Annotated in this window: 116 protein-coding genes and 3 tRNA genes (2 of these 119 running past the window's edge); 58 read left to right on the forward strand and 61 right to left on the reverse strand. The window is 44.3% G+C overall.

Going from position 1 to position 115,343, the window contains the following annotated elements:
- The 4 genes from MUY27_RS02935 to MUY27_RS02950 form a co-directional block, all read left to right on the forward strand.
- On the forward strand, window positions 1–171 hold the final stretch of the coding sequence (locus MUY27_RS02935; RefSeq protein ID WP_245128477.1) for a VOC family protein. It extends 282 nt beyond the left edge of the window; 171 of the gene's 453 nt are visible here — the last part of the coding sequence; its start codon lies beyond the left edge, outside the window; the stop codon is at window positions 169–171.
- Between the two features lie 167 nt (window positions 172–338).
- Entirely contained in the window at window positions 339–707 is a 369-nt protein-coding gene (locus tag MUY27_RS02940) for a response regulator (RefSeq protein ID WP_245128478.1), read from the forward strand.
- A gap of 187 nt (window positions 708–894) precedes the next feature.
- Window positions 895–978: transfer RNA gene (locus MUY27_RS02945), tRNA-Leu, on the forward strand.
- A 43-nt stretch (window positions 979–1,021) separates the two neighbouring features.
- Window positions 1,022–1,105, forward strand: a tRNA-Leu gene (locus MUY27_RS02950).
- Between the two features lie 6 nt (window positions 1,106–1,111).
- Here MUY27_RS02950 and MUY27_RS02955 read toward each other — a convergent pair.
- The 27 genes from MUY27_RS02955 to MUY27_RS03085 form a co-directional block, all read right to left on the reverse strand.
- A complete protein-coding gene (locus tag MUY27_RS02955) occupies window positions 1,112–1,396 on the reverse strand; it encodes a hypothetical protein (RefSeq protein ID WP_245128479.1) in 285 nt (94 codons plus the stop codon).
- 9 nt (window positions 1,397–1,405) lie between these two features.
- Window positions 1,406–1,978, reverse strand: a complete 573-nt coding sequence (locus MUY27_RS02960) for a glycoside hydrolase family 108 protein (RefSeq protein ID WP_245128480.1) — start codon at window positions 1,976–1,978, stop codon at window positions 1,406–1,408.
- Window positions 1,971–2,204, reverse strand: coding sequence for a hypothetical protein (locus MUY27_RS02965; protein ID WP_245128481.1), 234 nt, complete (start codon window positions 2,202–2,204; stop codon window positions 1,971–1,973). Before MUY27_RS02965 ends, MUY27_RS02960 begins: the two co-directional genes overlap by 8 nt.
- A 19-nt stretch (window positions 2,205–2,223) precedes the next feature.
- A complete protein-coding gene (locus MUY27_RS02970; protein WP_245128482.1) occupies window positions 2,224–2,412 on the reverse strand; it encodes a hypothetical protein in 189 nt (62 codons plus the stop codon).
- Window positions 2,409–3,668 (reverse strand): hypothetical protein, encoded by a 1,260-nt coding sequence (locus MUY27_RS02975; RefSeq protein WP_245128483.1) that lies wholly within the window; start codon window positions 3,666–3,668, stop codon window positions 2,409–2,411. Before MUY27_RS02975 ends, MUY27_RS02970 begins: the two co-directional genes overlap by 4 nt.
- A gap of 2 nt (window positions 3,669–3,670) precedes the next feature.
- Window positions 3,671–5,308, reverse strand: a complete 1,638-nt coding sequence (locus tag MUY27_RS02980; protein WP_245128484.1) for a hypothetical protein — start codon at window positions 5,306–5,308, stop codon at window positions 3,671–3,673.
- Window positions 5,308–6,723 (reverse strand): collagen-like triple helix repeat-containing protein, encoded by a 1,416-nt coding sequence (locus MUY27_RS02985; RefSeq protein WP_245128485.1) that lies wholly within the window; start codon window positions 6,721–6,723, stop codon window positions 5,308–5,310. The genes MUY27_RS02980 and MUY27_RS02985 overlap by 1 nt, the downstream gene beginning before the upstream one ends.
- On the reverse strand, window positions 6,714–7,331 hold the full coding sequence (locus tag MUY27_RS02990; protein WP_245128486.1) for a DUF6712 family protein: 618 nt from the start codon (window positions 7,329–7,331) through the stop codon (window positions 6,714–6,716). Before MUY27_RS02990 ends, MUY27_RS02985 begins: the two co-directional genes overlap by 10 nt.
- A gap of 25 nt (window positions 7,332–7,356) precedes the next feature.
- Window positions 7,357–8,649 (reverse strand): hypothetical protein, encoded by a 1,293-nt coding sequence (locus MUY27_RS02995; RefSeq protein WP_245128487.1) that lies wholly within the window; start codon window positions 8,647–8,649, stop codon window positions 7,357–7,359.
- A 66-nt stretch (window positions 8,650–8,715) separates the two neighbouring features.
- Window positions 8,716–8,880 carry a hypothetical protein gene (locus MUY27_RS03000; RefSeq protein WP_245128488.1) on the reverse strand — a complete coding sequence of 55 codons (165 nt, stop codon included), beginning with the start codon at window positions 8,878–8,880 and terminating at the stop codon, window positions 8,716–8,718.
- 1 nt (window position 8,881) lies between these two features.
- Complete coding sequence (locus tag MUY27_RS03005) at window positions 8,882–9,469, reverse strand: hypothetical protein (RefSeq protein ID WP_245128489.1); 588 nt, start codon at window positions 9,467–9,469, stop codon at window positions 8,882–8,884.
- A 90-nt stretch (window positions 9,470–9,559) separates the two neighbouring features.
- A complete protein-coding gene (locus tag MUY27_RS03010; protein WP_245128490.1) occupies window positions 9,560–10,768 on the reverse strand; it encodes a hypothetical protein in 1,209 nt (402 codons plus the stop codon).
- Between the two features lie 117 nt (window positions 10,769–10,885).
- Window positions 10,886–12,082 (reverse strand): head maturation protease, ClpP-related, encoded by a 1,197-nt coding sequence (locus tag MUY27_RS03015; protein ID WP_245128491.1) that lies wholly within the window; start codon window positions 12,080–12,082, stop codon window positions 10,886–10,888.
- A 492-nt stretch (window positions 12,083–12,574) separates the two neighbouring features.
- Window positions 12,575–12,877: a hypothetical protein gene (locus MUY27_RS03020; RefSeq protein ID WP_245128492.1), complete on the reverse strand. Its 303-nt coding sequence runs from the start codon at window positions 12,875–12,877 to the stop codon at window positions 12,575–12,577.
- 148 nt (window positions 12,878–13,025) lie between these two features.
- Complete coding sequence (locus MUY27_RS03025; protein ID WP_245128493.1) at window positions 13,026–15,350, reverse strand: coiled-coil domain-containing protein; 2,325 nt, start codon at window positions 15,348–15,350, stop codon at window positions 13,026–13,028.
- A gap of 50 nt (window positions 15,351–15,400) precedes the next feature.
- Window positions 15,401–16,099: a hypothetical protein gene (locus tag MUY27_RS03030; RefSeq protein WP_245128494.1), complete on the reverse strand. Its 699-nt coding sequence runs from the start codon at window positions 16,097–16,099 to the stop codon at window positions 15,401–15,403.
- A 276-nt stretch (window positions 16,100–16,375) separates the two neighbouring features.
- Complete coding sequence (locus tag MUY27_RS03035; RefSeq protein ID WP_245128495.1) at window positions 16,376–16,972, reverse strand: hypothetical protein; 597 nt, start codon at window positions 16,970–16,972, stop codon at window positions 16,376–16,378.
- A 175-nt stretch (window positions 16,973–17,147) separates the two neighbouring features.
- Window positions 17,148–17,690, reverse strand: coding sequence for a hypothetical protein (locus MUY27_RS03040; protein WP_245128496.1), 543 nt, complete (start codon window positions 17,688–17,690; stop codon window positions 17,148–17,150).
- A 75-nt stretch (window positions 17,691–17,765) separates the two neighbouring features.
- The gene (locus MUY27_RS03045; protein WP_245128497.1) at window positions 17,766–18,419 is read right to left on the reverse strand and encodes a hypothetical protein; all 654 of its coding nucleotides are present in this window, start codon (window positions 18,417–18,419) and stop codon (window positions 17,766–17,768) included.
- 155 nt (window positions 18,420–18,574) lie between these two features.
- Entirely contained in the window at window positions 18,575–20,527 is a 1,953-nt protein-coding gene (locus MUY27_RS03050; protein ID WP_245128498.1) for a hypothetical protein, read from the reverse strand.
- A 3-nt stretch (window positions 20,528–20,530) separates the two neighbouring features.
- Window positions 20,531–22,600, reverse strand: a complete 2,070-nt coding sequence (locus MUY27_RS03055; protein WP_245128499.1) for a hypothetical protein — start codon at window positions 22,598–22,600, stop codon at window positions 20,531–20,533.
- A gap of 9 nt (window positions 22,601–22,609) precedes the next feature.
- Window positions 22,610–23,056 carry a hypothetical protein gene (locus MUY27_RS03060; protein WP_245128500.1) on the reverse strand — a complete coding sequence of 149 codons (447 nt, stop codon included), beginning with the start codon at window positions 23,054–23,056 and terminating at the stop codon, window positions 22,610–22,612.
- A gap of 151 nt (window positions 23,057–23,207) precedes the next feature.
- Window positions 23,208–23,918: a hypothetical protein gene (locus MUY27_RS03065; RefSeq protein WP_245128501.1), complete on the reverse strand. Its 711-nt coding sequence runs from the start codon at window positions 23,916–23,918 to the stop codon at window positions 23,208–23,210.
- 2 nt (window positions 23,919–23,920) lie between these two features.
- Window positions 23,921–25,135 carry a PBSX family phage terminase large subunit gene (locus MUY27_RS03070; protein WP_245128502.1) on the reverse strand — a complete coding sequence of 405 codons (1,215 nt, stop codon included), beginning with the start codon at window positions 25,133–25,135 and terminating at the stop codon, window positions 23,921–23,923.
- Window positions 25,136–25,138: 3 nt separating this feature from the next.
- On the reverse strand, window positions 25,139–25,597 hold the full coding sequence (locus MUY27_RS03075; RefSeq protein WP_245128503.1) for a DNA-packaging protein: 459 nt from the start codon (window positions 25,595–25,597) through the stop codon (window positions 25,139–25,141).
- Between the two features lie 27 nt (window positions 25,598–25,624).
- Window positions 25,625–26,041 carry a hypothetical protein gene (locus tag MUY27_RS03080; RefSeq protein WP_245128504.1) on the reverse strand — a complete coding sequence of 139 codons (417 nt, stop codon included), beginning with the start codon at window positions 26,039–26,041 and terminating at the stop codon, window positions 25,625–25,627.
- Between the two features lie 24 nt (window positions 26,042–26,065).
- Complete coding sequence (locus tag MUY27_RS03085) at window positions 26,066–26,203, reverse strand: hypothetical protein (RefSeq protein ID WP_245128505.1); 138 nt, start codon at window positions 26,201–26,203, stop codon at window positions 26,066–26,068.
- Between the two features lie 174 nt (window positions 26,204–26,377).
- On the opposite strand from MUY27_RS03085, the gene MUY27_RS03090 reads away from it, so the two are divergent.
- The gene (locus MUY27_RS03090; RefSeq protein ID WP_245128506.1) at window positions 26,378–27,067 is read left to right on the forward strand and encodes a S24 family peptidase; all 690 of its coding nucleotides are present in this window, start codon (window positions 26,378–26,380) and stop codon (window positions 27,065–27,067) included.
- Window positions 27,068–27,144: 77 nt separating this feature from the next.
- On the forward strand, window positions 27,145–27,489 hold the full coding sequence (locus MUY27_RS03095) for a hypothetical protein (protein WP_245128507.1): 345 nt from the start codon (window positions 27,145–27,147) through the stop codon (window positions 27,487–27,489).
- Here the strand turns inward: MUY27_RS03095 and MUY27_RS03100 are convergent.
- Window positions 27,486–27,845: a response regulator gene (locus MUY27_RS03100; RefSeq protein WP_245128508.1), complete on the reverse strand. Its 360-nt coding sequence runs from the start codon at window positions 27,843–27,845 to the stop codon at window positions 27,486–27,488. The two genes, MUY27_RS03095 and MUY27_RS03100, sit on opposite strands and share 4 nt — an antisense overlap.
- Before the next feature lie 173 nt (window positions 27,846–28,018).
- Between MUY27_RS03100 and MUY27_RS03105 the strand changes: the two genes are divergently transcribed.
- Window positions 28,019–28,381, forward strand: coding sequence for a helix-turn-helix domain-containing protein (locus MUY27_RS03105; RefSeq protein WP_245128509.1), 363 nt, complete (start codon window positions 28,019–28,021; stop codon window positions 28,379–28,381).
- Here MUY27_RS03105 and MUY27_RS03110 read toward each other — a convergent pair whose 3' ends face one another.
- Both MUY27_RS03110 and MUY27_RS03115 read right to left on the reverse strand, forming a co-directional pair.
- On the reverse strand, window positions 28,382–28,837 hold the full coding sequence (locus MUY27_RS03110; protein ID WP_245128510.1) for a hypothetical protein: 456 nt from the start codon (window positions 28,835–28,837) through the stop codon (window positions 28,382–28,384).
- Between the two features lie 36 nt (window positions 28,838–28,873).
- Window positions 28,874–30,151: a metallophosphoesterase gene (locus MUY27_RS03115; RefSeq protein ID WP_245128511.1), complete on the reverse strand. Its 1,278-nt coding sequence runs from the start codon at window positions 30,149–30,151 to the stop codon at window positions 28,874–28,876.
- Between the two features lie 117 nt (window positions 30,152–30,268).
- Here MUY27_RS03115 and MUY27_RS03120 point away from each other — a divergent pair, with 117 nt between their 5' ends.
- The 9 genes from MUY27_RS03120 to MUY27_RS03160 all read left to right on the forward strand — a co-directional run bounded on the left by MUY27_RS03120 (window position 30,269) and on the right by MUY27_RS03160 (window position 37,573).
- On the forward strand, window positions 30,269–30,910 hold the full coding sequence (locus MUY27_RS03120; protein WP_245128512.1) for an HAD family hydrolase: 642 nt from the start codon (window positions 30,269–30,271) through the stop codon (window positions 30,908–30,910).
- Between the two features lie 491 nt (window positions 30,911–31,401).
- The gene (locus MUY27_RS03125; protein ID WP_245128513.1) at window positions 31,402–32,379 is read left to right on the forward strand and encodes a glycosyltransferase; all 978 of its coding nucleotides are present in this window, start codon (window positions 31,402–31,404) and stop codon (window positions 32,377–32,379) included.
- A gap of 26 nt (window positions 32,380–32,405) precedes the next feature.
- Window positions 32,406–33,695, forward strand: coding sequence for a glycosyltransferase family 4 protein (locus MUY27_RS03130; protein ID WP_245128514.1), 1,290 nt, complete (start codon window positions 32,406–32,408; stop codon window positions 33,693–33,695).
- 1 nt (window position 33,696) lies between these two features.
- The gene (locus tag MUY27_RS03135; RefSeq protein ID WP_245128515.1) at window positions 33,697–34,278 is read left to right on the forward strand and encodes a D-glycero-alpha-D-manno-heptose-1,7-bisphosphate 7-phosphatase; all 582 of its coding nucleotides are present in this window, start codon (window positions 33,697–33,699) and stop codon (window positions 34,276–34,278) included.
- Between the two features lie 21 nt (window positions 34,279–34,299).
- The gene (locus tag MUY27_RS03140; RefSeq protein ID WP_245128516.1) at window positions 34,300–35,409 is read left to right on the forward strand and encodes a glycosyltransferase family 9 protein; all 1,110 of its coding nucleotides are present in this window, start codon (window positions 34,300–34,302) and stop codon (window positions 35,407–35,409) included.
- Window positions 35,399–35,734: a cupin domain-containing protein gene (locus tag MUY27_RS03145; protein ID WP_245128517.1), complete on the forward strand. Its 336-nt coding sequence runs from the start codon at window positions 35,399–35,401 to the stop codon at window positions 35,732–35,734. Before MUY27_RS03140 ends, MUY27_RS03145 begins: the two co-directional genes overlap by 11 nt.
- A gap of 78 nt (window positions 35,735–35,812) precedes the next feature.
- Window positions 35,813–36,031 (forward strand): hypothetical protein, encoded by a 219-nt coding sequence (locus tag MUY27_RS03150; RefSeq protein ID WP_245128518.1) that lies wholly within the window; start codon window positions 35,813–35,815, stop codon window positions 36,029–36,031.
- A gap of 108 nt (window positions 36,032–36,139) precedes the next feature.
- Complete coding sequence (locus MUY27_RS03155; protein WP_245128519.1) at window positions 36,140–36,928, forward strand: SDR family NAD(P)-dependent oxidoreductase; 789 nt, start codon at window positions 36,140–36,142, stop codon at window positions 36,926–36,928.
- Between the two features lie 126 nt (window positions 36,929–37,054).
- The gene (locus MUY27_RS03160; RefSeq protein ID WP_245128520.1) at window positions 37,055–37,573 is read left to right on the forward strand and encodes a GNAT family N-acetyltransferase; all 519 of its coding nucleotides are present in this window, start codon (window positions 37,055–37,057) and stop codon (window positions 37,571–37,573) included.
- A gap of 15 nt (window positions 37,574–37,588) precedes the next feature.
- Here the strand turns inward: MUY27_RS03160 and MUY27_RS03165 are convergent, their stop codons facing one another.
- The 4 genes from MUY27_RS03165 to MUY27_RS03180 form a co-directional block, all read right to left on the reverse strand.
- Window positions 37,589–38,593 carry a glycosyltransferase family 9 protein gene (locus tag MUY27_RS03165; protein WP_245128521.1) on the reverse strand — a complete coding sequence of 335 codons (1,005 nt, stop codon included), beginning with the start codon at window positions 38,591–38,593 and terminating at the stop codon, window positions 37,589–37,591.
- A 5-nt stretch (window positions 38,594–38,598) separates the two neighbouring features.
- Window positions 38,599–38,859, reverse strand: coding sequence for a DUF3072 domain-containing protein (locus tag MUY27_RS03170; RefSeq protein ID WP_245128522.1), 261 nt, complete (start codon window positions 38,857–38,859; stop codon window positions 38,599–38,601).
- 52 nt (window positions 38,860–38,911) lie between these two features.
- Complete coding sequence (locus MUY27_RS03175) at window positions 38,912–39,820, reverse strand: cation diffusion facilitator family transporter (RefSeq protein ID WP_245128523.1); 909 nt, start codon at window positions 39,818–39,820, stop codon at window positions 38,912–38,914.
- Window positions 39,821–39,882: 62 nt separating this feature from the next.
- A complete protein-coding gene (locus MUY27_RS03180) occupies window positions 39,883–40,743 on the reverse strand; it encodes an NAD(P)-dependent oxidoreductase (RefSeq protein ID WP_245128524.1) in 861 nt (286 codons plus the stop codon).
- 138 nt (window positions 40,744–40,881) lie between these two features.
- Between MUY27_RS03180 and MUY27_RS03185 the strand changes: the two genes are divergently transcribed.
- Window positions 40,882–41,859 carry an SAM-dependent methyltransferase gene (locus tag MUY27_RS03185; protein WP_245128525.1) on the forward strand — a complete coding sequence of 326 codons (978 nt, stop codon included), beginning with the start codon at window positions 40,882–40,884 and terminating at the stop codon, window positions 41,857–41,859.
- Between the two features lie 78 nt (window positions 41,860–41,937).
- On the opposite strand, the gene MUY27_RS03190 is transcribed toward MUY27_RS03185, so the two are convergent.
- The 5 genes from MUY27_RS03190 to MUY27_RS03210 all read right to left on the reverse strand — a co-directional run bounded on the left by MUY27_RS03190 (window position 41,938) and on the right by MUY27_RS03210 (window position 50,978).
- Window positions 41,938–43,143, reverse strand: coding sequence for a PepSY-associated TM helix domain-containing protein (locus tag MUY27_RS03190; RefSeq protein ID WP_245128526.1), 1,206 nt, complete (start codon window positions 43,141–43,143; stop codon window positions 41,938–41,940).
- A gap of 1 nt (window position 43,144) precedes the next feature.
- Window positions 43,145–45,610: a TonB-dependent receptor gene (locus tag MUY27_RS03195; protein WP_245128527.1), complete on the reverse strand. Its 2,466-nt coding sequence runs from the start codon at window positions 45,608–45,610 to the stop codon at window positions 43,145–43,147.
- Between the two features lie 95 nt (window positions 45,611–45,705).
- Complete coding sequence (locus MUY27_RS03200; RefSeq protein WP_245128528.1) at window positions 45,706–46,917, reverse strand: PepSY-associated TM helix domain-containing protein; 1,212 nt, start codon at window positions 46,915–46,917, stop codon at window positions 45,706–45,708.
- Window positions 46,918–46,919: 2 nt separating this feature from the next.
- Window positions 46,920–49,265 (reverse strand): TonB-dependent receptor, encoded by a 2,346-nt coding sequence (locus MUY27_RS03205; RefSeq protein WP_245128529.1) that lies wholly within the window; start codon window positions 49,263–49,265, stop codon window positions 46,920–46,922.
- Between the two features lie 189 nt (window positions 49,266–49,454).
- Window positions 49,455–50,978 carry a hypothetical protein gene (locus tag MUY27_RS03210; protein WP_245128530.1) on the reverse strand — a complete coding sequence of 508 codons (1,524 nt, stop codon included), beginning with the start codon at window positions 50,976–50,978 and terminating at the stop codon, window positions 49,455–49,457.
- A 128-nt stretch (window positions 50,979–51,106) separates the two neighbouring features.
- Here MUY27_RS03210 and yiaA point away from each other — a divergent pair, with 128 nt between their 5' ends.
- On the forward strand, window positions 51,107–51,574 hold the full coding sequence (gene yiaA, locus MUY27_RS03215) for an inner membrane protein YiaA (protein ID WP_245128531.1): 468 nt from the start codon (window positions 51,107–51,109) through the stop codon (window positions 51,572–51,574).
- A gap of 126 nt (window positions 51,575–51,700) precedes the next feature.
- Here the strand turns inward: yiaA and MUY27_RS03220 are convergent, their stop codons facing one another.
- From MUY27_RS03220 to MUY27_RS03235, 4 genes are all read right to left on the reverse strand, one after another.
- On the reverse strand, window positions 51,701–52,159 hold the full coding sequence (locus MUY27_RS03220; RefSeq protein WP_245128532.1) for an RES family NAD+ phosphorylase: 459 nt from the start codon (window positions 52,157–52,159) through the stop codon (window positions 51,701–51,703).
- Window positions 52,156–52,650: a type II RES/Xre toxin-antitoxin system antitoxin gene (parS, locus tag MUY27_RS03225; RefSeq protein ID WP_245128533.1), complete on the reverse strand. Its 495-nt coding sequence runs from the start codon at window positions 52,648–52,650 to the stop codon at window positions 52,156–52,158. The genes MUY27_RS03220 and parS overlap by 4 nt, the downstream gene beginning before the upstream one ends.
- Before the next feature lie 114 nt (window positions 52,651–52,764).
- Window positions 52,765–54,399, reverse strand: coding sequence for an ABC-F family ATP-binding cassette domain-containing protein (locus MUY27_RS03230; protein ID WP_245128534.1), 1,635 nt, complete (start codon window positions 54,397–54,399; stop codon window positions 52,765–52,767).
- Window positions 54,400–54,600: 201 nt separating this feature from the next.
- Window positions 54,601–54,676 (reverse strand) — tRNA-Phe (locus MUY27_RS03235).
- Window positions 54,677–54,834: 158 nt separating this feature from the next.
- On the opposite strand from MUY27_RS03235, the gene MUY27_RS03240 reads away from it, so the two are divergent.
- A complete protein-coding gene (locus MUY27_RS03240) occupies window positions 54,835–56,124 on the forward strand; it encodes a 4Fe-4S dicluster domain-containing protein (protein WP_245128535.1) in 1,290 nt (429 codons plus the stop codon).
- A 292-nt stretch (window positions 56,125–56,416) separates the two neighbouring features.
- On the forward strand, window positions 56,417–57,184 hold the full coding sequence (locus MUY27_RS03245; protein WP_245128644.1) for a (Fe-S)-binding protein: 768 nt from the start codon (window positions 56,417–56,419) through the stop codon (window positions 57,182–57,184).
- On the opposite strand, the gene MUY27_RS03250 is transcribed toward MUY27_RS03245, so the two are convergent.
- Window positions 57,185–57,619 (reverse strand): hypothetical protein, encoded by a 435-nt coding sequence (locus MUY27_RS03250; protein ID WP_245128536.1) that lies wholly within the window; start codon window positions 57,617–57,619, stop codon window positions 57,185–57,187. It lies immediately after the preceding gene.
- Window positions 57,620–57,709: 90 nt separating this feature from the next.
- On the opposite strand from MUY27_RS03250, the gene MUY27_RS03255 reads away from it, so the two are divergent.
- The 6 genes from MUY27_RS03255 (at window position 57,710) to MUY27_RS03280 (ending at window position 61,027) form a co-directional block, all read left to right on the forward strand.
- Window positions 57,710–58,195, forward strand: coding sequence for an ABC transporter ATPase (locus MUY27_RS03255; protein ID WP_245128537.1), 486 nt, complete (start codon window positions 57,710–57,712; stop codon window positions 58,193–58,195).
- Window positions 58,196–58,197: 2 nt separating this feature from the next.
- Window positions 58,198–58,677 (forward strand): OsmC family protein, encoded by a 480-nt coding sequence (locus MUY27_RS03260; RefSeq protein ID WP_245128538.1) that lies wholly within the window; start codon window positions 58,198–58,200, stop codon window positions 58,675–58,677.
- 75 nt (window positions 58,678–58,752) lie between these two features.
- Window positions 58,753–59,613: a bifunctional transcriptional activator/DNA repair enzyme AdaA gene (locus tag MUY27_RS03265; RefSeq protein ID WP_245128539.1), complete on the forward strand. Its 861-nt coding sequence runs from the start codon at window positions 58,753–58,755 to the stop codon at window positions 59,611–59,613.
- On the forward strand, window positions 59,610–59,876 hold the full coding sequence (locus MUY27_RS20660) for an Ada metal-binding domain-containing protein (RefSeq protein WP_338042644.1): 267 nt from the start codon (window positions 59,610–59,612) through the stop codon (window positions 59,874–59,876). The genes MUY27_RS03265 and MUY27_RS20660 overlap by 4 nt, the downstream gene beginning before the upstream one ends.
- Window positions 59,852–60,463, forward strand: a complete 612-nt coding sequence (locus MUY27_RS03275; protein WP_245128541.1) for an alpha-ketoglutarate-dependent dioxygenase AlkB family protein — start codon at window positions 59,852–59,854, stop codon at window positions 60,461–60,463. The genes MUY27_RS20660 and MUY27_RS03275 overlap by 25 nt, the downstream gene beginning before the upstream one ends.
- Window positions 60,464–60,505: 42 nt before the next feature.
- Window positions 60,506–61,027, forward strand: coding sequence for a DMP19 family protein (locus tag MUY27_RS03280; RefSeq protein ID WP_245128542.1), 522 nt, complete (start codon window positions 60,506–60,508; stop codon window positions 61,025–61,027).
- An 8-nt stretch (window positions 61,028–61,035) separates the two neighbouring features.
- Here the strand turns inward: MUY27_RS03280 and MUY27_RS03285 are convergent, their stop codons facing one another.
- The 5 genes from MUY27_RS03285 to rpsF all read right to left on the reverse strand — a co-directional run bounded on the left by MUY27_RS03285 (window position 61,036) and on the right by rpsF (window position 63,518).
- The gene (locus MUY27_RS03285) at window positions 61,036–61,428 is read right to left on the reverse strand and encodes a group III truncated hemoglobin (RefSeq protein WP_245128543.1); all 393 of its coding nucleotides are present in this window, start codon (window positions 61,426–61,428) and stop codon (window positions 61,036–61,038) included.
- A 177-nt stretch (window positions 61,429–61,605) separates the two neighbouring features.
- On the reverse strand, window positions 61,606–62,295 hold the full coding sequence (mtgA, locus tag MUY27_RS03290) for a monofunctional biosynthetic peptidoglycan transglycosylase (protein WP_245128544.1): 690 nt from the start codon (window positions 62,293–62,295) through the stop codon (window positions 61,606–61,608).
- A 135-nt stretch (window positions 62,296–62,430) separates the two neighbouring features.
- Window positions 62,431–62,874, reverse strand: a complete 444-nt coding sequence (gene rplI / locus MUY27_RS03295) for a 50S ribosomal protein L9 (protein ID WP_245128545.1) — start codon at window positions 62,872–62,874, stop codon at window positions 62,431–62,433.
- An 18-nt stretch (window positions 62,875–62,892) separates the two neighbouring features.
- Window positions 62,893–63,156: a 30S ribosomal protein S18 gene (gene rpsR, locus MUY27_RS03300; RefSeq protein WP_245128546.1), complete on the reverse strand. Its 264-nt coding sequence runs from the start codon at window positions 63,154–63,156 to the stop codon at window positions 62,893–62,895.
- Entirely contained in the window at window positions 63,156–63,518 is a 363-nt protein-coding gene (rpsF, locus tag MUY27_RS03305) for a 30S ribosomal protein S6 (RefSeq protein WP_245128547.1), read from the reverse strand. Before rpsF ends, rpsR begins: the two co-directional genes overlap by 1 nt.
- Window positions 63,519–63,931: 413 nt before the next feature.
- Here rpsF and MUY27_RS03310 point away from each other — a divergent pair, with 413 nt between their 5' ends.
- From MUY27_RS03310 to MUY27_RS03355, 10 genes are all read left to right on the forward strand, one after another.
- Window positions 63,932–64,150, forward strand: a complete 219-nt coding sequence (locus tag MUY27_RS03310) for a YtxH domain-containing protein (RefSeq protein WP_245128548.1) — start codon at window positions 63,932–63,934, stop codon at window positions 64,148–64,150.
- 178 nt (window positions 64,151–64,328) lie between these two features.
- The gene (locus MUY27_RS03315; RefSeq protein WP_245128549.1) at window positions 64,329–64,640 is read left to right on the forward strand and encodes a hypothetical protein; all 312 of its coding nucleotides are present in this window, start codon (window positions 64,329–64,331) and stop codon (window positions 64,638–64,640) included.
- A gap of 78 nt (window positions 64,641–64,718) precedes the next feature.
- Entirely contained in the window at window positions 64,719–67,052 is a 2,334-nt protein-coding gene (locus tag MUY27_RS03320; protein WP_245128550.1) for a TonB-dependent receptor, read from the forward strand.
- A 296-nt stretch (window positions 67,053–67,348) separates the two neighbouring features.
- Window positions 67,349–68,902: an alpha-N-arabinofuranosidase gene (locus MUY27_RS03325; RefSeq protein ID WP_245128551.1), complete on the forward strand. Its 1,554-nt coding sequence runs from the start codon at window positions 67,349–67,351 to the stop codon at window positions 68,900–68,902.
- 177 nt (window positions 68,903–69,079) lie between these two features.
- On the forward strand, window positions 69,080–70,405 hold the full coding sequence (locus tag MUY27_RS03330; RefSeq protein WP_245128552.1) for a sugar porter family MFS transporter: 1,326 nt from the start codon (window positions 69,080–69,082) through the stop codon (window positions 70,403–70,405).
- A 2-nt stretch (window positions 70,406–70,407) separates the two neighbouring features.
- Complete coding sequence (locus MUY27_RS03335) at window positions 70,408–71,889, forward strand: glycoside hydrolase family 32 protein (protein WP_245128553.1); 1,482 nt, start codon at window positions 70,408–70,410, stop codon at window positions 71,887–71,889.
- A gap of 231 nt (window positions 71,890–72,120) precedes the next feature.
- A complete protein-coding gene (locus MUY27_RS03340) occupies window positions 72,121–75,105 on the forward strand; it encodes a SusC/RagA family TonB-linked outer membrane protein (protein ID WP_262918262.1) in 2,985 nt (994 codons plus the stop codon).
- A gap of 11 nt (window positions 75,106–75,116) precedes the next feature.
- Window positions 75,117–76,664 carry a RagB/SusD family nutrient uptake outer membrane protein gene (locus MUY27_RS03345; RefSeq protein ID WP_245128555.1) on the forward strand — a complete coding sequence of 516 codons (1,548 nt, stop codon included), beginning with the start codon at window positions 75,117–75,119 and terminating at the stop codon, window positions 76,662–76,664.
- Window positions 76,665–76,742: 78 nt separating this feature from the next.
- Window positions 76,743–80,039 carry a VCBS repeat-containing protein gene (locus MUY27_RS03350; RefSeq protein WP_245128556.1) on the forward strand — a complete coding sequence of 1,099 codons (3,297 nt, stop codon included), beginning with the start codon at window positions 76,743–76,745 and terminating at the stop codon, window positions 80,037–80,039.
- Between the two features lie 15 nt (window positions 80,040–80,054).
- The gene (locus tag MUY27_RS03355) at window positions 80,055–83,366 is read left to right on the forward strand and encodes a VCBS repeat-containing protein (protein WP_245128557.1); all 3,312 of its coding nucleotides are present in this window, start codon (window positions 80,055–80,057) and stop codon (window positions 83,364–83,366) included.
- 6 nt (window positions 83,367–83,372) lie between these two features.
- On the opposite strand, the gene MUY27_RS03360 is transcribed toward MUY27_RS03355, so the two are convergent.
- Window positions 83,373–84,275 carry a GyrI-like domain-containing protein gene (locus tag MUY27_RS03360; RefSeq protein ID WP_245128558.1) on the reverse strand — a complete coding sequence of 301 codons (903 nt, stop codon included), beginning with the start codon at window positions 84,273–84,275 and terminating at the stop codon, window positions 83,373–83,375.
- A gap of 119 nt (window positions 84,276–84,394) precedes the next feature.
- Here MUY27_RS03360 and MUY27_RS03365 point away from each other — a divergent pair, with 119 nt between their 5' ends.
- The 4 genes from MUY27_RS03365 (at window position 84,395) to MUY27_RS03380 (ending at window position 89,258) form a co-directional block, all read left to right on the forward strand.
- Complete coding sequence (locus tag MUY27_RS03365; protein WP_245128559.1) at window positions 84,395–86,440, forward strand: kojibiose hydrolase; 2,046 nt, start codon at window positions 84,395–84,397, stop codon at window positions 86,438–86,440.
- Window positions 86,437–86,976 carry a hypothetical protein gene (locus MUY27_RS03370; protein ID WP_245128560.1) on the forward strand — a complete coding sequence of 180 codons (540 nt, stop codon included), beginning with the start codon at window positions 86,437–86,439 and terminating at the stop codon, window positions 86,974–86,976. Before MUY27_RS03365 ends, MUY27_RS03370 begins: the two co-directional genes overlap by 4 nt.
- A 73-nt stretch (window positions 86,977–87,049) precedes the next feature.
- Window positions 87,050–88,375: a vanadium-dependent haloperoxidase gene (locus tag MUY27_RS03375; protein ID WP_245128561.1), complete on the forward strand. Its 1,326-nt coding sequence runs from the start codon at window positions 87,050–87,052 to the stop codon at window positions 88,373–88,375.
- A 187-nt stretch (window positions 88,376–88,562) separates the two neighbouring features.
- Window positions 88,563–89,258 carry a PAS domain-containing protein gene (locus tag MUY27_RS03380; RefSeq protein ID WP_245128562.1) on the forward strand — a complete coding sequence of 232 codons (696 nt, stop codon included), beginning with the start codon at window positions 88,563–88,565 and terminating at the stop codon, window positions 89,256–89,258.
- Window positions 89,259–89,275: 17 nt separating this feature from the next.
- Here MUY27_RS03380 and MUY27_RS03385 read toward each other — a convergent pair whose 3' ends face one another.
- Both MUY27_RS03385 and MUY27_RS03390 read right to left on the reverse strand, forming a co-directional pair.
- On the reverse strand, window positions 89,276–89,590 hold the full coding sequence (locus MUY27_RS03385) for a hypothetical protein (protein ID WP_245128563.1): 315 nt from the start codon (window positions 89,588–89,590) through the stop codon (window positions 89,276–89,278).
- 185 nt (window positions 89,591–89,775) lie between these two features.
- Window positions 89,776–90,036 carry a hypothetical protein gene (locus tag MUY27_RS03390; protein WP_245128564.1) on the reverse strand — a complete coding sequence of 87 codons (261 nt, stop codon included), beginning with the start codon at window positions 90,034–90,036 and terminating at the stop codon, window positions 89,776–89,778.
- A 41-nt stretch (window positions 90,037–90,077) separates the two neighbouring features.
- On the opposite strand from MUY27_RS03390, the gene MUY27_RS03395 reads away from it, so the two are divergent.
- From MUY27_RS03395 to MUY27_RS03405, 3 genes are read left to right on the forward strand one after another with little or no spacing between them, the layout of a single operon-like run.
- Window positions 90,078–90,695, forward strand: a complete 618-nt coding sequence (locus MUY27_RS03395) for a hypothetical protein (protein WP_245128565.1) — start codon at window positions 90,078–90,080, stop codon at window positions 90,693–90,695.
- 53 nt (window positions 90,696–90,748) lie between these two features.
- Complete coding sequence (locus MUY27_RS03400) at window positions 90,749–92,566, forward strand: DNA polymerase III subunit gamma/tau (RefSeq protein ID WP_245128566.1); 1,818 nt, start codon at window positions 90,749–90,751, stop codon at window positions 92,564–92,566.
- Between the two features lie 18 nt (window positions 92,567–92,584).
- Window positions 92,585–93,289: a dienelactone hydrolase family protein gene (locus MUY27_RS03405; protein WP_245128567.1), complete on the forward strand. Its 705-nt coding sequence runs from the start codon at window positions 92,585–92,587 to the stop codon at window positions 93,287–93,289.
- On the opposite strand, the gene MUY27_RS03410 is transcribed toward MUY27_RS03405, so the two are convergent.
- The 5 genes from MUY27_RS03410 to MUY27_RS03430 form a co-directional block, all read right to left on the reverse strand.
- A complete protein-coding gene (locus tag MUY27_RS03410; protein ID WP_245128568.1) occupies window positions 93,286–93,990 on the reverse strand; it encodes an SDR family NAD(P)-dependent oxidoreductase in 705 nt (234 codons plus the stop codon). The genes MUY27_RS03405 and MUY27_RS03410 overlap by 4 nt on opposite strands.
- Window positions 93,987–94,349 (reverse strand): type II toxin-antitoxin system VapC family toxin, encoded by a 363-nt coding sequence (locus MUY27_RS03415; RefSeq protein WP_245128569.1) that lies wholly within the window; start codon window positions 94,347–94,349, stop codon window positions 93,987–93,989. Before MUY27_RS03415 ends, MUY27_RS03410 begins: the two co-directional genes overlap by 4 nt.
- Entirely contained in the window at window positions 94,339–94,590 is a 252-nt protein-coding gene (locus MUY27_RS03420) for a hypothetical protein (RefSeq protein WP_245128570.1), read from the reverse strand. The genes MUY27_RS03415 and MUY27_RS03420 overlap by 11 nt, the downstream gene beginning before the upstream one ends.
- Window positions 94,591–94,612: 22 nt before the next feature.
- On the reverse strand, window positions 94,613–96,388 hold the full coding sequence (locus MUY27_RS03425; RefSeq protein WP_245128571.1) for an aromatic amino acid hydroxylase: 1,776 nt from the start codon (window positions 96,386–96,388) through the stop codon (window positions 94,613–94,615).
- A gap of 68 nt (window positions 96,389–96,456) precedes the next feature.
- On the reverse strand, window positions 96,457–97,422 hold the full coding sequence (locus MUY27_RS03430) for a lysylphosphatidylglycerol synthase transmembrane domain-containing protein (protein ID WP_245128572.1): 966 nt from the start codon (window positions 97,420–97,422) through the stop codon (window positions 96,457–96,459).
- A 169-nt stretch (window positions 97,423–97,591) separates the two neighbouring features.
- On the opposite strand from MUY27_RS03430, the gene MUY27_RS03435 reads away from it, so the two are divergent.
- From MUY27_RS03435 to MUY27_RS03465, 7 genes are all read left to right on the forward strand, one after another.
- Window positions 97,592–98,461 carry a carbon-nitrogen hydrolase gene (locus MUY27_RS03435; protein WP_245128573.1) on the forward strand — a complete coding sequence of 290 codons (870 nt, stop codon included), beginning with the start codon at window positions 97,592–97,594 and terminating at the stop codon, window positions 98,459–98,461.
- A gap of 49 nt (window positions 98,462–98,510) precedes the next feature.
- Window positions 98,511–98,864 carry a four helix bundle protein gene (locus MUY27_RS03440; protein WP_245128574.1) on the forward strand — a complete coding sequence of 118 codons (354 nt, stop codon included), beginning with the start codon at window positions 98,511–98,513 and terminating at the stop codon, window positions 98,862–98,864.
- A 1-nt stretch (window position 98,865) separates the two neighbouring features.
- Window positions 98,866–99,963, forward strand: a complete 1,098-nt coding sequence (locus tag MUY27_RS03445; RefSeq protein ID WP_245128575.1) for an agmatine deiminase family protein — start codon at window positions 98,866–98,868, stop codon at window positions 99,961–99,963.
- A 165-nt stretch (window positions 99,964–100,128) separates the two neighbouring features.
- Window positions 100,129–100,611, forward strand: coding sequence for an SRPBCC family protein (locus MUY27_RS03450; protein WP_245128576.1), 483 nt, complete (start codon window positions 100,129–100,131; stop codon window positions 100,609–100,611).
- A 146-nt stretch (window positions 100,612–100,757) separates the two neighbouring features.
- Window positions 100,758–101,177, forward strand: a complete 420-nt coding sequence (locus MUY27_RS03455) for a helix-turn-helix domain-containing protein (RefSeq protein WP_245128577.1) — start codon at window positions 100,758–100,760, stop codon at window positions 101,175–101,177.
- A gap of 83 nt (window positions 101,178–101,260) precedes the next feature.
- Window positions 101,261–102,022, forward strand: a complete 762-nt coding sequence (locus tag MUY27_RS03460) for an SDR family NAD(P)-dependent oxidoreductase (RefSeq protein WP_245128578.1) — start codon at window positions 101,261–101,263, stop codon at window positions 102,020–102,022.
- Between the two features lie 282 nt (window positions 102,023–102,304).
- Complete coding sequence (locus tag MUY27_RS03465) at window positions 102,305–103,030, forward strand: DUF3891 family protein (RefSeq protein WP_245128579.1); 726 nt, start codon at window positions 102,305–102,307, stop codon at window positions 103,028–103,030.
- Window positions 103,031–103,261: 231 nt separating this feature from the next.
- Here the strand turns inward: MUY27_RS03465 and hppD are convergent, their stop codons facing one another.
- Window positions 103,262–104,410, reverse strand: a complete 1,149-nt coding sequence (gene hppD, locus MUY27_RS03470; RefSeq protein WP_245128580.1) for a 4-hydroxyphenylpyruvate dioxygenase — start codon at window positions 104,408–104,410, stop codon at window positions 103,262–103,264.
- A gap of 63 nt (window positions 104,411–104,473) precedes the next feature.
- Window positions 104,474–105,631 carry a homogentisate 1,2-dioxygenase gene (locus MUY27_RS03475; protein WP_245128581.1) on the reverse strand — a complete coding sequence of 386 codons (1,158 nt, stop codon included), beginning with the start codon at window positions 105,629–105,631 and terminating at the stop codon, window positions 104,474–104,476.
- A 298-nt stretch (window positions 105,632–105,929) separates the two neighbouring features.
- Here MUY27_RS03475 and MUY27_RS03480 point away from each other — a divergent pair, with 298 nt between their 5' ends.
- The 5 genes from MUY27_RS03480 to MUY27_RS03500 all read left to right on the forward strand — a co-directional run bounded on the left by MUY27_RS03480 (window position 105,930) and on the right by MUY27_RS03500 (window position 110,892).
- Window positions 105,930–106,928, forward strand: coding sequence for a fumarylacetoacetate hydrolase family protein (locus MUY27_RS03480; RefSeq protein WP_245128582.1), 999 nt, complete (start codon window positions 105,930–105,932; stop codon window positions 106,926–106,928).
- Between the two features lie 182 nt (window positions 106,929–107,110).
- Window positions 107,111–108,007: a flavin reductase family protein gene (locus MUY27_RS03485; protein ID WP_245128583.1), complete on the forward strand. Its 897-nt coding sequence runs from the start codon at window positions 107,111–107,113 to the stop codon at window positions 108,005–108,007.
- 259 nt (window positions 108,008–108,266) lie between these two features.
- A complete protein-coding gene (locus tag MUY27_RS03490; RefSeq protein WP_245128584.1) occupies window positions 108,267–109,088 on the forward strand; it encodes a LiaF transmembrane domain-containing protein in 822 nt (273 codons plus the stop codon).
- A gap of 20 nt (window positions 109,089–109,108) precedes the next feature.
- Window positions 109,109–110,143 (forward strand): sensor histidine kinase, encoded by a 1,035-nt coding sequence (locus tag MUY27_RS03495; RefSeq protein WP_245128585.1) that lies wholly within the window; start codon window positions 109,109–109,111, stop codon window positions 110,141–110,143.
- Window positions 110,140–110,892, forward strand: a complete 753-nt coding sequence (locus MUY27_RS03500; RefSeq protein ID WP_245128586.1) for a LytR/AlgR family response regulator transcription factor — start codon at window positions 110,140–110,142, stop codon at window positions 110,890–110,892. The genes MUY27_RS03495 and MUY27_RS03500 overlap by 4 nt, the downstream gene beginning before the upstream one ends.
- 130 nt (window positions 110,893–111,022) lie before the next feature.
- Here the strand turns inward: MUY27_RS03500 and MUY27_RS03505 are convergent, their stop codons facing one another.
- Window positions 111,023–112,003, reverse strand: a complete 981-nt coding sequence (locus tag MUY27_RS03505) for a type I phosphomannose isomerase catalytic subunit (protein ID WP_245128587.1) — start codon at window positions 112,001–112,003, stop codon at window positions 111,023–111,025.
- 50 nt (window positions 112,004–112,053) lie between these two features.
- Between MUY27_RS03505 and MUY27_RS03510 the strand changes: the two genes are divergently transcribed.
- From MUY27_RS03510 to MUY27_RS03520, 3 genes are all read left to right on the forward strand, one after another.
- On the forward strand, window positions 112,054–113,199 hold the full coding sequence (locus MUY27_RS03510; RefSeq protein WP_245128588.1) for a tetratricopeptide repeat protein: 1,146 nt from the start codon (window positions 112,054–112,056) through the stop codon (window positions 113,197–113,199).
- Between the two features lie 6 nt (window positions 113,200–113,205).
- Complete coding sequence (locus MUY27_RS03515; RefSeq protein WP_245128589.1) at window positions 113,206–113,739, forward strand: DUF3267 domain-containing protein; 534 nt, start codon at window positions 113,206–113,208, stop codon at window positions 113,737–113,739.
- Window positions 113,740–113,847: 108 nt separating this feature from the next.
- Entirely contained in the window at window positions 113,848–114,327 is a 480-nt protein-coding gene (locus MUY27_RS03520) for a hypothetical protein (RefSeq protein WP_245128590.1), read from the forward strand.
- A gap of 94 nt (window positions 114,328–114,421) precedes the next feature.
- Here MUY27_RS03520 and MUY27_RS03525 read toward each other — a convergent pair whose 3' ends face one another.
- Window positions 114,422–115,343 carry the 3' portion of an NADP-dependent isocitrate dehydrogenase gene (locus tag MUY27_RS03525; RefSeq protein ID WP_245128591.1) on the reverse strand. 308 nt of this gene lie beyond the right edge of the window, so 922 of the gene's 1,230 nt are visible here — the last part of the coding sequence; the start codon falls outside the window, past its right edge; the stop codon is at window positions 114,422–114,424.

A 115,343-nucleotide genomic window follows, 5' to 3' on the forward strand; every position in this document is an offset into this window, starting at 1 on the left:
GAAGGCGGATCAGCGGGACAGTGCGGCTGGTTGAAGGATAAGTTTGGAGTGTCCTGGCAAGTTGTGCCAACTGATATTGATCAATTATTAAGTTCTGATAAGGCCATGCAGGCAATGATGAAGATGTCAAAGTTAGAGATCGAAGTTTTAAAACAGGCCAATAAGGAGTGAACGCGCAATATTTCTTCCAATTAACGTTATCCAGATTGAAGTATTAAACCTTTTTATACTTAATGTATCAAAAGGGTAAAGTAGTACTGTGTTGTAGCATTTGTGGTTTGAACTACGTCTTCATAAAAAATTAATCTTTCTAAAAGAGATTTGACACCATGGTAGAAATGGATACAAACAGGAAGATGTTATTGCTGGATAGGGATAATAACACTTTAGATGTAGCACATGATATTATGTTTTATGGCTACACCGATATGCATATTACTGCAGAGGTTGAATGTTTTTTCCAATTGGCTAAGAACTATAAGCCGGATCTGATTATCATAGACCAGCTTTTTGCGGACATTTATATTGAAGAGCTATGCAACCAGCTAAGAAGCGACGATCAAATGAAGGGTATCCCAGTAATAACGGTTTCCAAAACTTACCATCGGATTATCAGTAACGAAACCAAATCTGCTGATACGCTTTACATTCGCCAGTATGATAGCAAAGCATTTGCAGACAAAGTAAACTACCTGATGGCATCATAAAACCTGGTTATTGGTTTCGTCTAGTCTGCTTTTTTGTTGTTTTAGCCCAAACTGCTGATCAACCTGCTTTATTTGCTCGCACTGATGATTGCTTAGCTATAAAAGATTAGATTTATTATTAAAGAAATTTGCAGGAAAGACGTTTTTGTCTATATTTGCACTCCTTAAAATCAAGACCATTTCAGCAGCCCAGGTGGCGAAATTGGTAAACGTTGCGGTCTCAGAAGCCGTTGAGAATTGTCTCTTGAGAGTTCGAGTCTCTCCCTGGGCACAAGCTAAAATGTAAAAAGTTTTAGCTTTTTGTTTTTAAATAGGCCCAGGTGGCGAAATTGGTAGACGCACCATCTTGAGGGGGTGGCATTCGTAAGGATGTACGAGTTCGAATCTCGTTCTGGGCACTATAATTATCTGTTTACTGCTAGTCTTTCGTCTTTTTTTAGCTCGAGTTTGTCTATTTCCTTTTGTAGAACGTTGACTTGGTTTTCAAGCACTTTTAGTCTGAGGTCATTGATTCTTGTTTGGTTTTCCTGCGTGGATTTAATATCGTAGATGGCCTCTTTTAATTGAAAGTAAGTAGTCATTACAGAGACTACGATACTTACTGTACTAATAATTGTGACGATGATATTCCGTACAGTTATACCCCTGATTTGTTGCTCTTCAATGCTGTAGCTGTTTGCATTTCTCATAAGTTTGTTTTATGTTCTTGATAACCAGCTCTCGGCATAAATCTCCTGCGTAGGGTTGTTTTCCATGATGCTGATGTAACGGGCTATTTGAAGCCCATTTAGCAGTTTGAGAATAAGTTTTTTATTTGGATTGCTGTTAAGTGCCGAAATTGTTTTCGTTCCGATAATACCATCGACCGCAAGATCTGGGTATAGTTTCTGATTGCGATTAGCAAGGTTAAGGGCTCTCTGTAAGAATTTTGCTGCTATCGCCACCCCCATGTTTACTGCTGTATCATATATTTCATTCGCGATATCTTGGTCTGTGACCAGATCTAGTTTAAAGACATCCCAAAAGTTCTGTTTATAAAATGCATCCACTAATGCTTGGAGCTTTTGATCTGATCTTAGCAGTTTGTTTGCAGCCGGGATGTCATGTTTAGTTTTTTCTAATACCGTACGAATGGTGCCCCATCCTGGCCAGTTAGGCCAGAAATTTGATGCAATTCCCCGATAAGTCAGACCACCTCTATCAGACGGAGAGTCCGCCAATTCTCCCTCGATTAGCTTAGTTTTACCGTTAGCGATTTGAAAGTCAGCCATTGGATGCCTCCCGGGATGAATCTGTTTGTTTTACAGCAAATTGGGCAATGGCTGTAATGGCCGTTCCGACACTTATTAAAATGGTTGGAACTTTATCCGGAATTCCGGCAATTTGAGTAAGGGTAGTACCAAACGCAACTAAGCTGGCACCGAATACCTGTGCTCGTTTAAAAAACGGCGGCGTTTCTGATTTCAAGCGCTGCCAAAGTGTAGAAAGGGTTTTCATTGTTTAAATTATTTAAGGTTTAGAAATTATTTTCAATTTGCTCATCGATCAATGTGCAGTTAACACCTATCGTCTCAAGCATCGTTTTAGCCCGCGCTAATGTGTCTACTATAACTGTTCCGGCAATAAGAATTACTCCACCATCATAGTCGAGTATATCCGTTACCGCCCCATTTTCGTGTCTAATTATAAAAAGTGCCTCGTTCATGATATTGGAATGTTTGTAAATACCCAGTTGTATTGATTAACTAGTACATAAAGTTTTTCAAGCTGGCTGGCAGGTGATCCGTTGCTCACCCCCTTTGAATACCCGGATGGGGATTGATACGTCCCTGTTGGTTTGGGTATCGGTGCAGTTGTCGAGGTCGAAGACTGATAAATACGCTGTTGGTTCCTTGCCTTGTCTGCACTTGTACCAACAATCGGCGCATTTGCGACCGCCCACGTATACATATTGTCTATTGCTGAATTAATCAGCGTTAACTGCTGCGCTGCCGTGTTAGTGTATGCCCCGAACTGGGCAAAAGTGATCTTTTTGAGCTTCATGTTTGTTGAAAGCAAAAAGTCCGGGCTATGATTAGTCAGGCTAAAAGAAGTTACGTTTAAATCCGTTAAGTTAGTAAGGGCTGATAGATCCGTCCAGGTGTCCATCGGTGGCGACCATTGCAGGGATGTTAGAGTGGTAATGCTTTGGAATGTTGTAGGTATGTTGATAGTCACCCCTGTAATGCCAGTATAGAAATAACTTCCGAAACTGGTTATTTTCAGGTTAGCAAAGGACGGCGGTATTGGCACTCCGGTCGTGTAAGCGTCCTTGTTTAGCCAATCCAAGCGTAACGACTGCAACCCCCTAATATTCGGAATTAGAGCCAGATTACCCATGTTGGCATTGGTATAGAGCGTTAGGGATTGAATTGTCGCGTAACAAAGATCAATAGGCACGGTAGTCCCCTGGTCTAACTGATAACTAAGCGACGTAAGTGCATTATTAAACGCACCCTTTAATTCAGCAGTTGCTGCGCCGCAACGTATGCCGAAGTTTTGCAATAACTTGAACTGGCCAATATTAAGCGATATATTTTGGAGTGTCGGCAAGGTGCATGTAAACTCCTTTAATGCGTTTCTGCTACTTATAGTTAACGTAACCTTTCGAAGTGTACTATTAGTCCCTGTAGCATAAGTGTACTGTTTGAAATTAGCCCATTTTGGGTGTGTGGTGTCATTATTAAACCGAACAGAATAAGGCGAGGCAAAGTCAGCATAATCGGCTACGTAGGTTATTACATTGCCGTCGCCAAAGTCAGCGACAATTGAGGCTGGAGCAGTAAATCCGAAAAAAATATCATGGTTACTTGCCCCGAATGTCAACCCCGTAAAATTGAACACCAGCGACTCGGTGATCGTTCCATATTCAAAAACATTGTTCCCGTGTTTGAATATCTGATTTGCATAGTTAAATGGCATATCTATGAAAAGTTTATACGTACAACAACATTATCATCAATTGCCTCATACTTCGTTCCAGGGATGTAGTAGATATAACCGCGTGGCATCACCTTGCTATTAGCTGGTGTGATAGATGCTGTGTATTTATTAGTGCTGTTAAAAGTAGCTGCCGAAATTGCGGCCACTATGTCCGTATCGGTTACGTAGGGGCTAACGATGGTGTAATTCGCCTGTAACTGGTTTGCAGCATCTGCGGTAACTACACGCTCTGTCGCGCCGGTAAAATAGTTAATCTTGACCGCCCCGCTAAAAGTAACGTTACCGATAAACGTCCACGCCTGCTGCAAGCGCCAGGCCAGCCAATTGAATAATTTTAGGCGGCTTACAAATTTATAATCCTCGGTAACTACCGCGCTGATCTGCGTTTCTGCATCCGTTGCTGCCGTACCTGTTAGCTTAGTGCCGATTGTCGTTCCGTTGGCGGTGATCTGCGCCTGCAACTTGCCTGGCGCAGTAAGAACCGTGTCTAATGCCGTGATCGGAGTCGCTGACGACAAGTCTAAACCTGTTAAAGCCGTTCCGCGAATTGTTGCTGCAATATTCGTGATGAGGTTCTGAACCTTACCGAAAGCGGCCAAAATACTATCAGTTGGGGTAATATTGCCGGTTACCGCTGCAAGGCCAGTAAGCACGACAGCAAGTACACGCGCAGAGGTGAAATATAGATTTGTGGCACCTTCAGTTACCGAATCTGTACTGCCTGGGCTGGCGGATATTTCTACATAGACGCTTCCGCTCCACCTATAAATCTTGTTTGTATTGATCGCAGTGTAGATCTTGCCTGTTTCACCTGTTGCCGGGAACGCCGCAAGGTTGGCATATTCTAAAACGTCATCTACGTAGGATGGCAGGTAAGTAGCCGCAATCTTTCCGTTACCGTCGCCGATCTTGTTGATAATGGTGGTTGCTGTTTCTTCGGTGATATCACTTAGCTCGGCAATCGTTCCGTTTTTGCCTTGTAAGATTTTTGTAAATATGTTATTTCCACCACCTGTGGGGTTAGTAGCTCCGACAAAAGTGTACTGGTTATACGCAGAGGGATCGCTTGAATTGGTTGCCCTTAAATCTAAAATATATGCGGCGGCATTAGGGGCTGCATAAGTATCTACCAATAAACCCGAGCTTGCCCCGGCACCGGCGGTTTTTCTAAGTAATGTTGGATTAGCCCCGGTATTTGTGAAACCGTTTAGCGTTGTTGAACCTGTAAATGTCCAGTTACCGGAAACTATTCGATCAATACCCAAGAAACGGGCTATTCCTAGCCAAAATTTTTTAGGCGTTACAATAGCGTTATCGTTGGTCGTAATTTCATTTTGGATAGTTGCCTGGTCTGCTATTTCATTAAAAACAACCAATTGGTTATCTGTAATACCATCTCGCCACCAGTACATGGTGGCTACTTCAGATAAATAGGCTACGACAAGCAGACCTTGGTAGCGTAGGGCAGTCGGGATCAGCGAGCAGGCCTCGGCAGCACTGGCATAAGGTACGCTGGTATCTGTTCCTGATGTGGTTGTTTTTTTGAGCGAACGCTCATCTATTGCGACCGGGTTAACCGGGCTGATTCCAAATGGTAATGATAGTCCTTGTGCGGCCATTAGCTGATGGTGATTAAATGTCTGTGATTGGATGAATAGGCTGTTGCAATGCTCACGACGTAGAGCGTACCATTAACCAACGTTGTTAAAGAAGCGTCAGTTACCTGGAGAGCAGATGCGATATACGAACTGGTGATGTTAGCGCCAAGGGCATCCTGATCGATTACGCTCACTAATGTTTTACCTGTCGGTATCCAAAAGGCAAATGTTTTCTGATCGGTGCCGGTGTTCAGCGTGTAAGTGTTACCTGTACTGGTAAGTGTTCCAGTCAATGTACGAACTGCCCCACTATTAGCAGGTGCCGTGGCTACGGGACCATAAAATATTTTGTAGTAACCTTTAAAATTACTTAATATGCCGGATGTAGCCGTTCCGGCATTAATTCGACCTATGGGATCATCTATTTGAATGATGTTTTGCTTAACCGGGCCTTGTGCATAGGATACGAATCCTTGATAGCTAGGTGAAGTTGCGGTGATCGTAATCGGATCTGTTAAGGTTGTGCCTGTGGATATCTCTGTGCCGTTCTTCCTGATGCTGTAGGTTTGCGCTGCGCCGCCATCGTTTTGCGTAAATAGCAAGTTGATGGTTATTGCCACCGATTGACCGATCTCATAGTTGCCGGCTTGGCTTGAAGATATGCTAGCAGTTGGTGCGGTATAGGTTGGGTGTGGTACCAGGGCGTTAGTGAGTTTAGCTAAATCTGCTTGCTTCGCTATATAATTGTAATCGGGAATAAGTTTCTCGCTGCTATCAATTAGAAACCCTTGGCCAATATCGTCTGCTGTGATACCTGAAAGAGATACACCTTGTCCCCAATCTTCATTTGTTTTAGGGCCAAATAACGTCGTACTGGTTGTGTTCAGATAAAAGTCGCCGTTGGTGCCGGTAGATAAATTAGAGGGGTCAAGCGGACCGCTTAAAATACTTTTACCATCTGCACCCGGTAGTCCATCATCACCTTTGGGGCCTCTCGGCCCGGCAGGGCCTGACAGCATTGAAAATGCCTGGATCCAGTTATTGTTGTTTTTCTTGTAGAAAACACCCGCACCAGTGTTGATGTAAATGTCACCATCATTTCCAAAGCCTGGAGACGGGTTACCAAGGTCAAAGTATATCTGGCTACCATTCCCTTGAGTCAATTGGTACTTAGAAATCCAGGTGCCATTAACTTTTTGTAAAATGTTATTTGCAACTGTGTTGATAAAGATGTCGCCATTTCTACCGGCAGCGTCTTGTGGCAGAACGGTTCCAAATAGAACCTGTGCCCCTGCTTGTATATTGCCTTGAAGATATGGAAGAAGGCTCGATAAGTTAAACTGATAATCCGCGCCGTTACGTGCAATTATGCTGACGTCGCTGCCATCTATTGCAGAAGCTACAGGCAATTCTGTTAGTTTTTTGTCTATTGCCATAGTGGATTGATAATTAAAGGATCTGTCAAGTCTGTCGATAAATTAAACGAGGTACGGTCAATTCCCCGAATCCGTGCTGCTGGTTGCCGGGCATTTTTGTTTTTTAAATCGTATTGCCACAATTGAAAGTCGTCGCGATGATCGTTCAGAAATTTTTCTATTTCGTTTGCATAGGCATTTGCAATGCTGCGGTATCTGCCAGTGAGTTTTGATATATCAGTTGAAGAAAGACTTACTGAAGTATCATGCGTCTTGGAGACCAGGCCCGTAGAGCTGAAACGGACAGCATCTGTTTCGATTATTCTGGCAAGTGTAAAATAAACCAATGCCGGAGCGATACCTTCATAAAGAACAATATTGCCGTTTAAATCAAGGTACTCATTCCCATTGAGCAGGTTACGATACCCCTCCGGTGCGTTATCTTTAATAGTGCCGTCCGGATTAAATTGTGAAATAAAACTGTTAAAGAAAGGTCGCCCTAAAAGCATTTTAAAATCGAGATCCTGTGCCTTTTTAATGTGACTTAGAAGACGTTCGGGTTTAATGTTGGGCGAAATGTCTTCGAATCTCCGTATGGTTTCCTGGTTGATAAGATATACTTGAGTCATTAAGAAAGATTATAGTGTTAAAAGATTAGCTTCCAAGAACCATCGCCCTCGCTTCCGCAGCTTTAAACCCATAAGCGTGAATCAATACGGCTACTTTATTTTCTGGTGTAAGCGTTGAAAGTAATAGCTGGTTGATATTTCCACCGGCATTCATGCCGATATTGTTATCAGCCACTTCCGCAGGTATTTCTGCGATGTTCCAATTCCTTTCAGGATTGATTTCTAGGTAGAAGTTTTCCATCAGTTCGGCGAAAACCTCACTAATCTCCATCCTGTCGGGAAAGGTTTGATCATTGAATTCTTTAATGGCTTGCTTTTTTTCTCCGCCATTACTCAGGCCCGATGCTTTTTCTGAATTAACCAGTTCCCTGGGGATAGAAAAGCCTTTGATAATCCTTGCCTCTACGGACTTTTCCGTGCTTTCAAAGAGTTTATCGTTATTCTGAATAGAGTATGGCTGAAATTCGGGTTTAGATTGCTCCTCATCATATTCGATCACAATTATCTTCTGCGCACTTTTAGCCCCTTGAAAAACGCCAAGATCACGTTCCAGTTGCGAAGGGACATTGACGGCCGGATATTGCCCGCCTGTAACCGCATCGGTATTATCCGCCTCCTCCCTTCGGGATGGCATAAATAACATGGTAGAGGGTAGAAACCCGGTAGTAACCTCGCGGTTATTAAAAGTTTTAATACCGGCCTCGGTTTCGAAATCCTCCCAGACGCTATCTGCTTCAATCAAAGGATAATCATCTACCTGCGGGTTGAAGTACAATAACTGCCCTTTATATTTATCCCAGCCGCCTGCTGCAACTACCTGTTCAATAATAACTTCGGGATCCGGATTGTAGTGATCCAAGAATGTGATCTTAGATCGCATAATATTCTTCCAGGTTTTTCGTCCCCAATCATTATAGACGGCGTATTTACCCGCCGTATCCGCGCAGTCGGTATCACCCATCCTGATGTCTTCGAATTTCACATAACTTAATGCACTGATCTTGAAGTTTGCATTGTAATTCACATGAATACCAAAGCCGGTAAATAGTGCTTTATCTGTAGCAACTGCTTTTAATAGTTTATGAAGGGTAAGGCCCTGGTCACTTATTGTTTTTTTTCCAAGGCCCGGCGCTTCAAAGCCCCGGCCTGCGATGAATCTGGCGCGTTTATTCCAGCAGTCTTTTGCGGTAGGCGAAGCTGCAATTAACTCCAGCATGCGTTGGGGGTAAGCATTGTCCTGATCATAGTTCAGGATGCCATAAGTCTGGTTCGGACGTATTGTTATTCTTCGTTCAATCTGAGGCAGATAGGTTTTCATGAAGTCTTGTTAAAGTTTTAGAAGGTCGTTCGCCCGTTTTGACGAACGACCATAGCGCTGAAAGTGTTATTGTTTAGGAAGCCTTTTGAAGAGTGCCTTGATATGGGGGAATCTTTGCAGATACCACGCTGCTGCTTCGTCTGTTAAGTTGCCGTTATGGTGAATGGCGGGTGATCGGGGAACGAATTGATGTTTACCTGGTTTAAGCAGGTACTGTCTTTTCGCTCTCATGTTAAACAGTTGTTAGTGCTTCCAGTGCTGCAAGTGTGCTGGCGTAAGTTGGTGTACCGGATTGAGCGCCAATAGATACTGCACGCGGAGGATAAGGTTCGCGGGTTTTATCCGGATTTGTTAATTTTAATTTGTAGCCGCCTTCAATGGTTTCGTCCGCTGCGTTACGTTCGGCATCCGTAAGAATTAAACCGTTTACTGCACCGAATAGCTCAATAGCAGAATCGCTTGACTTGTAGTTGTTAATGACCACTGCGCACACCCGGCCATAGCCCATGGCATGTAATTGTGATTTTACATCAACCGACAGTCCGGCGATATTAAAATCGATTTCTTCGGTATAACGGGGGCCCACCTGTGTTTTTACCAGTTTAGAAACAGTATTGAAGCTGTTGTTTGTACCCTCGAACTTGTAAACTTTTGCATTGCTAACGGCAGTTAATCCCGTTACGATCAGTGGATTGGTTGGATCGAAGGTGAGCGTAACATCGTCCTGGTTGAAAATATAGATGACATCTTCGATACCAGAAGTAACAGGCTCATGCGAACCAATAGCAAAGCCAGCGCTTATTTTATTGTATATAGACATATAGTTGGTTAATGGTTATTTGGTTAATAGGTTATTGTATGTTGCTGTACTGAAAAAAGTAATAACTTAATAATCAGTAACTGAATAACTTTACGCTGACAGGTAGAACAGCTCGTTGGCAAACTTGAAGTTTACGGCCGCCTTCATGCGTGCTTTCATACGCACCACATTATCGTTAGTGTAAGGCTTCATGTAAACGGTAGATAATTCTGAAGCATCGCCCAAAAGATCCACGCCTAAGAACAGATTAGAGCTTCTTGCACCCAGGATGGTATTTGCCTGCCAGTGGTTCATTAATTGCAGTGGAATACCCAGGTAATCCATTTTCTTTTTATCAGCGAAGGCATTCAGCACGTTGGTTGCTTTATTTGCCTGTGCTTGTGCATAAGCGTAGCCGACGTGCAGCGGGATTTGCAGGTTAAAATCGTCCTGAACGCGATCTGCCGGATCTAATTGTGAATAAACACTGCTTAATACCCCCAGTACGTTGCTGGCATTGATATAGCTTACGGTAGCAGCAGTCGAGGTGCCTGTGAATGAAGCAGCTTTACGGGTGTTGATCTCGTTAAAATTACGAACCAGCTTAAAGGTAGTAGCGCTTAGCACCTGGATGAAGTAAGATTGGCCGCCAACATCAATACCCGGAGCGCCGTTAGTGGTATCTTTAAAGGTGCCGGTAATATTGGTAAGGGTTACTACGTCGCCATCGGTAAGGTTTGACGTATCCGACACGGTTACTACACCTACATTGCTGATCGCGGTGGCAGCCATTGAAGTGGCTGGCTTGCTTAAGCCCACTTTATATACGCCGCTTGCAGCGCTGATGGAAGGTAGCAGACCGGTAAAACCCGCAGTGAAAGCGGCTTCTTTAGTGGCTGATTTACCTAGCCAGTACAAGCGTTCATTAGCGATTTGGATTTTGGTTAGGTAACGCTGAACCATAAAGTCTGACAGGTCTACCACGCCTTCGTAGTCTGAGAACGCGCCCGGAGCAAGGCTTTGTGCTTCCCATGATTGTACCAGCTTATCCCATTGTTCTTGTTTCATAAACTCGTACACAACAGGGTCCAGGTAACTTTCTACCTGTTGGGCGGTAGTACCCTGATCGGTAAACATGCCGGATGGGTCCTGCAGTTTCACATCATCATCGACATCAAGGATCACCTTGCGAGATTTTACATCATTAATTACAGTTAAAAGGCCACGCTTAACAGAATCTGCTTCGAGCAGGGTGCTGGCCATGAATCCTGCCAGCGCTTCGCCGGCATAGGTGTTATTGGTAAAAGTAAATTGAGGCATTAGTTTTTGTTATTGATTTTATAAGAGAGGAGCGAGTGGCGGAGTTGCGAGGAGCGGGTTTTGCTTTTTGTGCGAAAGATTAGGGCTACCCGGAACCGACAACTGGTAACCCGCAACTTATTTCGCCTCCCGCACGGCTTGTTTTACCGCGTTTTGTGCAAGGCTGGTTTGTGGAGCAAAGAAAGGGGTATGCTCACCCTGGGCTTTGTTGCTACGGCGTGAGCCTTCGGGCGTATAGGTGGATTTAATTTCGTTCTTCACCTCTTCGCGGGTTTGTTTTAAACGGGCATTGGCGGTTTCTAAGGCAGCACGTGCTTCTAAAAGCAGGCTGTTTTGTGCATGAAGCTTCGCACGGATCTCGCTCACTTTGTTTTTTATCTCTTTTGACGACAGGCCTTTCATGCGATCTGTAGGTACGTCATCGTCATCATCGTCAACTTCACATGGCGCTATTTTTTGAACTTTTCCGCCTGAAACCACCAACTGTTTACCGTCTGAAGTGGTGTAGCTATCGTCAACGGCAGGGGTGGTCATGTCCTCGTCCTGGTAAACTTCGGTATCCTCGTCCAGTTCGCCGCTATGGTGTAAAACACCTTTATCGGTAATGGTGGCTTTGTTCACCACTTTTTTAAAGAAATTCATCAGCTTGTCTAAAACCGTAGCGGTTTTGTCGATCAGGTCTTTGTTTTGAATGTTCATGTTTGGGTTCTGTTTTTTTGTTAAGATTTTATTAATGCAACGTTGGTAAACTGCTGGTGCGGTATTAGTAAGCTGGCTAATGATAGCACTATTGGTTACCGCGGGAGTGTATTCCTCAATCCGGTCGATAAAGCCCAGATCCAGTGCCTGGTCGGCGGTCATCCAGGTGACGGCATTGATCAGGCTGTTAATCGTTACCTCGTCAAGACCGGTTTTAGTAGTGTAGATTTCTGCCAGGCGGGACTGTACTACATTCAGCATTTGCACGTCTTTCAGCAGTTCGTCTGCGTTGCCGCCCGAGCCTACCATCGGTTTGTGGATCATCAGCAACGCGTATTTGCTCATGATGATCTCCTGACCAGCCATGGCTACCACCGATGCTGCCGACGCTGCCAGCGCATCTATACAAGTGGTGACTTTGCCGGGATATTTTTTAAGCAGATCATAAATGGCGATGGCATCAAAAGCGCTGCCCCCGGCCGAGCTGATATGGACCTCGACATCCCTGCCTGCCGCCTGCTCCAGTTGCGCCTGGATACTCGCAGACGACAGGCTGCCGCTCCCGATACCATCTGTTTCGGTATCGTATAGATAGATTTTAAAAGGTTGATTCATTGTTTTTTGATTACACTGATTGTGGTGTGAACACACCGGTTGGAGGAGAGGAAGCCCCACCTAAATCCTCCCCGGTAGGAGAGACCTCTCCCTAACCCTCTCCAGGGAGAGGGAATTTAAAGGTTTATTTCGCTATTCGCTTGTCGCTTACCGAACAATACAAAGATCGGTAGCGGCTTCGGAATTATTGGTGGCGGAGGTTTGTCAGGGACGCCCCACCTAAATCCTCCCCGGTAGGAGAGACCTCTCCCTAACCCTCTCCAGGGAGAGGAAGGCCCCACCTAATCCTCCCCGGAAGGGAGGACTTTTGAAATTTTCGCTATCCGCTTACCGCTTGTTGAACAATACAAAGATCGGTAGAGGTTTTGGGATTTTTGGTGGCGGTGGATTGTCGGGAGATAGATTGCACCGATTTTGTTTGATTGCACTGATGGGAACGCTTTTGGATTCCTCGCTCTCCGCTTCCCTCTCACCGCTTAACCTATGTTTATGTTAAAAATGCTCATTGGCATAATTTTCCTCGAAATCATCTTCTTCATCTGTAGTTGGGAGCAGGTCTTCTTCTACTTCTTTGAAGCAGTTGAGGGCGCGCCAGATGGTGCGTTCGTCTTTGTTGAATTTTACTTCTGCTTCCAGAACGGCTTTGTTTTTGGTTAACCCGCGGGTTTGCATCTGGGCATGTACCCAAAGGTAGATCTCGCGGTAGGTGAATACTTTTTCGGTGATGAAACCGGCTTTGTAAAGTTCAGAGAATACGCCATCGTCAAACAGGGCGTTTGCTAAGTTGATATCCATTGTTGTTAATTTTTAGTCGGTAAGTTGGGAAGTGCGGGGAGTCCGGGGAGTCCGTTAGTCCGTGAGATGAATTGATTCAAGAAATTCCAGGTCTTGATTCTTGGCTCTTGATTCTTGCTTCTCGGGTATAGCTCTTGCTTCTAAAAAATTACAGATTCACCCGGTTGACGGTTTGCGCCAGGATGTTTTGCTGGTTGTTAACGTCTTTTACGTCGACGTAGATAGGAGGGAAGTTATTGATCATCTGGTAGGCGAGGGTATTGGCCAGGTCTTTTACATCATTTGCCGGCTGACTGTAGTACCGGTTGGCATTGCCACCATCTGTAAATATACCGCCGATAGCGTAACCTCTGCCAGGATTAGGCATAGAGAAGTCGCGGCCGCCGAAAGCAACGTTAACGGCGCTAACCAGGTTACGTGCCCAGGGGTTACGCATGGCTTCGGAAACCACAATGGCTTCGCCCGAACGCAAATAAGCGTTGGTATTATCAGTACGGCTATAACCTGCCAATAAAGCCCCGCGACCATCAGATACATACTGGCCACCTTGTGCAAAACCGGGTTTTTGTTTTAGGATGGATGCCAAATTTGAAGCACCGGTTGCGGCGACGATAGCCGTCTCTGCTATCGCTTTTGCAGTGCCGATTAATGGAAAACCTGCGTTTGCTTTCCAAATACCCATAATGGCAGATTTGGTGTCAATAATCACCTGCGCAGCCGCAGCAGCTTGATGCGCTTTGAAAGCTGCTTTTGCCGCCACTGTGTTTTTACCAAATATTCCCATCAATTTAGAAGAAATATTTGTAACGCCGTCAAGGTATTTCTTTTGGTTGGCAGCCTCTACAGCAAGACGGTCTTTGTCTAATTGTGCAGACTTGTCTTTATAATCCTTCTCTATCTTTAAACGTGCGCCATCTTTCAGATTTTGTGCATCTATAGCCTGCTTAAATTCGAGATCTAAGAGTCTTTGTTTATCTGTAAATTCTTTTTTCCACTTTTTGTCAAATTGATCTTGAACAATGTCTCCTTCTATAGCATCTTTTTGTTTTGCAAATTCTTCCTCAGATAATCCTTTTCTTTGAGCAGGTAATTTGTCGGTTAATTTAACTTCTTGAGATTGATAACCGAGACTTTTTGCCTCTGGTAACAAATTACTGCGTGTTGCAGATGTTAGATTGCGCTTGTGGCTGATTGAAACGCTATCTTTTTTGTGTTTGGCATCACTTTCCTTAGAATCGAATGCATCTTGTACTGTCTTTGCAAATCCAACAACTTCCTTTTTTGTTTTCTTATAAACATCAACTACTTTGTCAAATGCCTTACTTGCCGAATGGCCTATTTCGGTAAATCCCTCATTCATCTCATTCCAATGACCCGTAAATAAGCCGTGTAAAATTTTTTTGAACGGACTTAATATGTCGGAAAGTGTTTTTATTGCATTTTTCCAGACTATCTTAATAGTATCTGTTGGATGGATAATAGTTTTTGCAATAGTGCCACCTAAGCTAACGAATACGTCTTCTACTATCTTAACAACTTTGCTCACTTCGCCTAAAACAACCTTCAATACCTTTTGCCCTTTTGTGCTTTTAGTCAGCCATTCCGTTAAAGATTGTAATACTAGGACTAAAAGCCCGAAACCAGTAGCCTTAATCGCTGCGCCCACTCCGTTAAACCCGTATTTCACAACCTCTAATCCACCTTTCATTGCATTAAAGCCTTTGGTAACCGATTCTAAGGCGGGACCAAATTCCTCATTACTCTCCTTCAGTTTGTCAAACGAGGATTCGAAAGCTTCTATTGTTTTCTTATGAAAATCAAACGTTTCACTGCTCTTTGCAATTGTTTCATCTCCTTTCTCAGTTGCCGTATTAAAATCTTCGACCTTATTACCGGCCTCGTCGTATGAACTTCCTAAAGCTTCTAACCCTTTTTGAAAAGAAAGTTGCGAATTCAATAATATAGTTTGCTTTCCAAAAGCTTCAAGGCCTTCTGTCGCAAGTTGCTGTTTTAAATTATACTTATCTAAAAGATTAGTTACGGTTTTATAATATTTAGATTGGATATCTCCTGAAGCTTGTAAATTGCTTTGTCTCCTTATGAGACTATCTATAATAACACTATAACTTTTTGACTTTTCTGATAATTCCGTAATACCCGCTTGAGTTTGTTCTAATTCCTTTTTGTAAGCCTGGGCTTTCTGTGTAGAGCTTTTAATATTGTCATCAAATGCTGATAGGTTCTTTTTTATGGCTTCAGCGTTCTTTTTTAAAGCTTCTGTGTGTTTTTCTAGATGATCTTCACAGTCTTCTAACTTCTCACTATCTTTTTTTAAAGCTTCTGTTTTTTTTTGTAAAAGATCTGTATTTATCTTCAGCTCTTTGGAATTAGCTGAAAGCTCATCTGTGTTTTTCTTTAGTTTTTCAGAGTTCTTATTCAAGTCCTCTGAATATTTTTCTAATTGGTCGCTCATAAAATATTTATTATGCCAATTGGCATATTTAATTAAAAATAAAAGGCTGGTTATAAGTGCCTTTTTCTTTTGTGTTTTTTATTGCTTATGTTAATGTCGGAGCCAGACCTGTCTATTTTCTGCTTACGTAACTTTGTGATAGTTTCAGGCTCAGACAGAGAAACTAAATTTGCCGTGATATAGTAGTCATTGTTGGCAAGCATGTAGCCTTTAGGGATAGTATCAGGCTCTATTTCCCTGCATATTTTTAAATTCGGGTTTATTATAAAACGATTCCAAACAACCACATCATAATCTTGCGTACTGTCTTTTTTTGCGATTGTTCCAACAAAGGCATCTCGATATTTTAGTGCACTATCAGGTGAAAAAACCAACTTCGCATAAATTAACTTCGGTTTTGCGTTAGTGTCCAGATTTAACTTCAATTTATCTTTTTTCCATTGATCGATGTGCATAGCATCAATATCCGCAGCCATTACAGGCCTAATCAACCTACGAACAAATAAACCCTTAGAAGCAGTATCCTGAAAGTAATGATCGTCTAAATAGATGGAATCTCTTATTTTTGATTTTGCCCATATTTCTTCAGAATCATTGTTAATAATTTTTCCAAACCCCCAAAGCGTGCACGCTACGACAGAGAAGATAATCAAGGTGCCGAAAAAAAGCACATTGAGCAAGCCATAGCGATTGACTAGCTTAAAAAATATTGTAGTTCCGATAATGTATATGAAGATTTTCTTTAACATGGTTTAAGTTGCTAATATTATTGGTAAATATATTTAATCACAATAGTATTTGCAAGAGAGTTGTCAACAAAAGTTAAGCGTTTTAATGCATCTATAGCAGTTTTTAATTTAGGTATCTGGTCGATTGACATCCATATTTAATTTGATATCAATGTTTATGGTTTGATCGGGCATGATTTATATTTTTAATATGCAAATTGGCATAATTTGAGGCATTTTTTTTATTATAAATTTTAAAATCAATTTTTTTGGAGTTGGAAACTCTACTCTTTGGGTTTATTGTTTTTTACATATTCCTTCAGGAAATACGTAGTACTTGCTGTCGGCATAAGTGTAACCAGAAGGGAGTACAGTCTTTGGATGATAGTTGTCGTTGTCTTCTAAAGCCTTCTTGACAGGCTGGACTATTGCAAAATTTTCCCATACCCAATTATTCTGGTCATCTTTGGTTTTTAATATAACATGGTCAACATAATTACCAACTGGAGTTGACTGGGCAAATTCACTTATATATTCATTAGTAGTAATTACATAATTTCCTACGAAATTCTTTTTTAGGTTCAGTTTTAGCTTGGTTTTCTCTTCCTTGTTTGTGGTCATGGTATCAATTTCCTCTTCGCTTAAAGGTTTGATAAGTCGACAAACTAATATCCCGGTTAACGTATGTTCATTTCCCGGTACTCGTTTTACGAATACGTTATCTTGTTTATGGAAATGCTCGTATTTAAACACATATGCATAATATGCTTTAAGCCAGTCGTAATTAACCACAATAGTACCAACAATCGCAGCTATCAAGATAGAAATTATAAATATGTTAATTCGACGCTTTTTGGGATCAAGTACTTGAGTCGTTTTTTCTTCGATTTTCATATTCGACGTGATAGATTAGGTTAACAGCATAATTGCGACGTGATTGCTAATTCTATTGGTAAATATATTTAATAGCTATTGTATTTGCAAGAGAGTTATCAACAAAAGTTAAGCTATCTCATTTGCCGTTGTTGTAAATTTAAAAAAAGCCTTGGCTAAACAGGCTTTTGACTTGCTAATCCCCATTGTTCTCCTTGTCCCTCGTAAATCCGGCTACCACATAGAATGGACCGCTAACCTCCTTGTAACCAACTGGGATATTTGACGGCGTACTATAAGAGTTTAGATCTTTATATAACGCTTTCTTATTAACTTTTATAGCGTACATTAACATCGGAATTTGTGTTTTATCATCCATCCAAATGTTAATAACCTTGTAGTCTAAATAGGTGCCAATTTGAGACGTCTTGTACTTATTCAAGCTGTCGGCACTTAACACCCATTTGGCTTCCACCAAACACTGAGATCCGCCATTTTCAGGTTCGATAGTTTGATATATGTCTATAGTGTACCCCTTTTTTATCAGCCTATTAGTATAATAAACTTTATCGCCTTTTTTGAAAGGATTCTTTTTTATATTCACATAGTAGAGTTTTATCCGTCGTCCCTGTGTTAAAAATATCACAATAACAATTACGATAAGGGCGACGGTTGATATAATCCATAACTTTTTGGTTTTTTTTGCTTTAGGTTCAGCAGCGGTTTCTTTTAGTGGCATGGTTTAAGTTGCTAATTGGAGATTGTATAATTACGATAGACTGCTTTGATAGTATTTAAACTGATTGTCGGTATTTTAATAATTGGTTTTTATCTCCCTGAATTTGTCGGTGTTTTTATCCGTCACTGCACGGGCTTCAATAAAATAAAGTCCATTCATATCATAATCGTATTTATGCGTTTGTGGTACATCTTTAATATGATTAACGTCGAGCACTACAACAGTTGTGTCAGGCTTTATTTCGTAAAAAGTCATCGATTCATATGCACCATCAACTTTCTTCCGGTAGTGAACTGATCTTACAAATGTACCGATGTAAGCATTTTTACGCTTGCATAAACTATCTGTACTAATTCCATATCCATTCTCAATGCCATAAGCCTTATCCCCAAAGCTGATATTTCTTTTAATTAAATCTTTTTCAGCAAGGTCTATATTCATTTCGTCGATTTCATCATCTTTTAAAGGTGTTATACCCGTATAAAAAGGTTCTAAATGATGTTTAAATGTGGTGTCGTTAACCAGATAGTCAACCAGGTATAGCTTATCACCTGGTTTATAAGGGTCTAAAGAGAAAGAAAAACTTTTGTTGTTCAATAAAAAGAAGCCAGTGGCCAGCGCTACTGCTATCAACGCGATGTAAACCCATTTGCCAAAATTGCTACTTTTTTTTTTGACCTTATCAGGGTCTTGAATTATTCTTCTAATCGGTTTGGGTGGGATAGGCATGGTTGCTAATATTATTGGTAAATATATTCAATCACAATAGTATTTACAAGAGAGTTATCAACAAAAGTTAAGCGGATATTAGTTAGCGGTCATTAGTCACTGGTCAATAGTTATAAGCTAGCGGTCATTGGTCAATTGTTATAGATCAAGCTCTCTTAACCCAGCTTTATTAACTCCACCTTTGTAGGTTGGCCTTTGCGCCAGCTGTCTATTTTGTTGATGTAGTAGTAGCAGCTGTCCTGCCGCAGGTAAACGGGTACCAGCAGGTCAAGCTCCAAAATGTCACGGGGGCTAAGCAAGAAGTAACGCACCACTTTTTTACTATACTTTAGTATGCGTTCCAACTCGGGGTAATACTTTAGCCGCAGTTGCTCAAATTTAAGGCTGTATTCTCCATTGGGTTTATCAAAATAGGGTATGGAAACCACGTCATTTGTCAGGACGCGCGTGGCGGATCCATCCGTAAAGGTTACGTTCTGCACGCTAACGGTGTCATTAATTAAAATGCGAGGCTCGGTACTTACACTAAAGTCGGTATTAGCCGGGTCGTTCTGGTCTATTTTATTGATGATGGAGATGTTGCTGTTACCCCAGGGGCGTACGAGCGACGGTGCAAACTGGCTCTCGAACAAGTCAGCGGTTGCGGGTAGGGTAGCATCATCCACCCTGATCTGGCTATCGGCGAAGCCCGGCGGTAATACATTATCGTCTGCTTTGTACTTCATGTAATTCGTTTGCGCATAACCACCCAGTTGAAAAGCAACCGACTTACCCTGGTCCAGGCATTTATCACTCCAGTCTTTCGCCACCGGGATATTCGCCACAATATCTTTGAAAAAAGCAAAGTTGACGGTACGGGTAGTGTTATTGGTTTGGCAGATAACTCCGAAACGCTGCAGGGTATCTTTCAGCAGGTCTTTCTGGCTGATGTCGGGGAAGATGCGTTCGCATTGAACCGTTTGTTTGTACAGTACATCGTTTTGCTTGTTGGTAATGGTAAGTAACGAGCCGCTTAAAAAGTAGGCATCAGTTTGCTTTGATTCCAGCCAGTACCAAATTCTGAATTTATCGCCTTGCTTCATCTGCAGATCTACCGAAATTTTCTGCTTTTCGTAAAACTGGTAATCACTCGATTTGTGCCCGTCATGCCTGGCAACATTTAAATCTCCGCGACCGTCATAGCGGATGCCGATATACACGCTAATATCCCCGCCCTTTGTTCCTCTTACTTTTACACCGTACAGTAGATCGACGGTGACTTCCATATCCTGCGGAGCAGTGTAGTTGGTGTTGTCAAATATTAATGGGCTGCCATTGTTTACCTGCTGGAAGGGTATAAGGCCATCCCTGTTACCGGATGGATCGCAGTGTAAATCTGCAGTGGTTTGGGCTGAAACTGAATATTGGTTTGGCCCGTTCTGGATATCGGTCCCATGTTGAAAGCTGTCATTCGCAAACTGCACGATTAGCTTCTGATACAGTGGGTCGTTCAGTAAAGAGCCGGTAGCTTTAAAGCCTGCGTTATTAACCATTATATCAATGGCCGTTTTCAAGAAGAAGCCTGGCCGCAAATAGCGCACATTAATGGGTTTATCTATATTGCGCTCTACCGCACCATAATCAACTACCGGCCAAATCCATCCCTCTGTTTTTCGTTGCGATGCCACGACGTTATCCAATGTCCAGGCATGGTCATAGCTTTTAAAAGGCTTGCTCAAGCCGGTGGATGTGGTGCTGTCGCCCAGGTCATAGATCTTACCGTCTATAGCGTCAAAAAAATCTACGTTGCCAGAAAGTACCGTAATGTTGGCTACATCCTGTTCTACGCTGTTTAGTTCGGCCTGTCCATAGGGCACAATTTCCAGCCCGTCCTGGATAATCCGCGCGGGGTATTTGCTATAGGGGGCCTTTGTGCAGAAGGCGATAGAATCGGGGAAGCCCAGTATCCGGCGGTTATTCTGGGTTAAGGGCAGCTTAAACTGGTTAGAGGTGTTGCCCTGCTGGTTTTTTACCTCGCCCAGGTTATTGATCTGAAAGGTGAGCGCAATGGGGCTGTCGTCTGTCAGGTCTGCCAACTGATCGTTAATATAAAGTTGCAGGTTATTCATGGTCTACTGGGTTTGGATATTTAACGAAGGCTGGTTGAATACTACGCTGAACTGGTACCGGCCGTAGCGGGTCTCGTACTCGGTATATGTGGCGGTATTGATTACCACTGTTTGCCATTTAACCGGGTTGGACGATAACAGCATTTGCACTTTAGGCGAATACTTAATGGATTGTAGACCTTTGATATCTGCGATGGAAAGATCTTCGGCCATCAGCTTTATCTTACTGCCTGCATTTTTGCTGATCACTTCTTCTATACCTTCCTGGTTTTCCCAGTCGGTCACAAATTTTTTAACGATCACCGCATTCTGTACATCCAGCGAAACTTCCTGGTTATAAACAAAGCGGTAATAATTCCACGACCCGCTTAGTCCGATCCAGCGCAGGTAGATGGAATTATCTTCCACGGCATCATCAACTCGGATGGTTTGCGTTTGTGTAACCGGGACAGGGTTGTTGTCAGTATCTCGGTATTTCAGCACGATACTCAAATAACTGGCTTCGGGCGGAAGGTCTGGCTGAATCAGTAGTCGGTTTAACCCCAACTGATTTGGGAGTAGAACGCCGGTGGTGTTTGTCGCTGTTTGCCTGATGATGAACTTGCCGCCATCCTGCTGCAGTAGAAAAGAGTTGTTGTCGTTTAGTAGGTATGACGTTAAAATACCGTCTGATAGCGGGTTGCGGTTGGCATCCAGCATGGTCAGTTCGTAATACAAATTAAGTCCAACCAGATCTTCGCTGTAAATAAAGCCAATATCAAACGGATAACCAGGACTGAATGCCGGCTCTGCAAAATCCGTTACCCACTGCGCCCTGAAATCCGGACTGGCCACTGTTTTAAAAGGAATATATACCGCCATGTTGCCGCCATATTTGCTGCCCAATTGCCGGGCGGAATAGGTGATGTAATAAGGTTCGGCAATTGTAATCTCATCTGCCTTTTGTTCCTGCTGGTTTTCGTCTACCCAGCTTTCCTGATAGGCCACCTGGTAACTGGCACTCAGGTTGGTATCGCGGTAATTAGTTAACGTATAATTACTGTTGTCTGCTGCAAATAACAGGCTCTGCAAAAAGCTGGAAAGATCTGCCCGGATAACGCCTTTAGCATCCGGTCGGTTTTCAGAGTTGATACTTTTCATCAACCCGGTTTCTTTATCTTGGTAAATTACCCTGGTGGTTACTTTATAATAGCTGCGCAGGGTATTGCTGTTCATAAAGCCTGTTGTTCCAGTGCCAACGATATATGGTACATCCAGCGTAAGTTGTGATCCCGAAGCATCCAGTACATTATAAATTCCGTTATACGCTCCGGCATTAACATACACCTGGTCGCCTTTTTTGATCTTGGAAACAACTCCATTAATACTGAAAGTAGTACCACCAGACTGCGGGCCGTTTTGAATATTAATCACTTCAAAATCCTTTCGCTGGTAAGTGAAGACGATAGGGTTAAAAGCGGCATTCCATCTACTGATATTTCCACCCGGAAGGGTGACCGACGGATCTGCAATTAGCAGGCTGCGAACTGTCGGTATGGTGAAGGGCAGGCTAGCTACAGCATCGGTTGCATCTTTAGCATAAGCCGTATGTACACCGCCCGAAAGACCGCTGAAAGTTGCCGAGGATTGGTAGGCAAGAGCATCTACGCTGTATTGTACCGGCCCATAAGTAGCAAAAGCATTAATGGTGATGCGGGCATCTGTAGCATTCGCAGCTGACGCTTTTTGGTCAATGTTTACTGCATTGATCCGGACATCGCCATATACGGGTGCCGGGCTTGATGGAACTGTGTAATTTACAACGGTAAACGTTAACAGTTCTGTAATGCCATTCTGGCTTACCTGATCTACTGTGCCGGAAAAGAGTAGCAATCGCTGTCCTGGAATATTATATTCTACGGTTTCTGACTGGCCGTTTGAAGAATCCTGGCGTACGAAAACAGAGACGTAATTACCGTCGGTAGGCTGATTGTTATCGTCGTATACTTCAAGGTAAACGTTGTAGTCGACATGGTACTTGCCAGGGCTTTCAGGTACTACCTTAGCGTCTAATTTATTAATTCTGAATATCATGATTAAGCGTTAATAGGTTTGGAAATACATGGTGGACAGCGTGACGGTAAGGCTGATGCCAGTGGTGTTGACATCATACTTGTTATAAACAGGAGCGCATTTTGCCTTTTCGCCTGCCTTAACTTTAAAATAGCGGCCTTCCCCTTCGCGGTAAGTGGATGCTTTTACCAGGAATTCGTTAGCGAGGTGCAATGCCTGGCTGATATAGGTTTCATTGTCTGACGTGTACTGATCAAATTCCGTCTGGAACAGGAATTCTAGATACACCGTGAAGGTATTATCGACAGAACCGTTCGCCTTTGGTTCGATCACAAAAGGCTGTAAGGGATACATAAAAACACAGGGGAACGATGTATCGTCCGCGAGTACGTTCAACTCGGCGGCCGAGCCATAAATAAAGGAAGGTGTATTGCTGAGGCTTTGAACGATAGCCTCGATCTGATTTCTGATTGCCATAATTTTATTTTAAAAGCTTACTGATGCGATTGCATCAGCTCGGTGTATTTTTTCTGATAAGTTGCTTCGGCCTGGTTAAGCAGTAGTTTGGTAAGTACCAGGTTGTAAGGGATATTCAGTACTTGCTGCCATTTGGTGATATCACCCCCAGCTAACGAGTTAATAGTATTGACGTAGCCAAATTTTTGAAAAGACTTAATTCCGGCCTTTTCTTCCAGCGCAGTTGAACGCGTTGCCAGAAGCCTGTTTTCGGTTTCGATAAGTTTGGATAGCTCAAAAAAAAATACTTGGCTATGGGCAGGGCATCGGTAAAGGCTAATTGCTTTACCTGTTCTGCAAATTCTTCTGCCTGTTGCTCGCTATAGGGCAAACCTGTAGCCACACAGTAGAAATAATGAGCCAGAATGAGTGCGCATGAATTTAACGAAGGGTTGAAGCTGCTTTTCCAGTCTTCTTCGCCGTATTGTTCAATGTGGCGGGTAATTTCATCGGTAATAATGTCCCTGGCGGCAAAATATGCGCCGGCCGGTTCTACACCCAGATTGGTAGCTACTTTAATTGTTTTATTGCGCCCGTTTATTCTGAAGCTAACTGTGGAAGGAAGGCTATCGCTGGTATACAGATTTTTGATAGCCGCAGAAAGGGCTAGTAGCGGGGCGTTGAATATGTCAAGATCGCCGGGGTTTTTGATGTTCTGAAGTTCGGTAAGCGGTGTGCCCGACAAGATCTCGATGGCTTCCATATCGCTCAGGTTTTCTTTCGCCTGCATGGCAATCAATTGTCCCAGGCTAATTTCTCCAAGTTGATCCGGTACGGATAGGGTGATGCTGCCCAGGGTAGTTTTGATGTTTTGCTTGATCATTTTTATAATACTTTAAGTGCTTCTGATACGGTGTTAAAGGCATTGTTTTGCCAGGGTAAGCGCGATTTTAATTTGCCGGGAACCGCCTTTGCCAGTTTTTTAAGCGCCACATATCGTAAGGGGTCTATTAAATGGTTCCAGGCGTCTACGGGTTGGTTGATGGTTTTACCGGTCTGGTCAGTCTTCCACAAGTAGCGCGATAGTTCTTTACGCAGGTTACTGCTGCCTTGGGTGACGTTAATGCGGTAGCGCTTTAAAATATCTATCGAGTTTTTTATGCTGTCTGCACCCTTGCTGGCAGCTACAACAGGCCAGCCCTGTCGCCGCAATTCTTCTATTGATTTTGGTTCGGCGCTATCGGCAATAATATCTACGGCTTTAGAAACTCCAAGGTTGGTAAACTGCCTGGCAATGTCCTGGTTCGTTAGCCCGGTTTGGTAGATCAGCTCGTTCACCCATAATTCGCCGTTGTGCAGAAATACTTCAACAAGGCCGGTTTCATCATTGGTGAAGCCGAAATCTAACCCGTAAGCAATGCGTTTGGCCTCTGAAGGTATTTCAGCGCAGGTAAACCAGTTGTTGAATACCAGTCCGCTTAACCTGCCGGTTAGTCCTCTTGCATACACCTTCCATAGCTCCGTGTCGGTTTCTTTCAGGCTTTCTATCTTCTTGCGGAAGTCTTCGTCTAAAAACGGGTTATGACGATGGTCAGAGATGATCAGTTCTACACTTGGCTGATTGTGCAGGTGTTCATGTACCCAGAAGGCGATATTCGGGTTGTAATCAATAAAAATTCGTTTAGCTGTACGTAGCGACAATTCAGTATAAACAGCCCAGCTAACGCCGTTCGCTTCGTTTACAAAAAGATAATCTCTTTTGCCCGACTTGGCATCCTGCGCGTTATCGTAACTTTTAAACTCCAGTACAGAGCTGTTATGGAATTCAAACACGCGGTCTGTCTTATTATATCCCTTAATGTGGGGTTGCAACGCTGGCGACGTTTGCCAGATGTTGAGCGCATCGCGGAGTGCGCCTGCCTTCAGGTTAGGGATATCCTGCCCGGCTACCGTAATCACCTGCCCCGCCTGTTCGCAAGCCAGGCAAAATAAAACCTGCAGGATGGCGTATGTTTTACCAGAACTTGTGCCGCCCTGATTGATGACAACATGAGCCTTTGAGTGATAATTGGCCTTGAAAAGTATAGTGGTTTTAAACATAGCTTAAAGATTGATGATGACTTCCTTTTCTGATGATGCCGGTGCGAACTGCGTATCCACTATTTCTATTTTAACATTACCTGCCAGGAATGAAGGGAGATCGGTTTTCTCATTCCAGCCCATTGCCTTCAGGGCGAAAATGGCACCGGTAGCCGATTGCTGGTGAAGTTTCTTCTCGTATTCTGCCTCTATACGCAAGCGGGCACGTTTTAAAATCTCGCTGTATTTGCCTTCCTGCTCGTATTGTATGTAAGCGCCACGGCTGTTTAAGCCAAGCCAGTAGGCTAAGCCGCTGAGGGTGGGCGGTTCAGGGTCGCGGTCCCAAACCCGCTGTTCTGTCAATAGACCCTCTTTTCCTTTTACGGGTAATTGCTCCAGGTGATATTCGCCCGCTATGTAGTTGAAATAGCTGGTTACACACTCCTGCAAAGATTTTTTTGAGTGAAAAAAGTGTTTGTCCATTACTTGCTGATTATGCCTTTTGGCATATTAGTAAACAAAGATTTCATTTTCTACCAGTTGGGTAAGTACATGTTTAAGCAATGCTTCGCGTGCCCATTGTTGCTGTATTAGCGAAGCATCATTGCGATACCAGTTGATTGCATCGTTAATGATTCTGCGTGAACGATAAACAAACTTATTTTCGGGATGCATTTCGCTAACGTCATAACTATTTAGCTGTTCATTGTTGATCAGCCGCCCGAACTGTTTTAGCGGAACCTGAAGCTGCAGGCATTCGTCCAGCGTGTTTTTGTAATCGTGTTTATCTTCCAGCCACAGTACCAGCTGGTTTTCGTCCAGGTCATAATCAGCAATGCAAATGCGGCTGTAGTTAAAATCGACAGAGATGATGAGCCACCAGAGTTCTGTCTTAATTTTCTGAGATATTTTTATCAGGCTTTCCATAACAAGGGGTTAAGCAGTTAAAGGTTATTTAAAGTTGAATGGTGGTTGCCAATTGGGGAAATAGCGTCTGATGGCTTCAATCTCCTGTTCATATTTACGGCAAATTTGGTAGTAGGCTTCCAGCCCGTTATGTCTTACAGTTTCGTTTTCAATAGTTTCCATTGGTATGGTATTTTCCTGTTGCTGGTGATTTGTTGAGCGATAGGCCAGGTGCATTTCTGTATTTTGTTTTGTAGTTAATAAAGTTATATTTGTATAGTTGTTGAATTTGAACAAAACAAAAATACAGAATATTCTGTAAAATACAAATAATTTCTGTAAAAAGTTTAAAATAAAATGAGCGAGCAAAAAAACGCCAAAATCAAGACCATACGGCCAGAAACACTGGAGTTTATTATATTATATAACCAATTAAAGGGGAAGGCTTTTAATGGTAATGCCGAGCTGGCAGAGATTTTGGGCTTCAACTCGCCGAGTTCAATTACAGAAATAATAAAGAATAGGCAAAATATAGACCCGGATAAATTCAGAACTTTTAAAGAGTATTATAAGGATTACCTGGATAAGCCGAAAGAGACGGATCGAAAAACTCTGGTACAGAAGGAGGAGGGGATACCTATGTACGAAGTAATCGCCACTGCATCTGGCGTCGAGGTATACAACGACATTAATGACGCCCAGCCGGTAGGGCGGATGAATTTCCCTGGGATAGAAGAGTGCGACTTTGCTTTGCCCGTATGGGGGCATTCTATGTACCCGTATTTAGAGAATGGCTGCTGGGTAGCGCTAAAGATTATTCACGATATGAAGATACTGCCGGGCGAGGTTTATTATATAGAATGGGGTGACTACCGAATGTACAAACGCTTATTGGCCGGTGACAATGAAGACGAAGTGATCGCCCATTCAGACAATACTTCCGAAATGATCGGCAACAGGCTGAAGTACGCGCCCTTTGTAATTAAGAAATCCGAAATAAAAAAACTTTGCCTGGTAAAGGATATTCATAAAAAGCATAATCATTAAAGGATGTTATCGTTAGTTAAGCCTATTGAGGAATATTTTGTAATATTGTTAAACCAATATAAACCGTATTATCTCTGATGGATCTGAATATCGTTTTCGGCGTTTTAGGTGCGCTTGCTTTTCTGCTTTTACTTGTCGGTTTGCTCAAGAAAAGGTCGGTTAAAGCTTTTATGGAAAGTAATGAAGATGTGCCGCAGCTTTATCTTCAGAAAGCGGTGGAAAACAAGATACATACGATTACCAAAGCCATACGGGAAAATCAGGGTAAGGAACTTGGCGACGAATACCAGCAGTTAGCCGCAGACCTGCATAAGCTGAAAGAAAAATACCGCAACAAGCAGATTAGCTTAAAAGGATATGATGCCAACCTGAACAGAATGGTGCAGAAGCTTAGGTACCTGGAAGAAGAATACGAGGATTAAGCCCGATTTAAAAATCTTTTGATAATAGTAGAAAGGTCGCTAATGTCAAAAGGCTTTTCTATAAACCCATCCGCGCTGCAACCCTCGGCTATTTTACTAATGTTAGGTATAGTAGATACCAGTAGCATAGGAATGTGTTTGTATTTGGGTATCGCTTTTAATTTGGCACAAATTTCACTTCCCCTTACTTCCGGCAGTAATTCATCTATTAAAATAAGATCTGGCTTAATATCATGAAGCTCTTCTATAAAGGAAGCATCCGGGAATGATGCTACGTCATACCCCTCGGTAGTAAGTATATACCCCATTATTTCCAGTATATCCTGGTTGTCTTCTATGATCAGAATCTTTGCCAAATTGAGTATCGGGATAATAAATTAAATAGCTAAATATATATTAATATTTTAAAATTTAAAGTTGTGATTTATACGTGTTTTATTCCGATGCTAAGTTTTTCGATTGTAATTCTCGAATAGCGTGAAAAGTAATAATATTGTGAGCACAAACTAAGGGTGTTTACCTGTTATTTATGGCTGAAGATGCAGTAGTTAAAAGGTTCAAAATTATTGTTAAAGAAAACGGCGGTCAGCTGGCTTTGGCCAATGCTATTGGCGTCGATCAGGGCTTTATCAGTAAGATTGTAAACCAGAAGCAGGAGATGAGCTATTACCTGATTCGTAAGCTATGTTTTCAATTGAAGTATTCGCCGGAATGGATCATCCTGGGGACGGGCGAGAAAAAACTGGTAAAGAGCGATACCGTTAAACTGATAACAGAAATACAAACCCTTCAAACAGAGGTAGATATTTTGCAGGCACGCATGCGTGCTTATGAAATAGAACTGAAAGAATTGCGCGAACAGTTGGGCGGCGATTCCCGGCAGGCGGGATAATTAACTCGCGATAGAGTATTGTTGTTGATATTGCTGACCTTCTATCTTACTACGGAATTTTAAATGCGCATTACGAAGCTTATTTAAACAAGCCTGCAAAAAGTTAAGATCGGTTTCAAACACGCTTGTATTCAGCATGTAGCCCAGTTGAGCGATAATGCTCTCTTTGTTTTCAGTCAAAAAGGTCAGTTCTGCTGATAATCGGGTTTGATTAGCCACGCTTGCATTGTAAAGATAATTGGTGCAGTCAGTAGCATAATTACTCCACAAAGACTTGTTGCACAAAACCGATATTAGTTTTTTGTAAATGAATTTTATGTTGCGGTGGATGTACTTAAATTCCAACAGCGATTGTTGATGGGCCTGACCTTTAGCGTATTGGTCGAAGTATTTAATAATAGAATCAGATTCTTCGGCTACGGAAAAATAACAATTGTAAATATCAGTCGATAACATGGGCGTTGAAAATAATTAACATACTATTTACAAATATTATACCGATTGCTTATCAGCGGGCTTTTTTCGTAACGTCAAAACAGTAATTTCTGGCCATATACCTACCCGGCCAGAAAATGCCAGGAAGCCAAAGCCGCGGTTAACATATAAATATCTCTCGTTATGTTCTGCCAGGCCAGCCCAGTCTAAATACCGGTATTGTACCGGGCTCCATCGTAAACCTGCCGTTTCTACGCCAAATTGGGCGCCGTGGGTATGTCCGGACAGGGTTACATGAATATGCGTTGGATGGTAGCGTACAATTTCCTCCCAATGTGTAGGGTCATGCGAGAGCAGTATTTTGAACGAATTTTTAGCTGTGTTTGATAACGCCTTATCTAAATTACCTTTTTGTATAAATCCCCGTCCCCAATTCTGTACACCTATTAGTTCTAAAAACTGGCCGTTTTTCTCCAGCCGTACACTTTCGTCTAACATTAAATGGTATCCTAACGCTGCATGGTGTTGCTTTAAAGTCTCGAGGTTCTGCCGTTTTTCTTCCTGGCTGTTCCATTGAATATAGTCGCCATAATCGTGGTTGCCTAAAATAGAAAACTGGCCGTAAGGCGCTTTCAGTTTATTAAAAGTGTTCAGAAAAGGTTCTACTTCCCAAGCCGCATTATTTACCAGGTCGCCGGTAAATACAAACAGGTCGGACTTTTGGGCCTGGGCTAAGGCCACACCTTTTTCAACCGCTTTATGGTTGTCAAAGCTACCTGAGTGAATGTCTGATAATTGTGTGATGGTAAAACCATCGAAAGCTTCAGGCAGGTCATCAAAATATAGTGTTTGGCGGTGGACTTTATAATTGTACTTTCCTTTGAACATGCCGTATAGGAAAGAGGCAAAAGGAAAGGCTGCAATTAGTAAAGCCAGTTCGCTGATGAATTTTCGTCGCGAAGGGAAATAGCTATCGCTTTCCAGTGATTTACGGTGCTGTGTTTTGTTAATTATACCGGTAATAAACCGCCCGAGATCTCCCAGGGAAAGCACAATCACGAAGACCAGTTTTGAAACCAGGATAGTCAAAAATAAGCTGAGTGCCCATTCATGGAAAGGTGTCATCCCGCGCGCGGTACTGAAGCTGCTGAAGCCGGTAATCAATAATATGGTGATGCCGACAGAAATGATAAGGAAGGCAGCCAGCAATATGATCCGGTAGCGGGAAGGCCAGCCGAGCGTAAGCGTTTTCAGGCCGGAGAAAACATACCAGTCTAATAAAAAGCTGATCAGCGACAAGATCAGGAAAAAAGTAACAAAACCGCCTTTGTGCATATGGTGTAGTTTAAGCCATTAACCCTGTTAGGGTAATTATGTTGTAACGAGCAATGTAACAATCAGATTAAAAAATGGGAGTGCTGTTACTATTTAAATCCTATTTTTGACGCTTCTATGGAAAATCTCAAGAATAAGTTCGACAGTATTATATTCGATTTGGACGGTACGCTCTGGAATTCTACTGAAAATGTAGCTAAAGCCTGGCAGGCTGCTAAAACAGAAGTAGATTATATAAAGGACGACATTACGGTGGCCGATGTGCGGTCGATTACCGGTATGGCTTATGATGCGATATTTGAAAAACTGTTCCCTTACCTGGATACGCAACAGCGAAACGAATTTAAAGCGCTGGCCGCAAAAAAGGAACTGGAGGTTTTACACCAGGAGGGTGGCGCGCTTTACCCTGAACTGACTGAAACATTGAAGGACTTGAAGGCCCGTTACCGGTTGTTTATCGTCAGCAATTGTCAAAGCGGTTATATTGATACTTTCCTGAAGATGGATGATGTAGCCGGGTTATTCGAAGGTCATCAATGTTATGGAACTAAAGGCCAGCCCAAATGGGAGAATATTAAAGATGTGGTAGCAGACTATCAGTTACAGGAACCTGTTTATGTAGGCGACACCATGGGCGATTATGATGCTGCCGCGAAAGCTGGTGTGCCTTTTATTTTCGCTGCTTATGGCTTTGGCAAAGTCGAAACCGGTATGATAGCCGCCATTAATACATTTAAAGAAATCTCTGTACTCCTGTAAAATTGGCAATTTAATTAAAAGTAAAATTTGAAAGACCTTGCTCGCTTCGGAAAACTGCTTTTAATACAACTGATTGTTGTTATTTGCGCTCAGCGGCAGCTCTGGCCTCAAATGCGCTTGTGGGGCTGTGCTCTACAGAAATAAGTTAGTGTATAGTTTTTCTGACAGGTTAATTAAGAGATTCCTTTTTTCTAAAGAACCCTTCATTGTTTAGTTATCATCCTCTTTTGAGGCTTAAAACCGCGTTTTCCTTCACAGAAATTTGTTCCTTTTCTCTCATTTAAACCCGACTCCCTTCAGCGGATCATTCAGATTTATTTACAAAATGCTAAGCTGACTTTTAAACAGGATGGTATAGTATCGTAAAGTAGTCAGTTGGCTGTCACTCTGTACTCCTGAATTTTTGTCAGAAGTGATTTTGGGTAAAATAATCAAGTTAATAAGAAATTGGTGTGCTTATTGGGTAGATAAATTATCTTATTAAGAAAAAAATGATTCAATCAATATTTAAGATTTTTACCTGGAATGTAAACCCGGCTTATTTGTTCAATCTTTCTCAGGCAAATGTACTGATTTACGTTCCGGTTAAAGATAGCAACAAACCTGGTTACCAGGGACGGGGTAATTATTATCCTTACCCTGATAACGTAGTGGAGGTGCCTGCATCAGAGGTGTGTTTTTTAGATATAGATGCGATTCTTTTTCAATCAAAAGAAAATTATTTACACGATCAGTACGACATACTTTCTCAAAACCAGCGGGAGCTGCCAAAATTCTACCTTGAACATGAACCGCCGCGGCCGCACCCCACAAACAGCCAGCACATTGTTCATGATACAAATGTCACTATCGTACATGTAAGTCATTACAACGACCTGATGTGGGATAACAACGCGCAGGAATCGGTTGTAATAGAGCCGGGTGCACCTGACGCAGAAATCAATTATAGCGGCAATAAACCGAGAGGCTTAGTACTGCTGGATCACCTGCCTGCGAAAGGGCGCTGGCTGGGGCTCGATGTATTTTTAAAAGTACGGGAGCATATTCCGCTCGATCTGATTGGCCATGGTAACGGCACATTAGGTGTAAGGGATGCTTCCTTCGAACAGCTGCCTTATTTGCTTTCAGAATATCGTTTTGTTTTTAGCCCTGTCAGATACTCCACTTCCTGCCAGCAATTATACCAGGCCATGATGGCCGGTGCGCCTGTCGTAGGCCTGGCAACAGTTGGGCTTTCAACCGTTGTTACCGACAGTTCAACAGGGTTTGTATCTACAAATGTGAATCAGCTGATTCGCAGTATGCAGCAGTTGATTGATGACCGCGACCTGGCAGGAAATATTGGAAAAGCTGGTCAGCAGGTAGCCAAAGATCGTTTCTCGCTGCAACGATTTATTTATCAATGGGAAAGTTTGCTAACCGATAAGATTTCGAAAAAGCAAGCCCGGCCATATTTAGCATTAGTATAAACATCTCCCACATCATCACAATACCTATGAAATCTAATCCGAAAATTGCATTTATCAGCGAGCATGCTTCACCCTTAGCTACTCTTGGCGGAGTGGATACCGGAGGGCAAAACGTATATGTGGCTCAGGTTGCACGTCAATTAGGCGCCCGCGGGTATGATGTGGATGTGTTTACCCGCTGGGAAGATCCGTCTGCACCGCAGGTGATCGAATGGGTTCCGGGTGTTAGGGTGGTGCATGTAAAAGCAGGGCCGGTTCAGGTTGTTGCTAAAGAAGACTTGTTGCAATACATGCCTGAGTTTACACGCAGCGTACTGGCATTTATAAAGTCGGAAAAAATAAGGTATGATCTCACCCATGCTAACTTTTTTATGTCGGCATTAGTAGCGGCAGATCTGAAAGCAATTTTAAAGATACCTTTTGCAGTTACGTTCCATGCTTTAGGACGTGTACGTCGCATACATCAGGGTGATAGTGACAAGTTCCCGAAGCAGCGGTTACAGATTGAAGAGGATATGGTGAGAAAAGCAGATTACATTATTGCAGAATGTCCGCAAGACCGTGATGATCTGATCAGCCTTTACCACGCTCCGGCTTATAAAATCGTAACTGTTCCGTGCGGGTTCAGTCATACCGAATTTTATCACGTACCAAAATCGCTTGCCCGTCGGTTGCTTCGTGTGGATGAAAGCAAGCATATCTTACTACAGTTAGGGCGAATGGTGCCACGGAAAGGTGTAGATAATGTGATACGTGCACTGTCTAAACTGAAAAATCCTGAATCGTTCTGCCTGCTGGTGGTAGGTGGCGAGACTGATTTGCCAGACACGGTGCAATGCCCGGAAATAGGCAGGTTGCTACAAATTGCAAAGGAGTTAGGTGTAGAAGCGTCGGTACGTTTTGTTGGGCGTAAAAGCCGCGAACAACTGAAATACTACTACTCCGCAGCAGATATTTTTATTACCACCCCATGGTATGAACCTTTTGGAATTACTCCGCTCGAATCGATGGCTTGTGGTACACCGGTGATCGGTTCGAATGTTGGCGGAATAAAGTATACCGTTGTTGATGGAGAAACGGGCGCCCTGGTGCCACCAGAAAATCCGGAAGCTTTAGCTGGCCGTATAGAAGAACTTACAGCTGATAAAGATCTGCTGGAAGATATGGGAAAAAATGCGCTGGAAAGGGTAAACGCTTATTTTACCTGGGCAAGCGTAGCAGATAAGATCAGTGATCTTTACATTCGGATGCTTACCGAAACGGATAGCAAAAAGTTTGTTCAAACATCGCTTAAGAGCAAAAGTAAAGCTGCTTAATATGACGTATAAAGCCGTTTTTCTGGATAAGGACAATACGCTGATAGACGATATCCCGTATAACGTAAATCCGGCGTTGATTACGCTTAAACCCGGTGCTATTGCCGGGTTGCGTTTGTTACAGGATAAAGGTTTTAAGCTGATCATCATCTCTAACCAGGCCGGTGTGGCGAAAGGATATTTTCGTGAGGAAGCACTGGCTGATGTTGAACGCCGCATCTGCGAACTTTTAATGGAGTACGGTATTCATTTAACAGGGTTCTATTATTGCCCGCATCACCCGGAAGGGAGTGTAGCAGATTACGCAATAGCTTGTCACTGTCGCAAACCGTTGCCTGGTATGCTGATCGAAGCCGCAGAGAAGCATCATGTAGATCTATCGGAATCGTGGATGGTGGGCGATATCCTGAATGATGTCGAAGCCGGAAACCGTGCAGGCTGCCGCACGATATTAATAGATAATGGCGGCGAAACAGAATGGATAAAAGATAACGAATACCGCGAGCCGGAACAGGTTTTCAATAACCTGGCCTACGCAGCGCATTACATTGCCACTGCTTTACCTAAAAAGAGATCAGCTTAACTATCACCTCAAAGCTTAAACATGACCCACAATTACCGAAACATTTTATGTATCCGGCTGGACAACATGGGCGATCTGTTAATGTCGTCACCGGCGATTGCGGCGCTGAAGGAAACTTTCGGCGCGAAGATCACCGTACTTACCTCGGCAATGGCAGTAGGCGTAGCCAACTTGATAGATGAAATAGACGAGGTGATGGTGTATAATGTGCCATGGGTAAAAACTAATGAGCACGATAAAAGTGAAGCGTTTTATAGCCTTGTTGAGCAGATTCGTGAAAGGCAGTTTGACGCTGCTGTTATTTTTACGGTTTACAGCCAAAGCCCGCTACCTGCTGCCATGCTTACTTACTTGGCAGGTATTCCGGTTTGTGTGGGTTATTGCCGGGAAAATCCTTATCAGCTGATCAATCATTGGGTGCCTGATAAAGAGCCTTACGAGTTTATCCGGCACCAGGTTCGGCGAGATCTGGATTTGGTTTCCGCTATCGGCGCAAAAACAGCCAGCGAGCACTTACGGTTGAACGTGCCGGATATTAATGAGTTCTTATTAGAGCAAAAGCTACGTGAAGCAGGGGTGAATGAACAGCAACCCTGGCTAATTCTGCATCCCGGTGTAAGTGAACCCAAACGGGAGTACCCGGTAGAGCGTTGGATAGAAGCAGGCAGAAGGGTCATTGATGAACTAGGCTATCAACTATTAATTACCGGTGCAGCTTCCGAGAAGAGTTTGGCTGAGGAAATTGCGTATGGGATAGGTACAGGTGCTTTTCCCGTAGCAGGGCTATTTAATCTGAATGAATTTATTGTATTAGTTGCCCGGTCGCCCATTTTGGTTTCAGTGAATACAGGAACTATACATATCGCCGCTGCGCTGGGTGTCCCTACAGTGGTGTTGTATGCGCTTACCAATCCGCAACATACGCCATGGCAGGTTCCATGTAAGGTGTTGCCGTTTGAAGTCCCGGTTGAAGCGCAAAGCAGAAATGAAGTGATCGTTCATGTAAATAAGTATTTTAGCGCGCAGCAAATTCCCATGCCTTGCGTAGATGATGTGCTAAATGCAGTTAAAGAACTGCTGGCGGGCGAGCTGCAGCACCCAGTTGAAATACAAGCCATTTATGAACAATAACATTTTTTCATTTTCAGATATCCCCGTTAAAGAAATAGCGCCCGGCTATTTTTCTAAACTGATTCATACCGCAACCAATACCGTTAATTTTATTGATGTAAAGGCAGGGAATACCGTCCCTACCCATCAGCACCCTCACGAGCAGATGAGCTTTGTGCTGGAAGGCGAATTTGAACTGACGATAGATGGCGTTGCTCACGTGCTCAACGCACAACGATACGCCGTTATCCCGGGCAATACTTTACATAGCGGGAAGGCTGTTACTGATTGCAGGCTGATCGATATTTTTTCTCCTGCCCGCGAGGATTATAAAAATCTTAAATAATTGTTAAAAAATTTTAAATAGCGCTTGGTTTTCTGCTAGTGCTTTTTTAACTTGTGGTTACCTAATTAAACTAAGGATATGAACCACGAACAAACCAGTAGTGCCTCTTCATGGGGTTTCCTAAGCTCTGACGGTAAATTTTTACCGGTTTCTGCACTAACTACCAAAAGCCTTGAATATGCTTCCAAATCTATTATAGAGCTGCAACAGTTAATAGAAAGCTATATTCTTACAGAAGAATATGAGAAGTGTGCGGTCATCAGGGACGAGATCATCAGGCGGCAGCATGCTAACTAAATTGTATCCGAACGGCCTTTGATGGCTTAATTTAAAATTTAACAAACATCAGTGGATATACGTGGTTTAATTTATAGTTAAAAACTTAAATTAAATCCTATGTCAAGCATGAATAAGTGTGCACTGATTACCGGTGCAACAAGTGGAATTGGATACGAGCTGGCGAAGCTATTTGCACAGGATCAATACAACCTGGTGCTGGTAGCCCGCAACCAGGAAGAACTACAGCGTTGTTCTTCTGAATTGCAGCAGCAGTACGGCGTCCAGGTAACTACAATTGCCAAAGATTTATTTAACCGCGAAGCGGCTTTTGAAGTTTACCAGGAGGTAAAAAATCAGGGTATGCAGATTGATGTGCTGGTAAACGATGCCGGCCAGGGTCAGTATGGCGAGTTTATCGATACCGACATAAACCGCGAACTGGATATTATCCAGTTGAACATCGGTTCGCTGGTGGTATTAACCAAGTGCTTCCTGAAAGATATGGTTGCTCGTGGCGATGGTAAAATATTACAGCTGGCGTCTATTGCAAGCCGTTTGCCTGGCCCGTTACAATCAGTGTATCATGGTACAAAAGCTTTTGTATTATCTTTTAGTGAAGCTATCCGCGAAGAGGTGAAAGATAAAGGCGTGGTGGTAACAGCCTTAATGCCGGGCGCAACAAATACCGACTTCTTTAACAAAGCAGACATGCTGGATAGTAAGATCCTTGATTCGGGTTTAAGCAACCCGGCAGATGTGGCTAAAGACGGTTACGAAGCCTTGATGAGCAATGATGATAAAGTGATTTCAGGCATGAAAAATAAGATCCAGGTGGGAATGAGTAATGTTACGCCTGACCCGCAGGTGGCTGCTATGATGCACAAGCAACAGGCGCCAAAAAACGAGAACGAATAATAGTTCATGGAGGTGATTTTTTTTGCCCCGGTAAGGATAACTTGCCGGGGTTTATTTTTGAAAAGCTTCGGGTAAACTTTTTTCTGTTTGCGAATCAAATTCGGGCGCTTATTTTATTTTTGTTTCATGCCAATTATTAAAGCAGCAGTTGCAGACACTGCAGAACTTACCCAATTAGTGAACAGTGCTTACCGGGGCGAGTCTTCCAAAGCCGGATGGACAACCGAATCACATTTGTTAGATGGCCAACGCATTGATGACGAAATGATGCTGGCATATTTGCAAGACGAGAACGCGAAAATTTTGAAATATACGAATGAAGGTGGTGTAATTATAGGTTGCGTGTACGTCGAGAAAAAAGGCGACCAGCTTTATTTGGGAATGCTCACCGTATCACCAACATTACAGGGCGGAGGGATAGGCCGCAAACTGATTGCAGCAGCCGAGGCGGAGGCGCGTAAACAAGGCTGTAATGCGGTTACTATGACGGTGATCTCCACTCGTGCGGAACTGATTGCCTGGTACGAACGGAACGGATATAAAGCTACCGGCGAGGTAAGACCTTTCCATACAGAGGAGCGTTTCGGTATCAGAAGATCTAATGATCCGATGGAGATGATTGTGATGGAGAAACAAATTTCTTAAATCACTGGCGTTATGTTATTCAACTGTTTCAGTTGAACGGTTAACGAGTAAATTTTTAAACGCGTTTAAGGCAACCTCATAGTCGGGCTGGTCCGCCCAGATAATTAATCGGTGAAGTTCGCGGTTCAGGGGCGCCCATCTTTCTGGTTCCACATCAAGGCTAATGACAATGCTTGGTGTTTGCAAGGCAGAAGCGATGTGCGCTACACCGGTACAGTTAGATACCAGGGCTGCCGAGTTTTTGATCAGCACGGCTACCGCACCGACAGACGTTTGTCCGGCCGTATTTATTGGCTGGTGCTTCATGTGGCTTATTAAACGTTCCAATATCGGAGCCTCCTCTTTGGTGCCTGTTAATACAGCCTGGTAGCCGCTTTCTATGGCATAGTCGGCGAGTGCTGCATAATATTCTGGCGGCCATTGCCGCGAAGTAGCCCTGGCACCCGGATGGATGCAAACGTATTTGCCGCGTTCTATCGGTAGGTTTAGCGCTTGTAGTGCCTCTTCATCTGCTGATGTTATGGGAAATTCCAAATGTCTTCCTTGTGGTTCAATGCCAAGGAAATCCATCAGTTCCAGGTGCCGGTCTATCTCGTGCCCGTGGTTGGGGTATGGATAAAAGTATTCTTCGTTAGGCCGATAATCGCTATAATAGCCACCTGTATGCTTCGCACCAAACAATTCAATTAACGGATTGACGATGGTGCCGTTCCCCTGCATTTGCAATAGCAGGTCGAAAGGCTCCTGTTGCATTGCATTTAAAAAACTGACGGTTTTGCGCGCGTCAAAAGGTTGCTCGGGTAAGGCCGGGTATCCGGGGAAGTGTACGAAGTCGTCGAAATATTGGTTGAAGCGTTCTGTAAAACTTTTCGCCCAGGGCAAACTAATCAGCGTGATGCGCGCTTCGGGATACGCTGCACGTAGTGCACGAATAGCCGGAATAGCGCATAGCATGTCGCCCAGTTGCAACACCCTGAAAATGCCAATACGTTTAACTTCTGTAGGCGGGATCTTCGGCATTACTGTTAATCGTTATTTAATCCGCGACCGGTTTTGTGCTGCAACTCGTCAATTCGTTTAGAAGCTTCGGCTTTCGTCAATTTCTCGTCGAAATGTTCACCCGCTTCAGAAGCTAATGTTTTAAGGTAAGACTCCTGCGCGCCGGTCATGGGTTCGTCGCCGGTAGTCCAGTCATCCGGATCTTTAATCGTATTTGAACCCTTAATGGTATGTTCTTGTGAATCGTCGGGCTGGTTTTCTTCCTTCGGATGTTCAGTGTTAATCATGGTGTAGTTATTTATAGGTTTAACCCGGCGTTAAAGTGATTTGTTTGGGCCCTTAGGCCTGTACAATATTCCCCGCTTCTATAAAAATGCGTTTTACAGTAGGGTAGGTTGTCCGGATGTTATTTTCAATTCTGCTGATCACCAATTCCATATCCGTATTGGTAATATCTTTAAATTGTACATCCAACAAAACCAGCACATCGTCAGGCGCCATCTGCATGGTCAAGGGTGTGCGTGCAGTCATCACGTCAGGGTCTTTCAATACCAGTTGGCAAATACCTTTAACCATTTCAGAACGGGCGCTTTCGCCAATCAGCAGGTCGCGGCTTTCCACAATCATGATGATCGCTACCAGCGCCAGCACGATACCGATAAGGACAGAGGCAAAGCCATCGAAAAACGGATTGTTAAACTGGTGACCAAGGAATACACCCAAAAAGGCAATGATCAAGCCCAGCAGGGCGGCCGAGTCTTCATAGATCACCGCGAAGGCTGCCGGGTCTTTACTGTTACGCAGTTCCTCCCAGAAACTTCCCGGGCCTTTTTCTTTATTAAAATTACGAATGGCAATCACAAAGGAAATACCTTCGAATACAAATGCGCCACCAAGTACCATGTAGTTCCAGAACGGATCTGTAAGTTCTTCGGGATGCTTAATATGTTCAATACCTTCGTAAAAAGACATGCCGCCGCCCAAACCAAAAATTAAAATGGATACAATGAGCGACCAGAAGTAAATTTCTTTACCATGCCCGAAGGGATGATCCTCGTCGGCAGGGCGTTTGCTGCGATTGATCCCAAAAAGCAATAACAGGCCGTTACCGCTATCTACCACGCTATGGATGGCTTCTGAGAGCATGGCAGAACTGCCGCTGATAAAAGCGGCAATAAATTTCATAACGGCAATAGCAAGGTTGGCAAACAGGGCGCCGTAAACCGAGGATTTGTTGTGATCAGACATATCATCAGTAACACCAAAACTACCGGAAAGGTTGGGCCGCTGCCCTGAAAGTCGATTAATGCTTATTGCGCTTCGAGATATTTGATGATAGCCATCACGTCTTCATCGCCTAAACCTGCGTCCATCGCCTGCCTGAAGGTTTGATACAACGGCGCAGCTAATGGCGACCGGATACCTTGTTCTGTAGCCAGGCGCAGGTCTTTGGTTAAATGTTTCAATGCAAAAGCAGCCGGATATTCTCCCTTTAATATCGCCGGTGATTTCATTTTTGTAATGCCATTGCTCAGCGCACCTTCGTTTATGATGGTTAGCATATCTTCTGTACTGATGCCGTTTTCACGTGCGAAGACTACAGTTTCCGCCAGGCCTTGAAGGCAGACACCCAGGTAATAGTTGATAGCCAGTTTAGCCGCACTGCCAGAACCAACGTCGCCGGTATGAATGGTCAGTTTACTGTAGGCGTCAAAAAAAGGTTTAGCTTTTTCTATGTCTGTAGTTTCGCCGCCAGCCATGATAATCAGGGTGCCGTCTTGCGCGGGTCTAACACTGCCAGAAACCGGGGCATCTATAAAAGAAGCATCGGCTGCAGAACAACGTTCGCCAATAAGTTTTGACGTAGCAGGGGAAACGGTGCTTACGTTAATAAATAACTTACCTGCAGCGTTTGCTGCAAGTAAACCTTCCGGATCGTTAAAAATTTCTTTTACAGCTTCATCGTCAGAAACCATTACGCCAATGATATCGCAGGCTTTAACCAGCTCAGCTAAAGAACTAGCCGATAGCGCTCCTGCTTCTACAGCTCCTTGCTCTTTCTCGCGGGTGCGGTTGTAAACCTGCACTTCAAAACCTGCCTTTAATAAATTTTTAACGATAGGGGTACCCATATTACCTAAGCCTACCCATCCTGCTTTCATATTACTCATAATAGCCAAATAACGTATTATTAGCAGCAACTAACAATACGGCCTAAATGTTTAGTGATTGTTTAGGGTGAATGGATTTAAGTTTTTTATTTCAGAACTGGTTGTGTTTGCTATATTGGACTTCCACCTTATAAACCAATGACACCAAATCTTAAACCATCACAAGAAGCCATTGCTTCAGCTACCCGTACCCTGTTATCTGATGATAATTATTTGCACATCAAAAATGCCGTTGAACAACTTCATAAGGTATTTGCGAAAGCTACCGGGGTTGAAGCCGGGGATATTACAGATAAGGACATCGAACTGCCAACGGGTACTGCCGTTTCAACTATCAAGGCCGCACATTGCCTTAAGGAACTGGAGCGCACCCGTCGGTTTTTAAGGGGTATTTATGCAGCCATTGACCAATTGTTAGAAAAAGGTAGCGGCGAGCCTGTCCATATTTTTTATGCCGGTTGCGGTCCGTATGCCACCTTGCTCACACCGTTTACATCGCTTTTTACGTCGCAGCAGTTGCAGTTCACACTGCTTGATATTAATGAGGCCTCATTAGATGCCGCCCGCACGCTATTCGATACGTTGGATTTAGCCGATTACGTACGCGAATATATTTGTACCGATGCCACAACCTATAGGTTTCCCCAAGGGAGCAAGATAGATATCGTGATCTCTGAAACCATGCTGAATGCTTTGAGGAAGGAGCCCCAACTGGCCATTATGAACAATCTGATTCCGCAGATGGCTCCTCATGCGATTTTCATTCCGGAAGAAATAACGATTGATGCCGTACTGACAAGATGGGAAGAAGAGAAAAACTCGTTTTTTCTTGAAGACTATCAACCCAAAAGAATAAAAGCCGGTACAGTATACCAGGCGTGCCGCGAATTTAAACTCCCGGAGCCGGTTATTATTAATGTTCCTGCTTCTGAAACCCACCATCGGCTGGATTTATTTACTGATATAAAGGTTTACGGGGAAGAAATGCTTTCCGCCTATAATTGCAGTCTGAACATACCCCTGCACGTTGCAGAGTTGAATAATCAGAGCAAAGAGGTAACCGTGAAGTTTAATTATATCATGTCTGAAAAGCCAGGTTTTGTAAGCAGCTATTAAGAGATGTTTATGTTATTTTTTCTTTAAGAACCATCTGTTTGATTAAAGATCAGACACATTGCTTAGCCCCATTTTCTTTTATATCTCTACACGATCAGGGATTAGATGCGCTGCATATTTTCCTCGCGTCTTTTTACTTTTCTTGTTTCGTTTTCCCCACCAGATCAGAAAACCGGTAATGGGTAGGGAGGCGCAGATCAAACTGGCCAGGAACGCCAGGATCTGCGTGGGCAAGCCGTAAATTCGTCCGGTGTGAATGTCTTTATTCGAGTTTCGCCATTTTAAACCTAATGGGTTGCTGGCATGTTCAAGCTGATCAAATTGTTTACCTGTCCGTGCGTCGAAATAGTAATAGCTGATATTGCGCCATCCGTCTGTCGGTTTTTTGATATAAACAAAAGCCATGATCGCCTTGCTGTTCTTTTTAGGCAGATTTAGCCCGATAGTATGATAATTGCCGTTCAACCGGGATTTTAGCTGATAAACAATTTCATCCAAATGGTCGCCGGTGCTATCAGGGGTTGAAATGGTTGGGGCATTACGCACCAATATCACAGGTTTAGATGAACCCAAGGCTTTGTAAATACCTTTCTCCCACCATTTGAAAGACCAGGTTAGTCCGGTTACGGCAATAATGATCGCAACGGGCAATACATAAAAGCCGAAGCTGTTATGCAGATCATAATTTACCCGTTTCCATTTCGCACTCCATTTAACAGACAGGCTCTTTTTTAGTTGCCTGATGTTTTTTGGCAGCCATAGGATAAAGCCGGTGATCAGCATCACCAGAAAGAGCAAAATGCAGCAGCCGATAACCACACTTCCCACGGGTTTCACCAGTAACAGCTGCCGGTGAAGCTGTTCTGTCACATTGAAAAATTCGTAACGGGTATCGATAACGCCCAGCACCTTCCCTGTATAAGGATTCACATAAACCTCGTCGCGATATTTAAACTGGCTGAAGTAGCTTAAGTTGATGTCATTATGCTTGTTTACTTTAGAGGCAGTGAAAATGTAACTCTTATCATCCGCATTGATCCGGATATCCGTTATATCTTTTTTGGGGCCGGTTACTTTTTTTACATTTTTAAGTAATTCGGAAACCGGCCTTGCAGGGCCGGTTTTATTAACGTACACCAGATCTTTGTGAAAAAGATCAAACAGTTCATCTTCGAAAACAAGTATACAACCGCTAACGGAAACAATTACTACGATTACGCCCGTTACCAAACCAATCCATAAGTGCAGCCAGGCTGCTACCGCTTTAAGACGCTTCCGTATCATATCAGTTGAAAGTATAAGTTAACGTAGCCAAGTAATTAGATGGTGCTCCGGGGAACAGGCGTATATAATCATACCCGCCAACCCAGTATTTTTTACCGGTAATGTTATTGGCGTTAAACTGCAGCTGAATTTTGCCTACGGTATAATATACCGCAGCGTTTACCAATAAGTACTCCGGAACGGTTTGTGTTAAATTGATGGACAGGTTACGCTTGCCTGCATAATTTGCTCCTGCACCTATCCCGAGGCCTTCAAGCAGGCCTTTGCTGAAGTTATAACGCGTCCAGATATTGGCAAGGTTGCGGGGAGCGTTGGGGTTTTGTGTGCCCACTTCTGCTGCCACCGGGCTTTCAGAAATGTAAGACCGGTTATAAGCATAAGAAGCAATCAGGCTCCAGTAGGGTGTCAGGCGGCCGGTCACATCAAATTCGATCCCTTTTGACAACACACCACCAACTTGCCGTAGCAAGTCTGGCTGGGAAGCAACACCTGCGTTATAAAGCACGTTGTTTTGCTCTATCCGATAAACAGCGGTTGTAATGCCAATACGGTCATTCAGGAAATTGCCTTTTGCACCGAACTCCACCATTTTGCTTTTTAACGGATCGAATGGTCCACCGGCGTTCGGGTTAGCCAGCGTGGCTGCACTTTGCGGATTATAGCCCGTTACATAAGAACCGTAAACATTAAGATTATTTAGGATAGAATATACTGCACCTAAGCGTGGCAGCCAGGCATGTGAGTGCGTTTTTACTTCATTGGTGGCGGCGTAATTGCTAAAATCTGTATAGTACTCATAACGCACACCGAGCAGCACCTGTAGCTTGTTCCATTTCAGCTGGTCTTGCGCATAGCCCGCGTTTAGATAGTAATAGGCTGGTGCAATACTTGCCACACTGTAGAATGCTTTGCTATCGTCCTGAAGTTGCTGTGAAGCACGGATATTGTTCAGGTCAAAGCTTGGTACGTTAGGAACCGGGTTACCGTTCTTATCTAATAAATAATTGGCTTTGTTGGTTGGGTTATATGAGGCGATGAAACCGGTGTTAGTGGCGTTACGGTAACCCGAGGCGGTTAGCTGCGATGCGCCGACAGGTGTTTTTTCGCTGCCATAATCATACCCGGCAACCAGTTTATGTTCAAGCGGACCAGTTTTTTCATTATAGTTTAAAAAGCCGGAAAAGTTGTCGATGTAGCGTTTGCGCTGGCGAGTAAATATCTGCATTGCAACCAGGTTAGGGATAACCTTACCTGCACCGTCAACCGCGTAGGCGTTTGCACTGCGATGTTCATAAAGGTCTTCATTGTAGCCTGTTTTCAGATATGACGCGCTGAAATTCAGTTTCTCGGTCAGTTGGCGGCTTACCGAAAAAGTAACCATATAGGTGTTTTCGTTAAGTTTATCATTAGGCGTACTTAAGGCTAAGGTAATGGGCGTAGAATTCAGATCATTACCGATAACAGACTGTCCGCGGTCTAACCGGCTACGGGAACTGTTGTAAACCAGGTCAAAATTGATGCGGGTTTTTTCATCGGGGATAAATGACAGCGATGGTGCAATAACCACATTCTTATCAAATTGCAGGTCGCGGAAAGAATTAGCATCTTCATAGCCCAGGTTAAGGCGGTAGAGTAGGGTGCTGTCTTTAGTTGCAGGGCCGGTAAAATCTGCCAGTCCGCGGAAGGTATTAAAACTACCCAAAGAAATGCTAACCGATTTTCTGCTTTCGTCAAGCGGTTTTTTGGTCACACGGTTTACTACCCCGCCAGGGCTGGCGTTGCCATATAAAGCCGACGCCGGGCCCTTTAAAACTTCAAGCCGCTCCAGGTAATTGGTTAAAGGCTGTTTCCAAAAACCGGTGCTGGTACGCAGCCCGTTAAGTAATTGTGTGTTGCTTTGTCCATTTACGCGAAAACCGCGGATGGTAAGGTCGTCATAAAAAGTAAACTGGCTTACGCCGCTGAAGTTCTTCACTACATCGCCTGTACGGACAACGCCCTGATCTGCCATCAGTTCTTTGCTGGCATAAGAAACCGACTGCGGTAGATCCATAATATCAGTTTGTGTTTTATTGCCGATAAAAGTAGCCTTGGTTTTATAGGTGCGCTCTTTACGGCCGGTGATCTCGACAGATTGCAGTTGTGTTTCGTCTTCGGTCAGGTTGAAATTCAGTTCGGTAAGATGGCCATTAGTGAGGGTGATGTGCTGACTTACTTTTTTATAACCAACACCACTTACAACCACCAGGTATGTGCCTGGTTGGATCTGCTTAATTTCATAGTTACCGCGAAGATCTGTAATAGCGCCTTTACCAGTGCCTTGCAGGGCAACGCTGATATATTCGATTGGCTTATTATCCGGGCTGGTAACACGGCCGCGTAATGTTGCTGTGTTTTGCGCCAATAAGCTGGAAGAAAGTAAAACTAAAAAGAGAGGAACGGAAAATTTTAATAAAAGTGTTTTCATTGATCAGGCGGTTAATCTTTGCCGCAAAGAAAGTATTTATTTAGACTAATTACAAATAATATCTGGATTCTGCTTTTCCTTACACATATAAATGCTCAACAGTTAACCAGATTGACTTTTGAGGGACGTTTCTTCTTACCCCATTTACGGTTGTACCAGATGATGGTTCCGGTAACGGGAAGGCTGGCACCGACCATGCAGGCAAGAAAGGCGAGTATTTTGGTAGGCAAGCCAAGTATCTGGCCGGTATGGATATCGAAATTCATGCGGTATGCCCTTTCGCCTGCTGATATTTCGGCGTATGGTTTATCGTTCGGGTCAACATAAGGCAAAGATTTCAGGGTTGCCTGGTCGTGGAAATAGGTTTCCTTATTGTAGAAGATGGTGCCGTCTCCAAAAAATACCATTGTTTGATAAGTATCTTTCGGAAGTTGCGGTGCATGAAAGTAAATGCGTCCGAAATCAGCGTGCCTGTGTGTGACGTATTTCCAGATATGATCCAGTGCAATGGTTGTTGCCGGTTTTGGGGTTACGGTAGTGTCCGACAATGGATCTTCTTCTTTCAATTCTACGGCTACCTTACCGGTTAGCGTGCGGTACATGCCATGGCGAAACCATCCGAAAGTATAATAGATACCGGTTATGGTAAGAAATAGCAGCAGAATGGATGCATAAAATCCGAAGACGTTATGAAGATCAATATTCAGCCTTTTCCAACCGGCGCGCCGCTTCAGGGTAAAGCTTTTCTTTACTGTTCTTTTTGTCCATTTCTGCGGATACCACCAGACGAGCCCGGTGATAATAATGATCAGAAAGATGAGGCAGGCGGAACCAACAATAGGGCTGCCTATTTTTTGCGGTAGCCATAAAAAGCGGTGCCCGGCCCTTATCAGCAGCATGGCCATCTCATAGGCATCCGGCTTGCGTTTATCTAAAATAAGTCGTCCGTCATAAGGGTTCATATACAGATAGGCTATTCCCTTTTTACCAAAGCTGAAATTCAGTTGTGCAGACCTGTCCTTTTTGCCATAGATAATACCGGTTAGTTTTGCACTGTCGGTGCCCTTAACGGTAAAATAAGCCTGTGCCTTGTTCACCAGTACCGATGGCGGTAAGAAGGATTTTTGTTGAGGCACCACAAATTGATGCTTCTCTGTGATGGCCCCGATCTCGTAACGGAACACCCACAAACCACCGGTGAAGCAAACGATAAACACTACTATACCTGATAACAGCCCCAGCCATAGGTGCAGCCATTCTGCTATTTTGCGGAAGGCGGATTTTTTTGAATGCTTTTGCCCTTCCATTATTAAAATTTAAAGGTTACCGAAGCTAAATACTGGCGCAGCATCTGGTAAGAGGCCCAGCCATCCCAATACCGCTTGTTGCCCAGGTTATTACCCTTCAGGCCAAGGCGCCATTTGGGCGTATCATAAAATATGGTGGCATTGAAGATGGTATAAGATGGGATCTCCAATGTGTTTGACGCATCAAACCACGAACGGTCTACATAATTACCGCCTACGCCTACACCCACATTTTTAATAAATTGATTGAACTTGTAGCTTAACCAGAAGTTAGCGACGTTTTGCGGTGCAGAAGGCGCCAGTTTGCCCACCAGCGCAGCAGTGGATTGCGTGATTTTATTTTCATTGTGCCCGTAACCAGCCACAATATTAAGCCCGGAAACTGGATTGGCTAATACTTCAATTTCATAACCTTTACTGCGCTGGGTACCGTCTTGTACCGTGAAGTTTTGGTTATTGATCACGCGGGTATAGGTCGCATTGCTTACTTTAATATCATAGTAGCTTACTGTGGCAGACAAACGGTGATCAAATACTTCGGCTTTTAATCCGCCTTCTAACTGGTTGGCCTGGCGTGGTTTAAATACAGAGACAGTTCCGTCTGGCTGGCTTACGGGGCCCACATTCTGAAAGCCATTCATGTAGTTGCTAAACAGGCTTAACTGGTCTTTTACCAATTGGTAAACCAGGCCGAACTTGGGCGAAAATGCCGTTTGATTGTAATTATTAGAACCAGCGACGCCATTGGTGTACGTCGGTTTGTTGTTAAACCGGTCTACCCGTAAGCTGGCCATAGCGTTCAGCCTGTCGGTAATGTTAAATACGTCTGAAGCATAAGCGCTATAGATGTCCTGCCGCGCATCCACAATCGCATAATTAGCTGTGCCGGCAATGGCATCCAGCTTTTGCAGGCTCATGACCGGGAAGGGTTTGCTGATGTCGTCGATTTGGTCATACACCAGTTGAACGGGCGTGTAACTTTGACGGCCATGATAAGTGTAAACATCGATACCTGCCAGTAAGCGGTTGCGAAACTGCCCGATTTTAAAGTCGCCGTTAAAATTTTGCTGTAGCTCTATCGAGTTAAAATCGCGGGGGCCAAAGTCGGTAACGCGTCTGGTTACTTTGTTTACCGCGGTAAATAGCGGGTACACCTGCAGGCTGCGTTCTACATGATTATTGCTGTAAGCCACCTGCGTAGTTGATTTCCAAGAACTACTTATTTTATAATCTGCCTGTGCATGCAGGTTACGTGCGCTGAGCTGTGCATCGATATTTTCGCCTCCAAAACTGGTTTTGTAATTCAGCGGGATTTGTGACAGACTGGTAAATAATCCTGCCGGAAAGGTGGGATAAGGGTTTTGTGTTTTATTCTGGTTATAGATCTCTGCATCAAACAGCAGGTTCAAGCGCTCATCTACCTGGTAGGCGAGGCTTGGTGCAAAGGTGAAAGTACGGTTATGGCCTACGTTCTGGAAACTGCCTTCGTTGTGATAAGCCGTGTTAAGGCGCATCAGCACGGTCTTATCCTGGTTTAACGGGGTGTTGATATCTGCCGTGATGCGGCTAAGATCATAACTGCCCAGCACTGTAGAAACCTCGCCTTTAAAAGTATCAAAAGGTTTTTTAGTGACCTGATTAACCAAACCGCCAAAAGAGGTAATGGTGGAACCAAATAGCGTACCCGACGGGCCTTTGATTACCTCGGCACGTTCGATGTTTACCGGGTCTACGGCTGTCCATGCTTGTTGGGCCATTCCGTTACGAACGCTAGTAGATACCGTAAAACCGCGCAGATAGACGTAGGCCGAACCGGCAGGGCTCATGGCTGGTATTGCACCAGCCGAATTGTAGAGTGCATTACGATAATCTACAACCAGTTGATCCTGCATCAGTTCTTTGCTGATGCTGGAATAAGCCTGCGGATTTTCAAGGTTGCTCAGCGGCATCCGGGCTACATATTCGCTTTTTTTGTTGATGCGTTTTCCGGCGTTGCTGCTGACGATCACCTCCTGTAACTGCTCATTGTTTTCTGTCAGTATAAAATCGGCAACTAATGTTTCCCCGGCCGCAAGTGTAATGGTTTTGCTTTGCGACGAGAGGCCGATAAGTTGTGCCACCAGCGTATAGGTTCCGGCAGGGATATGCGATAGCTGATAAATTCCTTTTGCGTTAACTGAGGTGCCGCGGGTAGTACCCTTTAGGGTGATGGTTACAAATTCAGCAGGTTTGCCGTCAGATGTGCTAACGGTACCTTTAATTGTGCCGGTTTGGGCAAGAACGTGTAAAGAAAAGAAGAGAAAAAGAAAAGAGAAGTAAAATTTCTTACCGCATAGTAAAGAATTCATAAGTTTGTTCAAATGTTTAATGGGTTGAAGGATCTGTTAACATTAAGCCGGTGTGATGTTTGGCGACGGATCACCGGCTTCATTATTTGGAGTAATTGTTACATAGGCAGCGTTTAAACAGCACAAAGAAAGCCACTATTTAGAATAAATCCAAATAAAAATAGATAACGATTGTAGATGATTATGAATTCAAGTAGCTGAAACGCTATTTAGGGGTAAGTTATCTTGCCGTACAGCTTTAAGCACCACCTCATATGCAGGCTTTTTCTTCCACCGTGCAATTAACCAGCTGATGAAGCTTAGGATGAAAATGTCTTCATTGTCTAAAGCGTTTTGCAAGGCCAAAACCTTCTTTTGATAAGCCGGGGCAAAAACCACATCAGGTTTTATCAGGTATCTTTCAACCAGGCTTAGAAACACCAGTACTCGTTCTTCCGAAGTTTTAAGCAAATACTTTTTGTACCTCCGTCGAAAGCTGGCTAGCCGAGACATGGCAAGTTCTATATTATTAAACTGTGCCTGTACCAAAATTTCCATCAGGTTTTTGCGGATGGTCCAAAGCATGCCCATTTTTTTCTCGTACCAGGCGTCGGTGCGGGTTAATAGCGTCAACTGCTTCAGACTTTCGCGATTATCGCAAAGAGCTAAGAACATAGCGAGGCATATTTTGATATCCTCGATATCTTCAGGTTTGGATGAGGGTTTGGAAACAGCAATTGCTTCGCGTAACAATGCCATGGCTTGATCAGCAAAACCGGTAAAGAAAAGGTTAAGTGCAGAGAGTAACTGATACCGCAAATAAAACACGTTGTAGTAGCGGTTGTCTGACAGCATCAGCTCCATCATCTCTTTCAACAACGATTTACTTTTCTCGAAATCCCTTCTGCGTAAATGGAAGTTCGCCAGGAAGTATAAAATGGAAATATGGTAAAAGAGGTAAGTGCGCTTTTGGTTAGTCTGCCTTTGTATAAATCGGTTCGTACGATCAATGTAACGTTCTATCAGCCCGTAATTGTGTTGAATAGCGGCATATTCATTGGCGATAAAAAGAATTTGGTAAACAGACTTGTACGTCATCAGGTCCTGCACGGAAATTTTGTATTTCCTGATCGTAGCCAGCATCAGCGTGTTCAGCTTAACAACCTTTCCTTTCAGATGGATCTGTTGCAGTTCCTGCCTCAAAAAAGCGTAGGCCAGGTTGAGTTTGGCCTCGTGTTGCATATCCGACTGATTGCGTTGGAAGCGTGTGGTTAAAGCCTCAAAATCTTCTGCTTCGGGCAAGTGAGCATATTGCAGTTTTAACAGCAGAAGTTCATTCAATAGGTTAAACTGTTCTAAATGTTCTGCCAGCCGTTCTGCTTTATCCAAACATTTGAAACCCACCTTCACCACATCGTTTTCTAACAAAAAGCGACCTACAACTACCAATCGTAGCGCGTCATACGTTTCGGACTGATTGCTTTCAAACGTTTTCTGTGATAAAAATAACAACAGGCTGTCCTGAAGCCTTTTGCGTAAGGCGTGGTAGGCATCCTTATTTTTTTCTGTATGATATAGCTTATTTATGCCATTGATATCGTCAGTTTCTATTAAATGAAGTAGCTGCAAATTCTTGACGTCTGCCCGCTTGTTTTTTTGCTGTAAAAACTGCCTGAAGTTCTTCTTGTCCTCTTCTGTAAGAAGTTTAATTAATTCTGAAAGGGAATCGGTCATGCTGATATAATATTCTAAAACACTAAAATTAAAGAAATATATCGTCAGTAATTTGTAGAATCTAACTTTTGCAGGCGTGGTTTACCATGCACATTTGCTTCCATATTAATCATTAAAACAAAAACAACATGGAACCGCTACAACACAAAACAGAAGAAAATTCAACATTTGTAAAACAAGCACAAAACGGAAGAAATCTTTTCAAACCCACTGCTGCCTTTATCGGTGCATCCTGGTTTGCCTTGTTAACCGGGACGGTAGCTTATTGCATTGGTTTATGGAACGCCAGTATGCAGCTGAACGAAAAAGGCTATTATTTCACTATTCTATTATTTGGCCTTTTTGCCGTCATCTCCGTGCAAAAGAGTGTGAGGGACCGGGCCGAAGGATTGGTGGTTACCGACCTTTACTACGGCCTGAGCTGGTTTGCCACCATCGCATCAATGGTATTACTAACTATCGGGCTATGGAATGCAGACATTGCCAGAAGTGAGAAAGGTTTTTACGCCATGGCCTTCTGCTTAAGTATGTTTTCTGCCATTGCCGTACAAAAGAATACCCGCGACGCAAAGTTGATTGGAGATAAAGAGCTGTAACGTAGCGGTTGCTTCCCCCGCAGAGCTTTGCATAGCAAGCCTGCGGGGTTTTTAATTACCTTTCATTTCTTAGTTTCGAAATTATCGGCTATGTGAGCTATTCTTATGAGCTTCCGACCAGAAGCGTTACAGTTTGTACAACCGTTCATCAAACCTGAACGGTGTAATGGATTCAATCTTTAACTCCCGGGCTTCTTCATGTAAGGGGTTGATCAATACGTTTTGTGAAAACGGGTCGACAACGCTGGGAACGTAAAGCAACAACGAGCTTTTAGCAGTTAGCCAGGCATTTCCGATCTTAGCAAGTGCCCTCGGGCCAGGGTAGGTGTTCCAATTTTGCGGCAGGTCTTGCGGATCGACGAAGAGGTTGGTGACCGAATCGGGAATGGTCATTTCAATCATTTGCAGATCATGGTGTATTTCACCGGTTTCCAAATGAACCAGTTTTTCTAAAATACATGTAGAGGATTGTGTGGAAGTATAAAGTACAGGTAAATGGTTGTGCCAGCGTGCCGTAGTTAATAAGCCGCCGCGACCGCTAAGGTCATCTGCATACTTTTCTCTGGCAATACGGTAAAGCTTCATGAATAGAAACCGTATTCAATCTGCGAAAGCAGATCATCTACCAGCCGGACGCCCTCTGTAGTATCTAATAGTTGTAAAGGTGTATGGTTACCTAATGCCAATTGCGCTCTTTCTAACCAGTGCTCTGCTGTAGCCTTGTCGCCCAAAATGTCTAATGCACGGGTGTAAATACGTGTAACTTCGTACAGAAAGTTAGATTGCTCCGGTGAAAGGCGTTGCTCTGGCTTATACCTGTTCAACTGCCTTGTACTGATATGGAGCACTTGCGACAACTTTTCCCGGTCCACACTCGTTTTTTCCAAAAAGGTATCGACACCAGCTTTAGGTAAGCCTAAACGAATAGTATCAATAATATCGTAACCACTGGCACTCTTAAGCGCCGTTTCGGTCCATTGGCTGCCATACAAAAACTTAAGCACGGCAGTTGCATTATCCTCAGCTTTAAGGATGCTGTTTACATCTAACTTGCGTTGTTTTATTTGGGCTGCCATATGTCTACTAATATAAGGACAAATGTCTTGAAATGAAAATTGTTTTTATTAGTATCTCTTTGGTACTTCTATAGGTTTAATGCTTCTGTGGCAATACAACAATGCTTTCCGTAGTTAACTTTGCTCTATCTCCTTCAGGCTGTCCATTTTTTTGTAAGCCAAAAAGCCTTTGATATCTTCAAAGTGTTCCCGAACCCGTTTATTGCCGAACTCAAAAACCTTGGTAACCAGTCCGTCCAGGAAATCACGGTCGTGGGAAACCAGTATCAAAGTTCCATCGAAGTCCCTCAGCGCATCCTTAATAATGTCTTTGGTTTTCATGTCCAGATGGTTGGTCGGCTCATCCAGGATCAGCAGGTTCACGGGTTCTAATAATAGCTTAATCATGGCCAGGCGCGTTTTCTCTCCGCCAGAAAGTACCTTTACTTTTTTCGTGGTATCATCGCCGCTGAACATAAATGCGCCCAGCAGATCGCGGATCTTCAGGGTACCATCTGTTAAGGGGATTTGGTCGATGGTGTCGAATACCGTCAGGCTCTCATCCAGCAGCGCGGCCTGGTTTTGTGCGAAGTACCCTATTTTGGCGTTATGGCCGATCTTTAAGCTGCCTTCGAAATCAATTTCGTTCATGATCGCCTTGATCATGGTAGATTTACCTTCGCCGTTCTTACCCACAAAAGCCACCTTTTCGCCACGTTCAATCACCATTGATGCGTTTTTGAAAACAACATGGTCGCCGTAACTTTTGCTAAGATCTTCTACCATAACAGGGTACTGACCAGATCTCGGAGAGGGTGGGAATTTCAACCTTAAAGCCGAGGTATCCACTTCGTCGATTTCGATCACTTCCAGCTTTTCCAGCATTTTTACCCGCGATTGTACCTGTAAGGTTTTGGAATAGGTTCCCTTAAAACGATCTATAAACTCTTGGTTGTCGGCAATAAAGCGCTGCTGTTCCTCGTAAGCCTTTAACTGGTGCTGGCGGCGCTCGGCACGCAATTGCAGGTAATGGCTGTACTTGGCTTTGTAATCATATATCCGGCCCATGGTCACCTCGATGGTCCGGTTGGTAATATTGTCTACAAAGGCGCGGTCGTGCGAGATCACCATCACCGCATTGGCAGAATTGACCAGGAAATCTTCCAGCCATTGGATACTTTCAATATCCATGTGGTTGGTCGGCTCGTCCAGCAGAATCAGGTCGGGCTTTTTCAATAAGATCTTGGCCAGCTCGATCCGCATGCGCCAACCGCCAGAGAATTCTGAAGTCAGCCTGTTGAAGTCCGCACGTTCAAAGCCCAGGCCTTTAAGTACTTTCTCCGCCTCAGCGTCATAATTGGTATCTTCAACACTGTAGACTTTCTCGCTCAATTCCGATACCCTTTCAATGAGCTTCATGTAATCGTCACTCTCGTAATCAGTGCGGATATTTAGCTGTTCGTTCAGTTCATCCAGTTCCTTTTGCATCTGCCCGGCCTCTGCAAAAGCTTTCATGGTTTCTTCAAAAACAGTAACCTTGTCTTCCGTTAATAAATGCTGTGGCAGGTAAGCAATTACCGCTTCTTTAGGGCCGGTTACATTCCCGGTTGTAGGCTTGGCCACACCTGCAATGATTTTAAGAATGGTGGATTTCCCTGCACCATTCTTACCCATCAAGGCTATTTTATCGTTCTCGTTAATAGAGAAGGTTACATCGCTGAATAGTGTGGTTCCGCCAAAAGAAACCGAAATGTTATTAACATTGATCATTGGGCACAAAGATAAACACTACAAGGGCACTTCGAGCTTTTATGAAAGAATTTGCTTGAAGTTTATGCTATTACAGATATACCGACATTGGTTTCATGAAGTGGCAGAAGGGGTGGAGTGAACCTTGGTTATGGTGGGTTGTTGATTGTTGTACCAAAAGAAAAAAGGCTTTTAGATTTTTCATCTAAAAGCCTGATTTTCTGGTGGTGCCAGCTGGAATCGAACCAGCGACACAAGGATTTTCAGTCCTTTGCTCTACCAACTGAGCTATGGCACCGTTCCGTTTGGGACTGCAAAAGTAACTTGTTTTTCGGTTCTACAAAATTTTTTTTTCAAAAAAATCGTAACGCACTGTTTATCTGTACTATTAGTTTAAAACATTTGGCAAATAAGCTCAATTATATAATTTAGGCTTTAATTTACTATGCATGCATAATGATTTCACAACTCATTTTTCTTGTACTATTTGCTGCAGCTGTCGCTTTTTTTACGCAGAACGTCCGTAAGATCAGGCGGAATATCTTGCTGGGAAGAGCTATCGACCGTAGCGACCGTCCAGCCGAACGCTGGGCCGTGATGGCCAGGGTAGCTTTAGGGCAAAGTAAAATGACCAAGCGACCGGTAGCTGCTGTGCTCCATATTTTGGTTTATGTCGGCTTTGTCATTATCAATATCGAGGTAATCGAGATCCTGATCGACGGCTTGTTCGGTTCACACCGGGTGTTTGCTTCAGTGCTGGGCGGCTTGTACGGCTTGCTGATCGGCAGCTTCGAGGTGCTGGCCTTACTGGTTTGGCTGGCCTGTGCCGTATTCCTCATTCGAAGGAATGCGCTGAAGTTAAAACGCTTCAGCGGGGTGGAGATGACGGCCTGGCCAAAGTCGGACGCCAATTATATCCTCACCACCGAGATCCTGCTGATGTCGGCCTTCCTGCTCATGAATGCTGCTGACTACAAATTGCAGGCATTACACTATGGGCATTACATTACCGCAGGAAGTTTCCCGGTAAGTTCGCTGATTGCACCACTGTTACCTGCTGGTACAGGATCATTGGTGATCATCGAAAGGGCCTGCTGGTGGTTCCATATTTTAGGCATCCTGGCTTTTTTGAATTACCTGCCCTATTCCAAGCATTTCCATATCATTATAGCTTTCCCCAATACCTGGTATTCGAAGTTACAGCCCAAGGCCGAGTTTAACAATATGGCTTCCGTCACTGCAGAAGTTAAAGCCATGCTCGATCCTTCTTTCGTGCCAGAAACCCAGTCCGGCAGGTTTGGCGCCAAGGACGTGACCGACCTGACCTGGAAGAACCTGATGGACGCCTACACCTGTACCGAATGCGGCCGCTGCACCAGCGTTTGCCCGGCCAACCAGACCGGTAAGCTGCTTTCGCCAAGAAAGATCATGATGGATACCCGCGACCGGCTGACTGAGGTAGGAAAGAACATCGACCAGCATGGTAAGGATCACGACGACGGGAAAGCGCTGCTGGATAGCTACATCAGTCGCGAAGAATTATGGGCCTGTACCACGTGCAATGCCTGCACAGAGGCGTGCCCGGTGAATATCGATCCGCTGAGTATTATTATGGAAATGCGCAGGTACATCGTCATGGAAGAATCCACTGCGCCGGGCAGCCTGAACAATATGTTCGGTAACGTAGAAAACAACGGCGCTCCCTGGAAGTATAGCAATGCGGATAGGTTTAATTGGGCGAAGTGATGTGCAGATGAGAAAATGCGTAGATGTGCAGATGAGAAGATGTGCAGATGTGTAGATGTGCAAATGTGTAGATGTGCAAATGAGAAGATGTGCAAATGAGTAAATGCGTAGATGTGCAGATGAGAAGATGTGTAGATGTGCAGATGAGAAAATGCGTAGATGTGCAAATGAGTAAATGAGACAAAAAATGGAAGATCAGAATCTAAATAAATCCGAAATCGAAAATTCGAAATCCGCAAATAACTCCCTCTCCTCCGGAGAGGGACGGGGAGAGGCTATCGAGGTCCCTACCATGGCAGCAATGGTGGCTGCAGGTAAAGTGCCCGAGCTGTTATTCTGGGTAGGTTGTGCGGGTAGTTTTGACGAACGTGCGCAACGGATCACCCGAAGCATCTGTAAAATCTTACAGCACGTAGGGATCAGCTATGCCGTTTTGGGAACCGAGGAAAGCTGTACCGGTGATCCTGCGAAACGGGCCGGGAACGAATTTTTGTTCCAGATGCAGGCCATGACCAATATCGAGTTGTTGAATGCCTACGAGGTAAAGAAGATCGTAACAGGATGTCCGCACTGTTTCAATACCCTGAAGAATGAGTATCCGTCGCTGGGTGGTAATTACGAGGTGATCCACCATACGCAGCTGATCCAGCAGTTAATTGATGAAGGTAAGCTGAAACCGCAGGACGGGCAGCCGTTTAAAGGCCGCAAGATCACCTATCACGATGCCTGCTACCTCGGTCGGGGAAATGAAGTGTACGAAGCGCCGAGGAGCGCGCTGGAAGTATTGGATGCCGACCTGGTAGAAATGAAACGTTGCCGCAGCAATGGTTTATGTTGTGGTGCAGGTGGCGCGCAAATGTTTAAGGAACCCGAACCCGGAAAGAAAGAGATCAACGTAGAACGGATCGAGGATGCGATTGAAGCGAAAGCCCAGATTGTAGCCAGTGCCTGTCCGTTTTGCATGACCATGCTGCGCGATGGCGTAAAGCACCACGAAAAAGAACAGGAAATACAGGTGCTGGATATTGCAGAAATTACCGCACAAGCAAACGGGTTATAGTTACGGTTTATCTTTAAAAAATAGCAAGGCCTGGCGCAGGCTGTCCAGTTGCTCCGGCTCTACGTTTTTAACGTGGATAGAAAGTGAAGTCGCCATAGAGTCAATATCACCATGCGGATCATTATAGGTTTGCACAATAATGTCATCAGCCAGGGCTTTAATTTGCAGGGTTCCATTATTACTGGTCCCCAGATAGTCCAGGTCTTTAAACTTATGCAGGTGGAAAGAATAATACTCCTGCTTGCCGTTGGCGAACGTTTTCCTTAAGCGTATAAAGCCATTGTCGGTCAGGTTGATCTCCCATTTCTTCAACCGCAGGTCTGAAAAGGAATCGTAAGCCTGCACCAGTGTTTTGTTGGTCCACCAGTACCATTGCTCGGCAGTCATGGCGGTTTTAAAGCAAAGTGCAGAGGTGGCGGCAAGGACAATTAACACAACAGGAAGGCGATTTCGGGAAGCGGAGATAATGTACTTTCGCATGACAACACATTTCAACCCGAAGTTAATAAATTGATACCTTTGCATATGCAATTTTCTGAAAATTCGAGAGTTTGGATTTACCAGTCTGACCGCGAGCTTAACCAGGCGGAAGTTTCTCAGCTACAACAACAATTAGACAACTTTTGTTACAACTGGACAGCACATAATCATCAATTAAAAGCGGGTGCGGAAATCCGGTACAACCGTTTTATTATTTTAATGGTTGATGAAAGCCAGGCAGGTGCCAGCGGATGTTCTATAGATAAGTCGGTACGCTTCCTGAAAGACATTGAGCAGCAGTTCGGTATTGACCTTTTTGATCGCTTCAATCTGGCATATAAGGCGGGGGACAAGGTGCTTTCTGCACCACGCGCAGTATTTGAAGAGCTGATTAAGCAGGGTAAGATCAACCTCGATACTATTGTGTTTAACAACGTGGTACAAAACGTGGCTGAATTGAAAGCCAAATGGGAAGTACCTTTTAAAAATAGCTGGCACGCCCAGATGTTCGGCAACCTGGTAACCGCATAATTATGAAAGGCGAGCATCATTACACTTTAACTACCACCTGGACAGGTAACCGTGGTAGCGGTACCAGCAACTACCAGGCTTATGATCGTAGTTATCTGGTATCGGGCGATCATGAAAAGCAGTTGCTTGGTTCTGCTGATCCGGCCTTTCGTGGTGATGCCACACGATATAATCCCGAAGAAATGTTATTGGCTTCGTTATCCAGTTGCCATATGCTATGGTACCTGCACTTATGCGCAGTTGCCGGAGTGGTGGTGGTAGATTACCGCGACGAAGCTAAAGGACAAATGGAAGAAACTGCTGATGGTGGCGGGCAGTTCACAGAAGTAGTGCTGCAACCGGTAGTAACCGTGACAGATGAAAGCATGGTCGGTAAGGCAGAAGAACTGCACCGTAAAGCAAACGAACTATGTTTTATCGCGCGCTCTGTAAACTTCCCGGTTAAGCATAAGCCGACTTGTGTAGTTCAGGTTAAAGGATAAACAGTTAATTTAGCAAGAAACGGGTTTCATCAGGCTTTGTATGATGGTAATTTTGAGCAGTTAAAACAAAAGGATATGACCGCGCAAACCGAAATAGATTACCATCGTATAGCCAAGGCAATCAGTTTTTTAAAGGCGAACTATAAGCGGCAGCCCTCGCTTGACGAGGTTGCTGAAGCCGTAAGTGTTAGCCCTTTCCATTTTCAGCGTATGTTTAAAGAATGGGCAGGCGTTACCCCGAAGCAATTTCTGCAATACCTCAGCTTAGAGCACGCCAAAAATGTATTGATTCAGCAACAGGCTACTTTGGCTGAAGCAGCTTTTGAGACCGGGTTATCCGGCACGGGCCGGCTGCACGATCTGTTTGTTACCATTGAGGGAATGACGCCGGGCGAGTACAAGAACGGCGGCGAGCAGTTGCAGATCAATTATAGTTTTCAACCCAGTCTGTTTGGCGAGCTGTTTATCGCCTCTACACACAAAGGCATATGCCATATCAGCTTTGCAGATGGCGATCCGCAAGCTGAGCTGAACAAACTTCAGCTAAAGTTTCCTAATGCGTCCTTCAGCGAGTTGATGGATGAAGCCCAGCAGAATGTGATGTACCTGTTCAACCGGGATTGGGCGCAATTGCAACAGGTTAAACTGCACCTGAAAGGAACGCCATTTCAATTAAAGGTGTGGGAAGCCTTGCTGAAGATCCCTACCGGCAACCTTACTACTTATGCCCGGCTGGCTAATACCATAGAGAATCCGTTGGCACACCGCGCGGTAGGTACGGCGGTGGGGCAAAACCCGGTTGCTTATCTAATTCCTTGCCACCGGGTAATCCGTTCGACAGGCGAAACCGGCGATTACCACTGGGGAAGCGACCGTAAAAGTGCTATTCTGGGTTGGGAAGCAGCACGTTTCAGCCCTAAAGCAATCGTTTTGTGATCCGGCATAGCGAGTTAGGGCCGCCTTCATTCAGCACCAGCAAAAAACTCTATCGATTCATTAAAAGCAACGAAATTAACTTTGCGGGCTATTTGCCAGGAAAAATCTACGGCAGGCTCACATGCGCGTCAGGTAAGCAAATGAAGCACATGAACAGGGTATTTTTTAAGGATGTTACAGAAGCCGAAGCGAATGGCTACAGGCCCTGCAGAAATTGCATGTATAAGGAATATCAGGAATGGAAGAACAGACAAAAGCTATAAATACAACACCGGAAAACTTGCTACCCTATGATGGCGAGGTGCGCTATTTCGGATGTATTATGGATGGTGGGCAGGCGGATGTATACCTGCAAAAACTATTGAACGAGATAGAATGGCGAAATGATGAGGCAGTCATTTTCGGGAAGCATATCATTACCAAACGCAAAGTAGCCTGGTATGCAGACGGAGGCTTTTCTTACAGCTATTCGAATATTACGCGCTATGCTTTACCTTGGACAGCGACTTTGGTGGAGTTAAAGGCAATTGCCGAAGAATTGACCGGCGTCGTTTATAATTCTTGCCTATTGAATTTATATCACGATGGGGATGAAGGCATGGCCTGGCATAGCGACGATGAAAAAGAGCTGAAGAAAGACGGTTCTATCGCCTCTATGAGTTTTGGCGCTGAAAGAAAGTTTGCGTTAAAGCACAGGTTATCTAAAGAAGGTACATCTTTAATGTTGCAGAACGGGAGCCTGCTGGAAATGAAAGGCACTACACAAACATATTGGCTGCACGCCTTGCCGAAAAGCAAAAAGGTAAAAATGCCGAGGGTGAACCTTACCTTCAGGCAAATGATGAAATAGGGTGTTGTGCAAAAGTCCTATATTTAGAATTCGATCCATACAATGAACTCATACCAAATTTTTGACAAGGAAAATCATATTAAGCCCGATATTGATAATCGAGATTTTGAAAATAATCATTTGTGGGATTTTGGCTGGTTAATACTGGAGCCTATTAATATCGCAGATGATCAAGAGGATGAGAAGCTGTTAAGCAAAAGATTGTCACCAGGTCAAAAAGCCATTTATTTTTTTTGGTATTTAGACGGTCAGGTCACAAACGGTGGATTTATTCAGTTTTATTTCAACGGGTATCGGATATATTTAGAGGCTATTAAAACCGGACTTAAATTAATTGGCGATGATAACTTGTTGAATTTGCTTGACCGCGCAGATCATTTGTATTTAACTAATCAAACGAAGTTTGAAAAACAAGTAAAAGTTGATAAAATAGAACCCCTGTACAAAGAGATAACTCCGTTTGACGATTTGGATACTAAGTATTATGAATTGCATGAGTATACCATGCAGTTGATTGAGAATTATGCAAGGGCCTGTCCAGAAGAGTTTTGCAACCTGGTATAACTGGTGTTTTATAAAATAGATAACCCCTCGTGCGAGCGGAAGTAGTTCAATTTGTTTTCGAACATTTTGGCAATGTTAGCTGCCCGCCATTTGGCTTCTTCGGCCTTATCGCCGGTAAACAATTCATCTACGGTAGCAGTAAACATACCCAGCCAGTGATTAAAATGTTCGTGACCGATAGGCATATTCATGTGAGGCGGAAAAGGTCGGCCGTTATAGGTATGTTCTTCTAAAAGTAGTGTCTGCCAGAAGGTGTACATCTTATCCAGGTGCATTCGCCAGCGGTCTTGGATACGTTCGTTAAAGATTGGCCCTAATAGTTCATCCTTACGGATCTTATCATAAAATGTGTTCACCAACAGCTTCACATCATCCAGTGTTAAAATCTCTTTCCCTGTCATAAGGTAAAGATAATTCACCTATAACAATTACCCGTAATGTAACCGTCAAATGTGACGAGGATCACGCATTGATAATGAGTGAATGATAGAGCAATATTAGCCTCAGCATGACAACTCCGATAATCAGCGAGATTCGGAGATCAGTGTAATCAAACTCAACCAGCGTAATCCAAAACGTTAAAAATCCAAAGGCCCCAAACGGCGCATATTCTTGCGGATCAGGTATTGGTGGTGCTTTAAACGATAGTCGGGCTTTACGGGCGACCAATGCAATGGATTAGGGAAAATAGAAGCAATGGCAGCTGCCTGGTACTTGTTCAGTTGCGAAGCATGTACATGGTAGTACTCCTGCGCGGCGGCTTCTACACCGTAAATGCCGTCGCCCATTTCAATCACGTTTAAGTACACTTCCATAATACGCTTCTTGCTCCAAAATAGTTCGATCAGCATGGTGAAGTATGCTTCAAATGCTTTGCGAACATAAGAGCGGCCGGGCCACAGGAAAACGTTTTTAGCCGTCTGTTGCGAAATGGTGCTGCCCCCCATTAGTTTATGGCTGTGCTGGTTTTTATCAATGGCGGCTTCCATTGCCTTAAAGTCGAAACCGAAGTGGTTCAGGAACTTTTGGTCTTCCGCTGCTACGGCGGCACGCTTCATGGGGTCAGCAATACTGTCAAAATCTACCCAATGCTTGTCTATCTTCCAGTCTTTTCCGTCTGCTTTGCGCTCAAAACCACGGGTAAGCATCAGCCAGGTAAGCGGCGGATTAACTACTTTATAAAGCAGTACCCAAAGGATAGAGATACCAAAGAAGGCGATAACTAATAACTTGAGTATACGTAACAGTAAGCGTGTAATTCCTTTCATGTAGCCCTCCAACCTCCCCAAAGGGGAGGCTTTGGTTAATAATTCTGCTAAAATAAGAAAGCCCTTCTCGTTGAGAAGAGCTTATCTTATATTTCTAAAGTCCTTCCCTCTGGGAAGGATTAGGATGGGCTGTAATTACTCAGCTACTACCTCGAAAGGAACTTTCACCTTCACTTCTTTGTGCAGGTTCAGGTTGGCAGTGTATTCGCCAAGCACTTTAGGCTCCTGATCAAAAGTAATGCGGCGACGATCTACCTCGAAGCCTTGTTTTTTCAATGCGTCAGCTACCTGGATGGTATTGATCGCACCGAAGATTTTACCGGTTTCACCAGCTTTAGCGCCGATAGTCAGTTTTACACCTTCTAATTTAGCAGCTACTTCTTCGGCATCCTTACGGATTTTGTCTTGTTTGAACTGAGCCTGTTTCAGGTTTTCTGCTAAAACCTTTTTTGCAGACACGGTTGCTAATACGGCAAAACCTTGTGGAATAAGGTAGTTACGGCCGTAACCTGGTTTTACATTAACGACTTCGTCTTTCTCACCGAGGTTTTTTACGTCTTGTTTTAAAATAACTTCCATTTTCTAAACCTCCTTAGCTTATTTTAACGAATCGGTTACGTATGGTAACAGGCCAATGTGGCGTGCACGTTTAACAGCCTGTGCCACTTTACGCTGAAACTTTAATGAAGTACCGGTTAAACGGCGAGGTAATACTTTACCCTGGTCGTTAACGAACTTTAATAAAAAGTTAGCGTCTTTGTAGTCGATATACTTAATACCGTTCTTTTTAAAACGGCAGTATTTCTTGCGGTTATCCTCCACTTTAGGAGCAGTAACGTACTTAATTTGCTCTTGTGCCATTATTGTGCTGCCTCCTCTGCTTTAGGTTTTTTGTTAAATGCACCACTGCGTTTTTTCTCATTGTAAGCAATGGCGTGTTTATCAAGCGCAATAGTCAGGAAACGCATCACACGCTCGTCGCGTTTGTATTCAATCTCCAGTTTGCTGATAAGTTCACCCGGAGCCTTGAATTCTGTTAGGTGATAGTACCCTGTTGATTTTTTCTGAATCGGGTACGCTAATTTTCTCAGACCCCAATTATCCTCTTGGATAATTTCGGCTCCGTTATCTGTCAAGATTTTGCTGAATTTGGCTACTGCCTCTTTAGCTGCATCTTCTGATAACAACGGGGTCAAGATGATCACGGTTTCGTACTGTTGCATTATAAATACTTTTTTACTGTTTACCCGTCTATAAACGGGGACGCAAATGTAGGTATAATTTTTTGTTTGTCAAAGAGGTACAGAGAATGGAAAATGGTTAAGTGGTTGATTGGGTGAGTAGTTCTTAAAATTAATAAGGCAGTATAATATAATTGCTCCGTTTTTATCTTGGAAAGCAATTGCAGTAGTGCTTTTGATAGCGTATTCCCGCTTTCGCTTATGCACGGCATCCGCTCAATCGGGTTTAGCTTACGGCGTGGATACGCTCGTTCACATCTACAGGCTACATAACCTAATAAAAGAGCGGAATTTTTTTGCTTTAATTTTAATAACTCAATCAACTTATAACCCATTAACTACATCATTGGCATTAACATTGTATAGTTATTCTTGAAAACCAAATAATTAAAGTTATGGCTTTATTAAAATATATCGCAATAGGGGCCGCTGCTGCATATGGTATCAGTCAGCTGGTAAAGAAACGTGAGTCTGACGGTAAATCAATCATTGATGATTTATCCGAGCAGGCACCAGAATGGTTAGATACGCTGAAGAAATATGGCGGCGATGTCCTTTCAAAGACCACCGCAAAAGCAGAGCCCGTAGTAGAAACGGTGCAAAGCAGCATGTAAGCATCAACCCCGGTTCGCCGGGGTTTTTTATTAAAATATTTTTTTCCGGTTAAACCTTTAGATTTAACTGTAGTCAAAGCAACTCGTTTCATATAGGTAGGTGCCAACGCAACTGCTTATGTAAATGTTACGGAGCTATTTTCGGATAGGGGAGAATTAGCTTTTATATTTGTAGCTTATGACTATTAAAAAACAATCGGCCAGAGTATTGGCAGCCTTCCTGCTGCTGATGACTTTCGTGACAGGTCAGCTGATTGTTATCGCGCACAAACACGAAAAGGTCGCTTACAATAATCATCAAGGCAAAAAAAGCAACGATGAGGTTTGTAAGATTTGCGCGCAAAACAGTCACTTGCAGTTGTTTAATCAGCAGCAGCAGGACCTGTTCACCCTTACCTTAACCGCTGTAAATACTTATCGCGAGTATATACCTGCTCATTACAGCGCCGCTACCTTTTACGCTGCTGATCGAGGCCCGCCGGTGTGCTAATAAACTTACTTACTGTACAATGCAACAGCAATTGTGCAGCTTTTATTTGTTTATTATTTATTTAACCGACATTATATCATGACGTTTAAGAAAACTTACCTATACATCACCATACTTTTAATTACACCTTTTTTAGCCTTTACCGCGTTTGCATCCACCGTTACCGGTAAGGTAAGCGATGCTAAAACCAATGAAGCAATTGCTGGCGCAACCGTAACTATTACCCAATTAAGACTGAGTACCATTACCGATGCAAACGGTAGTTACACTTTCCGTTCGCTACCTGCTAAAGGGAAGTTCTTGGTTGAAGTAAGATCACTCGGTTATAAAACCATGATCCGGGCGATAGACATTGCCGACCCTAAAACCTACAATTTCGCCTTAGCTACCAGTGTAATGGAGGCAAGGGAGGTAGTGATTACAGGTACACCAATTGCCGGCAACAGTAAAACCAACAGTACTTCGGCTACCACTGTTAACCGGGAAGACCTGCTGACCCCCGCCAATAACCTGATTGACGCGTTGGCTAAACAGGTTCCGGGTGTAAGCCAGATCACTACAGGTCCTGCTATCTCAAAGCCGGTTATCCGCGGTCTGAGCTATAACCGTGTGGTTACTTTGAGCGATGGGATTAAACAGCAAGGGCAGCAGTGGGGAGACGAACACGGTATTGAGATTGACCAGTACCAGGGCGATCGGGTCGAGGTGCTCCGTGGTGCATCATCCCTGCTTTATGGTTCAGATGCTATCGGCGGTGTTATCAATATCCTCGAGCCACTGTCTCCGCCGCCGGGCCAGATCAGGGGCGAAGTTTTATCCAACTACTCTACCAATAATGGGCTTAGCGGCTCATCAGTAATGTTAACCGGTAACGACTCTGGCTTTGTATGGCGTACGCGTGCCTCTTACCAGAACGCCTATTCTTTTAAAACGCCAACAGGCTACTTTCCAAACAGTGGTTTTAACCAAACCAACTTGAGCGGCATGCTGGGTCTTAACAAAGGCTGGGGATATTCGCACCTGAATTTGTCATACTTTAAAAATAACATCGGGTTTTATGATCCGCAATTTGACAGTCAGGGTAACTACGTGAACGATGAGGGGGAACAATTCACTGATAAAGATTACAAAAGCCGCACGTTGCAATTCCCCCGCCAGGATATCAGGCATTATAAAGCTGCGTTGAACAATAGTTTTGCAATCGGTACCGGTTCGCTTAAAGTAGATTTAGGTTACCAAAAAAATCAACGTCGCGAGTTGGATAACCCTACCCCGGCTTTATTCTTCGACCTGAACACCTACTCGCTTGATGCTAAATACTACTTACCTGAAAGTAACGGATGGGAGCCAGTGATTGGTGTTAGTGGTGATTTAAATCACAGTGTAAATAAGGGCTCCGAATTTTTGGTGCCTGCTTATAATACGTATTCAACCGGGGCTTTTGCATTTGCTAAAAAAAGCTGGGATAAAAATACCTTTAATGCCGGTTTACGCTACGACTACATTTATAACAAGGGCAACCAGTTATATATAGATAACGAGCAGAAGTTTGCCGGCTTCGAAAATAAATTCAGCAACATTAGCTACGCTGCAGGTTTTACCCATATCTTTAATGATAACCTGAACTTTAAGGCAAACGCCGGGTCGGCATTTCGTGCGCCTAACCCTGCTGAGTTAGGTTCAAATGGTGTTCACGAAGGGTCTTACCGTTACGAGATCGGTAATCCTGACCTGAAACCAGAGCGCAGCTACCAGGCAGATGCTACGCTCGAATTTGATTCTAAGGTGGTAAGCGGCAGCTTCGGTGTCTACGAGAATTACATTCGTAACTATATCTATGCATCAAGCAGAACAGGTGATAATATCACGGTGACAGATGATAATGGCAACCCGACTATGTATGCCGTGTATCATTACGGACAGGTAAACGCCAATTTGATGGGTTTGGAAGGTAGCCTGACCATCCACCCGGCAAAGTTCCTGCACTTCGAGAATACTTTCGGTTATACACATGCGCAGAACACCACTTTTGACAGGCCGTTAGCTTTTATCCCGGCTGCAACGGTGCATAACACCTTGCGTTTCGAACCTTCTATCAGAAACCTGCAATCATCTTTTATCTATGTAGGCCTGGATAATGCCTTCGCACAAAACAGGGTAGACGCTACTTTCGAAACGCCAACAAGCAGCTACACTTTAATTAACGCCGGTATCGGTACTACTGTTAAACTGGGTAAGCAACCGGTTAAATTGTATGTGTCCGGCAATAACCTGGCGAATAAAAAATATTACGATGCGCTTAGCCGCTTTAAACCCGGCCGGTTAGACCAGACTAACCCAACCCTGGGCGTCTACAACCCGGGCAGGAACATCACCTTTGGTTTTTATATGCCGCTAGCATTGAAAAACTAAAAATCCACTTCAAAGCCCCTTCCTGCACAACCAGCGAGGGGGTTTTTCTTTTTTCACTTCCCATCATTCACATCCACGTTTTGCTCCGGGAACCCACTGTCTGGGGCTGTCGAAGCTTTGCAACAGCACAATCAGCACCAAATTTTGCCGCACTAAAAAATAGCTGTTTTTTTTAATTGTGTTTTTTACAGTTATTTTTTAGCTTAGCCTAAACAAAACCATTTATAGGCCAGGGCGGATGAGTAATGTTCATGCCGCTTTGTCTTAATTGTTGCACAACCAATTAGTCCATTTATATGAAAGCTACTTTACTACGTAAGTTTGCTTTTGGGTTAACACTTGCCGCTTTTTCTGCGCAGGCACAAAATCCCGTAAGCATTACTGTTAGCTCCTCTGCACAGGGGCCTGTGATCAGCAAATACATTTACAGCCATTTTGCCGAACATTTAGGGCATAGCATTTATGGCGGTTTTTATGTAGGCGATACCTCTAAAATTCCTAATACCAATGGTATCCGTAATGATGTTGTTGCTGCCTTAAGAAAAATGAAGATCCCATCATTGCGCTGGCCTGGGGGATGTTTCGCGGATACTTACCACTGGCGCGATGGTGTTGGCCCGAAAGATAAAAGACCTGCTATAGTAAATCGCTGGTGGGGTGGCGTTACAGAAGATAACAGCTTCGGCACGCATGATTTCTTAAATATGTGTGAGCTTTTAGGCGCTGATCCTTACGTGGCCGGTAACGTGGGTAGCGGTACCGTACAAGAACTGGCAGACTGGGTGCAGTATGCCACCAGCGACAGTAAAAATCCAATGTCCGACCTACGCAAAGCGAACGGCCGGGATAAGCCATGGGGCGTTAGATTCTGGGGGGTAGGTAACGAAGCCTGGGGATGCGGCGGTAATATGACTGCTGAATACTATGCAAACGAGTTTAGGAAATATTCCACCTTCATGGCCAATTCAGACGGCGAAGGAAAAATTTTCAGAATAGCATCTGGTGCTAACTCCGGCGATTACAACTGGACGGAAACCCTGATGAAGAATATCCCTCACAATTTAATTGAAGGGATCGCCTTGCACCATTACGCAGTGATCGACTGGAATAACAAAAGCTCAGCTAGTGAATTCAGCGAAAAACAATATTTTCAAAGTATGCGCCAGGCGCTGCTGATGGATTCGCTGGTAACCAAGCATGCGCGCATTATGGATAAATACGATCCTAAAAAACGTATTGCCTTAGTGGTTGATGAGTGGGGCGGATGGTACGATGTAGAGAAGGGCACTAATCCCGGCTTTTTGTTCCAGCAAAATACCATGCGCGATGCGCTGATCGCCGGTACAACCCTTAATATATTTAACAATCACGCCGACCGCGTAAGAATGGCTAACCTGGCACAGTGTATCAACGTGCTGCAATCCGTTATCCTGACGGATCAGCAAAAAATGATCCTAACGCCTACTTACCACGTAATGGAAATGTATAACGTGCACCAGGATGCTACCTTGCTGCCGTTAACCATCAACAACGATACCTCTTACGGCATGGGTAACGAGAAACTGCCTGCGGTATCTGCATCTGCTTCGAAAGATAAAAGCGGTGTGGTGCATATCACGCTAACGAATATAGATCCGGCTCATCAGCAGAAGATCGCGCTTAACCTAAGCGGGCTTAATCTTAAAAATGTATCCGGACGTATCCTGACATCGGCTAAAGTGCAAGACCATAATACTTTTACCGAGCCGGAAAAAGTGAAGCCTGTTGCGTTCAAAGGCGCATCGTTGAAGGGCAGCAACCTGGATGTAAATCTTCCACCGGTATCCGTTGTGGTACTTACTTTAAATTAATTCTACTTCGGCAGGTACGTTTAGCGTGCCTGCCGAACTTCTTTTTCGTAAAAGACAACCCGTTTTCTTCCGGGCTGGGGATTCTTTATCCCTTTTGATTTGTTGTGCTGAAAAATTTGCTTTGATCGATCCGATGATTATTTTAGCAAAACTAATTATCCAGCAAACCAATATTTTATGAAGAAGAACTCCGTTTTGGGGTGGTCGATGGTGGTAGCCCTTGGCGGCTTCCTGTTCGGCTTTGACACCGCAGTAATCTCCGGTGCAGAAAAATCAATCCAGCAATTCTGGCAATTATCAGTCTTTCAGCACGGGCTAACTATTTCTATCGCCCTTATCGGGACCGTTATCGGTTCCCTGTTAGGCTCGCGTCCGTCAGATGCTTTTGGCCGAAAGAATACCCTCTATTTTGTGGCGATAGCCTATTTATTATCCTCGCTCGGTACAGCGCTCGCGCATAACTGGTATATTTTTTTATTCTTCCGCTTTTTCGGTGGCTTGGGCGTAGGCGCGTCATCTGTTACGGCTCCTATTTATATCTCAGAAGTATCACCGGCAGAGAAACGTGGCAGGCTGGTGGGCTTGTTTCAGTTTAACGTGGTACTGGGCATCCTGATCTCGTACCTGTCCAACTATTTGATCAGCCAAACGGGCGAGAACTCATGGCGATTGATGCTGGGCGTACAGGCTGTTCCTGCATTTATCTTTTTGGTGCTGATCCGCTTTATTCCAGAAAGTCCGCGATGGTTAATTATTAAACGTAACGATATTGCAAAGGCTACGGCCATACTACAGGTGATTAACCCGTTGAATTACAAAACAGAGCTGGAAGCTATACAGCGCGGCGCTAATGAGCATAAAGGCACTAATGAGCGGCTGTTTTCAGGCAAGTATAATAAGCCTGCAACGCTGGCTATCCTGTTTGCGCTGTTTAACCAGCTTTCGGGCATTAACGCTATCATTTATTACGCGCCCCGCATATTTGAAATGGCGGGTTTGGGTGCCAGTTCATCGCTGCTCTCCACCGTCGGTGTGGGCGTTATAAACTTTATCTTTACACTCATCGGGATTAATATCATCGATAAAGCCGGCCGGCGTATGCTGATGCTGGTGGGCTCGGTTGGGTTAATCGCATCATTGTTCCTGGTGGCATTTACGTTTAGTTCAGGGCATTTCAGCGGATATGCAATCCCCATTTATATGATGCTGTTTATCACCTTCTTTGCATTCTCTCAGGGCGCGGTGATCTGGGTATTTATTTCTGAAATATTCCCAAACGAGGTGCGCGCAAAAGGACAAACGCTGGGCAGTTTTACCCATTGGATAATGGCTGCGCTGATTGCTTTTTGTTTTCCCTATTTAGCAGAAACATTAGGTGGTGCTATTACGTTTTACTTCTTTGGCTTTATGATGGTGTTACAACTGGTATTTGTAATACGCTACATGCCAGAAACGAAAGGCAAATCGCTGGAGCAAATAGAATCTAACATAATTCTGCATTAACGATGATAAAAGCTAAGTATTTCTGGCTATTGCTTTTGGGTGTACCGCTCGTAATGAACGCCCGTGCCCAAACCGTTTACCATGAGCCGTACCGTCCGCAGGTGCATTTTTCTCCCAAAGCGCACTGGACGAATGATCCCAACGGTTTGGTATATTATAAGGGAATCTATCATTTATTCTTTCAGTATTACCCGGAAGCGACGGTTTGGGGGCCAATGCACTGGGGGCATGCGACCAGCAAAGACCTGATCCATTGGCAGGAAAAGCCCATAGCGCTGTATCCTGATAGTCTGGGATACATCTTCTCCGGAAGCGCGGTTGTAGACTATCATAACACCACCGGTTTTGGTACTAAGAAAAATCCCCCGCTGGTAGCGATGTTCACCCATCATGATCCAAAAGGCGAGAAAGAGGGGCGTAACGATTTTCAGAATCAGAGCCTGGCTTACAGTTTAGATAACGGCGAAACCTGGAAGAAGTATTCGGGTAACCCCGTGCTGAAGAATCCTGGGATCAAGGATTTCCGCGACCCCAAGGTAATGTGGTATGAGCCGCAGAAGAAATGGGTATTAACCCTGGCCACGCTTGATCACATCACGTTTTATTCTTCCCCGGATATGAAGAACTGGACTAAGGAAAGCGAGTTTGGTAAACAACTGGGTGCGCATGGCGGCGTTTGGGAATGCCCAGACCTGTTTCCGCTGAAATTAGAAGGTAAAACGCATTGGGTGCTGATTGTTAACCTGAACCCGGGAGGCCCCAACGGCGGTTCTGCTACCCAATACTTTATGGGCCAGTTTAACGGAAAAGCTTTTGTGCCTGATGATCAGCAAACCCGTTGGATGGATTATGGCCCGGATGAATACGCAGGCGTAACATGGAGTAATACCGGTAACCGCAGAATCTTCATCGGGTGGATGAGCAACTGGCTGTACGCTAACCAGGTGCCTACAGAACGCTGGCGTAACGCCATGACCATTCCGCGCGAACTTTTATTAAAACGTGTTAACGGCGAAGTATTGCTGGCTTCTACTCCTGTAAAGGAACTGGAAGGAATTGAAGGCGCTACAAAAACCATCGGGTTTGCTGCAAGTGTACCTAAGCAGTTTTTGCTCGATGTAGATTTTAAGCAGTTCGGCTCATTTAGTTTACAGCTAAGCAATAGCACAGGGGAGAAGGTGGTATTAGGTTATGATGCGAAATCGGCAAGGTATTATTTAGACCGGTCTGCCTCTGGTGTTACCAGTTTCAACAAAGACTTTTTACGTACTTCTTATGCCCCCGCTTTGGTAAAAAAAGGAGGCAATCACTTACAGATTTTAGTGGATGTTTCGTCATTGGAAGCGTTTGTTGACGGGAACGTTACCGTAATTTCCGGAATTTTCTTCCCGAAACAGCCCTATAACCGCCTCAGAATGGTTCCTGTAAAAAATACAGTTATTAATAAAATGACAATAAAACCCCTGTTTTCGATATGGAAATGATATTGTTCAGGTGAATAATATTTAAGCTATAAGACAGGGTTTTTATTTTATAAAATATTGATTTTTAATGCTTTATAATTTTAAAAAGCAAGCTAAAGCCTGTAAAAGTGATCGAAATCAAAGTATCAAAGTGTTTTTTTTACACTTTTTTACTTATGGCTATTGACTATTAATATCACAAATAATTACATTTGTTTTAACTCCAATTATTAACCAATTAAACCAATAACTATGCATGCAAAACGTTTACTTTGCGCAAGTATCCTTTTGTTGTGTTGCTTTCTGTTCCAGGTCTCATACGCCCAAAACAGAACTGTAACCGGAAAAGTGACCGACAGTAAGAACGGTTCTCCCTTAGACGGCGTAACCGTTTCCGTAAAAGGCACCACGTCTGGTGCAATCACCGCCGCAAACGGTACCTTTAAGGTAACCGTACCGGCAAACGGCAATACGTTAGTGGTAAGTTACCTGGGCTATGCTACTCAAGAAGTAAATATAGCAGGTAAAACAACCGTAAACGTAGCGCTTGCTTCAACAGCCAGCAACATCAGCGAGGTTGTAGTAATCGGTTACGGTAGCCAGCGTGTAAAAGACGCAACAGGTTCCGTAGCTTCCTTAAGCCCTAAGAACTTCAACAAGGGTGTAATCTCCAGCCCTGAGCAGTTATTGCAAGGCCGCGTGTCTGGTGTGCAGGTAACCCCTGCAAGCGGCGAGCCCGGTGCTGGTGTTACCATCAACATTCGCGGTGCATCATCTATCCGTAGTAATAACTCGCCACTATTCGTAGTGGATGGGGTGCCTCTGGATAACGGTGGTACTTCAGGCGGTTTAGATGCCGGTGCAGGTACTTCATCTGCAAAAAACCCGTTGTCTTTCATTAACCCGTCTGACATCGAGAACATCTCTGTATTGAAAGATGCTTCGGCAACTGCGATCTACGGTTCAAGAGGTGCAAATGGTGTGGTATTGATCACTACCAAAAAAGGTGCTAAAGGACAAGGCATCCAATTCTCTGCTAACGGCAGCTTTTCAACTCCTGCTAAAAAGTATGATCTGCTAAACGCTGCTGACTTTGTGAAATATGCCACTGCAGCAGGTGCTGATGGTAGCGTAATTAACAAAGGCGGTAACACTAACTGGCAAGACGTCATCTTCAGAAACAGTGTTTCTCAGGATTATAACCTGGGTTATGGTAATGCCGGTAAATCTACCACCTATCGTTTCAACTTAGGCTATGCAAACCAACAGGGTATTGTAGAAAATACCAGCCTGAAACGTTTAACCGGCAGATTCAATGGTTCACAATTATTATTCAACGATAAGGTTAAGATCGATCTGAACTTCTTAGCATCTAACGTTAAAGACCAATTTGCGCCAATTACAGATAACGCAGGTTTTGAAGGTAGCTTAATTGGTGCGGCTTTATTAGCTAACCCAACCTACCCGATCAAAAATCCTGACGGTACTTATTACAATAACAGCGATGGTGCCTTCCGTAATCCTGCTAACATGCTGGATTATATCAACGACAGGGATAAAATTAACCGTTATTTAACTAACGTAAGCGGTACCTGGAACATTGCTAAAGGCCTTTCTTACAAAGCTAACTTTGGTTATGACGCTTCTAAAGGTACTCGTAATACCTTCATGGATGCCCGTTTATTAGGTTACACAGGTACACAAAGCTTCCGTAACAGCCCAGGCGTTCAGCAAGTAACTGGTAATGGCCGTGGGGTAGTTCAACAGTTAGACAAACGTTCAACTGTCATTGAGCACACCTTGACTTATGACCGTTCATTCGGTGGAAGCAACCTGAATGTGGTTGGTGGTTATTCTTACCAGGTATTCAAAAACTTCCCGCTAAATACGATCTACACTAATCAGAAAAATAAAAACGCTTATATATCAAGTGTTTCAGACTTTGCTCAGCAAGCGCTGCCTTCATTCGGTGACAGCTCAAGATACCAGCTGCAATCTTTCTTTGGCCGTGCGAACTACAACTACAAAGAAAAATACTACGCAACCTTTACTTTCCGCGCAGACGGTTCAGATAAATTTGGTCCGTCTAACCGCTATGGTTATTTCCCTGCAGGTGCTTTGAAATGGAGAATCAGCAGCGAAAGCTGGGCTCCTAAAAAAGTATTTGATGATTTAAGCCTTCGCTTAAACTACGGTCAAGTGGGTAGCCAGGATGGTCTGGATCCGTATTCTTACGCTGCTGTTTGGCAGGCGCAATTAAATGGAACCAACAGCCAGATCAATGCTGCCAGCCCTTCTTTGAAATGGGAAACCACTACTTCTTACGGTGCCGGTATCGATTTCGCAATTCTTGGCAACCGTGTAAGTGGCTCTGTGGATTATTTCAACCGTTCTACTACAGACCTGTTGTTCTTCCAGGATTATCCGGCACCATCGGTATCACCTTCAAGATGGGTTAACCTTCCAGGTAAGGTAGTGAACAAGGGTGTGGATCTGGGACTGAACATCGCTTTGATACAAGGCAAACGTTTCAGCTGGGATGTTGCTTACAACGCTACCATTCTTAAAAACGTAGTGAAAAACTTCGGTGGTCGTATCATCCCTACAGGTGGTGTAAACGGTCAGGGCCTGTCAGGTGCGTATGCTCAACAGATTCGTGATGGCTATCCATTGGGCGAATTCTATATGCCAGTATTTACCGGCTTTGATTCTAACGGTATTGCTACTTATCAAAACAATGGCTTGTCTTACTTAGTGGGCAGCAGTATTCCTAAGTTCACTACTGGTTTAACCAACAACTTTACTTTTGGTCGCTGGAATGCCAGCTTCTTCCTGAATGCTTCAACCGGCTTTGTGATCTATAACAACACTGCCAACGCTTACTTCCTGAAAGGCAGCTTGAAGAACGGTAGAAATGTGAGCTATGAGGCAGCAACAAGCAATGAGAATCCGTTAAACTCTGGTAGCGTTTCAACCCGCTTCTTAGAGAAAGGTGATTTCTTACGCCTGACAAATGCTAACATCGGTTACACTTTCCCAACAGGTTCTCTGAAAGGTATCAGAACTTTGAGAGTGAGCATTACAGGACAAAACCTATTCCTGATCACTAACTATTCAGGGTTAGATCCGGAGGTGAATACAAACAAGGCGTTGAACAACATTCCGTCAAGAGGTTTTGATTACACCGCTTATCCGAATGCCCGTACATTTACATTAGGATTGAATGCAGGTTTCTAATTATTACAGACATGAAAAAATTAAATAAAAAACTATTAATAGGGGCCAGCGCTTTAGCAATGCTCAACTTTAGTTGTACGAAGCTAAACGAACAATTGTATGGTTCTAAATTTATAAAGGATGGTAATACTGCCGCAGGCTCTGCTGACCTTGGTGGTGTATACAATCAACTGAACGGTTTTTCAGATCAGGCTAACTGGTACGCATTGGAAGAGCACTCAACTGACGAGATGATGGGCCCTACCCGTGGTACTGACTGGGACGATTTTGGTACCTGGCGCAAACTGCACCAGCACACTTGGGATCCTACCCACAACCAGATCTATGATACCTGGAACAACCTGAATACCGGTGTTTACCGTGCAACCTCAGTTATTGCAGGTGCTACAGATAACCAGATCAAAGCAGAAGCCAGCTTTTTACGCGCTTTCTTCATGTTCTGGGTAGTTGACCTTTACGGTCAGCAACCGTTCCGTAACGTAACAGACGATCCGGATGCAAATCCAATGGTAATGACCCGTAAAGCAGCTACCGATTACATGATCAAGGATCTGGAGTTTGCTGTAGCTACATTACCTGCAGGAAGTTTAGCAAACGCAGGAAAGGCAAATAAATATGCTGCAGAGTTCTTACTGGCTAAGATCTATCTGAACAAAGCAGTTTATTATCAGGATCCGGCTACTCCTGCCGGTCCGTTCACTTTCCAGTCAGCTGATATGAATAAGGCTTTAGGCTATTTGAACGATATCATTAACAACGGTCCGTATTCGTTGACTGCTAACTACTATGATAACTTCAAATGGGATAACACTTCTGCTTCTAAGGAGATCATCTTCTCACGTCAGAATGATCCGAACACTGGTCAGAATGCTTCTTTAGAAAACCGTACACGCATGGTGGAGCACTATAACACCACCCCAAGCGGATGGAATGGTTTTACCACGCTTGCAGCGTTCTACAACAGCTTTGAGGATAATGATATCCGTAAAAAGTATAACCTGCCGAATTATACAGAGGTTACCGGCCAGAACGTAGGTTTCCTGGTTGGTCAGCAAAAAACAGTTGATTCTAAAGGTAACTTGGTTAACGTATTAGACCGAAGCGGTAAACCGTTGATCTTTACACCAAACGTAAATATTGGTTATGCAACAGAAGCAGAGGGTATCCGCGCAGTTAAATTCCCGCTGAATCCTACAAACTTTGGACAGAGCGGTAACGACTACGTGTTCTTCCGTTTTGCTGACGTATTGCTGATGAAAGCCGAAGCTATTTTACGTGGTGGTACAGATGCCGCCCAGCCATTGGCATTGGTTAACCAAATCCGTGCGAACCGTGGTGCATCGCTGTTAACCTCTTTAGACCTGCCTGGTTTACTGGCAGAAAGAGGCCGCGAGATGTACTGGGAATCATGGCGCCGTCAGGACCTGATCCGTTTCGGTAAATTTAACGATCCGGTTGATCAGCGTTCAACAGCTTCTGCAGGTTACCGTGTAGTTTATCCGATCCCTCAACGGGCGGTTGACTCTAACCCGAACCTGAAACAGAATACAGGCTATTAATTTCCGTTAATTTTTTATAGGATAATTGCAAACGTAGCGAGTCAAATCGCTACGTTTGTTGTTATAAACCGATTATAAATGCCGAAGCATAAGAACTGGCTCTGGCTGCTTTTCCCCTTATTAGGCAGCGCTTGTCATACCCGTAATCAGGATACCTTGTTCACCAGCATGAGCAGTGAAGAAACTGGTATACAGTTTATAAATCAGCTTACTGATAATTCTAAAACCAACATCTTTTCTTTTCGTAATTACTATAACGGCGGCGGCGTAGCCATCGGCGATGTGAATAATGATGGGCTGAATGATATTTACCTTACCTCTAACCAGGGCGATAACAAGCTGCTGATCAATAAAGGCAACTGGAAGTTCGAGGATGTTACCGAAAGCGCCGGGGTTAAAGGTTCCAAGTACTGGAGCACCGGTGTTACCATGGCCGACGTTAACGGCGATGGCTGGCTGGATATTTATGTATGTAACAGCGGCAATGCCAATGGAAAGGATACTGAAAACGAGCTGTTCATCAACCAGCATGATGGAACTTTTAAAGAAGAAGCCCATCAGTATGGGCTGGATGATCGCGGCCTTTCTACCCATGCCGTATTTTTCGATTACGATCTGGACGGCGATCTGGATTGTTACGTGCTGAATAATTCTTTCAGGCCAATCGGCTCTTTCAACTTCGCCAGTAACCTGCGCGACCAGGTAGACGAACTTGGCGGCGACCGCCTTTACCGTAACGACGGCGGCCATTTTACCAACGTTACAAAACAAGCTGGTATTTATTCGAGCGATATTGGTTTTGGTTTAGGCGTTTCTGTTGCCGATGTAAACCAGGACGGCTACCCGGATATTTATGTTTCTAACGATTTCTTTGAACGCGATTACCTGTATATTAACCAGCATAATGGAACCTTCAAAGAAGAGATACAAAACCAGACCGGCCACTTAAGTTTGGCTTCCATGGGTTCTGATATCGCTGATATTAATAACGATGGTCAGCTGGATATTTTTACCACCGAAATGCTTCCAGAAGGGGATAAGCGGTTAAAGAACAATACCGCCTATGAATCCTATGACGTGGTGAAGATCAGGCAAAGGGATGGCTATTATAACCAGTACATGCAAAATTGCCTGCAGCTGAATAATGGCGACGGCACCTTTTCTGAAATTGCTTTTTATGCCGGTATTGCAGCTACAGACTGGAGCTGGGGTGCGCTGGCTTTTGATATGGATAACGATGGCTGGAAAGATTACATGATCTGTAACGGCATTTATAAAGATCTTACCAATCAGGATTATATCGAGTTCCTTGCTAACGAGGATAATATTAAGAAGATTGAAGACGGTAAAAGCTTCAACTATAAAGACTTTATTGATAAAATGGGCAGCAGCCCAATTTCGAGTTATGCTTTTTTAAATAATCATAACCTTACTTTTTCAGACCATACCAAAGATTTTGGCTTAGACGAGCCTTCTTCCAGTAATGGTGCTGCTTATGGCGATCTTGATAATGATGGCGATAACGATTTAGTGGTAAACCGGGTAAATATGCCGGTGGCAGTGTATCGTAACAATGCGCAGAAAAATAAAAACCACTCGCTCCGGCTGACGCTTAAAGGCGAAAAGCAGAACTTGTTCGGGGTAGGATCACTCATTAAAGCGTGGACGGGAAAAGAGGTGCATTTGTTCTATCATCAGCCAGCCCGCGGTTTTGAAAGCAGTATTTCGCCTAATTTACTTACTATAGGCATCGGTAGAGCAGCTAAAGCCGATTCGTTGCTGGTCCTCTGGCCTGGGGGTAAATCGCAATTGCTTAAAAACGTAAAGGCAGATCACTTACTAAAGCTGGATATTAAAGATGCAACGTTAAAACCGTCGCCGATAATAAAGCCCATTAAAACGCTTTATACAGAAGTGACACCACAGCTGTTCGACAGTATCCCGCATCATAAAGAGGATAGTTTCATTGATTTTGATAACGAACGCCTGATGCTGCAAATGTTATCTACCCAGAACCCTTATATGGCTACCGGTGATCTGAATGGCGACGGACTAACCGATTTCTATTTCGGGGCATCAAAGGGTTTCCCGGCAGCGATCTACTTTCAGCAGGCGAACGGCAAGTTTAAACAGTATATCCCGGACGAGTTCAGGAAGCAGGATTATGTGGAATGCGCCGGGGCAGTGATGGGAGATTTTGACAAGGATGGCGATCAGGACCTGATCCTCACCTTCGGCGGAAATGAATTGCCGGTGGGCTCGCCCGAACTTCGGCCAAGGTTTTACGAAAATGATGGGCATGGTAAATTAAGCTGGAACCGTCAGAAATCGCTACAAGTTTCGCTGAATGCTTCCGTAATTATCAAAGCAGATTATGATCAAGATGGAGATGACGACCTGTTTATCGGCGGGCGCAGCGTACCCGGATTATACGGAAGTTCTCCGCAATCTTATGTTTTCCAGAATGACGGGAGGGGTAACTTTAAAAATGTAAGCAAACAGGTATTTGGCGATAATCATTTGGGAATGGTAACCGCTGCCGCCTGGGCAGACCTGGATAAGAACGGGTACGACGATCTGATTGTGGCAGGCAACTGGATGGGCATCCGCATCTTTAGCAATCACCAGGGCCGTTTTACAGAAAGCCAGGCTCTGAATAATTACAAAGGTTGGTGGAGTAGTTTAACAGTGGAAGATATAGATTGCGATGGCTATCCGGATGTTATTGCCGGGAATCTGGGCCTAAACAGTAAGTTCAGGGCAAGTGTTGCCGAGCCGATGCACCTTTATGTAAAGGATTTTGACAATAACGGTACCAAAGAGTGTATTACGTCTATTTACCGTAACGACCATAAATCGTACGTGTTCCACATGAAGCCAGACTTGGTAGCGCAAATGCCAATCCTGAAAAAGAAATACCTGCATTATGATGATTATGCGGGTAAAACTTTCGACGAGGTTTTTTCTGATGATGATTTGAAAGGCGCAGAAGCGCACGAAATTAATACCCTGGCATCAGCAGTATTTTTGAATAAGCGAGGGCATGGGTTCAGCTATCAGCAGTTACCCGTAAATGCACAATTTGCACCAGTGAACACTATTTTAGTAGATGAGGATAAGGCAAAAACAAAGCGGGTTATCCTCGCCGGCAATTTTTATGATTTTAAACCCGAGGTAGGGCGACTGGATGCCAGTTATTCAGAAACCTACCTGTTTGATAAAGGCAAATTTACCTACGTGCCACCGATGAACAGCGGCATATTGATCAAAGGCCAGGTGCGGTCATCATCGATCATTAACCGGGCCGATGGCGGTAAGATTTACCTCTTTGGGTTAAATAACGATAAAGTGCATGCCTATAAAGCTAATAACTGATACTAAACCTCTGCAATGAAAACAGATACCCGTTTTACCGGATACAGTATACTCGCCCTCGTAATGCTTTCGCTTTTTAACAGCTGTAAGCATACCGAGTCCGTGCCGCGTGTGTTTACCCGGCTGGATGCTTCTGCAACCAATGTTACCTTCGCGAATAAGCTGAACGAGTCAGACTCGCTCAACATTATGGACTACCTCTATTTTTATAACGGGGCAGGGGTGGCAACAGCCGATTTTAATAAAGACGGCAAGGAGGATCTGTACTTTGTATCGAACCAGGGCAGCAATAAACTGTACCTCAACCAGGGCAACATGAAGTTTGAGGATGTGACTACTAAGGCTGGTGTCGCCGGTACCGGGAACTGGAAAACAGGGGTTACTATCGTGGATATCAATAATGATGGTTACCCAGATATCTACCTTTCTGTCGTAACCGGTTACAAAAACTTTAAAGGGGCTAATCAGCTGTACATCAACAATGGCGACATGACCTTTACCGAAAGCGCTGCCAAATACGGTATTGATTTTAAAGGCTTGTCTACCCAGGCTGCCTTTTTTGATTATGATAAAGATGGCGACCTGGACATGTTCATCCTTACGCACTCTGTTCACAGCAATGATTCATATGGCGATTCTACCGCACGTTTTAAATACAATTATGCTGCCGGCGACCACCTGTTGAGGAATGATAACGGTCACTTTACCGAAGTAACACAACAGTCGGGTATTTATGCTTCTGCCATCGGTTACGGCCTTGGTATCAGTGTTTCTGATTTAAATAACGATGGTTGGGACGATATCTACGTAAGCAATGATTTTTTTGAGCAGGACTACTACTACATCAACCAACACGATGGTACGTTTAAAGAGCAATTGAAAGGCGCCTTTGGTCATACCAGCCTGTTCTCTATGGGAAACAGCGTTGCCGACGTGAATAAGGACGGGATGCTCGACGTGCTGACTACGGATATGTTACCGGGTGATATGAAACCCCTGAAATCATCCATTAATGATGAAGCGCTGGACATTTATAACCAGGAAGTCCGCAGTGGTTTCTATTACCAGTACTCTAAAAACTGTTTGCAGCTGAATGTGGGTAATGGCAAGAAGTTTATCGACATTGGTTTGTATGCGGGTGTGGCTGCAACAGACTGGACATGGTCGCCATTGGCGCAGGACTTTGATATGGACGGGTATAAAGACCTGTTTTTTTCTAACGGGATTAAGAAGCGATTGACCGACCTGGATTACCTGAAATACCTTGGCGACCCGGCCGTGGTGCGGCAGGGAACAAACCGCGTTTTCGATCAGGATAAGATTAACCACATGCCCGATGGCCGGGTACACAATTACCTTTACAAAGGTGGCGACCAACTGAAGTTTACGGATATTTCTGCCGGTAACGATATGACGGCGCCCGTATCGGGTTCGGGTGCGGTAAGTGTTGATCTGGATAACGATGGTGATTTGGATATCGTGACCAACAACACTAACGAACAGGCCATCATCTACAAAAATACTACCGCAGAAAACGACGGTCAGCATCGCTTAAAGCATATCGTTTACACTGCTAAGTTCACCGCTAAAAATTTAAATGGCATTGGTACCAAGCTGTACCTGAAAACCAACCGCACGGTAGATCACCAGGAGTTTCAAACCTCTACGGCCTTTCAAAGTAACCAGGCAGACCGCTTAACGTTTACTTTCGCGGCTAAAGAACAACCGCAGCAATTGCTGGTAGTATGGCCCGACAATTCGTATCAGGTGATCAGTAACTTCTCTTTAAACAAGATCAACGAACTGAAATACAATCCTGCTCAGGCGCAGAAAGCAGCAGATATTTATACGGTCATTAATAGTTTCATTAGCGGCAAAGCGGGTTTTACCAGCGAGCAGGTGAACGTTATCCAACTGGCACAGTTAAAAGTGAATGAAACGCCAGATTTTAACTATGCCTACTTATTACCGCATACTTACTTGCCGCATACCCCGGCGGTTGCTGCGGCTGACATCAACGGCGATGGAAACGACGACCTTTACATTGGCGGAGAAGCGGGTGATGATAAATACCTACTGATTGCAGACGGAAAAGGTAGTTATCAAAAAGTAACAGTAGCCGCTTTTGCGGCAGCGAAAGAATGGGGGGATGCAGATGCGAAATGGTGCGACGTAAATCATGATGGAAAGCCAGACCTGATTGTTCAGAGTGTTAACCATCCCTTTATGAGCAAAGACCAACTGGTTCAGCCACGGCTTTACATTAACCAGGGTGGGTTTAAATTTACAGCATCGCCTTTGCCTAAAATTAATACGCCTACTGGTGCTATCACCGTATTGGATATTAATAATGATAAGTTGCCCGAAATATTGCTTACCGGTTCGGTGCCCTTCCGGGATTATACTGCTAAACGCCCTTCAGTACTGTTACTGAATAAAGGTAACGGCAATTTTGTACCGGCACCAGAGGCAGATTACCAGGAGCTGCGCAATACGCCATACATCAAACAGATTTGTGTAAAAGATATTGATGGCGACGGGCGTGAAGACCTGGCAGTGGCTGCAGAATGGCAGCCGCTCATGATCTTCCTGAATAAGCAGAACCGTTTGGTTAGGCAATCTATCGGTGCGTTGAATAAGAAAGGATGGTGGCAATCTGTAGAAGTTGGCGACCTGGACGGCGATGGCAAAATGGACCTGCTTGCCGGAAACTGGGGGATCAACAACAAGTACGAAGTGGATAATGATAAGCCGTTGTATGCCTATAACCAGGACTTGGATAAAGATGAAAAACCGGATCTGATTTTGTCTTATAATCACCAGGGGCAGTACTATCCGTTCCGCCCAAAGAACGACCTGGAGCAGGAATTGCCTTACATTAAAAAGGAGTGGCTAAGCTATCAGAAAATGAGTGATAAAACGACCGAGGAAGTGTTTAAAGACAAACTCGATACCGAGCACCGGCTGGAAGCCAACACGTTCAAAACCGTATTTATTTCGGATGTGTTAAACAAGGCGAAAATTACAGAACTACCTTACCTGTATCAGCAGGCGCCGGTTAAAAATATGCGGATTACGGCCAAAGGGCAGTTGCTGATGAGTGGTAACTTCTGGGGTGTGATACCTTACGAAGGTAAATATGATGCGCTTGGGCTGGTAGTAGCAGGCTATAACGGTCAGCAACGTACCTTCAGTCAACCGCAATACTTGATCAATTCAGCCATCAATTTCGAAGAACTGGCCGACCTTCAGCCGGTCAATAACGGTACAAAAAAAGGATGTATCGCGGTAACTTACAGCGGTAAGGTGGTACTCATCACACCCTGATCTGGGTTATAAAACCGGGTAATTGATCCGGGTGATCCACTTGGTAGAATCCGGTTGTTTTGAACGGTCCGTAACCAGCTCTACGTAAGGTATCGCAGGCGGGATATACCTGTTATCTTTCATGTAGTTAGTCAGTTGTTCCAAAGCCTGCCGAACGGTATTTGGTCCGCCGGTAACGTTTGCCGCCAGCAGGTTGCCATGGGCTACCATTTTCTTAGTAAAAATGTCGGATGTGGCCGGCAACCATTTATTTACAGGAACGGCCACCATAGTCTGGTAACTATTTTCTGCCATTTTTGTGCGGTTCATGATCGGGTTACCTATTACCTCTGCCCGGCTTTTGGCTGCATAAGCTTTTAGCGAGTTTACCAGTTGATAAATTTCATCCGTAGATAGCTGGTGGTCTTTAATCACTTTGGTAGTTAACACCAGCGAATCTAATATTTGTACTTTCTCTACGTGTATACCATAAACCTTGCGATCGTCTTCCAGGAAATTTTTGGCACTTTCAAGGATATGGTCAATGCTGTCAGCAATGTGCTGCGCTTTTAAGTAACGGTTAACTCTTGTAATGGGGTTAACTCCCGTTTCCAGCACTGCCGCCCAGGTAATATGCATGGTGCTCACTTCCTGGACATCATAGGTGATCTGGCTCCGGATGGAATCTTTATCCAGTATCAAGGTGCCGTCCACACCGGATAAGGTGGTTTTCCTGGTAACAAACTCTTGCTGCGCTTCAGGCCACCAACCCGTCCACGTTTTGGGGTGGAGCAGGTATTTGAATATCGCTTGCTCGGGCGTGTAAATTTTTACCTGGCGGTTAATCACCAGTTGTGCGGGAACAAAAATATAAGTGGAAATAATCAGTAAAATCAGGACCCCTAAAATCGTTAACGCAATTCTCTTCATGTTTATCCGTAGGTTCAAAACCGGCGTGCAAGGTAGTAATTATACTGTTTTTTTAAAGTGCTAAAATTGCCTGTTTTAAGCAATTAACCAATCTTTTTTTTATTTTTATCCAACCAATTATGAAACTTAAATATCTGCTTGCAGGGCTGTTTACAACGGCCTGCTCTTCATACACAATGGCGCAAAGCCAGCCAGACCAATGGGTAATTAATGCTGCTAAAATAGACCCAGCCAACTATTACGGAATAACGGTAGCCAACGGCATGATCGGCGTTGTTTCTGCGCCCGAACCGTTCAAGGTAAAGAACGTGGTATTGGCAGGCGCTTATGACCTTTATGGTCGCGGCAGGGTGAGCAACTTCCTTAATAGCTTCAACCTGCTGAACATGAATATGGATATCAACGGTAAGCGTGTTTCCGCAGCAGGTGCAAGTAATTTTAAGCAACAATTGGATATGCACCACGCGGCATTTACCACCTCGTTTGATTACGGAAACGATGCCGCTGTAAAATATACCTACTATTCGTTACGCCACCTGCCGCTTTCCGTACTAATGGATGTAACTATTACTGCGAAAAAGGATATCACCATATCTGCCGCCAGTGTGATGGAAGCGCCTGATGCCCTGCGCGAGGTGCAGAACTATTATAACGAAATAGATCGCCCTCATACCACTATCGGTTTGCTGACATCGACTGCCAAAAGCCCGACAGGCAAGATGCAGATGTGCGCTTCCACTTCATTTTTGTTTACCGAAGGGCATGGCCACGAACCGCGCGTGATCCATGAGATGTGGGACAGCAATATGCACCTGATGCGTTTCAGCAAAACGCTGAAAGCGGGTGAAACCTACACGTTTTCTATCGTGGGTACGTCAATTACCTCAGCTCATCATGACGACCCGCTGAATGAAGCCGAACGACTGACCATCTACGCGAAGCTGGAAGGACATGACCGGTTGATTAAATTCCACAACCAGGCCTGGGACGAGCTTTGGAAAAGTGACATCCAGGTAGAAGGCGATCCGCAGGTGCAGCAGGATATTCACAGCATGCTGTACCACCTGTATTCATTCTCACGGGCGGGTACCTCGTTTTCGCCGTCGCCAATGGGGCTTTCGGGCTTAGGCTATAACGGTCACGTTTTCTGGGATACCGAAGTGTGGATGTATCCCTCGTTACTGGTACTTCACCCCGAAATTGCCCGTTCGCTGCTCGATTATCGTTTCGAACGTTTGGAAGCAGCGAAGAAAAACGCCTTTGCCAATGGCTTCAAAGGGGCGATGTTCCCGTGGGAAAGTGCCGATAAAGGCGTAGAGGAAACACCTGTTTGGGCATTAAGCGGTCCGTTCGAACACCATATCACTGCAGATGTAGCGCTCGCCGCCTGGAATTACTATTGCGTAACGCAGGATAAAAACTGGTTGCGCGAACGCGGATGGCCGATCCTTTCTGCAACGGCAGATTTTTGGGCAAGCAGGGTAGAACGGAACGGGCCTGGACATTATGACATTAAGAACGTAGTTGCTGCTGATGAATGGGCCGAAAATGTGGACAATAACGCCTTCACCAATGCCGCGGCAAAAGTAAATTTGCAGGTAGCGGTAAAAGCTGCTGCTTTGTTGGGCTTGTCGCCTAACCCGGATTGGGCAATAGTAGCCGAGAATATCCCGATTCTGAAAATGCCGAATGGCGTAACGCAGGAACATGCCAGCTACAAAGGCGAAGGTATTAAACAGGCTGATGTAAACCTGTTGGCTTATCCTTTAAAGGTAATTACAGACCCTGCGCAGGTAAAAAAAGACCTGGAGTATTATGAAGTACGCGTACCCAATGAAGGTACCCCCGCCATGACGCAGGGCATCTTTGCACTGCTATATGCGCGCCTGGGCAACGGGGATAAAGCTTATCATTTCTTTAAGGATGCCTACGAACCCAATTTAAATCAGCCTTTCCGCGTCATTGCCGAAACCAAAGGCGGTACCAACCCATACTTTGCTACCGGTGCCGGTGGTATTGTGCAAAGTTTACTGATGGGATTTGGCGGGCTGGATATTACGCTGGATGGTATTGTGCAGGTGAAAAGTGCGCTTCCTTCAAAATGGAAATCTATCCGCATTACCGGGGTAGGTGTGGATCATAAAACATATACGGTAACTAAATGAGGAAGCCTTTAGGCATATTGCTTCTTTTACTGCTGTTGTTCAACACGGTTGGCTACCAGTTGGTGTTCTGGCTGATGCAGCGACACGCCGATACCCAAATGCAGGCCCGGTTGGATAAGTTGCGGTATAGCAATCGGGACTTGATCACCGTTAAGATCCCGATTAATTTACCTTATCAAACGGATTGGAAAGACTACGAACGCATTGACGGCGAGTTTAACTACAAAGGAAACACTTACCGGTATGTTAAGCGTAGGGTTTTAAAAGATACGCTGATACTAGTATGCATTAATTACCACGAAAAAACAAACCTGAATAAATCAACCGCCGAGTTTTATAAAAAAGTAAATGATACCGGCAGTACTACAGAAAAGCACACTTTCCAATACTGGAAACAGGTTTACGTGGCGACGAATTCGCTCAGCTTGTTTTTTCCAAACACTCAGGAGCACCACTTCAAAGAGTTGGTTTTGATTCTGAAAAACCATAACTTTAATTGGAGTGTCGATCCGCCCCCTAAAGGTCGTACAGCATAATTTGATACTGCCCAGGCTTAATGTTAGAGCCGGAGCAGCTTGTTGTACCATCTTTTTAAACTATTGAACTATTATGAACCGACTACTATACGCGGCAGCAGCATTGCTGCTTTTATTTACTTCCTGCAAAAAAAACGACTATAAAACCATCCTGCACGATCCGCAGCTTTACAGCAATACCGTACACGAACTTAATGCCGTGGTGATGGGTAATAACTTTAGCCCGGTGGTGGCTACGCGTAACTATGTTTATGCATCCATTGCCGGTTACGAAATTATTGCTGCCGGATACCCGAAGCAATACCGCTCGCTGGCTGGGCAATTAAACCAGTTGAAAGAAGTGCCAAAACCTGCAAAAGATAAAGATATCGACTTTGAATTTGCTTCGATATTAGCTTATTGCGAAGTGGGGCAGGCCGTTACGTTCCCAGAGGGTAGCATGAAACTGTATGTGGACAGCCTGACCAAGGTTGCTACTGAACATGGTATGCCCGAAGAAACACTTACTGCTACGAAAGATTATGCTTCGGCGGTAGCAAAAGCCATTATTAAATGGAGCAAAGGTGATAATTACCTGAAAACACGCAGCGCATCGAAATTTACAGTTACCGAAGAGGAAGGACGCTGGATCCCGACCCCGCCGATGTATTCACCAGCAGTAGAACCGCATTGGAGCGAGATTCGTACCCTGGTGCTGGATAGTGCTTCGCAGTTCCGCGTGCCGCCGCCGCCAAAGTTCGATATCAAGAACAAAAACAGTAAGTACTACCAGGAGGTGATGTACATTAAGAATACTACCGAACATTTAACACCCGAGCAGAAACATATCGCCGAATTCTGGGACGATAACCCCGGTAAAATGAATGTATCCGGTCACGTCATGTTTATTACCAAAAAATTCTCGCCTCCGGGTCACTGGATGAGCGTAACCGGTATCGCTGCAAAGAAAACACATGCCGATTTTAACAAGACAGTGTATGCTTACGCAAAAACGGCTATCGCGTTGTTTGATGCTTTTATCCAATGCTGGGATGCAAAATATACGTACAACACCGCGCGACCAGAGTCTGTCATCAACAAATACCTGGACATCAACTGGAGGCCTTTTTTACAAACCCCGCCTTTCCCGGAATATACCTGCGGGCATTCCACCATATCGTCTGCGGCGGCCGAAGCACTGACGGATGTATTTGGCGATAACGTAGCTTATACTGATACCTCTGAACTCGAATTCGGGATCAAGAGCCGTTCTTTCCCGTCGTTCCGCGCTGCAGCCTTAGAGAATAACTGGGCACGTTTTTATGGCGGCCTGCATTTTCATAATTCTTGCCAGGTGGCGCACGCTTATGGTCAAAAAGTGGGGCAGTTGGTGGTAAACAGGCTTAAAATGAAGCTGTAAATTCTATTATTCGATACAAGGCGCAGGCCGGTCTTTAAACGGACCGGCCTGCGTTGTTTTATTGCCAGAAGGTAATTTAAAACGGTACCGCAAAGGTGAAATAACGGGGTGATTAGCTGCATCTTTAATGCTAAACTTGCAAACGCTTAGTAGTTGATTGCTAACAGGTTATTGAAAAGTAGCACAAATGATCGGAGAACTATTTACCAGGCTTTCTATCGAAGAGCAGAATAAAATGCTGATGTCCATCCTTGGTGCAATGCCGCAGGTAGTGCTGTTGATTGATATGGAAAACTGCCGCATTAACTACGTCAACAGCAGTGTTTACGAGCGGATAGGGTATACACCAGAAGAGGTGATCGGTATGGAATGCAACGTATGGAGTAATATGCTTCATTCGGATGACCGGGCAGAAATCAGTGCGCTTGAAAAAAAGTGCCTGTTATTGAAAGAAGGAGAAGTAAGTATCAATATCAATCGCTGGCGTACTAAGGACGGTTGCTATCGGTGGTTTCGTAACCATATAGTGTCTTTCAGGCGAAACGAACGTGACCGGAATAAAGTGGTACTGGCTATTTCGCGAGATATTACGCCCATAGTGGAATCCCAGAACGATGTGGTTGAGCTGATTGAAAATATAGAGAAGGTTTCTTTCAAATTATCGCACGAACTTCGGCACGAACATTCCAAGATTCAGGGGGTGATCAACCTGTCGCAAGAGCAGGTAAGCCTTACCACTAAAGAATTGGTGATGCTGGCCGGAGCTATAAAAGACAGCACTCAAAAGATAGATGAATCGATCATCGGGATTAATTCTAAACTCACAACTATAAAAAACGAGTTCCTGAAAGTATCCCTCGGGTTAGATGCTTCCAATTACTAATAGTAAGAATTGATAAACTAAATCGTAAAATAGCCAGCCGTAGAGGGATGCCTGACAATTTGTGCTGCAATGCCCAGCAGGTCGTTCCCGGTTAGGCGGCCTTCCCCATCGAAGGTGAATTTCTTTTCTCCCTGAATGGTCATCAAACCCAGATAGTCGCTTGTTGGAACATCCGTCGCTGTTTCATTTTCAGGGTTCGAAAGCCAATCTGCATTTATGTCGGTTGCAAAAACCTTAAATGCTTTTCCCTCGCCTGATGGCTGATGATCTGCTACAGGTTCTATTCTTAATTTCCGTTGTTCGGCGCCAATTTGTACTTCAAAACTTTCCATAAACGACATTTTAAGAAGTACACACAGTTGTGCAAAAAGTTTAAGACAAAATTTCGGTTAAGGTTTTATACCACTGTTTATTGTGAGTGAAGATACCGTTATGGCCAATGATTAAATAGATGACAGATGGCCGGCTGTTTTCAAAGAAACGGATGCGAAGAGGTTGCCAGAACATGCCAAATTTTTTACGGAAGTGTTGGTGAAACATCATCAAAACCATGATACAGATCAGAAATGGCACTTAGTGGAACGGAAAGGTTAAAATCGTCATCAGTGCCATCCATAATTAATATTGCTTCAGTGAGCGCGATGCTACCCTTGTGATGATGCAATGGCCCGCCCATAGACACGACAGAAGCAGTGGCTTTTACCGCGTCTTCTATAGCGGCATACTCGTAATCAAAGCTCCAATAGACATGGTCTTTCAGCAGAATTTCCTGTTCCATAACTTTGATAAAGTTAATAATCCTTTTACCTTTATAGGTATATGAACTTTAAGACCTTCCTCACAATTACCTTCGTTTTAGCAGCGAACATTGTCCTGGCACAAAAGACCGTTACACCGGCAGAAGCAGCATTAACAGATTCTATTTGTAACTGTATTACCCATCGCGATATGTCGCAGGTGAAAACGCAGCAGCAGGCAGTGGCCGTTTTTACAGAATGTTTTGGTAATCATACCGCTTTATTAATGAAGGTGGCCGATGAACGGCACGTAGATGCAACCAATGCGTCAGCTATGCGGCAGATAGGCGTAGATGTAGGCATGAACCTTTTAAGGACTGAATGCGACGCTTACAGGAAGTTGAGCGCGATGATTGCGCAAAATAAGGTTAATCAGCAATCGTCCGAGCGAAGCGATGAGGGTAAGCTAATCCGCATTGATAACAAAGGTTTCAACTACCTGGTGCTGTTGGACGATGATAAGAAAGAACATAGTTATTTGTGGCTCGAGCAGTTTGCCGGCTCAGAAAAATTTGTGAATGGCATTGGCGCTAACCTAAACAAGCGTTTTAAAATAACCTGGAAAGAGATAGAGGTATTTTTGCCAGTTGCAAAAGGTTATTACGCCACCAAACAGATCATAGCTGTCAGCCCACTGTAAGCAAGCACGCTTTCGTCTTTTACCTTTCAGCTATTCTTGCTAACTTAGTAGCTGTGGATAATTTTATTGTTTCGGCACGTAAATATCGCCCGGCAACTTTTGAAACCGTTGTAGGTCAGCAACATGTAACCAATACGCTTAAAAACGCGATCAAGAGTAACCAGTTAGCCCAGGCGTTTTTATTTTGCGGGCCGCGTGGAGTAGGGAAAACAACATGTGCGCGGATCCTGGCAAAAACCATCAATTGCCAGAATTTGCAGCCAAATGGCGAAGCCTGCGGCGAATGCGATTCATGCCGTGCATTTCAGAATGGTAATTCGTTTAACGTCCATGAACTGGATGCGGCGTCTAATAACTCGGTTGATGATATCCGTAACCTGATAGACCAGGTACGTATACCCCCGCAGGCCGGACGCTATAAAGTGTACATCATCGATGAGGTGCACATGCTTTCGCAGGCGGCCTTCAACGCTTTTCTGAAGACGTTAGAAGAACCGCCAAACTATGCGATTTTTATTCTGGCGACTACCGAAAAGCACAAAATCCTTCCGACCATTCTTTCGCGATGCCAGATCTTTGATTTTAACCGGATCAGGGTAGATGATATGGCTGCGCACCTGGCTTCTATAGCGGTAAAAGAGCATATCCAATACGAGAATGACGGCCTGCACATTATTGCCCAAAAGGCGGATGGCGGTTTGCGGGATGCGCTTTCGATGTTCGACCAGATTGTAAGTTTTTCCGGAGGTAACGTCACCTATAAAACAGTAATCGATAACCTGAATATCTTGGATTATGATTACTACTTTACACTTACCGACTGCCTGATGGGCGAACAAACCGGCAAATCATTGCTGTTGTTTGACGAGATCTTATCTAAAGGATTTGATGGCAGCCATTTTATCAACGGCCTTGCCGAGCACTTTAGAAACCTGCTGGTAGGTAAAGATGCGGCTACTTTAAAATTGCTCGAGGTGAGCGAGGGCGTACGCCAACGTTATTTACAACAGAGTCAGCAAACAACCACATCATTCCTGCTTTCGGCATTGAATATTGCCAACCAATGCGAGATCAATTACCGCATGAGCAAGAACCAGCGGTTGCAGGTGGAGTTAGCACTGCTGAAGATGTGCCACTTGCCCTCGGCATTTAATCTGGCAACCAACCCGGTTACGCAGGCAGGAGATGGCCAGCTAAAAAAAAAACCTGATACCTCAGTAGTAGCATCGCCTGCTGCTACCCCGCCTGTGCCAGCAGCAACGCCAACAGTTCAGGAACCGGCAGCAGCTTATCAGGCGCCTAAACCGATGCAATCGGCTACGCCATCATTAACAGCAACGCCTAAAACAACACCGCCACCGGCAGCGCCAACAACAGTAGCTGCTGCGCCAGCCAAGGTTAGCCTGATGCCGCCCCGGTTAACACCTTCTTTAAGTTTAACTGAGATTGCAGCCGCAGTAGAAGCGGCTGATGAGGATGATCCTTACCTGAAAGGCACAGATTTTGAACACTTTACCATGGATGCTTTTTTGCAGAAGTGGAACGAATATGCCACCCGTTTAAAGGCTGAAAGTAAAATGAGCCTTTTTACCATTTTTACTGCGGAAGCGCCGGTGATGCTGAAGCCCTACGAATTTGAGGTTTTAGTTTCTACTAAAGCGCAGGAAAATGGTTTCAGGGATGAAAAGCCCAGCCTGATGAACTTCCTGCGTGTAGAATTGAAGAACTTTGGCATTGAAGTGCGCACACGTTTGGAAGAAGCTACCGCTACAAAACGTCCGTATACAGACCTGGAGAAATTTCAGCACATGGCCGCAAAAAACCCACAATTAAAAGAGCTGCACAAACGTTTTAACCTGGATCTGGGTTAGTATAGCAGAACTTTGACAATGGAAAACAAAACTTACGTAGAGCTACAGGTGCCTGATAGTTCTGCAATGAATGCTTATATCTCTCTTCCTGAAACTACCGATGGTAAAAAGCTCGGTATTATTGTGGTGCAGGAAGCTTTCGGGGTGAACAGCCATATCAAGCGCGTTACGGATAAATTTGCCGCAGAAGGTTATGTAGCCATAGCGCCAGAGTTTTTTCACCGTACTGCACCAAGTGGTTTCCAGGGCGATTATAATAATTTTGACAGCGTTGCCCCGCATATTCAAGGCTTAACCAATCAGCATCTGGCAGATGATCTGAAAGCTGCTTACGAATGGTTAATCAGTCAGGACAACGTAGATCCTGAAAGAATTTTCTGTGTGGGTTACTGCATGGGCGGCAGGGCTGCGTTCATTGCCAATACGGCGCTCCCATTAAAAGCAGCAGTATCTTACTATGGTGGACGTATGGATAGTGCTTTAGATTTAGTAAAAAATATTCACGGCAAGCATTTGTTTTTCTGGGGAGGGTTGGATAAGCATATCCCGAAAGAACAGATTGACCGTGTTACCCAAGCAATGACGGACGCTGGTAAAGACTATGTGAACGTGGTATTTTCCAAAGCAGACCATGGCTTCAATTCGGATGATCGGTCGAGTTTTAACGCAGCTGCTTCCAGCGAGGCTTGGACTTTAACGTTCCAATTCCTCAAGAATGCCTAAGGCGTAGTAACAGCTACGGGCAAAATTTTTCCGTTAAAGAATTTGCTGCCTGTCAGCGCAAAATCGGCAATATACTTACCCATTTCAAAGGCCATCACCGGCGATTGGTAGCCTGGGAAGGCTTTCTCCAGCATTTCTGTTTGTGCCGAACCTAACGCGAGGCAATTCACCGTAATTTGCTGTTCTGCCAACTCGTTTGCCAAGGTTTCGGTGAAATTATGCAAGGCTGCCTTGCTTGCAGAGTAAGCTGCTAAACCTTTAAACTTGGCACTACCCTGGAAGCCACCCATACTGCCAATGTTTACGATATGCGCCCCCGCCTGGATAAAAGGAAGCATGGCCTGGGTGATGCGTACATGCGATAGAAAGTTGCTTTGCAGCATCTCGACAAAATCTACCTCTTCCAGCTCAGCAAAAGGTTTATTAATTAAAGCACCGGCGTTGTTGATCAAGATATCCACCCGGCTATCGAAACGTGCGGTAATGAAGTTTTGCAGGGCAGCAAGATCATCATTCACCAAATCAAATGCAACGGGGTATAAGGTGCAATCCGGACTAAGACTGGTTGCAATCTCGTGCAGTTTCTTCAGCTTTTCATGCGAGCGCGCTAAAGCAATAATTTTATGTCCGGGTTTTAAAGCTAATTCTATAACGGCCTCAAACCCTACGCCGCTGCTGGCACCGGTAATAATGATATTCATAAAGAGAATGGATTGATCAGCTTAACGTTACCATCAAGCATTTTAAAATCTGAAATATTATTGGTTAGCAAAGGTAAATTTTCTACTGCCGCAGTAGCATAAATGATCGCATCGGGAAGTTTAATTTTATATTTCGATCGCAGCCTGATTGTTTCTTCTGCAACGGAATCTGTGATAGCAATTATGCTTAACGCGCTGCAAATATTCGAAATAAGATCGTACTCTTCACGCCTTTCAAAAGCATAACCTAAGGCCTCAATTTTTGTGATGATTGAAATAGAAGATTGTTCGTTAATAATCTCTTCTGGTTTAATAATATATTTTGAAAGATATATGAGAACATTAGTGTCAAAAATCACGATCCCATTCCCTCCTCAACTGTCTTTGCCATTCAACCGGATCTTCTATCTCTTTGAATAAGTCCTTGCCTTTAGCTTCATCAAGAAGTTTTTTTATTCGTTGATAAGCAGTTTCAGGTTCTTTTACCTGTGAAGTTTGCTCATGTTCCTCTTCTATTTTTTTTACATAGGGCACCTCTTCCAGCATTTTAATTAATGCTTCAGCCTGTTCGTCGTCCACCGCCACTCTTAAAATTGTCATACCTAAAGTTAGCTAAAAAAACTTATACCACCAGTTTTTGAGCTGCCGGGTTTTCTATCAAGTGAAGGCCATCATGTATCAATTTTTTGAATCCGGGCTCGCTGCTTGCTTTGTTCTCCAGGAAGCTTTGGATATCAGCGGCTAAATTTGCCTCGATGCCCTCGTGTTGCAGGATTTCCAATATCTCCATCGGGCAAAGCCAATCGTCGTGGTGGTTTTGCTGCAGTTGCTGCCATACATTACCGAGGTAATTATAGCCGTTGTGTGATTGCCGGCAATCGCGCACCTGCTGGTATAGCTTGTGCAACTCGCGTGTGTGCGCATCATACTCGGGGTGATAGGTAGTAGTTTTGGGTTTGTAACCAATTTCCTCAAAAGCATCTTTATCGGCAGCGCCGCAAAATACTGAAACGATACAGTCACCTACAGCCATATCATACACGCCCCATGATGGGTCGAACAAGATTTCGCCCTCAGCACTTTTAACAGTACACTCGGTGAAAGTAATCATGATGGTTTTACCCTCGCTACCCAGTATTTGCTTCACCTTTCCGCTAACATGGATGCCGCTTTCAAAAATCAGCTCCGTTTCTTTATCTTCAATAATCCTAGCAGCTTTCAGTTCTTCCGGAGTGCAGTCTTCCAATGCTTTCTCGTGGCTTTTCAATCGGCCAACCGGCGAACTGAAACCATCTTTGTGGTATTCTTTTCCGTGTCCCTTCAGCTGTTTGCCGTTGACAGATAAAGCGGTCGGCCCGGTTGTTTTCAGGAACGTTACCTGTTGGTCTTGAACTTGATAATTCGTGAAAGTGCCACTCACATGTAATCCAGAACTATAAACTGCGGTGCAAGTGTTCTTGCTCTCCACCGCCTTTTGCAGGCCGTAAGCACCGCCTATTCTGAAAGACATGGTATTGGCAAATTGCTCTAAAACATCAATCAGGTTCTGGAAAGTCGGCGTTACAAACAGCTGCGGCTGAGGTTTGGTAATGTCGTAGGTATAGTTAACCGCATCGATGGTGTACGGGAATTTAGCAACATCTGCCATCATGCAGGTGGCGCTTTCACCGATTGATGAAAGCAGGCCGGCGCCATAAATTTTCGGATCTTCCGGCGTGCCGATCAACCCGTATTCTACCGTCCACCAATGTAAGCGGCTTAGCAAGGCCATTTCAGAGGGTTCGCCCATGTTTTGCTGCCAGTAAAGTACCTGTTGCTCGGCTTTGGTAATTTCTTCAGGGGCGGCATCCGGCATTTCTTTTAAAATCGATAACGCGCGGATGGCTTCATACAATTCATAATCCTGCGCAGAGTACATTGCCTTAGCACCGATAGAACCGAAGTAACTCAGGTACTGGTGATAATCATGGTCGGCAATAATGGGGGCATGTCCTGCCGATTCATGGATGATATCCGGTGCAGGTGTGTATTCGATATGTTTTAACTGGCGGATATCTGCCGCAATTACCAGCACACGGTAAGCCTGGTATTCCATAAAGGCGGCTGGCGGAATAAAACCGTCTACCGTAACGGCTCCCCAGCCAATTTTCGCCAGGGCATCATTCATTTCCTGCAAATCTGGTATCTTCTCTATGGTTAGCCCGGCTTTTTGCAAGCCTGGTATATAAGGATAATAGGCAACGTCTTTCAGGTAGGCATAGTTCTGGCGCATCACGTACCGCCAGATAGCATGATCTACGGGTGTATAATGTTCGTAGTGCTGCTCAATAATATATTGCTTTAAATGCCGTGGCAAAGCCGCCACCTGCGGGTTATTAAAATCACGAAAATCGCCCATTGCGTTTTATAATTGATGGTACAATAATAACGCAAAAAACACCTTTTTGATGTGGGTGATCGTCGGGTTTAATTGCCGGATTTAGCTTCCGGATCTTCGTCTGATTCTACCATAGGCTCGATAGGAGGAAGGCCTTCCTGTAGTTTAGACGGGCGCAACAGGTAATAGATACCGAACAGCGCTACGGTAAGCGATATCAGGTAAAAAGAGATACTTAGGTAAACTGCCAGGCCGACCTGCATATCAAAAACGCCGGATAATTTGGTGAAAATAGCCTCGCGCGCACCGGCACCGCCAATAGTGGGCAACACCGCGGCAAGGGCAGAAAGCAGGAACGAAAGAAGATATGGCGCAAATTTGCCATGAAAATCCTGCCCTAATAGCACCAACAGTATCGTTAATACCTGTAGCGATTGTACCATTACTGCTTTGGCATGTGCGGTAAAAAAGTAGCGGCCGTAATCTTTAAAAAAGAAGTGGACGATGCCGTAATAGATAGCGGTACCCACGATGAAGATGCTGCCGGGTATGGCGAAGTGAAGATCTATCTGCGGAACGAAAATGATCAGCGCACAAACGATCAGGCCGATAGCCCATAAGCCGCTCAGGCGGTCGAACAGCAAAGCCCAGAATACCTTTTTTGCCGGTAACTTATAGCGTTTGTTTAGCAGCCATATTTTGTACCCGTCGCCACCGATACCGCCCGGGAGCAGGAAGTTGTAAAACATGCCTAACAGGTACAGGCGAAGGTTAAAACGCCAGTCGAGTTTCAGTCCTATCGACTTCATAAAGCTGAGCAGCCGCCAGGAAGAGATGATAGTAGACAGGAAGAATACGATGAGCGCGGCAAACATCCACCAATAATTGGCATGTACAAAGTGATATTTAACCTTGCTCAGGTCAACCTTACTGAATACGTACCACAGCAGTAAACTGGTTACTGCAATCTTCAGGATCAGCTTTGCGGCATCCCAAAGTTTTTGTTTGGTGGTTTTTACAGGCTTGGGCGCAACAAATTCGTCGGTAGCTGTCATTTGGCGGCAAAGATAGTTATTTGGGCGATTGATTTATTAGTCCACTTTTTCATTAGCTCATGACATAACGCATCGATGGGCGTAAAATTATAATCTGATGACGGCCAACTGGGTAATCGGCTAACGAACAAATAAACTAATTGCCTACCTTTGCGCAAAATTTCAAGAGATGAGTAAAGTAAAAGTTGGATTGGTGCAGATGTCGTGTACGGCAGACAAGCAGCAGAATTTACAGAAAGCTATTGAACGCGTTCGCGAGGCTGCCCAAAAAGGCGCCCAGATCGTTTGCCTGCAAGAGCTTTTTACCTCCCTTTATTTTTGCGACGAGGAGAATTACGATAATTTTAAACTGGCAGAGGCTATCCCCGGCCCTTCTACAGATGAACTTTCTAAGGTAGCTGCAGAACTGAATGTGGTGATCATCGCTTCGCTGTTTGAAAAGCGTGCACAAGGGCTTTACCATAATACAACAGCCATCCTGGATGCAGACGGATCTTACCTGGGCAAGTACCGAAAAATGCACATACCGGACGATCCGGGTTTTTACGAGAAATTTTACTTTACCCCGGGCGACCTGGGTTACAAGGTTTTCCAGACGAAATATGCAAAGATCGGCGTACTGATCTGCTGGGACCAGTGGTATCCTGAAGCGGCACGGATCACTGCGCTAATGGGTGCTGAAATTCTATTCTATCCGACTGCTATCGGCTGGGCTTCTACACAGGATGTGGATACCAATACCGAGCAGTATAACGCATGGCAAACCATCCAACGTTCGCACTCGGTAGCTAACGGTGTACACGTAGTCAGCGTTAACAGGGTTGGCGAAGAAGCAGGGTTGAAGTTCTGGGGAGGATCATTCGTGTCGAATCCTTTTGGAAAGGTGATGTTCCAGGGATCGCACCATGATGAGGAAGTGACTGTAGTTGAACTGGACCTGAACAAGACGGATTACTACCGTACACACTGGCCTTTCCTGCGTGACCGCCGCGTGGAAACCTATCAGCCGATTACTAAGAGATTGTTGGACGAGGAATAAGTTTTAACAGTCCGTACGTCAGTTAGTCCGTAAGACCGCTATTAAGAAGATGAGTTTTAAATTTGAAAAGCTGATAGTGTGGCAAAAGGCAATTGACCTTTCCGCAGATGTTGATTTACTGACGAAGACGTTTCCTAGAGAAGAACTATATGTACTAACTTCTCAAATTAAAAGAGCAGCCGATTCAATTGCGTTAAACATTGCCGAAGGATCTACCGGTCAAAGTAATCCAGAATTCAATAAGTTTTTGGGATACGCTTTAAGATCCACTATAGAAGTAGTAAGCTGCCTTTACTTGGGTAGCCGAAGGAATATAATTGATCAAGATAATTTTGATAAAATTTACAATCAGTGTAAGGAGATATTGAGCATGATTAATGCCTTGCGCTATTCATTAAAATAACATGCCAGTACATAAAGATATTTCTAGTTACGATCTTACGGACTTACGGACTCACGGACTTACGGACTTGCCGTCAAATAACGGCTTCTTCTTCCCTGCAGAATGGGCGCCGCATACTGCAACATGGCTAAGCTGGCCGCATAAGGAAGAATCGTGGCCGGGTAAAATTGGTATGGTTTACCATAACTACTGTGAGTTTATTAAGGTTGTTGCCGAGGGCGAGCTGGTGCGCATCAACGTGAAAGATGAACTGATGAAGGCTTTTGCTAAACAGCAGCTGGAATTGGTGGGTGCTGATTTAAATAAGATCGAATTCTATGAATTCCCTACAAATGACGCGTGGTGCCGCGACCATGGTCCGGCGTTTTTGATCAATCCTTCCACCCAACAAAAGGTGGTGGTAGATTGGGGATATAATGCATGGGGAGGCAAGTATCCGCCGTTTGATCTGGATGATGTGATCCCAACCCGTATTGCCAGGGAGTTTGGTCTACCCGTTTATCATCCTGGTATTGTGATGGAAGGCGGCTCTGTCGATTTTAACGGTGCCGGAACAGTACTGACGACTACCGCATGTCTGCTGAACCCCAACCGTAACCCGCACCTTAATCAGCAGCAGATAGAGGATTATTTGCGCAATTACTACGGCGTAGAACAAGTGCTATGGCTGGGTGATGGTATTGTTGGTGACGACACCGACGGCCATATTGACGATATTACCCGTTTTGTAAATGAAGATACAGTAGTTACCGTTGTTGAGGAAAATAAAAGCGACGATAACTATCACTTACTTCAAGAAAACCTGGAAACGCTGAAGACCATGCGTCTGTTGAACGGTAAGCAACTAAACATAGTTGAATTGCCGATGCCGGATGCGGTGGAGTATGACGGGCAACGTTTGCCGGCTTCTTACGCTAACTTTTATATAGCTAATAGTGCTGTAGTTGTTCCTACTTACCGTTGCGATAAGGATCAGAAAGCGCTGGATATTCTACAGCAATGTTTCCCGGACCGGAAGATAGTAGGTATAGATTCTACGGATATCATCTGGGGATTGGGTAGTTTCCACTGCCTGAGCCAGCAGGAACCGGCGGTGTAGTGCCCCATCTCAACCATCCCCGGGGGGCTTTAAGATTAAATTAGGCTGAGTATTGTGTCTATATATCTTGCGCGATGTTGGTGTTGTCACCAACATCCTGATATGACGAGATAAAGCCTTGTTGGTGGCAACACCAAAAATGTGTAGCAAGGTAAGAAGTTCGGCATGACATTGGCCGGTTTTATGGCAGAGATTATTCTAAAAACCTTCATCAACGCACCAGTTGTTGTTTGCTTTAATCTTTCGCGAAGCATTGATTTGCACCAGGTTTCTACCGCCCATACGCAGGAGAAGGTGATAGCAGGTGTAACCCAAGGCTTGATCGGGTTAGGTGAAACCGTTACGTGGCGGGCAAAGCATTTTGGCATTTGGCTGAACCTAACTTCTAAAATTACAGCCTTTATTCCGCCTACTTCATTTACCGATGAAATGACAGCAGGGCCATTTGCCATGATGAAACATCAGCATATTTTTGAAGGTCAAGAAAACGGTACCTTAATGACGGATATTTTTGTTTTCCGGTCGCCTTTAGGGTTGCTTGGGAAATTGGTTGATACATTGATACTAAAACAGTATATGCGGAAATTGCTTGTAAAGAGAAATGGAGTAATTAAAATGTATGCCGAAGAAAATGTCGGGGGCATATAACAATAAAGAAGCTATAATTTACGCTCAATGTTGGTGTTGTCACCAACATTGTCATACACAAAATCTTGTTGGTGACAACACCAACAAGGTGCACCAGTAATCATGATAAAGTTATAACTTAGTAACAAGTAACCCAATAACTACCCATGCCTACGCTTGCCGAAAAACTACCTAAAAAGATATTTGCCCGTGCGCATGAGATCACCGCAGATTATTACCGGGCAGTGGATAAGCACCTGGATGATATCGTGAGCGGGGCGGAAACGGAAATGTTCGAGATCCGCGACCTGGCTGAGCAGTTGCACATTCACCCCACTCATCTCAGCAATACCATCAGGCTGACTACCGGTAAAGCGCCTTGTTACTATTTTGAAATGCGCATTATGGACATCGCTCGTGAGCGCTTACGAAATAGCACAGAATCCGTAGCCAATATTGCGAAAGCCCTTACTTTTGACCCCTCTAACTTTACCAAATTCTTTAAACGTTTCGAAGGTAAAACCCCTAATCAATATCGTCAGCAATTTGTGGATCAGACCGATCTTACACAAAAAATTCTGAAGTAGTCACCATTTTATCTGAAACTGTCACCATACTTTTGCGGCAAACCCGTGCAACTTTGTATTGTTCAAACAACAACAAATTTGATATGGAAAACACAGCTAAAATAGTACTGGTAACCGGCGGCAGCCGCGGACTGGGTAAAAACGAGGCAATTGCATTGACTAAGAAAGGTAATGATGTAGTGATTACCTACAACAGCAAAAAAGACGAAGCCGAGAAAGTAGTTACAGAAATTGAAGGCCTGGGCCGTAAAGCGGCAGCCTTACAACTAAACACTGCTGAGGCGCACACTTTCGCTAATTTTAAAGAGCAGTTAGCAAACACCCTGAAGGAAGTATGGGGCACAGAGAAATTCAACGCGCTGGTAAATAACGCCGGTACAGATTGGGCTGCGCCTTTTACCGAAAGCACCGAAGAACAGCTGGATTCGCTTTATAATATCCACTATAAAGGTCCTTTCCTGCTTACACAAACCTTATTGCCACTAATTGCAGATGGCGGCAGCATTGTGAACACTTCTACCGGTTTAGCACGTTTCAGTACACCAGGGTATGCTGCTTACGCTTCAATGAAAGGCGCTATAGAAACGCTGACTAAATATATGGCTAAAGAATTAGGTGGCAGGGGGATCAACGTAAACGTGGTAGCTCCGGGTATTATTGAAACCGATTTTACCAAGGAAGCCCGTGCGCACCAGGGCGTAGTCGAATTTATTTCTTCCCAAACCGCTTTAGGCCGTATCGGTCTGCCGGACGATATCGGTGGTGTGGTTGCCTTCCTTTGCTCTGATGACGCAAAGTGGATTACCGCTCAACGTATTGAAGTTTCCGGCGGGATGTTCTTGTAATCTTTAGAAGCAAGATCCAAGAGACAAGAATCAAGAACTTAACAATTCTTATGAGTAAGGAAAAATCTTGATTCTTGCTTCTAAACCTTGATTTGTCATTGCTATGAGTGTAACGACATGACAATCTCGTAATTGCTTAGAAAATCCAAAACCCTTCGACAGGCTCAGGGTGACAGAAGGAATTAATTATTCTCCTGGTTGTCATGCTGAGCTTGTCGAAGCATTTACAACCCTCTTCTCAATCAACCAACATTTCGCCGCCATAGCTGTATTTAATACAGCATGATTGTCAATTACACAGAACAAGGCTGGCAGGTAATTACACAACGGGCACACGGGTTACTGGCAGCACAATTTGCGATGCAATGGGAAGTGGCAAAATGCCCATCAAGATGGACGGAAACCATTGTTATGATAGCAGGGCATGATGATGCGCAAACAGAGCTGCGGGAAGAAGACCTGCTTACTCCCGCCGGTGGACCGGTCGACTATGCCATGAAGGTGTACGAAGCAGACCGTGCCCAGCGTATGTTAGACTTTGCTTTCTCGCGTGGTAGATATTCTGCCCTTTTGGCTTCTATGCACATGACTTTCCTGTACCGAAAAGAACACGAGAAGCCAGAAGTACAGCAATTTTTAAAAGAGCAGAAAAAGTTACAGGATAAATGGTGCCATCAGCTGAATATCAATCGCAAAGAGGCCGATAGTATATACGGCTTATTAGAATGGTGTGATGCTCTATCGCTCTTGTTGTGTAAGGGAGATATCCAGCCCGAACAACGCTTAACGGAAATAAGCAAAGGCGACGATGACAGGCAATATACGGTATGCGAAAGTAAAGATGGCCATTTATGCGTATCGCCGTGGCCATTTGAAGCAGATAAATTTGAGGTATATCTTGAAACGCGCTGCATCAGGCAGCTTCAGTTTAAAACTCCTGCAGAATTTAAACAGTGCTTTCTGGATGCAGAAGTAATAGAAAAGCGCTGGACGCTGGCGAAGAAGTAAAATTCTGAGCCTTAAAAATGACTTTATTGTCACCCGTGTAGCGACCTGACCTGAACGTGTTTCGGGGATGATCTATAAAAGAAATATAATCTCGGCAGATTCTTCACTTCGTTCAGGATGACACTTTTTTGTGTTCTTTGCTAATAGCCTGCACGCTTGATGTTAAACAAAAACCCGGCACCTAAACGGCGCCGGGCTGCTCTAAATATAAAAGATGGATCAAAAAAACAATTACAAATTGCCCCTTAGTTCCTGCTCGCGTTCTATGGCTTCAAACAAGGCTTTAAAGTTACCAGCGCCAAAAGAACGTGCGCCTTTACGCTGGATGATCTCGAAAAACACAGTTGGGCGGTCTTCTACCGGTTTGGTGAAGATCTGCAGCAGGTAGCCCTCATCGTCCCGGTCGACTAAGATTCCCAGTTGCTTTAACGGCTCCAGGTCTTCGTCGATGTGGCCTACCCGGCTTAGCAAATCGTCATAGTAAGTATTAGGAACGGTTAAAAATTCCACCCCACGATTCTTTAGCGCTGTTACCGTTTCCACAATATGGTCTGTAGCAAGTGCCAGGTGCTGTACGCCCTCGCCCTCATAAAATTCAAGATATTCCTCTATCTGTGATTTCTTTTTACCCTCTGCCGGCTCATTAATCGGGAACTTTACATACCCGTTGCCGTTGCTCATCACCTTGCTCATCAGGGCAGAATATTCTGTCGAGATCATCTTATCGTCAAAGGTCAGGATGTTACGGAAGCCCATCACTTCCTCATAAAAATTCACCCATTGGTTCATCTTATGCCAGCCCACGTTACCCACGCAATGGTCTACATACAACAAGCCGGTTGACTCCGGGCTATATTCCGGGTTCCATTTTTCATATCCGGGTAAGAAAATACCACTGTAGCTTTTTCTTTCTATGAATAAGTGTACCGTTTCGCCGTAGAGCTTAATTCCGCTCATGCATACCTCGCCATGCTCGTCGGTTAGCTTTTTAGGCTCCATAAACGGTTCGGCGCCTCTCTTGGTGGTTTGCTCAAAGGCATCGAAAGCATCGTCAACCCATAAGGCCAGTACTTTTACACCATCACCGTGTTTCTTGATATGCTCGGCGATGGGGTGGTCTGAGTGCAGGGGCGTAGTTAGCATAATTCTGATCTTGCCCTGCTGCAACACGTATGAAGCACGGTCGCGCACGCCGGTTTCTGGTCCGGCATAGGCCAGGCTTTGAAAACCAAAGGCCGACTTATAATAATGCGCCGCCTGTTTGGCGTTACCTACGTAGAATTCAACATAGTCCGTCCCGTTAAGCGGAAGGAAATCATACGATGCTGTTGCTAAATCTGCTGCTTCGTGAGAAGCTTTTGTATATTCTGAAATTTGCATTTTTTTTCTCTTTAACGTTGTTGTAAATCGTTTGCTCCTCCCTTTCAGAGGTTAGGTGGGCTGCTACTCTGCCCAGCTTTTATAATAGTTAGGATCTTCAATCCGTATGGCGTCTTCAGTCAGCATCAACGGGCGGAAAGGGTCGATCATCACGGCCAGTTCCTCTGTTTTTTCTTTACCGATAGACTTTTCTACCGCACCCGGGTGCGGGCCATGCGGGATGCCGCCGGGGTGAAGGGTAATTTGTCCACGTACTACATTTTTGCGGCTCATGAAATCACCGTCCACGTAATAGAGCACCTCATCGCTGTCCACATTGCTATGGTTATAAGGAGCTGGGATGGCTTGCGGATGGTAGTCGTACTTGCGCGGTACAAAAGAGCAGATCACAAAATTGTGCCCTTCGAAGGTTTGATGCACAGGTGGCGGTTGATGTAACCTGCCGGTGATCGGTTCAAAATCGTGGATGGATAAAGCCCAGGGATAATGCAGGCCGTCCCAGCCGATAAAATCGAACGGATGGGTGCCGTAAACATAGGGATAGATCAGGCCCTGCTTCTTAATCAGTACCTTAAAATCGCCATACTCATCGTGGGTTTCCAGGTCTTGCGGGCGTTTGATATCACGTTCGCAATAAGGCGAATGTTCCATCAGCTGCCCAAACTGGTTACGGTACCGTTTAGGTGTACGTATCGGGCTGAAGCTTTCTACAATAAAGAGGCGGTTGTTTTCGCCGTTAAAATGCAGTTGGTAAATGGTCCCGCGCGGAATAATCAGGTAATCGCCATATTCGAACGGAATATTTCCAAAACCGGTCTTCAGGGTTCCGCTTCCTTCATGGATGAATACCACCTCGTCTGCCTGGCTATTTTTGTAGAAATAGTCGGTCATTGATTTACGTGGCGAAGCCAGGGAAATATGCAGATCGCTGTTCACCAGTACGGGCTTACGGCTTTGCAGGTAGTCGTCTTCAGGCTGAATGTTAAATCCAAGTAGGCTGGTATGTTTCAGGTGCTTTTCGCGGGCAATTTTGGGCTCTACACTATAAGGCTCACCAAGTTCCTTTACCAGGGTTGGTGGATGGCAGTGGTATACCAGCGAGTACATGCTCGAGAAGCCTTCGGTAGAAACCAGTTCTTCGGCATACAGGTTACCGTCCAGTTTACGAAAAACGGTATGACGCTTATGGGGTATTTTCCCCAGCGAATGATAAAAAGGCATAAATAATTACTGTTGACTTAGTAAAAACAGATTGATTTTGCTAAAAGAAAACGGCACAGAATTGCCGGATGGATCAACAGGTTACCGAATACTGGGCAAATACAATTTTAGAGAGCATAGCATACCGGATACCAGCGGCGATTGCCCTGGCCAGTAAACTTTGCGTTTGATATGAAACCTTTAGGTGGCTCATGTTATAATTGATTCACGAAATTAAGTTTTCGCAAATCATTATGCAAGCATAATATCAAAAGTTGGGAAATTGTTTAGTTTTGACCACCAATTATACGGCGATAATATGAAACTGGTATCCTACAAAACCGAGGATCGCGAGCATCTGGGCATTTTTGCTAACGGTCATATCTACAACATCAACTCATTCAACAAGGCGCTGCCTGATAACATGAACGACTTTCTTTGGGGAGGCGATGAACTGATGGAACGCGCATTGCGCATTAATGAAGACTTGTTGAACGGTAAAATAGAAGGTAAGGAAGAGCCTTTTTACGAGTTGCTTGCACCCGTGCCTCACCCCACTTCGTGCCGTGATGGCTATGCCTTTCGCCAGCATGTAGAGGCGGCCCGGCGTAACCGTAAGGTGCCGATGATCCCCGAGTTTGATCAATACCCTATTTTTTATTTCACCAATCACAACGCTGTGCAAGGACCTGGTGAGGTGGAGTGTATGCCAGACCATTTTCAGAAACTGGATTTTGAACTGGAAGTTGCCGTGGTGCTTAACAAAAAGGGCCGCAACATCCGCGCGGCAGAGGCCGATAGTTTTATAGCCGGATACATGGTAATGAACGACATGAGCGCACGTACCCTGCAGATGGAGGAAATGCTGCTGAACCTTGGCCCGGCCAAGGGGAAGGATTTTTCAACCGTAATAGGTCCGTGGCTGGTTACTCCCGATGAATTAGCACCTTACAAAACAGCTTGTAAGCCCGGCCATACCGGTAACACGTATAACCTGCAAATGAAATGCAGTGTTAACGGCAAACAGGTTTCCAGCGGTAATATGGCGGATATGGACTGGACGTTTGCCGAAATTATTGAACGTTGCGCTTACGGCTGCGACGTGCTTCCCGGCGATGTAATTGGTTCTGGGACAGTAGGCACCGGTTGCTTCCTGGAACTAAATGGCACCGGCCTGCTGAACAATCCCGACTATCAACCACAATGGCTACAACCCGGCGACCTGGTAGAGATGGAAATTACAGGTTTAGGTGTGCTTAGTAATGTGATCACCAAAGCAGATACTGATTTTTCAATTTTGAGATTGAAGAAACTGTAGCGTAACCACGATTCTGTCATCCGAGAGAAACGAGGAATCTTCTTCTGCAAGACAAGCCGAGAAGATTCTTCTCCGTCAGCCGACGGATCAGAATGACAAGAATGGAACAAACGTGAAATGCCGGAGCAGCCCTGCGACGAGTTCAGGGCGACACGGTTATTATCTCATACCGAAGAACCCCAATGTTAACCATCGATATCACCAAACTCACCACCATAGAACTGCAGAACTACCTGCAATATGCCGTAGCGCCGCGGCCTATCTGCCTGGCTTCTACCATTGATGCAGAAGGTAATGTTAATTTAAGCCCGTTCAGTTTTTTTAATCTGTTCAGTACCAATCCGCCGGTTTGCATTTTCTCACCGTCGCGCAGGGCCAGGGATGGGTCTACCAAGCACTCGCTGAAAAATATCCTCGAAGTGCCTGAATGCGTGATCAACATCGTGCATTACGAGATGGTTCACCAGCAATCGCTTTCGAGTGTGGAATATCCGAAAGGCACAAACGAATTTATCAAATCAGGTTTTATGGCAGTCCCCTCACAAATGGTAAAGCCGCCGCGGGTGGCAGAATCTTTCGTGCAGATGGAGTGTGTGGTAACGCAGGTAATTTCCTTGGGCGACAAGCCCGGTGCGGGCAACCTGGTACTGGCCGAAATAAAGCTGATGCACATTGCAGAACAGGTGCTGGATGCGGAAGGTAAAATAGACCAGCAAAAAATGGATCACGTGGCACGCCTGGGTGGCGACTGGTATTGCCGCGTTGCACCCGAAAACCTGTTTAAAGTACCTAAACCCAACAGGAACATCGGCATGGGGGTTGACGCTTTGCCCTATGCCATCCGTAATTCTAAGATACTCACCGGGAATAACCTGGGACAGTTAGGTAATCTGGAGCAATTGCCGGACGATGCTGCGATAGCAGTGTATGCCCAAAGGCCGGAAATTAAAGAAATAATGGACGCTACCATTGGCGATAGCACCACCCGTGAATTACAACTGCATCTGAGGGCTAAACAATTGCTTGAAGAAGATCAGGTAGAAGAAGCTTTATTAACGCTGATGGCGGACATGATCTGATTGGGTTAAATCCCTCCCTCGGGAGGGTTAGGGAGGGGTCATTATCTAGGTAACCCCTTCCTACTCCTTCCCCAAGGAAGGAATCGCACATCCCAATTCTTTTTTGGATTCGCTTAGCGCATCAAATACCTTCTCTTTTTTCACCGCCGCTTCTCTGCCATTCACCGAGTTTTTACCTCATACAGCCAGTTAACAATTTGCGATTGTAAAAGCTTACATTAGTTTTGAATCAGATTTTAATTCCAATTCGACAGACAACATGAGCAATAACAATATATATAATGCTAACGCTGGCAAAGGCAAGATCTTCGTCGGTATGATATTACTGCTTATCGGTGGTGTATTACTTTTACAGCAGTTCACTTATTTCATTATTCCATGGTGGTTGTGGCGCTGGCCAACCTGGCTTATTTTGATCGGCCTTTACAGCGGTGCAAAGAATAATTTTCGTAGCCTTGGATGGCTGATCATGGTGGCCATTGGCGGTATCTTCCTCTTTGATGATATTTTCCCCGGAATTCATTTCAGGAACCTGGTTTGGCCAGCTGTACTAATCCTGGTTGGTTTTTGGCTAATTACAGGCCGCCACAAAACAACCGGTTGCCTGAATATAAAAAGTCGTCGACGTAAACCTTGGGAAGCTGATTATGTAGTTAAACCGGAAGTTACTTCACCCGACGGAACTACCTCTACTGAAGAACCTGTTACGGGTGATCCGTTCGATACTAAATATGCTTACGGCGACGATTATGTAAACACCACCTCTGTTTTCGGCAGTGTTAATAAAATGATCCTGTCTAAAGATTTTAAGGGCGGTACTGTAGTGAACGTTTTCGGCGGTACAGAACTCAACTTTACCCAGGCAGATATCAAGGGCAAAGTATATATAGATGTTACACAGCTTTTCGGCGGGATTAAATTATTCGTACCCCCGCATTGGCAGGTTACTTCAGATATCGCTGCGATTTTTGCCGGCATAGATGATAAAAGGCGCAACACGACCATCCCGCTTGACCCTGATAAAGTGCTGGTACTTACCGGAACATCCATTTTCGCAGGTATCGAGATCAGAAGCTTTTAAACCATCAAAAACTTATCACTTTGGCTGCTCCTATTTCAACCTTTGTAAACCTTAGATGGGCATTTGCCGCGGGCGGTGTGGTATGGACCGCCCTGCAGGTTTATATTATCCAGAGCTTTGGCTTTAGCTGGGCGGTTGCGCTTACCGATGGTATCATCAGTTCGGTTGCCCTGGGTGCAGCCTGTTGGCTGATAGATAACACCCTGCGTTTTTATCAGCCATCCCAAAATAGTTACCTTAACTTACTGATATGGTGTGGGTTATTGGCCGGGCTTTGCCTGGCCATCAGCCGTTTTGCATTGCCGCAGATTATCACCGATGCTGAATATTATGGCTTCGTGGTAAAATCAATGGTGATCCGTTATTTTACCGATTTTCTTGCCATTGGCTGGATGGCCATGATCAGTTTGGTATGGTACGCGCAGCAGGATCATAAGGAAAATGAGAAACGTAAAGCCGAAGCAGAGAAACTGGCGAAAGAAGCCGAACTGTTTAATCTACGCCAGCAATTGCAACCGCACTTTTTATTCAATAGCCTCAATTCCATCAATGCCCTGATCGGCTTTAAACCCGAAGAGGCGCGTAAGATGGTTCAGCAGTTATCTGATTTCCTCCGGGGTACGTTGAAGAAAGACGACCAGCAGTTAACCTCGCTTTCAGACGAGTTACAGCACCTGCAATTATACCTGGATATTGAAAAAGTAAGGTTCGGCCATCGGCTGCAGACAGAGATCAGTTGCGACGGCGAATGCGGCAAGGCCTTGCTTCCGCCGTTGCTCTTACAACCGGTTGTGGAAAATGCTATTAAGTTTGGCTTGTATGATACTACCGGCAGCGTTACAGTAAGTATCCGTGGCGAAATGGATGATAACTACCTGGTAATCATTGTGCAGAACCCTTATGACCCGCAAACGGCCAAACCGCGCCAGGGAACGGGTTTCGGCCTGAGCGGCATGAAACGCCGCTTGCATTTAATTTATACCCGTAATGACCTGGTGGAAACTTTTGTAAATGATGATATATTTACCACCATTATAAAAATTCCGCAGGTATGAGAAGAGCTTTACTGATAGATGATGAACCACTGGCCCGTATGGTAGTACTGGAATATCTTCAGCATTATAAAACCGATATTGAAGTAATACAGGAATGCGGCGATGGTTTTGAAGGGATGAAAGCTATACAACAGCATCAACCTGATTTAATATTTCTGGATGTGCAAATGCCGAAGATCAACGGTTTTGAAATGCTGGAACTGCTGGAACAACCACCTGCCGTGATTTTTACCACAGCCTTCGACGAATATGCCCTGAAAGCCTTTGAAGCTCATGCGATAGATTACCTGCTAAAACCTTTTAGCAAAGACCGTTTTGATAAAGCGATAGAAAAATACCTGGCGCAAGCAGGCGCCAATCCTCAGCAGCAGCAAAAGCAAACCGAAAACCTCTTGGAAAGCATGGCACAGTCGCCAATGCAGCACGATCGTATTGTGGTGAAAACGGGAACAAAAGTGAAAATTATCCCTGTTAACGATGTAATCTTCCTGGAAGCGGATGACGATTATGTGAATATCCACACCGCAGAAGGCGCATATCTGAAAAACAAGACCATGAGCTTTTTTGAAAAAATGCTCGACCCGAGACAATTCGTGCGCGTACACCGTTCGTTTATTGTCAGCATAGACCAGATCACTCGCATAGATCCTTACGAAAAAGACTCGCACGTGGCTATCCTGAAGTCCGGCGACAGGGTGCCCGTAAGCAAAACAGGATATGTGAAATTAAAGCAGGTATTGGGGATATAAGATGATTTCGAAATTCGGTCTATAGATTTTGAAATTCGAAAAGATCGTCATTCTGGTCCGTCTGCTGACGGGGAAGAATCTGCAAACTGCGCAAACCTTCATCACATCCAGAATGACGATCATAAAAATGTTACTCTATATAACTTTCCAGGATCTTAAATCCACCGGTAGTTTCTAAAGAAACATGGTTGATGGTTTTCGGGATCAGGATAGAATCGCCCATTTTCACTTCCAGTTCACCGCCTTCGAATTTCAAAGTGTAAGCACCATCCACACAAACGTGAATCACGAATGAATCCAGATTGCTATAGTCTTTAGCAGTGCTTTCGGTGAAATCTAAAATATTGGTCGTAAAGTACGGGCAGCTTACCACATGTACGCTTTCGTTCTTTTTCGGCTCGTATTTGGTTTTATACTCGTCGTAGTGTTTGTAATCGATGGCGGCTAAAGCCTCTTCGGTATGCAGCTCGCGTTTCTGGCCTTTATCGTCCACACGGTCAAAGTCGTAAATACGGTAAGTAATGTCTGAAGTCTGCTGGATTTCGGCAATCAGCAAGCCTTTACCAATAGTATGCACACGGCCGGCAGGCAAAAAGAATACGTCGCCCGCTTGTACGTCTTCGCGGTTCAGGATGTCTGTTAAACGCCCGCTATTCAGTTTTTCAAGGTAGGTCTGTTCGTTTACTTCCTGGTTAAAGCCGGATATCAGGGTAGAACCCGGGTCAGCTTCGATCACGTACCACATCTCGGTTTTACCAAAAGAGTTGTGACGTTTTTTCGCCAGCTCGTCATTAGGGTGTACTTGGATAGAAAGGTCGTCATTGGCATCGATAAATTTTACCAGTAATGGGAAGGTATTGCCGAAGTGCTTGTAAACTTTATCGCCCACCAGTTGGCCCTGGTATTGTTCCAGCAAATTGGCTAACGACTGGCCTTCCAATTCGCCGTTGGCTACTACAGAAACATCGCTTTTAACGCCGGATATCTCCCAGGTTTCGCCGCAGTTTGGCAGGCTGCCAAAATCTTTATGAAGATACGTGCGGATTTTTTGCCCGCCCCAGATCTTGTCTTTATAAATGGTTTTGAATTTTAAGGGATAGAGTGTTTGCATGGTATGGCGTTAATGATTGCGGCAAATATAAGTAATAAGGTAATTGGCAGTTGTTTCAAGTTGATATCAGCACCTTAAAAAGTATATTATTTAAATATGAAGTGCCTTTATTGATGATAAAAAAACAATATTTTAGAACACCTAATTTAAATACAATGCAGGAAGACCTAAACCTTCAACAAGAACGTACAGATGAAATAGCCAAGTGTATTAATTGCGGCAGCTTAGAAATTCTGAGTGGTTATAGAAATAATCTTTGTGCAGAATGCCGTACAGCGATGATCAATTATCCTATACCAAATTGGGTGAAGTTATTCGGTGTCGGCATTTTGGCTGTAATGTTGATTTCGATGATATGGTTGCCTGGTAATTTTAAAGCTGCATTAGCACTTTCAAGAGCGGATAAAGCGGAAAAAAACCACTATTATTTAACTGCTCAACGAGAATTGGAAGTTGCAAGAAAAGCTGCGCCAAACTCTATAGACGTACTTGCGGATGAATTGATTGCTGCATACTACAACAATGATCTTGAAACAGTTGCAAAGACAGGTGACTTGCTCGCTGGCAAGGAATTTGAAGATAGCATTAAACTTCATCGGATTAATTACATATCTACTGAGTTGCGAAACTATTCGCCGTCAGATACTTTTAAAACTACGTTTAGTAAGTACAAAAATCAGATAGTCAGTGATACGGTTTACCGTAACTACGTTAATACTCATCCCGATGACGACTACGCTAAAATATTTCTGGCAAATATTTACATGGAGAAAGAATACTATCTCAATGCAGATAAACTATTGTCAAACGTGTTGCTGAACGATGCAGAAATGATTCCGGCCCTTAATGACAAAGTGATGGTAAAACGAGAGCTAAATCAATTGGATTCGTCGCTTTATTACGCAGACAAACTATTGAATATAAATCGGGAATCTTTATACGCACTTTCTTCAAAAGCACGTACCCTGCTTAAAATGAAGAGAAATAAAGAAGGGCTTGAACTGGCTTTAAAGTGTTTAAGCCTGGAGAATAACTTTCCATATAATCAGGCTACGTTAGCGTTAGCCTATCACTTTAATAAATATTACAATCAGCGCGACGAATTACTTAACAGAAGCGGCACCGATAGTGCAACTATCAGTTATATGCAATTTGCACGCGATGTGATTTCAAATAAAGTTAAATTTCAAAACTAATCTTAGATGTTTTTTATTCCCGGTATTTTAATTACGATAGCCACCTTTCCAGGCGTTATTGTACACGAACTGGCGCACCAACTGTTTTGCAGATGGTACAAGGTGCCGGTATTTAAAGTTGTTTATTTTCAAATGGCAAATCCGGCAGGTTATGTTCTTCACGAACCTGCAAATAATAAATTACAATCTATTATGATTAGTATAGGGCCATTTTTTCTAAATACAATTCTTGGAGCCCTTATTGCCTTTCCTGCGGCTATTCCGGTTTTTAAATTTGATAATGGAAATATTGCAGATTACCTTTTGATTTATTTAGGCGTATCTATTGCTATGCATGCATTTCCAAGCAGAGGTGATGCGCAATCTTTATGGCAGTCTTTAAAAGAATCTGATACTTCTCTGATTGCAAAGATTTTAGGGTATCCTGTTATCGGATTGATCTATGCCGGAGCCATCGGGAGTTTTTTCTGGCTTGATTTAGCTTACGGTATTGCTATAGCAGTAGGATTGCCTACTTTATTAATTAGTCTTTTGGGTTAGAAATAACGAAATGTGCTTTTGAAACCGTTTTCTTAGCGTGTTTCATGACTTAAATATTAGAATACTTAAGCTTCGCAGCAGTTGAAAAATTACATCAATAGTAATAGTATGAAGTTACTGTTAGCCTTTATAACAAGTATATTTTGTTTTTCAACGGCGGCAAATGCTCAATCAGTTCCGGTGAAAAAGAAGGTAGTTTACATCATTCCAACTGATAGTTCAATACTTAAAACCTCTGTTTTTCTAATTAATCCGAAGGATATTCAATCAGTAACGATTCCGCCACATAATGAAGCGGAAAAGAAATGGGGAATACTTTCGGGAGAAGATGCAGTCGTTATAACTCCTAAAACAACTGTAAAGCTTCTGAAAGCTTCCGATATTTTTGCTCTCTTAAATGTAAGTTTAAAATTTCAGGGTTATCAGATACTGTTAGATGGAAATGAAATAGCTGGCGAGGCAGACGATATAATTGCCGCTGAAAATTATATCAGAAAGATAAAAGTCAACGAAGCCCAAAAACGCTTATTTATTACAACAGCTTTGTATAGGCAAAAAAGGAAGCCGGGAGAGGTATTAATCCATTAAAAGTATTGTTGTTTACTTTCTATGTTTTACCATGATTAGCAAACAACAAAGCCTGCTTTTAGTTAAGCAGGCTTTGTGATATTTCAATCGGCGATTACTTGCCTAATTTTGCTTTCAGGTTTTCGTCAATCGCTTCTAAGAACTCTTCTGTATACAGGTAGTCGGTACCGTGCTCTACTTTTGGTTTAATGGTAATAGCAAGGTCTTTCGTCATTTTACCGCTTTCTACGGTTTCAATACATACCTCTTCTAACGCTTTACAGAAGTTGATCAGTTCCTGGTTGTTATCCAGAATACCGCGGAACTCTAAACCACGGGTCCATGCAAAGATAGACGCGATAGGGTTGGTAGAAGTTTTGCGGCCGGCCTGGTACTCGCGGTAGTGGCGGGTAACGGTACCGTGTGCAGCTTCAGCTTCCATGGTTTTACCGTCAGGGGTAACCAGGGTAGAAGTCATTAAACCTAATGAGCCAAAACCTTGTGCAACCGTGTCAGACTGTACGTCGCCGTCATAGTTCTTACAAGCCCACACAAAGTTACCGTTCCATTTAAGTGCAGAAGCAACCATGTCGTCAATCAGGCGGTGTTCGTAAACAAGGCCTTTTTCTTCGAACTGAGTTTTGTAATCGCTTTGATAAATTTCTTCGAAAATATCTTTGAAACGGCCATCATATTTTTTCAGGATGGTGTTTTTAGTAGAAAGATATAACGGCCAGCCCTTCATTAAAGCCTGGTTAAAACAAGCGTGCGCAAAACCGCGGATAGATTCATCAGTGTTGTACATGGTTAATGCAACACCATCACCTTTAAAGTTATAAACCTCGAAAGATTGTGCTTCGCCGCCGTCTTCCGGAGTAAAGGTTACTGTTAATTTACCTTTGCCTTTGGTTACAAAATCGGTTGCACGGTACTGGTCGCCAAACGCGTGACGGCCGATACAGATCGGTGCAGTCCAGTTAGGCACCAGGCGAGGTACGTTAGACATTACGATAGGTTCGCGGAAAACAGTACCATCA

It is taken from the genome of Mucilaginibacter straminoryzae (assembly GCF_022953055.1).
Lineage (GTDB): Bacteria > Bacteroidota > Bacteroidia > Sphingobacteriales > Sphingobacteriaceae > Mucilaginibacter > Mucilaginibacter straminoryzae.

Coding starts and splice junctions, on each gene's coding strand:
- MUY27_RS03070 (WP_245128502.1), bottom strand. CDS start 25,135: ATGTTTAAAACCACTATACTTTTCAAGGCCAATTATCACTCAAAGGCT.
- MUY27_RS03105 (WP_245128509.1), top strand. CDS start 28,019: ATGGCTGAAGATGCAGTAGTTAAAAGGTTCAAAATTATTGTTAAAGAA.
- MUY27_RS03065 (WP_245128501.1), bottom strand. CDS start 23,918: ATGATCAAGCAAAACATCAAAACTACCCTGGGCAGCATCACCCTATCC.
- MUY27_RS03375 (WP_245128561.1), top strand. CDS start 87,050: ATGAACCGACTACTATACGCGGCAGCAGCATTGCTGCTTTTATTTACT.
- MUY27_RS03320 (WP_245128550.1), top strand. CDS start 64,719: ATGACGTTTAAGAAAACTTACCTATACATCACCATACTTTTAATTACA.
- MUY27_RS03020 (WP_245128492.1), bottom strand. CDS start 12,877: ATGGATATCAACTTAGCAAACGCCCTGTTTGACGATGGCGTATTCTCT.
- MUY27_RS03450 (WP_245128576.1), top strand. CDS start 100,129: ATGACATTGGCCGGTTTTATGGCAGAGATTATTCTAAAAACCTTCATC.
- MUY27_RS03240 (WP_245128535.1), top strand. CDS start 54,835: ATGATTTCACAACTCATTTTTCTTGTACTATTTGCTGCAGCTGTCGCT.
- MUY27_RS03005 (WP_245128489.1), bottom strand. CDS start 9,469: ATGTCTATATACAATAAAATAAGCGCTGGCTTTGCTATTGGTTCGCAT.
- MUY27_RS03090 (WP_245128506.1), top strand. CDS start 26,378: ATGAGCGAGCAAAAAAACGCCAAAATCAAGACCATACGGCCAGAAACA.
- MUY27_RS03210 (WP_245128530.1), bottom strand. CDS start 50,978: ATGACCGATTCCCTTTCAGAATTAATTAAACTTCTTACAGAAGAGGAC.
- MUY27_RS03160 (WP_245128520.1), top strand. CDS start 37,055: ATGCCAATTATTAAAGCAGCAGTTGCAGACACTGCAGAACTTACCCAA.
- MUY27_RS03365 (WP_245128559.1), top strand. CDS start 84,395: ATGAAACTTAAATATCTGCTTGCAGGGCTGTTTACAACGGCCTGCTCT.
- MUY27_RS03385 (WP_245128563.1), bottom strand. CDS start 89,590: ATGGAAAGTTTTGAAGTACAAATTGGCGCCGAACAACGGAAATTAAGA.
- MUY27_RS03170 (WP_245128522.1), bottom strand. CDS start 38,859: ATGATTAACACTGAACATCCGAAGGAAGAAAACCAGCCCGACGATTCA.
- MUY27_RS03115 (WP_245128511.1), bottom strand. CDS start 30,151: ATGCACAAAGGCGGTTTTGTTACTTTTTTCCTGATCTTGTCGCTGATC.
- MUY27_RS03490 (WP_245128584.1), top strand. CDS start 108,267: ATGAGCAATAACAATATATATAATGCTAACGCTGGCAAAGGCAAGATC.
- MUY27_RS03140 (WP_245128516.1), top strand. CDS start 34,300: ATGACCCACAATTACCGAAACATTTTATGTATCCGGCTGGACAACATG.
- MUY27_RS03185 (WP_245128525.1), top strand. CDS start 40,882: ATGACACCAAATCTTAAACCATCACAAGAAGCCATTGCTTCAGCTACC.
- MUY27_RS03340 (WP_262918262.1), top strand. CDS start 72,121: ATGCATGCAAAACGTTTACTTTGCGCAAGTATCCTTTTGTTGTGTTGC.
- MUY27_RS03265 (WP_245128539.1), top strand. CDS start 58,753: ATGACCGCGCAAACCGAAATAGATTACCATCGTATAGCCAAGGCAATC.
- MUY27_RS03155 (WP_245128519.1), top strand. CDS start 36,140: ATGAATAAGTGTGCACTGATTACCGGTGCAACAAGTGGAATTGGATAC.
- MUY27_RS03345 (WP_245128555.1), top strand. CDS start 75,117: ATGAAAAAATTAAATAAAAAACTATTAATAGGGGCCAGCGCTTTAGCA.
- MUY27_RS03175 (WP_245128523.1), bottom strand. CDS start 39,820: ATGTCTGATCACAACAAATCCTCGGTTTACGGCGCCCTGTTTGCCAAC.
- MUY27_RS03285 (WP_245128543.1), bottom strand. CDS start 61,428: ATGACAGGGAAAGAGATTTTAACACTGGATGATGTGAAGCTGTTGGTG.
- MUY27_RS03180 (WP_245128524.1), bottom strand. CDS start 40,743: ATGAGTAATATGAAAGCAGGATGGGTAGGCTTAGGTAATATGGGTACC.
- MUY27_RS03370 (WP_245128560.1), top strand. CDS start 86,437: ATGAGGAAGCCTTTAGGCATATTGCTTCTTTTACTGCTGTTGTTCAAC.
- MUY27_RS03335 (WP_245128553.1), top strand. CDS start 70,408: ATGATAAAAGCTAAGTATTTCTGGCTATTGCTTTTGGGTGTACCGCTC.
- MUY27_RS03040 (WP_245128496.1), bottom strand. CDS start 17,690: ATGCCACTAAAAGAAACCGCTGCTGAACCTAAAGCAAAAAAAACCAAA.
- MUY27_RS03475 (WP_245128581.1), bottom strand. CDS start 105,631: ATGCCTTTTTATCATTCGCTGGGGAAAATACCCCATAAGCGTCATACC.
- MUY27_RS03380 (WP_245128562.1), top strand. CDS start 88,563: ATGATCGGAGAACTATTTACCAGGCTTTCTATCGAAGAGCAGAATAAA.
- MUY27_RS03025 (WP_245128493.1), bottom strand. CDS start 15,350: ATGAGCGACCAATTAGAAAAATATTCAGAGGACTTGAATAAGAACTCT.
- MUY27_RS03480 (WP_245128582.1), top strand. CDS start 105,930: ATGAAACTGGTATCCTACAAAACCGAGGATCGCGAGCATCTGGGCATT.
- hppD (WP_245128580.1), bottom strand. CDS start 104,410: ATGCAAATTTCAGAATATACAAAAGCTTCTCACGAAGCAGCAGATTTA.
- MUY27_RS03435 (WP_245128573.1), top strand. CDS start 97,592: ATGAGTAAAGTAAAAGTTGGATTGGTGCAGATGTCGTGTACGGCAGAC.
- MUY27_RS02955 (WP_245128479.1), bottom strand. CDS start 1,396: ATGAGAAATGCAAACAGCTACAGCATTGAAGAGCAACAAATCAGGGGT.
- MUY27_RS03275 (WP_245128541.1), top strand. CDS start 59,852: ATGGAAGAACAGACAAAAGCTATAAATACAACACCGGAAAACTTGCTA.
- rpsR (WP_245128546.1), bottom strand. CDS start 63,156: ATGGCACAAGAGCAAATTAAGTACGTTACTGCTCCTAAAGTGGAGGAT.
- MUY27_RS03505 (WP_245128587.1), bottom strand. CDS start 112,003: ATGCAAACACTCTATCCCTTAAAATTCAAAACCATTTATAAAGACAAG.
- MUY27_RS03095 (WP_245128507.1), top strand. CDS start 27,145: ATGGATCTGAATATCGTTTTCGGCGTTTTAGGTGCGCTTGCTTTTCTG.
- MUY27_RS03055 (WP_245128499.1), bottom strand. CDS start 22,600: ATGATATTCAGAATTAATAAATTAGACGCTAAGGTAGTACCTGAAAGC.
- MUY27_RS02965 (WP_245128481.1), bottom strand. CDS start 2,204: ATGAAAACCCTTTCTACACTTTGGCAGCGCTTGAAATCAGAAACGCCG.
- MUY27_RS03145 (WP_245128517.1), top strand. CDS start 35,399: ATGAACAATAACATTTTTTCATTTTCAGATATCCCCGTTAAAGAAATA.
- MUY27_RS03390 (WP_245128564.1), bottom strand. CDS start 90,036: ATGGAACAGGAAATTCTGCTGAAAGACCATGTCTATTGGAGCTTTGAT.
- MUY27_RS03135 (WP_245128515.1), top strand. CDS start 33,697: ATGACGTATAAAGCCGTTTTTCTGGATAAGGACAATACGCTGATAGAC.
- MUY27_RS03200 (WP_245128528.1), bottom strand. CDS start 46,917: ATGGAAGGGCAAAAGCATTCAAAAAAATCCGCCTTCCGCAAAATAGCA.
- MUY27_RS03360 (WP_245128558.1), bottom strand. CDS start 84,275: ATGAAGAGAATTGCGTTAACGATTTTAGGGGTCCTGATTTTACTGATT.
- MUY27_RS03255 (WP_245128537.1), top strand. CDS start 57,710: ATGCAATTTTCTGAAAATTCGAGAGTTTGGATTTACCAGTCTGACCGC.
- MUY27_RS03245 (WP_245128644.1), top strand. CDS start 56,417: ATGGCAGCAATGGTGGCTGCAGGTAAAGTGCCCGAGCTGTTATTCTGG.
- MUY27_RS03405 (WP_245128567.1), top strand. CDS start 92,585: ATGGAAAACAAAACTTACGTAGAGCTACAGGTGCCTGATAGTTCTGCA.
- rpsF (WP_245128547.1), bottom strand. CDS start 63,518: ATGCAACAGTACGAAACCGTGATCATCTTGACCCCGTTGTTATCAGAA.
- MUY27_RS03190 (WP_245128526.1), bottom strand. CDS start 43,143: ATGATACGGAAGCGTCTTAAAGCGGTAGCAGCCTGGCTGCACTTATGG.
- MUY27_RS03445 (WP_245128575.1), top strand. CDS start 98,866: ATGCCAGTACATAAAGATATTTCTAGTTACGATCTTACGGACTTACGG.
- MUY27_RS02940 (WP_245128478.1), top strand. CDS start 339: ATGGATACAAACAGGAAGATGTTATTGCTGGATAGGGATAATAACACT.
- MUY27_RS03410 (WP_245128568.1), bottom strand. CDS start 93,990: ATGAATATCATTATTACCGGTGCCAGCAGCGGCGTAGGGTTTGAGGCC.
- MUY27_RS03050 (WP_245128498.1), bottom strand. CDS start 20,527: ATGAATAACCTGCAACTTTATATTAACGATCAGTTGGCAGACCTGACA.
- MUY27_RS03350 (WP_245128556.1), top strand. CDS start 76,743: ATGCCGAAGCATAAGAACTGGCTCTGGCTGCTTTTCCCCTTATTAGGC.
- MUY27_RS03165 (WP_245128521.1), bottom strand. CDS start 38,593: ATGCCGAAGATCCCGCCTACAGAAGTTAAACGTATTGGCATTTTCAGG.
- MUY27_RS03045 (WP_245128497.1), bottom strand. CDS start 18,419: ATGCCTATCCCACCCAAACCGATTAGAAGAATAATTCAAGACCCTGAT.
- MUY27_RS03130 (WP_245128514.1), top strand. CDS start 32,406: ATGAAATCTAATCCGAAAATTGCATTTATCAGCGAGCATGCTTCACCC.
- MUY27_RS03120 (WP_245128512.1), top strand. CDS start 30,269: ATGGAAAATCTCAAGAATAAGTTCGACAGTATTATATTCGATTTGGAC.
- MUY27_RS03080 (WP_245128504.1), bottom strand. CDS start 26,041: ATGGAAAGCCTGATAAAAATATCTCAGAAAATTAAGACAGAACTCTGG.
- MUY27_RS03015 (WP_245128491.1), bottom strand. CDS start 12,082: ATGAATCAACCTTTTAAAATCTATCTATACGATACCGAAACAGATGGT.
- MUY27_RS03125 (WP_245128513.1), top strand. CDS start 31,402: ATGATTCAATCAATATTTAAGATTTTTACCTGGAATGTAAACCCGGCT.
- MUY27_RS03460 (WP_245128578.1), top strand. CDS start 101,261: ATGGAAAACACAGCTAAAATAGTACTGGTAACCGGCGGCAGCCGCGGA.
- MUY27_RS03325 (WP_245128551.1), top strand. CDS start 67,349: ATGAAAGCTACTTTACTACGTAAGTTTGCTTTTGGGTTAACACTTGCC.
- MUY27_RS03315 (WP_245128549.1), top strand. CDS start 64,329: ATGACTATTAAAAAACAATCGGCCAGAGTATTGGCAGCCTTCCTGCTG.
- MUY27_RS03085 (WP_245128505.1), bottom strand. CDS start 26,203: ATGGAAACTATTGAAAACGAAACTGTAAGACATAACGGGCTGGAAGCC.
- MUY27_RS03220 (WP_245128532.1), bottom strand. CDS start 52,159: ATGAAGCTTTACCGTATTGCCAGAGAAAAGTATGCAGATGACCTTAGC.
- MUY27_RS03260 (WP_245128538.1), top strand. CDS start 58,198: ATGAAAGGCGAGCATCATTACACTTTAACTACCACCTGGACAGGTAAC.
- MUY27_RS02970 (WP_245128482.1), bottom strand. CDS start 2,412: ATGAACGAGGCACTTTTTATAATTAGACACGAAAATGGGGCGGTAACG.
- MUY27_RS03195 (WP_245128527.1), bottom strand. CDS start 45,610: ATGAAAACACTTTTATTAAAATTTTCCGTTCCTCTCTTTTTAGTTTTA.
- MUY27_RS03075 (WP_245128503.1), bottom strand. CDS start 25,597: ATGGACAAACACTTTTTTCACTCAAAAAAATCTTTGCAGGAGTGTGTA.
- MUY27_RS02990 (WP_245128486.1), bottom strand. CDS start 7,331: ATGACTCAAGTATATCTTATCAACCAGGAAACCATACGGAGATTCGAA.
- MUY27_RS03425 (WP_245128571.1), bottom strand. CDS start 96,388: ATGGGCGATTTTCGTGATTTTAATAACCCGCAGGTGGCGGCTTTGCCA.
- MUY27_RS02985 (WP_245128485.1), bottom strand. CDS start 6,723: ATGGCAATAGACAAAAAACTAACAGAATTGCCTGTAGCTTCTGCAATA.
- MUY27_RS03205 (WP_245128529.1), bottom strand. CDS start 49,265: ATGAATTCTTTACTATGCGGTAAGAAATTTTACTTCTCTTTTCTTTTT.
- MUY27_RS03500 (WP_245128586.1), top strand. CDS start 110,140: ATGAGAAGAGCTTTACTGATAGATGATGAACCACTGGCCCGTATGGTA.
- MUY27_RS02975 (WP_245128483.1), bottom strand. CDS start 3,668: ATGCCATTTAACTATGCAAATCAGATATTCAAACACGGGAACAATGTT.
- MUY27_RS03420 (WP_245128570.1), bottom strand. CDS start 94,590: ATGACAATTTTAAGAGTGGCGGTGGACGACGAACAGGCTGAAGCATTA.
- MUY27_RS03440 (WP_245128574.1), top strand. CDS start 98,511: ATGAGTTTTAAATTTGAAAAGCTGATAGTGTGGCAAAAGGCAATTGAC.
- MUY27_RS03230 (WP_245128534.1), bottom strand. CDS start 54,399: ATGATCAATGTTAATAACATTTCGGTTTCTTTTGGCGGAACCACACTA.
- MUY27_RS03330 (WP_245128552.1), top strand. CDS start 69,080: ATGAAGAAGAACTCCGTTTTGGGGTGGTCGATGGTGGTAGCCCTTGGC.
- rplI (WP_245128545.1), bottom strand. CDS start 62,874: ATGGAAGTTATTTTAAAACAAGACGTAAAAAACCTCGGTGAGAAAGAC.
- MUY27_RS03355 (WP_245128557.1), top strand. CDS start 80,055: ATGAAAACAGATACCCGTTTTACCGGATACAGTATACTCGCCCTCGTA.
- MUY27_RS03395 (WP_245128565.1), top strand. CDS start 90,078: ATGAACTTTAAGACCTTCCTCACAATTACCTTCGTTTTAGCAGCGAAC.
- MUY27_RS03515 (WP_245128589.1), top strand. CDS start 113,206: ATGTTTTTTATTCCCGGTATTTTAATTACGATAGCCACCTTTCCAGGC.
- mtgA (WP_245128544.1), bottom strand. CDS start 62,295: ATGAAAGGAATTACACGCTTACTGTTACGTATACTCAAGTTATTAGTT.
- MUY27_RS02980 (WP_245128484.1), bottom strand. CDS start 5,308: ATGGCCGCACAAGGACTATCATTACCATTTGGAATCAGCCCGGTTAAC.
- MUY27_RS03520 (WP_245128590.1), top strand. CDS start 113,848: ATGAAGTTACTGTTAGCCTTTATAACAAGTATATTTTGTTTTTCAACG.
- MUY27_RS03060 (WP_245128500.1), bottom strand. CDS start 23,056: ATGGCAATCAGAAATCAGATCGAGGCTATCGTTCAAAGCCTCAGCAAT.
- yiaA (WP_245128531.1), top strand. CDS start 51,107: ATGGAACCGCTACAACACAAAACAGAAGAAAATTCAACATTTGTAAAA.
- MUY27_RS03430 (WP_245128572.1), bottom strand. CDS start 97,422: ATGACAGCTACCGACGAATTTGTTGCGCCCAAGCCTGTAAAAACCACC.
- MUY27_RS02995 (WP_245128487.1), bottom strand. CDS start 8,649: ATGAAAACCTATCTGCCTCAGATTGAACGAAGAATAACAATACGTCCG.
- MUY27_RS03150 (WP_245128518.1), top strand. CDS start 35,813: ATGAACCACGAACAAACCAGTAGTGCCTCTTCATGGGGTTTCCTAAGC.
- MUY27_RS03030 (WP_245128494.1), bottom strand. CDS start 16,099: ATGTTAAAGAAAATCTTCATATACATTATCGGAACTACAATATTTTTT.
- MUY27_RS02960 (WP_245128480.1), bottom strand. CDS start 1,978: ATGGCTGACTTTCAAATCGCTAACGGTAAAACTAAGCTAATCGAGGGA.
- MUY27_RS03485 (WP_245128583.1), top strand. CDS start 107,111: ATGTTAACCATCGATATCACCAAACTCACCACCATAGAACTGCAGAAC.
- MUY27_RS03465 (WP_245128579.1), top strand. CDS start 102,305: ATGATTGTCAATTACACAGAACAAGGCTGGCAGGTAATTACACAACGG.
- MUY27_RS03310 (WP_245128548.1), top strand. CDS start 63,932: ATGGCTTTATTAAAATATATCGCAATAGGGGCCGCTGCTGCATATGGT.
- MUY27_RS03280 (WP_245128542.1), top strand. CDS start 60,506: ATGAACTCATACCAAATTTTTGACAAGGAAAATCATATTAAGCCCGAT.
- parS (WP_245128533.1), bottom strand. CDS start 52,650: ATGGCAGCCCAAATAAAACAACGCAAGTTAGATGTAAACAGCATCCTT.
- MUY27_RS03010 (WP_245128490.1), bottom strand. CDS start 10,768: ATGCCTCAATTTACTTTTACCAATAACACCTATGCCGGCGAAGCGCTG.
- MUY27_RS03000 (WP_245128488.1), bottom strand. CDS start 8,880: ATGAGAGCGAAAAGACAGTACCTGCTTAAACCAGGTAAACATCAATTC.
- MUY27_RS03035 (WP_245128495.1), bottom strand. CDS start 16,972: ATGAAAATCGAAGAAAAAACGACTCAAGTACTTGATCCCAAAAAGCGT.
- MUY27_RS03110 (WP_245128510.1), bottom strand. CDS start 28,837: ATGTTATCGACTGATATTTACAATTGTTATTTTTCCGTAGCCGAAGAA.
- MUY27_RS03455 (WP_245128577.1), top strand. CDS start 100,758: ATGCCTACGCTTGCCGAAAAACTACCTAAAAAGATATTTGCCCGTGCG.